Here is a 112,842-nt window from a genome sequence, read left to right on the forward strand (position 1 = left end):
AACTGAAGCCTTCTATGCGACCTCAGCTCAGGTGCTGCCCACCCTCTTGATCGCCCTCACCGTCGAGATCGGCTTTCTCCTCACTCGCCTCGAACATGCTCACACGAAGGCGCACCGAGAGGAACATGACGTGGCTCCGCAACCCTTCTTCTTCTACCGCGGGCTATTCGGGTGGGACAGCCGGCCCATCGCTGCGGCTGAGTAAGGGGCTACTCATGCACGCACCCGGGGGCCGCCCTTTAGCTAGAAGGGCATGAGCATCCCATCGCCAAAGGAGATCACGGTGATTCGCTCCATAGCTCTGGCTGCCTTAATGGCCGTCCCGTTCGTGAGCGCCGCCCCGGCGTACGCGGCCGCGCCGGGGTGCGCCGCCGCGGCAGCGTACTACGACGCGGCTCCGACCAGCAGCAACCTCGCCATGGTCGGCCAGGCGGTGCACTGCCTCATCGACGCCGAACGCGCCAAGGTCGGGCTGGCCGCGCTCACCCGCAACAGCTCGCTCGACTCGGCGGCGACGTCGCACGCCGCTGCGGCGGCGAGCCTGAAGTGGTGGCGGCCCGGCGCCGACTCGCACACCAACCCGCAGACCGGCTCTACGCCGTACAGCCGTATCACCGGCTCGGGTTACTGCCCGAACCCGGTGTCGTGGGCCTACTCCGAGACCACCTACACCGGCTGGGGCACCGGCTACGGCACCGCGCGGGCCGCCGTCAACTGGTGGGTGAACGTCAGCACGTACGGCCACCGCCAGATCGTCCTGAGCCCGACGCTGACAGACCTCGGCATCGGGGTCGCGGCCGGGTCGGCGGATCCGGCTGGCGCGGGGGCCGCAGGCGGCGGGACGTACGTTGTCGACTTCGGGCGTTGCCAGCGATAGGCGGGCGACGGAGTGGCGACGGCGCAGCATCCGTCACCGAGGGCGCAAGGGATGAAGAAGGCACCTTGAAGATCACCTCATCGGGCGGCAGCACGTTGGGCCGGCGATGTGCCGACGGCCGCCTCGGTGTCCACAGGATCGCCGTTGGAGTGGCTCCGGAAGCGGCCATGGGCGGCGTGGCCGTGGCCTCATCATCGTCCCGGTCAGGCGGCGCACTCCAGGCAGACCTGCTGACCGTTCCGCTCAGAGGCGCGCTGGCTACGGTGGTGCACCAGGAAGCAGCGCGAGCAGGTGAACTCGTCCGCCTGAGGCGGGATCACCCGCACGGACAGCTCTTCATTCGACAGATCCGCGCCAGGCAGTTCGATCGACTCGGCCAGGTCGGTCTCGTCGACGTCGATGCTGCCGGACGACGTGTCGGCGCGGCGAGTCTGGAGTTCTTGGAGGCTCTCCTCGCCGGAGTCGTCGTCGATCTTACGCGGGCTGTCGTAGTCGGTCGCCATGGTGTTCATCCGCCTCATCTCAATGTCTTCGCGGGGCCGCCTGTCTTGTGCCCGACCCGCCGGGAGATTCCCATTCGTGCCCGCACGAATCCACAACGAACCTTCCGACTCCGGGCGCTAGGGACCTGTCGGGTCTTCGACCAGCGCGAATCCGACGGCATCGTCGAACTCCCTCCGGCGGCGGACCTGACGCACTGGCCGCCGCCCATGCATCTGTCCCTGGTCGATGATGCTGTCCATGGTGATTACCAGGTCACCGGGAGGGAGAGCACGCCGTTGACGGGTGCCAGCTCGCGATAGCGCAGCTCCTCATGTGCTCCGGCCCGCCACCACGTGACCCATCACCACGCGACAGAGCAGCATCCCCAGAACGAGCGCCGTCCCCCCGGGCTTCGACGGGGTGAACCCCCTCCGGAGCAGCGGCCGCCACGCACCCGCCGTCTAATGTTCGCGGTGCAGGTGCCGCGCCTGCCGGAACGGCACGATAAGCGCAGGGGCGATGGTGGCTGCTGCACTGAGCGGCGGCCGACAGGTGGGCTGTCGGCCGCCGCTATGGCGCGAACAGGACTCTGGATTCCAGATCGAGACGCGTGGTGGGGTCGGCCGCTGGTGGTGTGAGGTTGAGGATCCAGTTGCCGAATCGGCGGATGACATGGGTGATGTAGGGCGAGATGGTGGCCAGATCGTCGGGGTCGACGGGGCGGCCTTCGGCGGCGATGGCGTTGACGGCATCAGTGATGTCGCAGGCGGTCGAATGAATGACGCTCAGAACCGGACGGTGATGGCCCGCACGATCAAGTTCCGGGTCGCGGTCCCGGGCTATGAGCGGCTGTCGGATGAGGAGATTGGCGTGCTGCTCGGCCTGGCCCGGCACGCCCGCGACACCTTCCTGATCCAACTGCTGGCCGAAACCGGCATGAGGATCGGTATCGATGAATGCCACGTCCGCCGGGGTCAACGTGAAGAACCGGAACAGCTCCTCCAGGCCGCTCTCGGCGAACCTCCGCAGGCCCTCCAACTCCTCGTCGGTGAACGGCGCGCAGGAGGAAACCGACCCTGAGCGGCAGCTCAGGGCCTGCGAAACGCCTGAAACCCTGGGACTCCTGGCCTGATCAGTTCACGTCACCGGAGGTTCGTGGCATTGGCGGACCTCCACCGGTTCGCCGGCGCCGGCGACGATCTGACGGGCGAGCTCCAGCGCTCTGTTCTCATCCGCGACGTCCACCAGCCACCAGCCGGCCAGTGATTGGCTGGGCTCAGCAAACGTGCCGTCCCGCACGGCCACCGCGCCGTCTTCGAGACTGACCACCTTCGCATGCGGCGCGAGTGCCAGCCCTTCATCGGCGAGCAGTTCACCGGACCTCTTCAGCCCTTCGGTGAACTCGGTCATGAATTTGATCATTTGCCGGACCCATCCCTGAGACTTGCCGCTCAGGACGGTTTCGTCGCCGAACTGCATCAGCATGTATTTCATTGCTTCCTTCCGGGGTGAGTACCTGGTCGACTTCGTGTGATGGTGACAGGACCTCCGGCCCGTCCCCTCGCCAACGCGTCGATTGCGCACCCCCGGAATCGACATGGCTCCCGAGGCAGTTTTCAGGCGTCAGGAGCGAAGCGGCATTCGTGCAGCTCAGGTCCATGGCCGCGCACATCAGATGACTGATCGACCTTTCGACGATCCACCGGTGCGGCGGGCCGCTGCCAACCTACTTGCCTACATGGCTTACCTGCCTTCAAGCCCCCGACCAGCTAGTTCGCTTGAATACCCCAGATAAGGACGGGCCCTGCGGGAAGAGCTGGCATGCCGTGAACGCGACCGCCAGGAGCAAGCGGCAGCACAGCAGTGGTGGACCGGTGTGTCCGCAGCTCAGCTCACCGAGCTTCTGGACCATGTCGCGGCGCTGGCCATGAGTAAGCACGCCGCACGAGCGCTGCCTGTCTGCGGTCTAGGCGATCGCGAGCACGGGTACGGCATCGCCGTCCACACCGGTCGTCTTCTCTACGGGGTGGTCAGACCATGCCCGCACTCGCTGGGCCGGCTCGCCACCTCAACGCGGATCTTCGTGCGCAACGCCCGCGAGAAAGGCACTGATCACCGCAATGGATCTCGTCGACGCCGATCTGGTCACCCACTTCAACCCGCCCGACCATGAGCAACCGCTCTGCTCTGACACACCCCACGGCGGATGGACCGACAACTCCACCGCCCTGCTCGGCTACATCGAGGACCAGGCCCTGTTGGAGCGCGAGCCGTCCGAGAGGCGAGTGGGGGCGACCGGCCAGCGCCCGGCGTACGGCCTGGCCTACCCGGACGGCATCGGCGACCACCGCAAGCACAACCCGCCCTACTGTGGCCGGCTCCCGGTCTACCGGCTGGGCATCGACTGGGGATACTTGCGAGGCCAGCACGTGACTCTGGTCGGGCCCACCTACAACATCACCGGGTACGTCTTGCCCGACCAGCTGGCACCCGAACCCCCGCGACTACCACCCGTACCTGCAGCTGCTCCGACCGACCCGGCTACGAGGGCGAGGTGGCCCCGTTCAACCCGTGCGGCTGGCTGGATGTCCACCCGGCACCGCCTGGCGGGCTTCCCGTCGTCCCGTGGTAGCGGGGCTGGGGAGCGCGGGATCTCTGAACACAACGGCTCTCAGCGTCGCAGGCTTCGGCTTCGGATCGGTGAGGTGCCGGCCTCTAGGTCCAGAGGGCCGTCGTGCGGGTGAGCGGCTTGGTCACCCGCCGGTCTGCGAATCAGCGATCGCGTGGTTCTGCTCTGCGGGCGGCGAGCTCGTCGTTGGCTGCCGCCTCCATGCTGGTCAAGCGCGCGTGGCAGACGATCCCGACCAGGTCGTGGCGCCCGTGCCGGCTTTTGAGAGGCCGAACAGGTCGAACTCCTCGAACGGCTGACCGAGGAAGGCTGCACAGTTGGAGCCCTCATGTAGGCCGATCGTTGACGCCCGCGATGTAGGGCGGCGGGCTCTCGCCTACCTGCTCGTTTTCCGCACCCCCATCGGGCGGCTCGTCCCGTTCGAGCACCGCGCCGCTGGGGCCTGTCTTCACGCGCCAGCCCGGCGGCCACACGTGCTCGCCATCCGGGTGCAGCACCCGCGCTCCCGCCAGCCAGATGTGAGTGCCCCGCGTGCCAGCGAATAGGGCGTCGCCGGTGAAGGTCGCCCCGTTGAATCGGGCGTCGCCGGAGAAGATCACCTTGCCGAACCAGACGTCGCCGGTGAAGGTCGCCCCGTTAAACCGCGCGGTTTCGGAGAAGATCGTCTCGCCGAACCAGACGTCGCCGGTGAAGGTCGCCCCGCCGAACCAGGCAGGGCCGGAGAAGGTCACATTGTTGAACCCGGCAGGGCCGATAAAGGTCGCCCCGTTGAAATGCGCTTGGTGGACACGGCGGCTGTTGAAATTGAAGTCGAGCAAGGTGGCACCGGTCAGGTCGAGGCGGATGCCAGGCCAGAAGAGTGGGTTGGCGGCGGTGGAGCGCTCCCACCAGCGGGGCTTTTGCCAGAGCAGATGGTTGACGAGGAGACGCTGTGCAGTGAGCCGGACCTGCCGCTCCTCGTCCGGGTCACGGGTGACCCGCGCCTCGGCACGGCCTGGTGACCGGGTGCGGCTGGCGCGCTGGGCAGCGCGGATCTGCTCCTGCCGGTCCTCCTTGCGCGGCGGCGTCCACGGCATCCGCAGATAGGCGCAGACGACGTCCACGACAGTCTGCCTCAGACCGGGGTTATTCTGGGCGAGCTGTTCGAGCGCGTACAGCCCGCCGAGCCGGACCGGGGCTTGGCTGCTGCCGAGCTGCTCGACCGCCTTGCTGAAGCGGTCGGTGTCGTGGCCGTGCTCGCCGAGTTGGAAGGTGCGGCGGGCGGTATCGGCGTTGCGGGCGGTGTAGAACACCGCAAGCAGCGCGGCCAGGCCAGTGGCCACGGCCAGGACGTTGCCGCGAACGGATGCGAGGGCGGCGGCCCAGTCCTTGGCGGTCAGCTCGTTCGGGGGCAAGGTCGCCGGGGGTGGGATGTCGTCATTGAGGGTGACACCGTCCATGGTCTCCAGTACCCACGTGGCTCCCGGCCCGAGCAGCCAGGCCAGTGTCGGGACGGCCACGAGCACGAGCATGGCTACGACGATCGACGAAGGCTTCACCGTCCGGACTGCTGCTGTGAGTTCTTCTCGGCCATGGCCTGATGATGCTCCTGCGGTCTGGACCCCAGACGCCGAGTGACACGATCGTGACCCCTCATAAAGGAGGCTGTAGTTGCGCGCGGACATTACGCTCTCCACCCCCGTACGCCGCACCGCCCGCGTCCTTCAGCTCCAGGGCATGTTCGACGTGCCGCTGGAGGAGCCGAGGAGCCGGTAGGCGAGATTGATCAGCTTACGCCGCTCGCTCATGATCGCGGTCAGGCTCGGATCGAGCCGGTCGTGCCCTGGCTCGGAATGTGTGCTCATAGTGTCGCCGACTTTCCTTCGTCGCATCTGCCCTCACCAGATGGACGAGACAACCCCGCGGAATGTGAGGCTGACACCTCGCCGCACATTCCGCGGGGTTGCATTTGGCCGATGTCAGCTCGCCGACACCGAGAAGCTGTTGGTACGGAAGTCCATTCCGCCGCTGGATGACGTGATCTCGTAACCGAACTGGACGTCGCCCAGGGTCACGTCGCCGAACCAGTTCCTGGACCGGAGCCAGTTCAGGATTGCCTTGATGTCCACGGTCCCGGAGTTGACGTTGCCCTGCCGGACGAAGGAGAACACCTGGTTGGACCCGTTGGAGCCACGGTAGACGTCCCAGCTGTGGCCGCCCACCGATGCGCTGGTCTGCCGGGACCCGATCGGGCCGACCGGGCCGTACTTGTTCATCCAGAGCATGATCTCGTAGGTGTGACCGTCGCACCAGATGTCGTACGCCGACGTGTAGGCGCCGCCGTTCGGCACGGTGACGTTGAAGCTGCTGGTCACGCTGCCGAGAGCACTGAGCCGCCGGTTCACGTTCTTCGTGGCGTTGGGGTAAGACTTGACGCCACCGGTGTTGGGGTGGTTCGCCCAGACACCCCAGTTGCTGTACGAGTTTGCCCAGATCGTTTGTGGGCCGGCGCCGCTGCCCCAGATGTTGTTGTAAAGGGTGTAGCCGCCGTTGGACCAGGTCGCCCACTGGGCCGACGAGGACCAGACGGCGGCCTGTGCCGGCTGGGCGAGCACTGCGATGAGCGCGACGAGCATGGATGCCGGGAGGAAGAGGCGGAGCGTCCTGAGCATGATCTCCCTTTCCGCTGTTGTCCGCCGATGGCGGGCACCACTGTGTCGAATCCGGTCCATCGAAGCGCTTCGACGACAGTTCGACGCGGCCGAGACCGGTTCCAACGGGAAGTGGGGTCACCGTAAGTCCGCGGCTGGCCGGAGGAAACACCGGCGAGCAAGAAATCCTCACCGCCGCAGGTCAAGCGATGAGAGGCGGTGGGATCGACGTGAAAGTTTCACCCCGCCTGCAGGTGGCCGACCTCGCCGGGTTGGCGTGGTGGCGGCGTAGCGGGTGCTATTTCGCATGTAGCGCCTCCTGGTCGAGAGGTCCGAGACGTCCGAGACATTCGAGACGTTCTGACTGGAGGAAAGCAATGACGATTCTCGTGACGGGCGCTACCGGAACGGTCGGCCGGCAGATCGTGGCGCAGCTCGTCGCCCGCGGCGAGCGAGTGCGCGCGCTGACCAGGAACCCGGCCGCGGCCCGGCTGCCCGCCTCCGTTGAGGTGGCCTGCGGCGATCTGAGCAAGCCGCAGTCGCTGGCCCCGGCGCTGGAAGGTGTGACCGCGCTTCACCTGATCACGGTCGGCGGCGACGACCAGGCGGCGCTACAGACCGGGCCCGAGCTCGTCGAGCTGGCCGCGAAGGCGGGAGTGACCCGTGTCAGCGTGCTGAGCAGCTGGGACGAGAGCTCGGTCGAGGAGGCGCTGCGGGCCGGGGAGATCGGCTGGACGCAGCTGCTGTGCGTGGAGTTCATGGCCAACGCGCTCGAATGGGCCCCATCCATCCGCGAGGAGGGGGTGGTCCGGGTGTTCGGCGACAACCCGGGGGCCGTCGTGCACGAGGCCGACATCGCCGCCGTGGCCGTGGCGGCGCTGGTGTCGGACGGGCACGCCGGCGAGTCGTACCTGATCACCGGGCCGGAGACGCTGACGCCCGCGCAGCGGGCCCAGCTGATCGGGGAGGCGATCGGCCGGGAGATCCGGTTCGAGGAGCTGAGCGAGGCGCAGTATCGGGCCTCGATGGAGGCGTGGGGAGCGGGGGAGGAGCTGATCGAGTTCGCGGTCCAGCTCGGCGCCAACCCGCCGGACGCCGCCTCGGTCGTGCTGCCGACCGTCGAGCAGGTCACCGGCCGTCCCGGCCACACGTTCGCCCAGTGGGCCGCGGAGCACGCCGCCGCATTCCGTTCTTGATCCAGGAGAAATATCGTGATGATTAATCCGTTCCGCATTGACATCGCCCAGCAGGACCTGGACGACCTCCGTACCCGCCTGGCCATGACCCGCTGGCAGGACCAGCTTCCCGGCACCGGCTGGGAGCGCGGCGTCCCCCTGGACTACCTCAGGGACCTGGCCGAATACTGGCGTACCGGCTACGACTGGCGCGCGCACGAGGCCAGGCTCAACACGATCCCGCAGTTCACCACCACGATCGACGGGCAGAACATCCACTTCGCCCACATCCGCTCCGAGAACCCCTCGGCCCTGCCGCTCATGCTGCTGCACGGCTGGCCGGGCACGTTCGCGATGTTCCTGGACGTCATCGAGCCGCTCTCGCGCGACTTCCACCTGGTCATCCCGTCGCTGCCGGGCTTCGGCTTCTCCACTCCGCTGTCCGGACCCGGCTGGGGTCCCGTCCGCACCGCGAAGGCGTTCACCCAGCTCATGGCGTTGCTCGGCTATGAGAGGTACGGGGTGCAGGGCGGCGACAGCGGGTCGTTCATCGCACCGGAAATGGGCAAGCACGATCCCGGCCACATCGTGGGCATCCACCTCAACGCCGCGATCACCTTCCCCGTCGGTGAAGAAGGTGAGATGGACGGGCTCACGGAGGAGGAGCGGCGGCGCTGGAACTCGATGGAGAACTCCAACGACGGCTACCTCCAAACCCAGTCGAAGCGGCCCCAGACGGTCTCGTACGGGTTGCACGACTCGCCGGTTGGGCAGCTCGCGTGGATCATGGAGAAGTTCAAGGAGCTGACGGAGCCCGTGGAGGGCCTGCCGGAGGACTCGCTTGACCGCGACCTGATGCTGACCGACGTCACCATCTACTGGCTGACCGGGACGGCGGGGTCGTCGGCGCAGTTCTACTACGAGAGCATGAGCGCCAACGACTGGAGCGACGCCGGCACAGGCGACTGGGGCGATGCCTCGGACGGGGCCTCGGACGGGCCCGCGGACGGGGCCTCGGACGGGCCCGCGGACTGGGCCTCGGACGGGCCCGCGGACTGGGCCTCGGGCGGGGCTGCGGACTGGGCCGCGTCGGCACGAGGCACCGTGCCGACGGGGGTGCTCGTGTCCAAGGCATGCGACGTCACCATCCGCCCCTGGGCGGAACGGGACCACAACATCGTGCACTGGGCGGAGTACGACCGGGGCGGCCACTTCTTCGCGACCGAGCAACCCGCCCTCTTCGCCGAGGACGTCACCACGTTCTTCGCCAAGCTCCGCTGAACCAGGTCCGTGTGCCCGCCGTCAAAGTGACCAGCGCACCGGCGGACTTGGATGGTAGCGGCAAGTGGCGCCGGTGGAGACCGAGGCCCTCAGATGAGCGGCCAGCTCCGGATGGCGCTGGTCGAGCTGGCGTAGCGTGCTGCGGATCCGGTTGGTGACGGCCTTGCGGGCGCGTTCGGCCTCGTCGCCGAGCCTACGCGTACGGCCGCCGAGCCCGGCGGCCGTACGCAGCTCGTCCAGCAGCGCCTTCCGCTCGGCGTCGAGCTCGGCCGCACGGCGGTCGTCGCCCAGCTCGGCGGCCCGGTCGATCTCGTCGTCGAGCAGTTCCAGCCGCCTTCGGTAGCGCTTCTTGGCCTCCTCGTCCAGCACGTCGTCACCGCCCATGCTCCGCGCCGCGACCACGACCTCGCCGCCCGCCGGGTTCAGCAGCTCGACCGCCGGGACCTCGCTCCCTGGACGGCCGAGCAGGACACGGAGGTCGGCCAGGCCCTTGGAGTCGGGCAGGTGCACGGTCCTGCCTGCGTAGGTCAGGGTCCAGACCTGGCCGTCGAAGCGGAAGGCGTCGGCTTCCGGGCGCGGCAGGCGTACCAGCATGCCGAGGGCGGCGGCGTCCCGTTCGACCTGCTCGATCAGCGCGGAGGCGTCGTCGCCGCGCGCCTGCAGCACCTCGGCCAGGCGGGCGCGGGACTCGATCGACCACGGGCGCGCGCCCAGCAGGTCGGCCGCGCGGTAGGCGGCGGTGAAGCCGTCGACGGCCTCGTCCCAGCGTCCCTGTGCGGCGTCGAGCACGGCCGCCCAGTGCGCGAACGGCCCCTCCACGGCGACCGTGGCGGTCACGCCCCACTGGCCGACGTACGGGGTGATCGCGGCCCGTGCGTGCTCGCACAGCACCGGATCCTTCGACAGGGCGGCCGCCTGCGCCTGGAACCTCAGCCACAGCGGCGCCATCCACCGCAGGTATTGCTCGCCTGCCGCCATGATCTCCGTCAGGTGACGTACGGCGGCCTCGCCCCCGTCGCCCCGCTGCACTGCCGTCACCGCGCGGTAGAGCGGGAAATGGCGGCTGCCCGCCCGCTCCATCTCGCCCAGCACGCTGTCGGCCACGTCGAACCGGCCCCTGAGCAGCGCGACCGACCACCGTTGCATCCAGCGCAGGTCCCGCCGGCCGATGCCCGGCTGCTCGCCCAGCTCGTAGGCGGCGTCGATGTGGGTCCCGGCCTCGTCGAAACGTCCGGCGAGCGTGGCGAACATGGCCTTGAGCACCGCGGCCTCGTGCTGGAACAACGCCAGCTCGGCCCCCTCGGCGCGCGTCACGAAGCCGCGCAGCTCCAGGAGGCACCGGGGATCGCCCGCCTCCAGGAGCGCGCCGACCCGCCAGGATCGCGCGGTCAGGTCGAGCTGGGCGTCTCGCGTCCGCCGGGCCACGGCCGCCAGCTCCTCGGTGATGGCCAGCCGCTCGCCCGCGGTGTCCGGCCCCCAGATGGCCCCGAGCCTGGCCACCAGGCTGAACCCGAGCGTCTCGTCGTCATCCCCCCGGCGGGCCAGTTCGGCCGCGACCTCGGTCAACTCCAGCGCCGCGACGTCCAGGCGTCCACCGCCATCGCCCGGCTCACGGGCGCCGCCGCCCGTCGATGGGGGGAGGTCGCCGGGCCTGTGTGGAGCGTCGCCGGGTCGGCGTGCTCCGGCGTCGAGGGCGTGTGGGGTGTCGAGGGTGTGTGGGGTGACGCCTGAGCCCGGTGCGAGGCCGCCCGGCCCCCGCGTGGCGCGGCCATGATCGAGTGCGGTGCTGTGCGGCCCGTGGGCGACGTTGCTCGGCTCGAGTGCGCTGCTGCGCGGCCCATGAGTGGCATTGCTCGGCTCGCGTGTGGCGTCAGCTGGTTCGGGGGTGGCGGTGTCGTGTGTGGCGTTGGCCGGTGCGGGGGTGGTGGCGTCGCGTGCGGGCATCGTGGTGCGCGAGGGATCGTACGTGGCCGGGCGGACCAGGCGGTGGTGCGCCTCGTGGACGAAGTCGGCCCATTGGCCGCCCTGGCCGAAGTAGCAGAGGTCGTGCAGCTTCAAAGCCGTCAGCGCCATCAGGTCGGCGTCGTCGAGCCGGCGGGTGATCGCGATGGCCGCCTCCAGCGTGCGCACGCCGGTGGCGGTGTCGCCCGCGCGGTGCTGCGCCACGCCGAGGTCGAGCCCGATCGTGGCCCGCCTGCGCGGCTCCCAGGCAGGGGTCAGCTCCAGCGCGCGGCGGTAGTGCCCGGCGGCCTCCTCGTCCGCCATCCGCGCCTCGGCGTCCCTGGCGGCGGTGAGAAGCAGGTCGGGCGCGTCGGGCACGGCGGCGAGGTACGCGTGGTGGGCACGGGTCGCGGGCAGCGCCGAGCCCAGCGCACGCAGCGCGGCCGCGTGCCGGGCACGGATCTCGTCCTCGTCGAGCTCGGCGTAGAGGGTCTCACGAACGAGGTCGTGCACGAAGGCGTAGCGCCCGGAGCCCAGCGAGGTGACCAGCTTGGCCGACACCGCCTGCTCGAGCGCCGACCGCACCGAAGCCTCCGAACCGCCCAAGAGTGCCGACCTCACCGAAGCCCCGGAACCGCCCAGTGCCGACCCCACCGAAGCCCCGGAACCGCCCAAGAGCGCCCGGTCGTGCGGGAGAGCGGCTCGATCCCTCAAACTCACCGCCGCCGCCGAACCGCGCGAGGCGGCCCGCAGGTCGAGGGCATCACGGGGCACAGGGGTGAGCGCCGCGTGAAGAGCGTCCGCGGTGAACTCACGGCCCAGGACCGCCGCCATCCGCAGCAGCTCCAGCACCGCCTCCGGCAGCCGCGACAACCGCCGCCGCACTGCCGCCCCCACCCCAGGGGGGATCGTGGCGAGCGGAGTCCCGCCCTGCCACAGCCGGGCGGTCTGCTCCACGAAGAACGGGTTGCCGCCCGTACGCCGGTGGATCTCGGTCACCAGCTGCTCGTCGGGGGGCAGGCCCGTGGTGCGGGCCACCAGCCGGCCGACCTCCTCCCGGCTCAGCCTCGTCAGCGTCAGCGTGATGGCCTTGGCTTCCAGGGGCAGCGCCCCGCCCACCTCGGAGTCCCGGTAGGTGCCGATCACCAGCAGCCGCTCGAACCAGGCATGCCGCACCACGAACTCCAGCAGCCTCAAGGACGCCGCGTCCGCCCAATGGAGGTCTTCGAGCACCACCACGACGGGCCGCTCCCTGGAGGCGTCCACCAGCAGCCCGGTCACCGTGTCGTACAGCTCGAACCCCTCGGATCCCGTCAGGGGCTCGGCGGCGAGGCGGCGGACCACCTGCACCCACGGCCAGTGGCCCGGCGCCCCCTCGCCCTCCCAGCAGACCCCGGTGAGCAGCCGGGCGCCCCCGCGGACGGCCTCCTCCGCCGCGCTCGCCACCAGGGTGCTCTTGCCGATCCCCGCCTCGCCCGTGACCAGCACCAGCGAGCCGTGGCTGACCAGGGCACGCTCGACCTCGCCGCGCAGAATGGCCGCGGGCCGGTCCCGTCCGATGAGCGTCGCCATGCGGGGCACCCTACGCGGCCCGCCCGACAATCCAGGCTCTGCGGCGCCGCCGGCGGGGTGCCGGGCGTGAAAGTTTCAGCGGGAACCCGCAGGTCGCTGAGAACACCTTGACTCCCGGTTTGACGGAAGCGCTAGCCCGTGCGATCAAAGCAGGCGCGGTTCCCGCCGGAAGGGGCGTGCCGCGTTCGCCAATGTTAGCGCTACCAAAACAGAGGTGACCGAATGAAACGCCTGGCCGTCCTGCCCCTCCTGTTGATCGTCACGTTCCTGTTACCCGCCCAGACCGCCCTGGCCGACACGAACGTGGCCAGGAGCGCGACGCCGTCCGCCTCCTGCACCTCGTCCTGGGAGAGCGTGGCGGCGATCAACGACGGCATCGACCCGCCCAGCTCCAATGACACCGTCAACCGCCGCTGGGGCACCTGGCCCAACACCGGCACCCAATGGGCCGAGCTCACCTGGGGCTCGTCCCAGACGCTCAAAGGCGCCGACGTGTACCTCTTCGACGACGGCGGCGGCGTCCGCGTCCCGGCCTCCTGGAAGCTCCAGTACTGGAACGGCAGCGCGTACGTCGACATCTCCGCCACGTACCCGATCGCGGTGAACGCCTACAACAAGGTGAGCTTCACGCAGATCAGCACCACGCGGCTGCGCGTCGTCCTGCAGAGCGGCCAGGGCTCGGTGGGGCTGCTCGAGGTGAAGGCGTGGGCCCCCGACTCCGGCGGCGGCACCTCGAACTGGAACCCGCCGGCCAACCTGGTCACCCCGCTCAACCAGGTCTGGCAGCACGTCGAGAGCACGTACCCCAACCTGTACGGGTTCCGCAACTACGGCTGGGACCAGATCATGGCCAACCGCGGCTCGATCAACTACTGCGTCCGCTGGGACACCACCGCCACGGTGACGGCGGCCCAGCGTGACCAGATCCACGCCGCGCTGGCCCGCCAGTTCAAGAAGTGGATGGACGTCATGGCCGGCCACAACGGCTGGCCGTACGCGAACGTGCCGCTGAAGGTCGTGGGCTGGGCCGTACGCGACCGCGCCCAGCTGCAGTGGAACGACAACTCGGTGGACATCTACGTCAACGACATCCGGGAGAACGCGCCCCAGTGCGCCGAGCCCTGCGGCCGGTTCTTCAACCAGAGCGGCAACTACCCCAACTGCCCGGGCGGCGCGTCGCACCACTACGACATGTCGCTGTGGCTGACCGCCGGGTTCGGCGGCGGAGCCGGGGGCGACTGGGGGCAGCGGATCGGCAGCGAGTACTACATGTCGAACCTCAACGCCGACAACATCCACATACTCCTGCATGAGATAGGCCACTCGTTCGGTCTGGACGACTTCTACGACTGGACTCCGACAGGCGTCTGCTGCTTCCTGATGAAGGCGGGCAGCGCGGCGTACATCACGGACTTCGACGCGTGGATGTTCCGGGACTGGTGGCGGCACCTGAAGAGCCGTTACGGCTACTGACGAAAGGGGAGGGCGGCGGGGTCTCCGCCGCCCTCCTTCTCGCTATCCGACGGTGAGCTTGTACTCACGCGTGACGGGGGTGCTCAGCTTGTCGTTGTCCCTGAGCTGGACGGTGAACGTGGCGGTCCCTGCCGTGGCGGGGGTGCCGGTGATCGCCCCGGTGAACCGGTCGAGGCTGAGGCCCGCGGGCAGCGAGCCCCCGACGACCTGCCAGTCGTAGAACGGGACCCCGCCCTTGGCCTGGAGCCGCTGCTCGTACGCCGCTCCCGCCTTCGCCGCGGGGACGGCGGAGGTCTCGATCGAGGGCTTGAGGAACGGGGTCAGCTTCCTGTTCAGCTTCCACCCGGCGTTCTCCGCGATCAGCAGCGTGAGCTTGGTCAGCTCCCACCTGCGGGTCGGGAAGACGTGCCGCCAGCCGCCGCTCTGCCCGCTGATCCGGTCCCAGTAGGGGTCGTCACCGGGCACGTGGTAGCTGGTGTCGAGCGGCACGGGGTAGCCCTGGTAGTCGATGACGTCCTGGTCGTTCCTGCCCTTGGACGCCACGTAGTCCGCCATGCCCTGCCAGTCGCTGTGGAAGGCGACCGCGTGGCCGTACTCGTGCATGACCAGGCCCTGGACGTCGATCACCTGGCCGAGGTCCGTCTTCCACCAGTCCTCGTCCTTGAGCGAGGTGAACAGCTTCATCAGCTGCTCGTCGTACTCGAGGATCATGCTGGTGGAGCGGTGGTAGGGGGTGGGCTTGCCGTTCTGGGTGTGGAACTTGCCGTTGATGGTGGGGTAGCCGGTCGAGTACGGCGTCTGGATGCCGCGGAAGAAGACGTACATGCCGTTGTACGGCTTGGCGTTGGAGACCTCGACCTCGTTCTGCCAGTCGTCGCCCGGCAGCCGGTTGACCTCGTCGCCCGCCGGGACCGTGTCGAACGGCTGCAGGTCGAAGAACGCGAACCAGTTGCGCACCGCGGTCTCGGCGGCCTTGCGCACGGCGGGGTCCTTGAAGTAGCCGGTGATGTCGTCGTAGCGGTAGTCGAAGTCGATGGGGATGGTGGGCTTGAGCGGGGTCTTCTCGTCCTGCTGCACCCGGATCGGCATGGTCTGGGTGCCGGTGGCGCCGGCCGCGTCCGTGGTCTTCATGACCCACTGGTGCAGCTCGTCCTGGCCGCCGCTCTGCTTGGAGTGGATGGCCAGTCGCACGACCTCGCGGTCGGCGGGTCCGGTGAGCGTGAAGGACTTGGTCGCGCCGGTGGCCGTCAGCTCGCTCGGCATGTTGAACATCAGCCTGGAGGTGCCCTTGGCGTGCAGGTCCACCTTCAGCGGGTAGCTGATGCCGGGGACCTTGGGCGCGCGTACCGTCAGCTCGATGTACGGGTTGGCGAGGTAGCCCTGCCAGTCCACGAGCTGGACGCCGTAGTCGTTGACCTTGCGGTAGAAGATGTCGAACACGTCCAGCGCGGGGGCCGCCTGACGGGCGGCGAGGCTGGGGGAGGGGACCGACAGCGCGCCGGCCAGGGCGGCCAGCGCGCTGAAGATGGCGATCTTCCGCATTGAACCCTTCTAGGTGTAGGTGCAGACCCGCTACCTGCGGTGAGGACCCGCTACCTGCGGTGAGCCGCTAGACGCGGCTCACCGTAGGCCTTCACTTCGAGCAGTCCCACCGAGGCTTGGCCGCTCTGCAGGACCACGCGCAAACGGGCGGTGCTGATCGGGTTGAAGGTGACCTTGTTGTAGGCGTTGATGGCGATCGGGTAGGTGCCGGGGACGTCGGCGTACGCGCTGCCGTTCCAGTACTGGAGCTTCCAGGAGGCGGGCAGGCGGACGCCGTCGTTGTCGTCGAAGAAGTAGATGTCGGCGGCTTTGAGGGTCTGGGCGGAGCTCCACGTCAGCTCGGCCCATTGGGTGCCGGTGTTGGGCCAGGTGCCCCAGCGGCGGTTGACGGTGTCATTGGAGCTGGGCGGGTCGATGCCGTCGTTGATCGCCGCCACGCTCTCCCACGGGGAGGTGTAGGAGGCGGACGGCGTCGCGCTGCCGGCCACGTTCACCGAGGTCCCGCCGCCGCTGCCGACAGTGAGCTGGAACGTCCTGGTCAGCGGCGTGCTCAGCTTGTCGTAGTCCCGCAGCTGGACGGTGAAGCTGGACGTCCCCGCCGTGGTGGGGGTGCCGCTGATCGTCCCGGTGAACCGGTCGAGGGTGAGCCCCGCGGGCAGGGAGCCGCTGGTCACCTGCCAGTCGTAGAACGGCACGCCGCCCTTGGCCTGCAGCGTCTGGCTGTAGGCCGTGCCCGGAGTGGCCGCGGGCAGCGAGGTGGTGACGATCGACGGCGGCAGGAAGGGGGTCAGGTTGCGGTTGAGCTTCCAGCCGGCGTTCTCGGCCACCAGCAGGGCGAGCTTGGTCAGCATCCACCTGCGGGTGGGGAACAGGTGGGTCCAGCCGCCGCTCTGCCCGCTCAGCCGGTCCCAATAGCGCTGCTCGCCGGGAATGTGGTAGCTGCTGTCGAGGGGGACGGCATAGCCCTGGTACGCCACCACGTCTGGATCGTTGCCGCCGCCCTGCACGTAGGAGCGCATGCCGGCCCAGTCGCTGTGGAAGGCCACCGCGTGGCCGTACTCGTGCATGACCAGGCCATGCACGTCGAGCACCGAGCCGGCGATCTCCGTCTTGTACCAGTCCTCGTCGGCCAGGGAGGTGAACAGCTGCTTGTTCGTCTCGTCGTACTCGAAGATCATCGCGGTCGAGCGGTGCAGCGGGCCCGCGAGCTGCTGGCCGCCCCGGGTGCTGTACTTGCCGTTGGCGGCGGGGTAGCCGGTCGAGTACGGGGTCTGGATGCCGCGGAAGAACACGTACATGCCGTTGTAGGCGGCGTTGTTGGTGACGTTGATGGTGTTCTGCCAGTCGTTGCCCGGCAGGTGGTTGTTCTCCGCCCCGGCAGCCACGGTGTCGAACGGCTGCACGTCGAAGAACCTGAACCAGTCCTTCACCGCCTCCTCGGCGGCGGTCCTGAAGTTCGGCTGGTTGAAGTAGCCGGTGATGTTGTCGTAGCGGTAGTCGAACGTGGTCGGCAGGCTGGGCTGCAGCGCGGTCTTCTCGTCCTGCTGCACCCGGATCGGCATCTGCTGCTGGTACGTCGCCCCTGACGCATCCCGGATGTTGAGCTTGAGCGTGTAACTTTCATCCTGGCCGGGGCCGCGCTTGGAGTGGATCGCGAGGCGGAACGGCTTCTGCTCGCCGGCGCCGGCGAAGGTCAGCGTCTTGGTGGCGCCGGTCGCGGTCAGCTGGCTGGGCAGGTCCACCATGAGCCTGGAGGTGCCCTCGGCCTTGAGGTCGATGGTGACCGGATACCGCACGTCTGCCGGGGGTCTGACGGTGAGCTCGACGTACGGATTGGCCAGGTAGCCCTGCCAGTCGACCAGCTTGACGCCGTAGTCGTTGACGGTCCTGCCGAACATGTCGACCACCGTGGCGGTGGTCGCGGCGTGCGCTTGTTGCGGCACGCCGCTGAGTAAGGAGGCGAGTAAGGCTGCCGCTACGGTGATTCGCCTGGCGCCCTTGGCGGCCCTCAGGGCGTGGCGGGATCCTCGGTCCATCCGGACTCCTCTAAGGATTTGGGAATAGGTTTTCCCAGGCGCACAGTAAGGTGTTACACAGCACCGGTCAACCCCCGCCCCGGCACCTCGTCAGGGGGTGGCGCGCCGGGTGGACTCGCGCAGGACCAGGCTGGCCGGGACGATGGTGACGCCGCCGGTCGTCGGGTTGCCCGCGATCGCGTCCAGCAGGTGGCGGGCCGCCAGGCGCCCGATCTCGCCCAGGTTCATGTCCACGGTCGTCAGCGGCGGCCGGCACCCCAGCGCCATCGGCTCCCAGTTGTCGAACCCCACCAGGGCCACGTCCTCGGGCACCCGCCGGCCCCGCTCGCGCAGCGTCTCGGCCACCCCGCGCGCGATCTGGTCGCTGCCGCAGAAGATGGCGTCCACGTCGGGCTCCGCGTGCAGCAGCACGTCGGCTCCCTGCCTGCCCCACTCCTCGCTCCACTGCCCGTACAGGATCTCCCCCGCCGGTGACAGCCCGGCGGCGGCGAGGGCGGTGGTCAGCCCCTGCGCGCGGCGGCGCGCCGCCTGGAAGCGCTGGGGTCCGGTCACGTGGCCGATGCGGGTGCGTCCGGTCGCCATGAGGTGACGGGCGGCCAGCGCTCCGCCGCCCTCGTCGTCCGGGATGATCGAGACGTCCGAGTCGTCGGTGGACTGCGTCATCGCGTACACGACGGGAACGGGCAGGTCGCGGCCGATCCCGGGGCGCGGCTCCGTGCGCCGCCCCGTCACGATGATGCCCTCGACGCGCCTGGCCAGCAGGCGCTCGACGTAGTGCCGCTCCCTGATCGGGTCGTCGCGCGTGTCGCACATGAACACCGAGATCTGGCCCGCGCCCAGCGCGTCCTCGGCCCCCAGCATCACCGGGATGCTGAAGCGGCCGAAGCTGTCGCCCGTGACCAGGCCCACGGTGTACGTGCGGCCCGCCAGCAGTCCCTGGGCGAGCGGGTTGGGCCGGAAGCCGAGCCGTTCGGCGGCGGCGAGCACCCGGTCGCGGGTCTCGGTACGCATCCGGCCCCGCCCGTTGAGCGCCTTGGACGCGGTGCCGATCGACACGTCGGCGGCCGCCGCGACATCCCTGATCGTGACGGTTCTCGTCGTCCCATCGGAAGGGTTGGCCAACCGAGTCCCCTTTCGCGTCACACCCTATTGCGCACAAGCATCCCCTTGACCTGTGCTGTATCACACCTTACCCTCCGTTTGAGAAAACCTATTCCCACTGTTTTCTCACCGAGGTCCGAGGTTGAGGAGCTAGATGCAGCAGAGTCCTGTCATTCCGTCCGGCCGGACAGTGTGGCGGCCGCTCGGGATCCAAGACGTGGTCATCACCGCCGGCCCGTTCGCGCGCTGGCAGCGGATCAACCACGAGGCCAGCATCCCGCTGGGCCTGGAGCAGATGGAGCGCTCGGGTGCTCTGCCCAACCTGCGCCGCGCGGGAGGAGAGGGCGAGGGGCCGTTCCAGGGCTACCGGTTCCAGGACTCCGACCTCTACAAGCAGCTCGAGGCGATCTCCTGGGAGCACGTCCGCGCGCCCGAGCCCGGCTACGGCGAGTTCGCCGACCAGGCGGCGGCCGTCCTGAAGAAAGCCCAGCGGGACGACGGCTACCTCAACTCGCACTACCAGGTCGTCAAGCCGGACAAGATCTACACCGAGCTCGAGTACAGCCACGAGATGTACTGCGCCGGCCACCTGTTCCAGGCGGCGGTGGCCGCCGCCCGCGCCGGGATCGGCGACGGAGTGGTCGAGGTCGCCAGGCGCCTGGCCGATCACCTGGTCGAGGTCTTCCTGACCGGCGGGAACGACGGCATCGACGGCCACGCGGAGGTCGAGACCGCGCTGGTCGAGCTGTACCGGCTGACCGGCGAGCGGACCTACCTGGACCTGGCGGCCAAGCTGATCGACAACCGCGGCAAGGGCCTCATCAAGGACAGCGGCATGGGCATGCTGTACGCCCAGGACCACCTGCCGGTGCGCGAGGCCGACACCGCGGTGGGCCATGCCGTGCGCCAGCTCTACCTGGAGTCCGGCATCGTCGATGTCTACCTGGAGACCGGTGACGAGTCGCTGCTGGAGTGCTCGCTGCGCCGCTGGGAGGACATGGTCGCCACCAAGACGTACATCACCGGCGGCCACGGCTCGCGCCACGACGGCGAGGCGTTCGGCGAGCGGTACGAACTGCCGCCCGACCGCGCCTACAGCGAGAGCTGCGCCGCCATCGCCAGCATCCACTGGAACTGGCGGCTGCTCCTGGCCACCGGCCAGGGCCGCCACGCGGACCTGATCGAGCGCACGCTCTACAACGCCTTCGCCGCCTCGACCTCGGCCGACGGCGTGCGCTTCTTCTACGTCAACCCGCTCCAGCGCAGGAACGACCTCGTCGAGGACGCCTACCTCGGGCGGCGCAGGGAGTGGTTCGCGTGCGCCTGCTGCCCGCCGAACATCATGCGCCTGGTGGCCTCGCTCGGCGCCTACGTGGCCACCACGACCGACGCCGGCCTCCAGCTGCACCAGTACGTCCCGGGGACCGTCGCCGGGAAGCTCCGGATCGAGACCGAGTACCCGTGGGACGGGCTCGTCCGCATCACGGTCGAGGAGGCGGGCGACTGGGAGCTCGCCCTGCGCATCCCGGCCTGGAGCGAGACCACGTACGTCGACGACCGCCCGGCCCGGGCGGCCGAAGACGGATATTTCCGCATCCGCCGCAACTGGCAGAGCGGTGACACGGTCGAGCTGCGGCTCGACATGACGCCCAGGCTCACCTACCCCCACCGCAAGATCGACGCGGTCAGGGGCTCCGTGGCGCTGGAGCGCGGACCGCTCGTCTACTGCTTCGAGAACGCCGACCAGCCCGAAGGCGTGGAGGTGGACGACCTCGCGCTGAATCCGCAGGCTCCGCTGCGGGTGAAGCCCGTCGACGACCTCGAGGGCGTCGGCCGCACCGTACTGATCGAAACCGACGCCGTCGCCGTGCACGAGCCCGTCGGCGGCCTGCCGTACACCACGAAACCCCTGGCGACCAGCACCAGCGTGACCGCGACCGCCGTCCCCTACTTCCAGTGGGACAACCGCGACGGCGGCGCGATGCGGGTCTGGATCCCCCTCGCGTAAGGAAAAACGCGGATGAGAAGACGCGACCTGTTGAAGCTGGGCGGGCTCGCCGCCCTCGGCACCGCGGCGGCTGCCTGCGGCGGCGGCTCGGGCTCCGGCTCGGGCGGGAAGAACGTGCAGCTGCAGTTCATGTACTGGGGCTCGACGTTCGAGAAGGCGGCCGTCGAGCGCATGCTCAATCAGTACGAGCAGAAGCACGCGGGGGTGACGGTCAAGCCGCTCTACACGCCCGACGAGTACGACGTGAAGCTCAACACGCTCGTGGCCAGCAACCGGCTGCCGGACGCCGGGTACGTGCCACTGGCGATGTCGTACCGCCTGGGCCAGCAGGGCAAGCTGGTCAACCTGTTCCCCTATTTGAAGAAATATCCGCAGCTGGCCGGCTACCTGTCGGACGCGTACCTGTGGACCGGCCAGGACAACCTGCACGGCGTCGCGACCGCGAACGAGATCGAGCTGCTGTGGTACAGCAAGTCCGCCGTCGCCGCCGCCGGCGTCACGCCGCCCGCCGACGCCGCCTCCGCCTGGACGTGGGACCAGCTCGTCCAGAACGCCTACAAGCTGACGGTCGACCAGAACGGCAAGCATCCGGACGAGTCGGGCTTCGACCCGAAGCAGATCAAGCAGTTCGGCATCTCCAGCAGCATCACCTACGGCGCGGCCTGGTACGGGTTCCTGCGCAGCAACGGCGTGGACTTCGCCGACGAGGCCGGCAAGAAGTGCCTGCTCGACACGCCTGAGGCGATCCAGGTGTTCCAGAACCTGCAGGACCTCATCTACAAGCACCGCGTCGCGCCCGGTCCGGGCCAGCTCGCCGCGACCGGCGACGACGCGCCAGGCACCAACATCCTGCTCAAGACCAAGCGGGTCGCCATGGTGGTGGACGGCCACTGGAGCCTGCTCGACATGAACGAGAGCAAGGTGGACTACGGCATCGGCGTGCTGCCGAAGTACAAGGAGCCGTTCACCGCCAGCCAGGTGGCGGGCGCGTCGGCGGTGTTCGCGGGGAGCAAGCACGAGCAGGAGGCGGTCGAGCTGTTCGCCTTCCACAACGACCCGCGCTACGTCGACCTGTTCGCCAAGGGCCTGTGGATGCCGCAGGAGAAGAAGTACTACGAGGACCAGGCGGCCATCGACTCCTGGACGAAGAACGAGCTGCACCCGCCGGAGTTCCGCACGGCCGTGGTGGACTACGCCCGCGACCACGGCGTGCCCACGTTCGGCAACCGCGTCAAGAACATGTCCACCATCAGCAGCGACGTGCTGGCCCCCGCGCTCCAGGAGATCGAGAGCGGCAAGCGCCCCGCCGGGGAGATCCTCAAGGAAGTCGCACCGAAGATCACCAGCATGCTCCAGGGCTGGCAGCACACCCAGGAGCTCTGATGCGCCGCCTCGAAACGCGCTGGGGCATCCTGATGGCGCTCCCCGCCATCCTGGGGTTCGTCATCTTCACCATCGGCCCCATGGTGGCCTCGGCGTTCTTCAGCCTGACCGACTGGACGATCGGCGCCAGCCCGTCGTTCATCGGCCTGGACAACTACACCGAGATGGTCCGCGACGAGCTGTTCTGGAAGTCGCTGAGCACCACCACGTACTACACGCTCGGCGCGGTCCCGCTGGTGCTGATCGTCAGCTTCGCCGTGGCCATGCTGCTCAACCAGAAGGTGCGCGGCCTGGCCCTCTGGCGGACGATCTTCTACCTGCCGACGCTCGTCCCGGCCATCGCGAACGTCGTGCTCTGGATCTGGATCTTCAACCCGGACTTCGGCCTCCTGAACTCCCTGCTCCGGCAGGGCGGACTGTCCGGCTCCCAGTGGATCTACGGCGAGTCGACGGCCGTGCCCTCGATGATCATCATGAGCACCTGGGGCTTCGGCAACACCATGGTGATCTTCCTGGCCGGGCTCCAGGGCGTGCCGAGGCACCTGTACGAGGCCGTGTCGATCGACGGCGGCGGCGCGTGGCGGCGCTTCTGGCACGTCACGCTGCCGATGATGACGCCGACCATCTTCTACAACCTGGTGGTCGGCGTCGTCGGCACCTTCCAGGTCTTCAACCAGGCGTACGTGATGACCGAGGGCGGCCCGAACCACGCCACGCTCTTCTACGTCTACTACCTGTTCCGCAAGGCGTTCACCGAGAGCGAGATGGGCTACGCCAGCGCGCTCGCCTGGACCCTGTTCATGATCATCATGGTGGTGACGTTCCTGATGTTCAGAAACGCCCGCCGCTGGGTCTACTACGAGATGGCAGGCGCCCGATGACCGCCGTGGCAACCCCGGACGAGACCCGCGCGGCCAGGGTGGCTCCCACCGAGGGACTGCGCAAACCCCGCAGGTACGGCCGGGCCCTGCTGTATGTGGCGCTGGTGGCCGGGTCGATCCCGACCCTGCTGCCGTTCGTCTGGCTGGTGCGCAGCGCCCTCATGCAGGACGCGCAGATGTTCGTCTCGCCGCCCCAGTGGATCCCCTCGCCGTTCCAGTGGTCGAACTTCACCGAGGCGCTCACCACGCAGCCGTTCGGCCGCTACTTCTTCAACACAGTGGTCATCGCCGTCATCAGCGTCCTCGGCACGGTGCTGACCTGCGCGGTCGCGGCCTTCAGCTTCTCCCGGCTGCGCTGGCGCGGGCGCAACATCGTCTTCGCGCTGCTGCTGAGCGGCGTGATGCTGCCGTACGCGGTGACGCTCATCCCGACGTTCGTCATGTGGCAGGAGCTGGACGCGATCGACACGATCGCGCCGCTCACGGTGCCCAGCTGGTTCGCGGGGGCGGGCGGGGGTGTGTTCAACATCTTCCTGCTCAGGCAGTTCTTCCTGACGATCCCGTTCGAGCTGGACGAGGCCGCCTACATCGACGGGGCCTCCCCGTGGCGGGTGTTCTGGACGATCGTCATGCCGCTGTCCAAGCCCGCGATCATCGTGGTGACCATCTTCACGTTCATCGGCACCTGGAACGACTTCCTCGGGCCGCTGCTGTACCTGCAGAACGAGGAGAACTACACGTTGTCGCTGGGGCTCGCCTCCTTCCAGAGCATGTACATCACCCAGTGGGGGTACCTCATGGCGGCGTCGGCGGCGGTGATCGCGCCGATCATCGCGCTCTTCTTCTTCCTGCAGCGGTACTTCATCGAGGGTGTCACGCTGACAGGCATCAAGAATTAGGCACCGGTCGCGGCGGCTCGCGCCCGTGCCAGCGTGGTGAGGGCGCGAGGGGAGCCGGGGAGGTGCTCGTCCAGCACCTCCAGGACGCGGAGCAGCACGCGCGCCGGGATGCCGCGCGCCGTCAGCATCTCCGCCATCCAGCCCACGAAGGAGGAGAACAGTTCGGGGTCGTCGACGTACAGCGCGGCCCGCAGGAAATCGACGATGTACGCGACGTCCTCGGCGGGGTGTCCGAGCCGCTGCTCCGCGTAAGCCGACGCCATGTCAGGGACACGCCGGGCCAGCTCGTCCACGGCGTCTTTCACCAGGACAGGGGCGGAGTTCGTGAGCGTGGCGTATTCGCGGCCGGCCAGGGGCGGCGGTCCGTCGTCGCTCTGGGCGGAGGCGGGACGGCGCGGCAGCGGCCCGCTGGCCAGGCGGTCGGCGGCGGCACGCGCGTCGGGGGCCCAGGCGTCGGCTCCGAGCAGGCGGGCATAGCGGCCGTCGGGGCCGAAGGCGGCGCCACCGGCCAGCACCGGCGTACCCGCCGCCTGGCACGACGTGATCGCCGCGTGCGCGGTGGGCAGCCGGGGCGCGAGCGAGCAGGACAGTGCCGCCGCATCCGGGTTCGTCCTGTGCAGGTGCGCGACCAGCTGCGGCGTGGGCACCTGCGCGCCCAGGTAGTCGACCCGCCAGCCGCGCAGGCGCAGCACCTCGGCCACCAGCCGCGCCGGGAACGCGTGCCACTCGCCGTGGACGCACGCCACCGTGATGCGGCCCCTGCCCGGCTCCGGGTTCCCGCGCGCGGAGGGTTGATGGGCCAGGGTGGCGAGCACGCGCTCGTTGACGGCGGTGGCGGTGTGCTCCTGGGCGACCGTGATGCGGTTGGCCGCCCACTCCTGGCCGACGCGCGACTGCACAGTGGCGACGACGTCCAGCAGCAGGGTCTCCATCGGCATCCCCGCGTCGAGCGCGGCCAGTGCCGCCTCGGCGGCGGCGTACTCGTCGCCGGCCGTCGCCGCCGCCCACAAGGTTTCGACGCGTTCCTCGACGTCGTATCTCATGGCAGGCGCTGCCCGGCCGTGCCGCGCGAAGCCTCGCGGGGCGCGGTTATGGCGACGACCGCCATGTCGTCGTGCTCGCCACCGCCGACCCACTGGCAGGCCAGCATCTGGACGCGATCGGCCAGGGCTTCTGGCGGCATGCCGGCGCACTGCCGGAGCTGCTCGCACAGCCGCTCCTCGCCGAAGAACTCATCGCCGAGCGGGCCGCCCCTGGCCTCGACGATGCCGTCGCTGTAGAGCAGGCACGTGTCGCCGGGCTCCAGCAGCACCGACTCGGTGACGCTGGTGATGGGCTCCACCAGGCCGATCAGGGTGCCGACGGCGTGGATCGGCTCCACGCGGCCGTCGTTCCGCACGATCAGCGGCGGTGGGTGCCCGGCGCTGGTCAGCCGCAACGCGACCTGTGTCCCGCGGCGCTCGATCGAGGCCAGGACGACCGTGACGAAGCGGGTTGGATCGCCGTCGGTGAGCAGCACGCCGTTCAGCAGTTCCAGCACGCGATGGTGGTCGTCGGCCAGCGGCACCAGGGCGCGCAGGATGTTGCGGATCTTGCCGGTGAGCACGGCGGCATCCAGGCCCTTGCCGGACACGTCGCCGAGCACCACCAGCGACTCTCGCCCGGAGCCGCCGACGGGATGCACGTCGTAGAAGTCGCCGCCGACTTGTTCGCTGTCGCCCGCGGGCCGGTAGCGTGCCGCCAGCTCCACGCCCTCCAGCGGTGGCGCCGCAGGCGGCAACAGCTCGGCCATCAGGGTCTGGGTGATGGCCGACTGCTCGGCGTACAGCCGCGCGACGGAGATCGCCGCGCCGGCCCACGCGGTGAACAGCGGCGCGAACACCTTCTCGTTGCCCGAGAAACCGGCCCGAGAGGTGCGGCGCAGCAGCACCAGCGCTCCCGCCGGCAGGCCATGGCCGGGCAGCGCGGTCACCGCCACGGAACCCACCTCGCTGCCTGCGTCGCGGAGCACCCAACCGGGGGTCTCGGCCGGATCGATCCACCGGGTGGGCGCCGGGGGAAAGCCCCGCAGCGCCTCCGCGAGCCCTGGGACCGTACGGGGATCGATGGATGCGCGCTCATGGGACACCTCACCCCGCGGATCGCAGTAGGTGATCGCGTACTGGCGAGGGGCCAGCGGCATGACGACCAGCGCGGCGTCGGCCAGCCGCCGGGCGGCCAGGCGCGCGGTCGCCTCCAGGCAACGCTCGAGGTTCAGGGACGACAGCAGCTCGACGGACGCCTCCACCATGAATGCGGTCCACTCCCGCTCGGCGCGCAGCTCCTCGGCGGCCCGCTGATGATTGTCGACGTCGACGAGCCACCACATGACACGATCGCCGTCTATGTGTACGGGATGCGCCTCGAACATCGGCCCGCCGACCGGCCCGCGGACCGGCTGACCCTCGGCGTGCCTCCGTCCGGCCCGCTCATCGGCCCGCTCATCGGCCCGCTCATCGGCCCGCTCATCGGCCCGCTCATCGGCAGGGTGACCGGCGCAGACTTCGCGGTGGGCCTGCCACAGCCATGCGGGGGCGACCCGCGCCAGCGGTACGCCGATGGCCGCGCCGGCGAAGAGCAGCCGGGCCGCCTCGTTCGCCTGCTCGATGATGCCGGCGGCGTTGACCGCCAGCATCGGGTACGGCGCGTCTTCCCACACCATCCCGATCGTGCCTCGCACCCAGATCACTGTTCAGATTCGTCACTCTATGTGGTGAGCGCCGGGTCCTTCTTCGCCTCATATGGTTCTTTGCAGTAACTTTCACCTCCGACTGGCAGCCCTGCCGTGCGATCCGTGGAACCCGGCGAAGGTTTCGCGGAGATATCGATTCCTGGATTTCGCAGCCGTAGCAGCAGCTCCTTGACGTTCGGCAGGGCTTCTTTTGTATTTCTGAGAAATCAATTACCCCCCCGCGAGGCGAATCGGCGTCCAGGCTCTCGGACCGCTCGGTTCTGCTGCTCGATGTACTGGCGGACGACGGTCAGCGGCGTCCGGCCGCAACTCCTGGCGACGTACGAGTCGGAAAGTCAAGGACATCATTTATTCGCGCGTGGAGAACTGGTCGCTCGGGAGCGGGCGGGAAGGGGCACCCTCTCGAAAACATTATGGAAAACTTCGGCGACACTCGGTAATACGTGCGGTGGGTGATGGTCTTGTGACAGGAGGTGCGCGATGGCGACCCGCCGCTTCGACACCAACAAACAGGACCTGCCGCCGGTGGCGCAACCGCAGCTCGCCGCCACCCCGGCCCAGGACCCTGGCCTGGAGAAATGGCGGTCCGGGCACCGCGCCCGGCTGGCGCTGACACCCGCGCAGGCCCGCCTCATCGACGACCAGGCGCACGCGGCCCGTGCACTGTGGAACCTGCTGCACGACTGGTGGACCATGCTGGCCAGACACCAGCGCTCCTTGGCCGCGGCGGATGCGGCGATCCGGCAGGCTCGCCAAGAGATCGACTGGCTCGCCGTACTGCCCGCCCAAGCCGCACAGGCTTTGCTGAAGACGTATTTCCAGGCGTGGAAGAATTGCTGGGAGGGCCGGGCCGAGGAGCCGACCTTCAAGGCCCGCTTCCGGTCGGTGATGTCGGTGGACATCCCGCAGGGCCGGGACCTGCAGATCACGCGGGTGCACCGCCGCTGGGGCATGGCCAATATTCCCAAACTCGGTCGGGTGCGCTTCCGCTGGACCAAGGACCTGCCCGTCGGCAAGAAAGCCGATGCGGGCAACCGGATCACCGGTGCCCGGCTGGTCAAGGACGCGCTCGGCTGGCACATCGCCTTCCGCGTCCAGACCACCGCCCCCAAGCCCGCGCCCCACCCGGGTCCGCCCGTCGGCATCGATGCCGGTGTGGCCGTACCGCTGGCCCTGTCGGATGGCAACCATCAGACCCATGATGAGTGGAGGTCCACCAAGGACAAGCCGAACGCCTGGCTGACCGACAAGGAACAGGCCGGCCTGCTCGACCTGGAGCGGCGGGCAGCCCACCGCAAGAGCTTCCGCAAGCCGGGCGAGCGCAGCTCGCGCCGGCTGCGGGCGACCTACGACCGGGTCGCGCGCCTGCGTGCAAGAGCCAAGCGCCGGGCGATCGACTGGCAGCACCAGACCACCACCTCAATCGCCCGCACCTACGGCATGATCGTGGTGGAAGACCTGCCCATCGCGAATATGACCAAGAGCGCCAAGGGCACCGCCGAGGCTCCTGGGAAGAACGTCGCGCAAAAGTCCGGCCTGAACCGTTCCATCAGCCAAGAGGCCTGGGGCCGCACCGTGACGATGCTGACGTACAAGGCCGCACGCTATGGCGGCGCGCTGTACAAGATTCCCGCCCCCGGCACCTCCCTGCGCTGCTCGGCATGCGGGTTCACTACCCCGGGCAGCAGGGAGAGCCAGGCCGTATTCGTGTGCAAGAACTCCGGTTGCGGCTGGTCCGGCAATGCCGACCACAACGCCGCCCGCAATACCTTGCATCTGTATCGGATGGGCCTCGCGCTCGTCCCGGCTGCCGGGAGGGCAGTCGTCAGGCGCGCTCGCCGCGTCAAGCCCGCCACCGCAAGGTAGGAGGGAATCTCCTCCGTTCACCGGAGGAGAGCACTTCAACAACAGGCCTTCGCCTTCAACTTCAACATATCGGCATCGACGGCCTGGCCATCCCCGACGGCGGCATCCGCGCGGTCCAGCTCGGCCAGCTCTCGGCCACGTTCATCTACCCGACGGGCGCGCAGGAGGCGGCCGACACCGTCAACAAGATCCTGCACGGCCAGCCGGTCGAGAAGAAGCAGGTGCTCGGCACCACGCAGGTCACCAAGGAGAACGCGGCCGAGCTGTACAAGCAGTTTGACCTGTCGGGGGCGAACTGATGTTCCTCGGCGTCGACATCGGGACCTCGAGCTCCAAAGGGGTGCTCGTGGCGCCCGACGGCACGGTCGTGGCGACGGCGGTACGCGAGCACCCTACCGCCACGCCACGGCCGGGCTGGTTCGAGCATGCGGCCGAGGACGTCTGGTGGGCCGACTTCGTCTCGATCGTGGCGGAGCTGGCCCGCCCCGGCATCGCCGCCGTCGGGCTGAGCGGCATCGGGCCGGTCGTGCTGCCCTGCACGGAGGACGGCACGCCGCTGCGGCCCGCCATCCTGTACGGGGTGGACACGCGCGCCACCGCCGAGATCGCGGCGCAGACCTCCCGGTACGGCGCCTCGGCGATCCTGGAGCGGTGCGGGTCGCCGCTCACCTCCCAGGCCGTGGGACCCAAGCTGGAGTGGCTGCGGACCCACGAGCCCGAGGTGTGGGGGCGGACCCGGCGGCTGTTCATGGCGCACTCGTGGCTGGTGCACCGGCTGACCGGCGCCTAGGTGCTCGACCACCATTCGGCCAGCCAGTGCACGCCGCTGTACGACACCCGTGCCCATGAGTGGATCACCGACTGGGACCTCTTCCCCGAGCTGGAGCTGCCCGCGCTGGCATGGAGCGGCGACGTCGCCGGCACGGTGACCGGGCCGGCGGCGGCGCTGACCGGGCTGCCCGAGGGGATCCCGGTGGTCGCCGGGACGATCGACGCGTGGGCCGAGGCACTGAGTGTCGGGGTGACCTCGCCGGGGGACGTCATGCTGATGTACGGCACCACGATGTTCCTGGTCGAGGTCCTCGCCTCGCGTGCCGTCTCGCCGCGGCTCTGGGGACCGCCGGGGTGTCGCCGGGGACGTACAACCTGGCGGCCGGGATGGCCACCTCCGGGGCGGTCACCGGATGGCTGCGGGACCTGACCGGCGCCTCGTACTCGTCGCTCACGGACGAGGCCGCCGCCGTGGGGCGCGGGGCGGAGGGGCTGCTCATGTTGCCGTACTTCGCGGGGGAGCGGACGCCGCTCTTTGACCCGGACGCGCGCGGGACCGTGATCGGGCTGACGCTGCGGCACGGGCGCGGGCACCTGTACCGGGCCGCGCTGGAGGCGACCGCCTTCGGGGTGCGGCACAACCTGGAGGCCATGCGGTCGGCGGGCGGATCTGGCAAGCGGCTGGTGGCGGTGGGGGGCGGCACGAAGGGCGGCCTGTGGACGCGGATCGTGTCCGACGTGCTCCAGCAGGCGCAGGTGCTGCCCACGCACACGGTCGGCGCGGCCTTCGGCGACGCCATGCTGGCCGCTCAGGCTTGCGGCGTCTCATGTGAGGGGTGGAATCCGGTGAAGTCCGTGGTGGAGCCCGACCCGGGCGCGGCCGAGGACTACGGACGACTGTACGAGCTCTACCGCGACCTGTACGAGTCGACGTCCCACATCGCCCACGAGCTCGCGGGGCGTTAACGGGCGCTGCTCTGGCGCGGGTGGAGCTCGGCCGGCAGGACGATCGTGGCGGGTTTGGCGGCCGGGGTAGCGATGCGGTCGACCAGGAGGCGGGCGGCCATCCGGCCCAGCTCGTACGTCGGCTGCGTCACCGTCGTGGGCGAGGGGTGCACCAGGTCGGCCCACGGGATCTCGTCGAAGCCGACCAGCCCCATCTGCCCGGGCACGTCCACCCCGCGCTCGGTCAGGCACCGCAGCGCACCCACCGTCATCAGGTTGTTGGCCACGAACACCGCGTCGGGAGGCTCGGGAGAGGACAGCAGTGCGGCCATGGCGTCATAACCCCCCTGCTCGCGGAAGTCCGTGCGGACGATCACAGGCGGCGTGGACACGGCGGCAGTGTAGCCGCTCAGGCGCAGGTCGGCGGTGCTCACGCCTTCGGGCCCCGTGATGCACGCGATCCGCCGGTATCCGGCCGCACGCAGGTGCTCCACGGCCGTGCGCGCGCCCGCCTCGTTGTCGACCACCACCGTGTCCACGTCGCCGCGGGGCAGCTCGCGGTCGACGGCGACGACCGGGATGGGTGACTCGATCAGGGTCTTGGCCGCCTTGACGCTCCCCGACGAGGAGATGATCACGCCGGCCATCTGCTCGCTCAGCGCCGCCGCGACGTACGTCTCCTCCTTGACCGGGTTCTCGTCGCTGTTGCACAGCACGACCGAGTAGCCCTCCTGCTGGGCGACGTCCTCGATGCCGCGGACCATGGCGGTGAAGAACGGGTTGCCGATGTCGGAGATGATCACTGCCCAGAGTGTCGTACGGCTGCGCCGCAGGTTGCGCGCCACCGCGTTGGGGCGGTATCCGAGCTCGCGGACCGCGGTGAGCACCCGCGCGACCATGGCGGGGTCGACGGTCCTGGCGCCGTTGAGCACGCGGGAAACGGTTGCGGCCGACACACCGGCCTCACGCGCGACATCGTAGATAGTGGGCATCGCTCCAAGTTTCTACCATCGCGGAGCCCCGTGCCCCGTCCTCGCGTGGACCGGGTCGAGGTCCTGGTCCAGGAATCGCTTTCCGTCCATGATCATACTTCCACATTTCTAGAAATATTGAAATGTGTGGGTTTAGCTGCATAAATGCTCGACTCAAGTCCTGACAAATCAGGGCTTGACGGGTGTCACAGGCCGTGATTGTACGTTCATCCAGAAATCGATTGCTCAGACCTCTTCTCCCTTCACCCCCACCCTCACGGCCTCCTGACTGCCGCGCGCTCAGGGGTCCCGCACCGCCAGGAGAAGTCATGTTCCCGATCGTTCGACGATGTCTGGCCACGGGCCTGGCCAGCCTGATCATCACAGCCATGGCGGCCGTCCCGGAAACCACGGCCGCCGCCGCCTCGCCGCCGCCCAGCCCGTTCTTCTCGACGGTGCAGATCGACTCCGCCGCCACGGTCGGCGCGCCCGCCGTGGGCGACAACCGCAACCACGGCGACCTGTGGCCGAACTGCTGGTCCGACGACGACAACGTGTACACCGCGTACGGCGACGGCATCGGCTTCGGCACGGCGTACAGCGACATCGGGGTGGCCCGCATCTCCGGCATGCCGGGCAACCTGACCGGCACGCAGCTCCCCATCGGCGACAACGTCGGCCAGGTGTGGAAGCCGAACCACACCCGCAAGCCCACCGGCATGGCCTGCGTGGGCGGCACGCTCTACCTGGCCGTGCAGGACCTGGCGTTCGACTTCGACGACGCCCCGGCTGCGACGATCGCGAAGTCGACCGACCATGGCCGGACGTGGACGTGGGACCGGTCGGCGCCGATGTTCGACAACGGCCTGTTCACCACGATCTTCTTCCTGGACTACGGCAAGGCGTACGGCAACGCCCCCGATGGCTACGTGTACGCCTACGGCCTCGACCACAACTGGCGCGACTCCTTCGCCAACCGGGTGCCGGACCCGGTGGACGTGTGGCTGGCCCGCGTGCCCAAGGACGCGGTGCAGAACCGGTCGGCCTGGGAGTTCGTGAGCGGCTTCACCGCCTCGGGCACGCCCACCTGGTCGGCGGACATCGGCAAGCGGGTCGCGGTGCTCCACGACGACCGGCGGCTCTACCCGGACGTCTACACCGCCAACCGGGCCAGGAACCTGAGCGTGATCAGCCAGGGCGGCGTGGTCTACAACAAGCCGCTCAACCGCTACATCTACACGTCCTGGACGGAGTACACCTTCGAGTTCTACGAGTCGCCCACGCCGTGGGGCCCCTGGAAGCACTTCTCGGGCAAGGACTTCGGCGGCTACCCGTGGACCAGGACCAAGCACGGCGGTTACGCCACGACCATCCCGTCGAAGTACATCAGCGCCGACGGCAAGTCGATGTGGCTGCAGTCGAACGTCTGCCCGTGCGGCGGCGGCTTCCCCGACGGGGAGCACTGGGCGTACACGTTCTCGCTGCGCAAGATGCGCCTCGAGCCGCACGTGGACACCATCCCGGGCAACGCGCCGGACGCGGCCAGGAACCTGGCCCGCGAGCCGGGCACCGTGGGCATCGAGCGGGCCGCGCATTTCGGCAACACCGCGTTCTACAACGACGGCGACAAGGCGCAGAACGAGGACGACTGGAACGACGAGCGCAAGGGCGCGAGCTGGTGGGGCTACACCTGGCCGCGCGAATACCTGATGAACAAGGTCTCCTTCACCAGCGGGCAGATGTTCGGCGACGGCGGCTGGTTCGCCCAGGATCTGCGGGTGCAGGTGCGCAGGAACCACGAATGGGTGGACGTGAGCGGGCTGCGCGTCACGCCGGACTACCCGTATGACCACACGGCCGGGCCGAACCGTACGTACGAGCTGGGCTTCAACCCGGTGGACGGCGACGGCGTGCGCGTCATCGGCGTGCCCGGCGGCACCCGCACGTTCACCTCCATCGCCGAGCTCGAGGTCTACTACGGCGGCACGACCGGGATGCTGCTCGGCGGCTCGCCGGCGGATCTCACCGGTGACGGCAAGGACGACGTCGTCACCTTCACACGCGGCTCCGACGCCGACGCGGATCCCGGCGCCGCTGCTCGCCGTCCTGCTGGCCACCGCCTGCGTGACGCTGCTCGGGCTGGAGCGGTACGGCATCAAGGTGGTGGGCGCGATCCCCGCCGGGCTGCCGATGCCGGCCCTTCCGGCGCCCGACGATCTGCGGCACCTGCTGCTGCCCGCTCTTGGCGTGCTGCTGGTGGGCTACAGCGACAACATGCTCACGGCCCGGTCGTTCGCCGCGAAGCACGATCAGCAGATCGACGCCAACCGGGAACTGCTCGCGCTCGGTGTGGCCAACCTGGGCGCGGGTGTCCTGCACGGGTTCCCGGTCAGCAGCAGCGGCAGCCGTACCGCCCTGGCCGACGCGGCCGGCGGCCGCAGCCAGGTGTATTCGCTCGTCGCTCTGGCCGCCATCCTGAGCGTGGTCTTCTTCGCCGGCCCGCTCCTGGCTGACTTTCCCATGGCCGCGCTGGGCGCCATCGTGATCTACGCCGCGACCCGGCTGATCGATGTGGCGGCTTTCCGCCGCCTGGCGGCCTTCCGCCGCAGCGAGCTGCTCCTCGCGGCCCGGCCACATGACGCGATCCTGGGCGTCGTCCCGGGGCTGGCGGGGATGCATGACGTGGACGATTATCCGGCCGCCCGGACCATTCCCGGGTTGGTCATCTATCGCTACGACTCCCCGCTGTTCTTCGCCAACGCCCAGGATTTCCGGCGCGCCGCGCGCTTGCCGCGGTCGACCAGCACGAGGGCCCTGTGTCGTGGTTCGTGCTCAACGTCGAAGCCAATGTGGAGGTGGACGCCACGGCTCTGGACGCGGTGGAGTCGCTCCGCGCCGAACTGACCCGCCGGGGCATCGTGTTCGCCATGGCCAGGGTCAAGCAGGATCTGCGTACCTCGCTCGACGCGTTCGGCTTGACGGAGGTCATCGGAGAGGACCTGCTGTTCCCGACTCTGCCGACCGCCGTGGCCGCTTACAAGCGATGGCAGGCCCCGTGACGGGACTATGTGCGCAGATGTCCGTTTCGGGAAGAAGGAGGGAAGGGGATAGCTCTGTGAAGGAGGCCCGGTGATGGCCGGACCGATCGTGGTCGGCGTGGACGGCTCCGAGTCGGCGAACGCGGCGGCGGAGTGGGCGGCGGCCGACGCCCTGCGCAGACGGCTGCCACTGAAGGTCGTGCATGTGTGCGAACGGCGGCCGGGTGGCATCGAGGGCAGGAAGTACTGCCTCGGCGTGCTGGAAGCCGCCGCCGACAGCGCTCGCGCGGTGAGCGGGGATGTCGAGGTGAGCACCGAGCTGGCCGAAGAGAACGTAGTCGACTTCCTGATCGGCCAGTCGGCGTCGGCTGATTCCCTGGTGCTGGGCAGCCGGGGATCGGGGGGATTCGCGGGACTGGTGCTCGGCTCGGTCGGCCTCGCGGTCGCGGGGCATGCCGAGGGACCGGTCGTCATCGTCCGCGGGCCTGCCGCCGCGGAGCACGGCCAGATCGTGGTCGGTGACGACGGCTCCGAAAGCGCGCAGGCGGCAATGACGTACGCCGTCGAGCAGGCGCGTGCCCGCCACGCACGGCTCCTTGCCATCCACGCCTGGCAGGCGCCGCTCGTCTCTGCCTACGCCCCGGACTACGGTCTCCTGCTGGAGGACGCTTTCCAGGAGGAGGCTCGTGCGGCTCGGGAGCGGATGACCCGGTGGCGCACGGAGAACCCTGACGTTGAGATCACGGAACAGCACGTGAGAGAGCATCCGGTGCCCGCCCTCGGCGAGGCCTCGGCCACAGCTGACCTGGTCGTGGTCGGTTCGCGTGGGCTGGGCGCTTTCGCCTCCGCGGTGCTCGGCTCGGTCAGCCACGGTGTGCTGCACCGCGCCGCCTGCCCGGTCGCGGTGGTACGGCCACGCGCCAGGAAGCCATGAGCCCCCCGGGTGCGGCGTCAGAGCGTGAAAACGCGCTCGGCCTCGTCGCGGTGGGTGGTGTGCAGCTCCCAGTAGACGGGGGCGATCTCCTCGGGCTGGGCCGTCGGAAAGTCGGGGATGACGGACAGGCCGATCGACACGTCGATGCCGACGTGGGCGGCCTGGATGCCGGTTCCGGTCAGTTCCTTGTGCAGGTTGATCGCCCAGTTGCGCAGGGCCGCGGCGGCGGCGTTGACGTTGCCGACCTGCGGGACGGGGTCGATCGAGCCGGCGCCGGTGGTGTAGAGCAGGGTGCCCGCGCCGGACTCGCGCATCGCCGGCAGTACCGCCTTGGTGGCGGCGATGGCGCCGTAGAGCTGAAACTCCATCTCGTGCTGCACATGCGAGGGTTCGGTCTCGGACGGAATGGTCAACGCGGTGGAGCCGAGCGTCCCGACCGGGGAGTATTCCAGGACGTCGATGCCGCCGAACTGCGTGACGGCGTCCTTGAGCGCCTGGATGAGCGCGTCGCGGTCGAGCACGTCCGCGGGGAACGCGGCGGCGGTGATGCCCTCGGCGGTGAGCCGGCCGACGAGATCGTCCAGCTTGGCGCGGTTGCGGGAGATCAGGGCTACGTCGAAGCCGTGGGAGCCGAAGGTGCGGGCGATGGCCAGGCCCAGCTGGGGGCCGGCTCCGACGATGGCGATGCTGGTCACAGCAGTCCTTTCGGAGAACGTGGTGGGTGAGACGGTGTGTCAGGCGAGGTTTGAGAGCGGTCTTGCCGACGGTGCCGGAGGCCCTCTGCGGCTTGTCCAAGCGGCCGCACTCGAGCCGGATAGGCCTATCCGTTTCAAGATTTGGATAGAGCTATCCGTTTCGCCGTGACTACAGTACCACCAAAATGGATAGGGCGCTCCGATTGCTAGACTGGCCGGTATGAACCCTGCCGCCCAGCCCCCCGACGGCGCCGCCCCGCCCATGCGCAGCGACGCCGAGCGCAACCGGGGGCGGATCATCGCCGCGGCGCGCGCGGTGTTCGGACGCGACGGCCTCAATGCCTCCATGGCATCCGTGGCCCGCGAGGCAGGTGTGGGGATCGCCACCATGTTCCGCCACTTCCCGGCGAAGGAGGAGCTCGTCGCCGCCGTCTTCGCCGACCGCATGGACGCCTACGCCGACGCGGTCGCCGTCGCCCTCGCCGACCCCGACCCCTGGCACGGTTTCACCGGCTACATCGAGGCCGCCTGCGCGATGCAGGCCGCCGACTACGGCTTCGCCGACGTGCTGACCATGACCTTCCCCACCGCCAAGGCTCTGGAGGAGCGCCGCAACGAGGCGTACGAGGGCATGGTGCGGCTCATCGACCGTGCCAAGGCCACAGGCCGTCTGCGTGCGGACTTCGACCCCTCGGATCTGGTGCTGATGCACATGGCCAACGCCGGCGTCGTCAACGCCACCGGCGACGCCGCCCCAGACGCGTGGCGACGCGTCGTCGCCCTGTTGATTCAGTCTTTTGAGGCCCCGGCCCGGGGCACTCTGCCCGCCTCGCCCGAGCATGCCGCTCTCTACAGGGCCATGCTCCGCGCAAGCCCGGCGGGCATCACCGCACCGGAGCCGGACAAGAGCAGCTGACCTCAGGACCGCAACCATCGCCTCCGGCATGGCACGGCGGGCAGCATGTCGGGTGCGGTCTCATTCGTCAGGCCGCTCGCGGGGCCGCGCCAGAACGCCGGACCTGCCCGGCGGCTGCGCCCGCTGCGCGACGAGGACGCGCCGAACGCCTCCATCAGCGTGCGGAGGTGGAAATTGCCGCCTGCCTCTGTCGGCGGCGAAGTGGTCGCAGACGGCGGCACCGACCACTTCGAGGAGTCTGTCAGCAACACGCCGGGACAGCACGCCTAGCCGAGGAGGCTGCCGCCGGTGGCGTCGAGGGACGCGCCGGTGATCCAGCGCGCTTCGTCGGTGGCGAGGAAGACCACCACGTCGGCGACCTCCTCCGGCTCGCCGATGCGTTTGAACGCCGACACTTGGGACATCTGCTCCCGTACCTCGGGGATCTTGAAGATCTCCGAGCCGTTGTCCGTGATGCCGGGGACCACGGTGTTGACCGTGATCCCCCGGGAGGCGAGGTGCCGTGCGAAGTGCAGTGAGAGCTGTTCGATGGCGCCCTTGGCCATCGCGTAGACGGTCTGCGGGGGGCTGGCGACCCGGCTCAGAGCGGAGGAGATGTTGATGATGCGTCCTCCGTCGGGGAGCAGCCCGAGGGCGCGCTGGGTGATGAAGAAGGGCGCCTTGGCGTTGACCGCGAACAACTTGTCGAACTGCTCGGCGGAGACCTCCTCTGGAGCGGTCCCGCCGGGCAGGGTCTCGGCGGCGTTGTTCACCAGGATGTCCAGGGTGCTCTGCCCGGTGCGCTCCTCCAGGCCGGCCTCCAGATCGCGGAACAACTGGTGGATGTCGCCGGGCACGCTCAGTTCCGCATGGACCGTGAAGGCCTTGCCGCCGTTCTTCTCGATGAGCTCGACGGTTTCCTGAGCGGCCTGCTTGTTGTGCGCGTAGTGCACGGCGACCATGGCTCCCTCGCGGGCCAGGCCGGCGGCCGTGGCCCGGCCGATGCCCCGGCTGGAACCCGTGACGAGAGCGGTCTTGCCGCTGAGCTTGTCCATGATGGTGATCCCTTCGGAGTCCCGGACCGCGGGACGCGGCCGGTGGTGGATTCCTTGGATGGCGTCCAAGGCGCCTTTCAGGTGGACAGTGACGATCTCGACGGACTGTCCCTGCGGGCGTCGCCGGCGCAGCGCCTGGAGCTTCCAGCGCGGCTTGTCGCACTGGTCGGCCGGCGACGGGGGTCAGAAGCTGTAGGGGCCGAAGCGGCCCCAGGCCACCAGGGCGGCCAGGACCAGCAGGACCGCGTTGAAGGCGATCGCGGCGGGTTCCTTGCGGCGGGCGTGGGTGAGCGCGGCCAGGACCATCACCACGGCCAGACCGGTCGCGGCCAGCGGGGTGAGGAAGGGGACGATGCCAGTGGCCGCGGGCAGGATCAGCCCGAGCGCGCCGGCGAGTTCGGCCACGCCGATGAAGCGGATGGTGCCGGCGGAGAAGTCCTCCACCCAGGGCAGCTTGGCTTGGAGCTTGTCCTTGGGCTGGGTGGACTTCATCACCCCGGCCATGCCGAACATGACAGCCAGCACGGCCTGCACGATCCACAAGACGATGTTCATGAGAATTCCTTCGGGAAAGAGGGGGGTGGGCGGGAGGCTGGGGCGGGTCCTCCGGCTTGGCGGATGTCTTGGTGGGAGCCGCCTGTCAGCCGTTGAAGATGACCTCGGGCCGGTCGCGACGCTCGTGCAGGTCCCAGTACAGCGGGGCGATCTGCTCGGGCGTGGCCGTGGGGAAGCCTTCGGGGCCGCCCCCGCCGATCCAGACGCTGATCGCCACATGCGCGGCGTACACGCCGCTGCCGGTCAGCTCCTTGTTCAGGTTGAGCACCCAGTTGCGCAGGGCTGCGGCGGCGGTGTTGACGTTGCCGAGCATGGGGATGGGGTCCACTGAGCCGCCGCCGGTGGTGAACAGCAGTGTGCCCGCCCCGGCCGCCCGCATCGCGGGCAGCACCGCGCCGGCGGCGGCCACCGCACCGTAGAGGTTGTACTCGATCTGCGGCTGCAGGTTGTCCACCGTCACCTCGGAAGGGACGGCCATCGTGAAACCGGGCACCGGCGAGTGCGGGGCCGGGGAGTACTCCAGCACGTCCAGACCACCGAAGCGGTCCTTGGCGGCCTCCAGGGCGGCGGTCAGGGAGGGCCGGTCCAGGACGTCGGCGGGGAACGCGGCGGCGGTGATGCCTTCCTGGCCGAGCTGGCCGGCCAGGGTTTCCAGCTTCTCCTTGGTACGGGCGATCAGTGCGACGTCGAAGCCGCGGCTGCCGAAGGTGCGGGCGATGGCCAGGCCCATGCCGGGGCCGGCGCCGACGATGGCGATGGTGGGCATGATCAGATCTCTTTTCGTTGCCTTGGACAGGAGTGATGGATGCAAGGGCCCGAGGTCAGGAGCAGGCGACGGCGAGCTTGCCGAGCGCGCCGGCGCCGAAGGCGGCGAACGCCTCGGGCGCCCGCTCCAGCGGGTAGGTGGCGGTGACCGGCACGCGCAGCGCGCCGGAAGCGGCCTGCTCGGCCAGGACGGTCAGGGTCTGCGAATTGGGGTCGGCCATGATCGTGTGAACGGTGACGTTGCCGCCGTGGACGCTGTCCTTGACGGCGTCGGCGGTCAGGCCGAGGGTGGAGGCGAGGCGGCCGCCCGGCCGCAGCAGGCTCGCGAGCTGCGGGCCGTCGCCCGCCAGGTGCAGCACGGCGTCCACACCTTCGGGGGCGAGGGCGCGGACCTCGGCCGGCAGGTCGCCGGTGAAGTCCACGAGGTGGACCGGCGTGCCGGTCAGGCCGGCGACGAAGTCTGCCTCGGCGCCGGGGCGGGCGGTGGCGATGACGCGGGCGCCGCGAGCGGCGGCCAGCTGCACGGCCAGCGCGCCCACCCCGCCGGTGGCGCCGGAGATCAGCACCGTCTCGCCGTCGGCAGGGGCGACGGCGTTGAGGCTGTCCAGCGCGGCGGTGCCGGCCACGCCCAGCGCGCCCGCCTCCTGCAGGGACAGGCCGTCGGGGACGGGGGCCACGCCGTAGCCGGCGGACACGGTGACGTACTCGGCCAGCGAGCCGGTGCCCAGGAACGGCTTCATCACCACGCCGAAGACCGCCTGGCCGGCCGTGAAGCCCTCGACGCCCCCGCCGAGCGCCTCGACGGTGCCCGCGAAGTCCTTTCCCACCACCAGCGGGAAGCGGTGCTCCATCGCCCCTTGCAGGTAGCCGGCCGCGGTGGCGGCGTCGAAGCCGTTGACCGAGGAGACGGCCACCTTCACCAGCAACTCACCGGCCTCAGGGCGGGGAGTGTCGACCTCGGTCACGGCCGGGGTCGCGGGAACGGAGTCCAGGGTCACAGCACGCATGATCTGCACCTTTCAAAAGTGGAACGGCCTGCCCGTTTCATGCCGACAGCTTAACAACGAAACTGGGCAGCCTGTTCCACTTAGGTAGAATGAAATCATGACACCCGCCGCAGACCCCGACTCGTCCCTCGACCGGCAGCCCGAAACGGGGCTGCGCGCCGACGCCGAACGCAACCGCGAGCGCATCCTGGCCGCCGCCCGCCGCCTGTACGCCAGCCACGGGCTCGGCGTCTCCATGGCCTGCATCGCCCGCGAAGCAGGCGTCGGCAAGGCCACCCTGTCGCGCCGCTTCGCCACCCCCGAAGAGCTCATCAACGCGGTCTTCGCCGACCGCATGGACGCCTACGCCGCCGCCACCGCCGAAGCCCTCGCCGACCCCGACCCCTGGCACGGCTTCACCGGCTACATCCACACGGTGTGCGCCATGCAGGCCGCCGACCGCGGCTTCGCCGACGTGCTGACCATGACCTTCCCCGCCGCCAAGGCGCTGGAAGGCCGCCGCGCCGAGGCCTACGACGGATTCCTCGAACTCATCGCCCGCGCCCAGGCCACCGGCCACCTGCGCGCCGACTTCACCCCACAGGACCTCGTCATCTTGCTCATGGCCAACGCGGGCGTCGTCGCCGCCACCGAAGATGCCGCCCCCGGCGCCTGGCGCCGCCTGGTCGGCCAGATGCTGCGCGCCTACGCCGCCCCCGGCACCGACCTCCCGTCTCTGGAGCAGGCTCCTGCGCACACCGCGCTGTACAGGGCCATGGTCCGCCTCACCCGCCCCGCCCCCGGCTCCCATGGAGACGCGGAGCGACCAGACGGCCGGTGACGTCGCCACTCCGTGTCCAGGCGGCCGGCTCTGCCGTGGCGGCGGTCTCGGACGGCGTGGCCGCCGTCGACCGCCATGGCATGGCCGGTCACGAAAGCCACGGCACCGCCACTGGCGCTGGATGCTCGCCTGCGTCAGTGTGATCCGGTAACCCGGTCACGCGCCGCCGATCGGCCGGTAGTCGTACCAGTCGAAGCTCACGCTGCCGTCTGTGGCGTACATTCCGATCACCCTTCCGGTGAAGCCGGTGGCGACCTCGGTCGACAGGTACCGCCCGTCGAGCTCAGCCAGTACGCATGGCTCGGCGGCGTCGATCGTCATCGTCACGGTGTCCGGACCGGTGGCGACCACGCCCAGCGGGTCGCCGGTCAGCTGATCGCGGCCGGTGACGGTCGGTGGCAGCACATCTGTGGTGCGGAAGTCGATGATGAGATCAAGTGGGCCCGGTGGCACCGTCCGGGACGCCACGCAGTGGCTCACCGGGCCGATCCGGGCGATGACCCGCGCCTGTCCTCCGCCGACCTCCAGGTCGTAGTGGTGGGCCTCGTCGAGGCGCACCGACAGGCCGCCACGCCCCGCGCCGGGATCCAGCCGGGCGCCCACTCGCACGTCGTGGTGCTGCTGCCGACGGCCCAGGAAGGTGGCGCCGGGCCGGTCCAGCGTGTCGCCGGTGGCCCGCAGTGTGAGCCAGCCCGGCCGTTCGGTCAGCGACCACGCGTGTGGCGGGCGGCTTCGGGGTGAGATCCAGCGCGGCGACAGCGCCGTGGCGTCGAAGTCGTCACGCTCAGGTTCGGCCGGCAACGGGCTCCAGGCCCGGGGCGCCTGGCCGTGCTCTTCAACCGGCCCGACGACCGGCCAGTCGTCGACCCAGGTGACGGGGGCGAGGAACGTCTCCCGGCCCAGGACGTGGTGGTACGGGAAGCGCCCCTTCGGCCGGATCCCCAACAGCACCATCCACCAGTCGCCCTCGGGCGTGTCGACCAGGTCGGCGTGGCCGAGGGCCTGGATCGGCCTGTTGGTGCTGCGGTGGGAGAGTATGGGGTTGGCCGGTGCGGGCGTGAACGGTCCGCGTGGCGATCGAGCGCGGGCGACCGATATCGCGTGCCCGGTGTGCGTCCCTCCTTCGGACATCAGCAGATACCACCAGTCGCCACGGCGGTAGAGGTGGGGCCCCTCCGGCCAGGCCAGGCCCGTGCCGGACCAGACCGGCCACGGTCCTTCCATGATGACGCCGCGCTTGGGGTCGATGCGCGCCTGTTGCAGTCCGGAGAAGGTGCAATAGCACGTTCCGTCAGAGTCCCAGGCCAGGTCCGGATCGATCCCGGGCAGGTCGATCCAGATCGGGTCGCTCCACGGGCCTTCGGCGCGTTCGGCGGTGACCAGGAAGTTGCCTTGCCCGGTGACGTTCTTGGTGATCATCCAGAACAGGCCGTCATGGTGGCGGAGGGTCGGCGCCCAGATTCCTCCCGAGGCGCGTACCGACGGCGGCAGATCCAGTTGTTCCGGCCTGTCCAGGATGTTGCCGATCTGCCGCCAGTGCACCAGGTCCCGGCTGTGGAAGATCGGGACACCGGGGAAGTACTCGAAGCTGGAGCAGGCCAGGTAGTAGTCCTCGCCAACCCGGCAGATGCTGGGGTCGGGGTGGAAGCCGCCGACGATGGGATTGCGGTACTCGGGCATGGCCGGAGGTCCTTCGTCGTGCGGATCAGAGGTCAAAAGGGTGCCAGCCGTCCGAGCCGGCGAGGTACTTCTGAGGGGTGTGGTTCTCCGCGTCGGCGTCGCTCAGCTGAGGACGGTTGCCATTGACGGCGGCCCCGGGTCCGCTGTTGCGATACTCGGAGAACCGGGCGGCGGTCCAGGAGTTCGCGGACATGTTGATCCACGGTTGGGCGGTGGCGATGGTGGCCGACAGCCACGACTCCCGGTACAGCACCTGCGCATCCGGGTACCACGGCCGGCCGAGTTGGGTGACGTTGCCGGCGGCGCCGGTGATGGTCGACCGGTAGAACAAGAAGCCGTAGGTGCTCTCCGCCGGAGTGCTCGCCGCGGTGATCGGACCGCCGGTGAGCCGCTTCTGGTAGATGTCGCAGCGGTCGAAGACGGCGCTGGCCGCGCCGAAGATGAAGTCGACGGTGCCTTCCACGTAGCAGTTCCTGAAGTAGGCACGGCCGCCACGGGCATAGAGGGTGTCCTGGTCGCCGAGCACGCGGATGTCGCGGTAGACGGCGCGGTCCGCCCGGGTGTACAGCGCCACCGCCTGCCCGCCGCTGGTGGCGGTGCTCTCGTCGAAGTCGTTGGCGATGGTCAGGTTGCGGGCGGTGAAGTCGTGGCCGTAGACGAACATGGTCGAGCTGCCCGTTGTGCCGTACTGTCCGGCGTGGCGGTTGTTCACGATGACGGTGCTGTCGGGGGAGCGGCCAAGCCCGCGCAGCGTGATGTACGGCTTGTTCGACGGCACCGTGACGATCTCTCGATAGGTGCCGGGCGCGACGGTGATGGTGACCGGGCTGGTGTTGCCGCTCGGCACGGCGTCGATGGCGGCCTGGACGGTGGTGTACATCCCGCTGCCGTCGGCGGCCACGGTCGGCCGTGGCGTGGCGGTGGCCGGTGACGTCGCCGCGACCACCGCGCCCGCCGGCAGCACCAACGCAGCGGCAGCGAGGATGATCCAGCGCCTTGCCTTGCTGAGGTTCTGTGTTCTCATGAATGTCCTCATCGTCTGTTTGAGACTGACCGTTGGTGTGCAACGGCGCGGAGGTGCGGGCGAGAGGCCGCGTGGCCTCACCTGCCGATCGAGTCCTGCGGGCCGGAGGAGGCGGCCAGCACCTCGGGAAGGGCGGTGGCGGGGTCGACGGTGTAGGAGTAGAACGTCGTCGGGTCGAAGGCGGCCCCCTGCTCCTTGATGAGGCCGTCGCGCCAGGAGCTCGTGCCGGTGACGACGTTGCCCCGCTGGACCAGCTCGCCGGCGGGGTCGACGAAGTAGGGGTCGGCCACGTTGTGGAAGAGGCTGTGCTCGATCACGGCCTTGGTCTCGCCACGCGCCCAGTTGCCGTACGACCTGATGTCCTGCAGGTAGTTGCTGTACATGTGCATGTTGAGCAGGTTGCCGCCGCTGGGGTTGCGCTGGTTGGTACGTGCGAACCAGTTGTGGTGGAGAGTCATCCGCGTGATGAGGTTGGCCGTCCAGCCGATGCCCAGGGTCTTGTTGTTCTCCAGGAACTGGTTCCACGACACCGTGATGTCGGTGACGTCCTTGCGGCTGTCGAGCAGGCCGTCGTTCATCCGGGCGAGCCGGTTGTGGTCGATCCAGACCTTCTTCGCGGAGTCGATCTGGATGGCGTCGTAGTCGAAGTCCTTGTCATCCGGGTCGTCCTCGGGCATGAGGGTGTCGCGGATCGTCAGGTTCCGGATGATCACGTTGCTCGTGGTGGCGCCGAGGAAGAAGCCGCCGCCGACGATCTCGCCTGCCGTACCGACCCCGATGATGGTCTTGTTGGAGGCCACCTTGAGCTCGGTGCCCTTCGGGCTGATCTCGATCGGGCCGGCGACCTTGATGATGTACGGCTCGGCGGCCGTGACGTAGGTGTTCAGCTCCTCCTGGGTGGTCACGGTGACGACCTGGCCGCCCTGGCCCCCGGTGGTGCCCGCGGCGAAGCCGTCGGCCTGGTCGGTCCAGTGGCGCGGCCCGCCCACCGGGCGGAAGGTCCAGAGCCGGTCGGCGATCTGGTACTTGCCGTCGCCCGCGTAGGTCAGGGCGACCTCGGCGGAGCTGCGGTTGGCGCCGTTGACCAGGCGGACCTGGCCGCCCGGCGCGGCTTGCAGGCGGAGCTCGGCGTCCTGGCCGCGGCAGGGCCGTTCCCGGAGCTTGATGTCCAGGCACTGGCCGGTCCCGGCGTTGACGATGTGGTAGCCGCCGCCCACGTGGCCCGCGGCTGAGGCCGGGGTCGCGGTGGCGGCGAGCAGGGTCAGGGTGGCAGCCGCCAGGGCGGCATGACGCGCAGTGGTCACAGGGGGGTTCGCTTTCCTGAGGGAGATCCGGCCGTGGTGATCTCGGCAGGCGCCACGGCCGTGAGCCTGAGCGGCGAGGTGCCCTCACTGTAGGAAGACCGCGGAATTACCGTCAATGGCTTTCCTTAATATTTGTTTCACCGATTGACGTAACTGGAAACCCGGCCGTAGCCTCCTGGCAACCCCCCGTGCGAAGGGCAAGACGACTGATGATTTCCAGAAGAGACATGCTGCGCACCGCCGGTCTGACCGGACTCGGTCTGGCCGTGGCCGCCTGTGGACGTGGCTTCGGAGGCGGCGGCAGCGAGGCGGCCTCCGGCAAGATCGAGCTGAACATGGTCTGGTGGGGCGACGCTTTCCGCGCCCAGAAGACCCAGGCCGCGCTCGACCTGTTCATGAAGGCCAACCCGGGCATCACCATCAAGACCGAGTACCAGGACAGCGGCCCGTACAAGGACAAGCTGGCCACGCGCTTCGCCGCCGGCAACCCGCCGGACCTGATGATGATGCGGATGGACAGCCTGCGGGAGTACGCCGACCGCAAGTCGCTGCTCAACCTCAACGACCACCCCGGCATCGTGGACACCGCCAACCTCAGCCAGGCCGCGATGAACCTCAGCAAGGTCGGCGACGCCGTCTACGGCATCCCCTCGGGGCTCAACGCGATCGGCTTCATCGTCAACAAGACGATCACCGACCAGTACGGCGTGACCATCCCCGACGGCGATAGCTGGAGCTGGCAGGACCTGGCCAAGTTCGCCAAGGAGATTACCGACAAGAGCGGCAAGAAGGTCTACGGCACCCTGGTGGACACGGCGACCCTGGCCAACCTGGTCGTCTACACCTCCCAGCAGGGCGAGGACCTCTTCACCCCCGACGGCAGGTTCGGGGTCAGCGAGGCCACGCTGACCAAGTGGTTCCAGCTGTTCGAGGACATGCGCAAGGAGGGCGGCTTCCCGCCGGCCGGCTTCGTCGAGACGATCGGTTCCTCGCCCGACCAGTCCTACATCGCCAAGGGCTCCGTCGCCTCGCAGATCATCCCGAGCAACGGCTTCCTCGGCTACAACAAGGTCGCCGGCGGCAACCTGGTGCTGCTGGGCATCCCCGGCGAGGCCACCGCCAAGCGGCGCGGCACGAACATCGGGACCCCGGCGCTGTGGTCGATCGCAGCCTCCTCCAAGCACCCGAAGGAGGCGCTGCAACTGCTCAACTTCCTCATCAACGACGTGGAGGCCAACAAGGCCATGGGCACCACCCGCGGCGTGCCCGCCAGCACCGTCGTCGCCGACGCGATCAAGCCGACGCTGGAGAAGGACGACCAGGTGGCCACCGACTACCTGATCGGCCTGCAGAAGCAGACACTGGTCGCCGTCCCGCCCTACCCCAAGGGCGCCAGCGGCATCCAGGACGAGCTCACCGCGGTCGCCCCCGAGGTCGAGCACGGGCGCCTGACTCCGGCAGAGGCCGCCAAGAAGGTCATCGACGCGGCGACGAAGGCCCTGTCGCAGTGACGCTCGCGCCTGTGAAGGACCCGGCCGTGTCCAGGGCGCCGGTTTCGCCGCCCAAGGCGGCGAAACCCCCTCAGGACCGGTCGGGCTACCTGTTCATCCTGCCCTGGTTCCTCGGGATGGCCTTCACGATCATCCCGTTCTTCGCCTCGTTCTACCTGGCCTTCACCGACTACAACCTGCTGAACGTCCCGAACTGGATCGGCCTGGAGAACTTCGCCGAGATGTTCTCCGACGACACCTGGTGGCAGTCGGTCAAGGTCACGGTGATCTACACCTTCGTCTCGGTGCCCCTCTCGCTGGCTGCCGCGCTGGGTGTCGCCATGCTGCTCAACCGGGGCGTGCGTGGCCTGCCGGTCTACCGGGCGATCTTCTACCTGCCCTCGCTGCTGGGCGGCAGCGTGGCGCTGGTGCTGCTGTGGCGCTACATCTTCGGCCTCAACGGCATCGTCAACGCCTTCCTCGGCTTCTTCGGCATCGACAAGATCGGATGGACCTCCGACCCGGACTACGCCCTCACCACGCTGATCATCCTGCACATCTGGACGTTCGGCTCCCCGATGGTGATCTTCCTGGCCGGCCTGAAGCAGATCCCGGCGATGTACTACGAGGCCGCCGCCATCGACGGCGCGACCAAGTGGCAGCAGTTCCGCAAGATCACGCTGCCGTTGCTCAGCCCGATCATCTTCTTCAACCTGATCCAGTCGCTGATCTCCTCCTTCCAGACCTTCACGCAGGGGTTCATCTTCAGCGGCGGCAAGGGCGGGCCGGCGAACTCCACGATGTTCTACAACCTCTACCTGTACAAGCAGGGGTTCGAGCAGTTCCACATGGGCTACGCCTCGGCGATGGCCTGGATGCTGCTGATCATCATCGCGGCGTTCACCGGGCTCAACTTCCTCCTGGCCAAGCGGTGGGTGCACTATGACAACTGACGAGAGCTACATCGAGCGCATCGGCAACACCCGCCGCAAGCGCTTCACCAAACACCTGCTGCTCTGCCTGGTGAGCATCGTCATGCTCTACCCGCTGCTGTGGCTGGTGTCCAGCTCGCTCAAGCCGACCGGGATCGTCTTCAAGGACCTGTCGCTCTGGCCCGCCGAGTGGGACTTCTCCAACTACACCGAGGGCTGGACGGCCCTGCAGTTCCCCTTCGACCTCTACCTGGTCAACTCGGTCGTCATCGTCGTGCTGAGCATCCTGGGCAACCTGCTGTCATGCTCGCTGGCCGCCTACGCCTTCGCCCGGCTCAACTTCCGTGGCCGCAAGCTGTTCTTCGCGCTGACGCTCGGCACGATGATGCTCCCCGGTCACGTGCTGCTGGTGCCGCAGTACATCGTCTTCGCCAAGATGGGCTGGCTCAACACCTACTTCCCGCTGATCGTCCCCAACTTCCTGGCCACCAGCGCCTTCTACATCTTCCTGATGGTGCAGTTCATCCGCTCGCTGCCCAGGGAACTGGACGAGGCGGCCCGCATCGACGGCGCGGGCACGTTCCGGATCTTCTGGAGCGTGATCCTGCCGCTGTGCAAGCCCGCCTTCGCGACCACGGCGATCTTCACGTTCATCTCGACGTGGAACGAGTTCTTCAGCCCGCTGCTCTATCTGACCGAGCAGGAGCTGTACACCGTCCCGCTGGCGCTGCGGCAGTTCATCGACTCCGAAGGCCAGTCCCAGTGGGGGCAGATGTTCGCCATGTCGTTCGTCTCACTCGCCCCGGTCATCGGCTTCTTCATCGCCGGCCAGAAGTACCTGGTCAAGGGCATCGCCACCACAGGACTGAAATGAGACGCTACGCCTTCGTCGGGACCGGCTCACGCGCCCGGATGTACCTGGACGCCCTGCTCGGCCCCTACGCCGACCTCGGCCGTCCGGTGGCCTTCTGCGACACCAACGAGGTGCGCATGGCGTACTACGACCGCGTCGCGGGCGCCCCGCTGCCGCACTACGCCCCCGACGACTACGACCGGGTGCTGAAGGAGTCGGACGTGGTGGTGGTCACCTCGCCCGACTCCACGCACGCCGGCTATGTCAGCCGCGCGCTGCGCGCGGGCGTGGACGCGGTCGTGGAGAAGCCCATGACCACCGACGTGGAGGGGCTGCGGCAGATCGGCTCGGCGCTGGTCGAGAGTACGGCGGAGCTGACCGTCACCTTCAACTACCGGTACTCGCCACGCAACAGTCTCATCAGGCAGCTGATCGCCGACGGCGAGATCGGCGACGTCACCTCGGTCACCTTCGAGTGGTGCCTGGACACCGTGCACGGCGCCGACTACTTCCGCCGCTGGCACCGCGACAAGTCCGCCTCCGGCGGGCTGCTGGTGCACAAGGCCACCCACCACTTCGACCTGGTCAACTGGTGGCTGGACGACCGGCCCGAGATCGTCTTCGCCCGCGGCGGGCTGCGCTTCTACGGCCAGGCCAACGCCGCGCGGCGCGGACTGGGACCGCGACCGGACCGGGGGCCGGTCGCGGGCGACCCGTTCGCCCTGGACCTGGCCTCCGACGAGAAACTCCGCGAGCTGTACGGCGCCGGCGAACACCTCGACGGCTACATCCGCGACCGCGACGTCTTCTCCGACGGCATCACCATCGAGGACAACCTCAACGTCGTCGTCGGCTACCGAGGCGGGGCGTCGATGTCGTACAGCCTGCACGCGCACTGCCCGTGGGAGGGCTACCGGGTCGCGATCAACGGTACGGCGGGGCGGATCGAGCTCGACGTGGTGGAACGGCCCCATGTCTCCCCGGCGGGCGTCTCGGCGGCCATCGGCGCGGCCACGGCCAACCCGGATTCCGGTACGGCACGCGGCTCGGCTGCCCGCCGCGAGGGCGAGCCCGGCTCGGTGCTCGACCCGAGTGCCGAACCCAAGGGCTCCGGAAGCGGCCCCGCCGACAGCGGGCACCGCATCCGCGGTTCGCGGCTGTTGCTGCAGCGGCACTGGGAGCCCGCCGTGCAGATCCCCATCCCGGACGGCGCGGGCGGCCACGGCGGCGGTGACGCGATGCTGCTGCACGACGTCTTCCGCGGACCCTCCGGTGATCCGCTGCGGCGGCAGGCCGGGTTCGCAGAAGGGGCGGCCAGCGTGCTGGTGGGCGTGGCGGGCAACGAGTCACTGCGCACCGGCCGCGCCGTACGACTGGACGAGCTCGAGGCGATCCCGGGCAGGTCCGCGCGATGACGCCTGCCGTACTCGTGGCGGCACCGCTCGGGGGTTACGCTCACAACTCCCGAGTACGAGAAGGCGGCGAGATGTCTGCGCAAGTGTTGCGGCTCGACGGGCGTGAGGTCGCCACCTACGTCTGGCAGCCGGAGGCGCCCGCCTCCAGCTCGCCGCGTCCCTTCCTGCATCCGGTGCGCACGCTCGCCGGCCGTACCGTCACCGACGCCGTCCCCGACTCCCACCCGCACCAGTTCGGCATCGGCGTGGCCTACCCCGACATCGACGGGGTCAACTTCTGGGGCGGGCGCACCTTCGTCGCCGGCCACGGCCCTGCCTGGCTGGACAATCACGGCTCTCAGCGGCACGAGCGCTGGGAGCGGCGCGGCGGCGGCGAGCTGGCGCACAGCCTGCGCTGGCTCGGTCCGGACGAGCGGGTGCTGCTGCGCGAGCGGCGCGTGATCGGCTGCGAGCCGGTGTCGGGCAGCGTGTGGGCGCTGTCGGTGCGCAGCAGGCTGGCCAATGTCACGGACCGGCCGCTGGAGGTGCGCAGCCCGGCCGCCAAGGGCCGGGTGGGCGCCGGGTACGGCGGCTTCTTCTGGCGTGGTCCGGCGGTGTCGGGCGCGACGGTGCTGAGCCCGGCGGGTCCTGGGGCGGAGCCGGTGCACGGGTGCAGCGCCGAGTGGGTGGCGGTGGCAGGCGCCGACTGGACGATGGTGTTCGTGCCCGGCGACGCGGACACCGCCCGCGACCGGTGGTTCGTGCGGGCCCGCGACTACCTCGGAGTGTGCTCGAGCGTGGCCTGGGACGAGCCGCTGGTGCTGCAGCCGGGCGAGGAGCTCGCCCGCCACGTGGTGACCCTGGTCGCCGACGGTGTGCTGAACGCCGAGTCGGCGGCCGAACTGGTAGCGGAACGCGGCGCGACAGACCACGGGCTCCCCGCGGCGGATCGGCCGGTGCTCGGCGGCACACCGGGCTTACATTCGCGGCCGGTGACATGACGGCCGCCTTCCGGCTGAGCGGGCCGCCCGAGGGCGCCGTCCGGCAGGAGGATCTGCGCGATCTCAACCTCAAGGTGGTCTTCCAGCGCATTCTCGACGCGGGCCGCCCGATCTCGCGTACGGAGCTGGCCACCGCGACCGGGCTGACCCGGCCCACGATCACCCGCATCGCCGAGGAACTGCTGGCCGGGCGGCTCATCACGGAGAAGGGCGTCACTCACAACGGCCGCGCGGGCCGTCCCCGGGTGGGCCTGACCTTGTCCGACCGGGGACCCGCCGGGCTGGGCCTGGACATCCGCGCCGACGGGCTGGCCGCCTGCGTCGTGGACCTCACCGGCACGGTGCGCCACCTGACGTTCGCGCCCATGCCGCCCACCGGACGTGACGCCGAGGCGGTGCTGGGCTCGCTGATCCGCATGGGCTGCGAGGCGATCGAGGCGGCCACGGTCAAGGAGCTGACCGTGGTCACCGCGACGCTGGCGGTGCCCGGACCGGTCGACGGCGGGGTGGTGCGCATCGCGCCCGCGCTGGGCTGGCGCGACGTCGACGCCGGAACGTTCCTGGCCGACCTGGGCGTGCCGTGCGTGGTGGACAACGAGGCCAACCTGGCCGCGCTGGGCGAGCTGTACGCCGGGGACGACCCCCTGGGGAGTTTCCTGTACGTCTCGGGAGGACTCGGCATCGGCGCCGGGATCGTGCTGGACGGCAGCCTGATGCGCGGGGCCCGCGGCTGGAGCGGCGAGCTGGGGCACGTGACCGTCGAGCCGGAGGGCGCCGCGTGCGCCTGCGGGTCGCGCGGCTGCCTGGAAACCTACGCCAGCACCGGCGCCATCCTCGGCGCGCTGCCAGGAGCAACCAACCGGACCGGCGCCCGCGAAGGCGCCGTCCCGCATGGTGCCGGCCCCGGAGGAGCCGGTGACATTTTCGAGAGGATCAACCCCGACAGCCTCATCACCACCCGCGCCGAGGCCGCTGACCCGGCTGCGCTGGCCGCGCTCGACCGGGCCGGGAGCGCGCTCGGCATCGCGCTGTCCGGCGCGGTCAACGTGCTCGACATCGACACCGTCCTGCTCGGCGGCAGTTTCGCGCTGCTGTCGTCGTGGCTGACCGACTCGGTGCGCGCCGAGATCGACCGAAGGGTGCTGACCGCCTCCTGGTCGCCGGTCACCGTCCGCCCCACCCTGCTCGGCCCCGACGCGGCCGTCATCGGCGCGGCGCTCACCTCCATCGACCAGATCCGCCGCCGCCCCACCGCCTGGCTGGCCCGCCAGAGCTGACCTGTCACCCGCGCCTGCTACCGATCGTGCCTACGGGTCAGCAGGGCGTCGATGGCCGGGTCGCCGGTGGGCGGGCCATGGCGGGTGGGGGCGCCCGCACGCAGGAGGGCCTTGACCGTGCCGAGGTAGTCGCCGTCCTCGGCCCGGTTGTTGCGCAGCCCCCACAGCGCGCAGTCCAGCGGCGTCGGGCCCTCGTCGTCGAAGGCGCGGTCGTCGAGGTTGGCGCCGCGTTCGATGAGCAGCCGCACCGTCTCCGTACGGCCGTGCATGGCGGCCTGGTCGAGCGGTGTGAAGTTGCTCCAGCCCCGCGTGTCCACCGCCATCCCGCCGTCCAGCAGCGCCCGCACCACGTCGGTACGGCCCAGCAGGGCGAACTGCCCCAGGATCCAGCCGAAGTCCCCGGTGTCCAGGTTGCCCAGGGCCGGGGCCGGGGCGGCGGGCAGATGCGCGGACTCGCCCCGCGCGACGGCCAGGACCGCGGCGTCCACCGGGTCCAGGTCGGCGCTCGCCCCGCGGGCGGCCAGCAGCTCGTACGCCGCCAGGTGCCCGCAGCGGGCGGCCAGGGCGAGGGGGCGGCGGCCGACGTCCCAGCGGTCCCACGGCAGGTTCACGTCGGCGCCGGCGTCAAGGAGCATCGTGAGGATGGCGGTGCCGCGGCCACGGGCGATGGCGTGATGCAGGGCGCGGCAGGCGTTCACGTCGGCGCCGTGGCCAAGGAACCAGCGCAGCCCCGCCGCGTCCTCGAAGTCCAGCTTGTGCACCACCAGGCGCTCGTAGCCGGGCCGGTGGAGCAGGTCGAGGAAGGCCGTGTCCGACTGCTCGCAGGCATGGTAGAACGCGTCCTCGTCGGGAGCGGCGCCCCGCTCGACCAGGAGCCGGGCCAGGGCCAGGTCACCGCGCTCCACGGCGTCGAACAGGGCCGTGCGCCTGCCCTCGCCGCCCCACTCGACGGTGTGGCTGCCCGGGTCGGCGCCCGCGTCCAGCAGGAGCCGGGCGCACTCGCGTACCCGCGCGTCGGGGGCGACGGCCCGGCGTAGCAGCACCAGCAGCGGCGCGAGTCCGGCGGCGGGGCGCGCTCCAGGCTGCCCGCGCGATGGCACCGGCTCTGTGGCCGCGGCAGGGCCGGCTGCCAGGAGCGCCGCCAGCGCGGCGGGATCGGCCAGGACGAGCGCCCGCTCGATGCCCTCCAGGGCGGCGACGCGTACGTGCTCGACCAGCTTCGGCCAGCTGGGGAAGCCGTACTCGCGGGCGATCTCGAACTGAGCCCGGCTCAGCGGGATGCCCTGGGCGCGTTTGCGATGTTTGGCCTGCTTGCGCAGGTGCTCGAGCGAAGGGCGCTGGGGAAGACCAGACACGGCGAACCTCCGTCTGCCCGGGTCCGCGCGCGCGGGCCGAGGTCCGTCGGCGACGTGCGACGTGCCGCCGGTGGGATGGTCCCTTCCCCGCGGACTGGACGCGCCCGGCAACGCGGCCCCCATCATAACGTCCGGGGGCCGCGCCGCGGTGTCAGGGCGTGATCGCGACCCGCGTGCCCGTGCGGGCCGACTCCAGGGCGGCGGTCACCATGGCCGCGCCGCCGCCGCCAAGCTCGGCCTCGACGACCTGCCCGTCAGGCGGCCTGTCCGCTTCGACGGTGTCGAAGGTCATGCGGCGCCTACCACGTGATCGGGGTGTGGGCGTTCTGCAGCGGCTCGCCGACGCCGTCCGCCGGGGCGGCCCACAGGACCGCGTTGGCCAGCACGCGCCGCACACCGGGATGGTGGTAGATCGGATATTCCTGGTCGCCGGGGCTGAAGTAGAAGATCCGGCCCAGGCCCCTGCGGAAGCAGCAGCCGCTGCGGAACACCTCGCCGCCGCTGAAGTTGCTGATGAACACCAGCTCGTCGGGCTCCGGGATGCCGAACGGCTCGCCGTAGGTCTCCTGCTGCTCGATGACCAGCGGACGGGGCACGCCGCGCGCGATGGGGTGGCCGGGCGCGACCGTCCAGACCAGCTCGCGCTCGCCCGCGTCCCGCCAGGTGATCGTGCAGGTGGTGCCCATCAGCGCACGGAAGATCTTGGAGTAGTGGCCAGAGTGCAGCACCAGCAGGCCCATCCCGCCCAGCACGCGCCGCCGCACCCGCTCCACGATCTTGTCGTTCACCTCCTCGTGCGCCATGTGGCCCCACCAGGTCAGCACGTCGGTGCCGGCCAGGACCTCGTCGGTCAGGCCGTGCTCGGGGTCGTCGAGCACGGCGGTGCGCATCCGCACCTGGTCGCCGAGCAGCTCGGTCAGCCCCTGCGCGATGGCGCCGTGGATGCCGTCGGGGTAGATGCGGCGTACCGCCTCCTCGCGTGGCTCGTGGTAGTACTCGCTCCAGACAGTGACGTTGACGGCCATGCGTTTCCCTCCTGGCACGTACGGGCGCTTGATCAGCGTACGTCGCCGCCCGCCGTCTCCAACAGCACCCGCACGTCCCACGGGCCGAGTCGCACCTCCGCCCCGGCCTCCAGCGCGGAACCGTCGAGCACGTCACTGACCTGCACGGGCACCCGCACGGACGCGGGCTCCCACGACCAGTTGTGCAGGAAGCGCACGCGCCGCCCGCCGGACGCGGTGGCGCCGGTCGAGGTGACGCCGGCCGGCATGTCCGCCCACGGCCCGGGGGAGGGCACGAGCCGGCGGAACAGCGCCTCGGCCAGCGCCGGGTTCGGCACGGTGCCGACGTACGTGATGCGGCCCTCGCCGTGCGCCTGCGTGGTGATCGCCGCGAACTGCCCGAAATGCGGGTGCTCGTACGACGCCAGCACCTGCGCCCCGTCCGGCTGGAGGCCGTCCGCCCACCGGGTGCCCGCGGCGCCGTCCGGGAGCTTCGGCCCTCGCACGGGCAGCTCGCCGTCGAGGTTGCTGAACTCGTCGTACCAGGCGCCCGCGGCCTCGGCGAGCCGGCCCGGCTGCACCTCCCTGCGCGCCCGCGCCTCCGCGTCGGCGTAGCCCGTGCGCGGGCCGAGCACCAGGTGCCCGCCGGCGGCCGCGTACGCCACCAGCCAGTTCAGCGTGGCGTCGTCGGCCGCGTACAGCCCGGCGGCCACGAGCACCGGGTGCCGCGCCGCCAGCGCGCCCGGATCCTCGGCGACGGCCTGCCCGGCGTGCAGCATCCGCACCTGGCAGCCCGCCTCGAACGCGCCCCGGTAGAACGGCTCGAAGATGCCCTGGTAGGAGCGCTCGTCCGGCCCGCCGTCGGCCCGCGCGAGCGCGGGCTGGGCGGCCAGCGCCCACTTGCTGGGCGTGGAGTAGAGCATCGCCACGTCGGCGTCCGGGGTCAGCCCGGCGACCAGGTCTCCGGCCGCCTCCAGCTCGGCGCCGATGCGGGCGATCTCCCGGTACGTGCGCCCCGGCCGGCCGCTGTGCGGCAGCACGCCGCCCCAGTACGTCTCGGTGCCGAACACCAGCGTCCGCCACTGCCAGTACTCGATCATGGAGGCCCCGCGGGAGACCAGCGCCCAGGCGGCCTGCCGCCACTGGCCGTCATAGGCGGGCTGGTTCACCCAGGAAGGGCCGATGGCCTGCGCGTTCGTCTCGGTGACCAGGAACGGCTCCTGCCGCGAGGAGAACATCCGGTCCGCGCTGAGGTAGAGCGCCCAGGTGTTCCTGGTCATCCAGCTCTGTGGCCCGTCCTGCGGCGCGGGCAGCGCGAAGCCGTCCTGCATCGTGTAGTACGGGTTGCCCGCCGTGACGTCGAGCCGCCGGGTCAGGTCGTCGTCGGCCACCCCGGGCCGGTCGTAGGCGATGCAGGTGGTGACGAACTGCGCAGGCCGGGCGTACTCCCGCACGATGTCGGCCTGCCAGGCGATGAACTCGGTCACCTGGTCGGCCTGGAAACGCCGCCACGCCTGCGTGTACTGGGGCTGGGCGTTGCCGTCCGGCCGCCACAGGTCGGACCAGTCCGACAGCCGGTGCGACCAGTAGACCAGGCCCCACTCCTGGTTGAGGGTCTCCACGTCGCCGTACCGGCCGCGCAGCCAGTCCACGAACCGCTGGAACACGGCGTGGTTGTGCAGCAGGTGCAGGCCCGGCTCGTTGTCCACCTGGAAGCCGATGACCGACGGGTGATCCGCGTACCGCTCGACGACCTTGCGGATGATCCGCTCGGCGTGGAAACGGAAGGCGGGATGCGTGAAGTCCATCTCCTGGCGGCCGCCCCACGGGATGCGCTGCCCGGTGGCCCGCTCTCCGGCGATCTCCGGGTGGAGCCGGGCCAGCCACGGCGGCACCGCGTACGTCGGCGTGCCCAGGACGACGGAGATGCCGCGCTCGTGCGCGCCGTCGAGGGCCGGTTGGAGCCAGTCGAGGTCGAAGCGGCCGTTCTCCGGCTCCCAGGTGGACCAGACCGACTCGCCGACCCTGATCACCGAGAACCGCGCCTCGGTCATCAGGTCGAGGTCGGTCTTCAGCAGCTCGGCGGGGTGGTACTCGGGATAGTAGGCGGCACCGAAGAGCACTCGCGGCACAGGTCTTCCTTCCGTTGTTCGGCCCCCGGCGGGGGCGCGGCCGACTGGCGCACCATGAGGCGCGCGGTCAGGTCGTCGTGGGCCAGCGGGCCCGGGGCGCGCTCGATCTGCTCGACGAGCAGCGCCAGACCGTGGCGGGCGACGGCCTCGAAGTCCTGGCGGACGGTGGTCAGGGGCGGACACAGGTACGCGGCGGGCGGGATGTCGTCCATCCCGACCACGCTCACCTCCCCGGGCACCGCGCGCCCCGCCTCGGCCAGCGCGCGCAGCACGCCGATCGCCATGTCGTCGTTCGCCACGAACACCGCCGTGACCTCCGGGTCCGCCGCCAGGATCCGTCCCGCGGCGTATCCGGACGCGGGGGACCAGTCGCCCTCCAGCAGGGGCGGCTCGGGCGCCCCCGCGGCGGCCAGCGCCGCCCGCCAGCCGCGGGCCCGATCGCGCGCTGCCCACCAGCGCCACGGCCCGGCGACGTGCCAGACGGTGGCGTGCCCGAGCCCGAGCAGGTGCTCGGTCGCCTGCCGGCCGGCGTCCATGCCGGATGCTCCGGCGACCACCACGCGCGGCCCGTCGAGCCCGGGGATCGGCCGGAAGCTGAGCACGGGCACGTCCCGGTCGATGCGGAGCGCCCCGCCAGGGCCCTCGTCGATCGGGTCGGACACCACGATGCCGTCCACGCCCTGCCCGAGCAGCGATTCGACGGCGCTCATGATGGCGTCGTCCTCGCCTTCGAGCGTGTTGACCACGGTGAGCGCGTACCCGAGCTCCCTGGCCGCCCGTTCCAGGGCGACGAGCAGGGACGACGGGCCGTAGAGGGAGGAGCCGAGCGCGGCCACCCCGATGCGGTGGAAGCGGCCCAGATGGAGCGCGCGGGCCGCGGTGTTGCGCCGGTAGCCGAGCTCGCGCGCCGCGGCCAGCACCCGCTCGCGAACCTCTTCGCTCACGTACGGCTCGCCGTTCAGCACCCGGGAGACCGTCTTCTGCGACACGCCCGCAAGCCGGGCGACGTCGGTGCTGCTCGGCGGCCTGCGTGCCGGCTGGGACATCGCGGCTCCTCATGCTCTGACTACGTAGTCAGGTTCCGCGAGTGGCACGCCGGTTGTCAAGAGCGCGGCGCGGGCGCCCGCGCCGCGCTCAGCGCCCCCTCAGAACCTCAGCTTCCGCAGGTAGCGGTATCCGACCTCCGCCGTCTGCCGGGGAGTCACGTCAGGAGTGTCGTTCTCCACGATGTACTCCTTCACCCGGTGCCGGTCGAAGATCCGCCGGAAGTCGATGGTCCCGGTGCCGAGGTCGGCCATGTCGCCGTCGAGGTGCCGGTCCTTGACGTGGAACTGCAGCACGCGCTGTGGCGCCCTGCGGATCACGTCGAGCGCGAAGCCGACCGGGTCGGCCGCGCCGCGCCCGACGCCGCCGGTGACGGCCCAGTAGATGTCGATCTCCAGGTGGACCAGGCGCGGATCGAGCTCGGCGGTGAGCACGTCCCAGGGCGTCTTCCCGTTTCCGAGGTCGATGGTGAACTCGTGCGCGTGGTTGTGGTAGCCGTAGCGCAGCCCCGCCGAGCGGGCGGCCTGCGCCTCGACGTTCATGCGCTCGGCCCACGCCTTCCACTGGTCCTCGCTGGTGGAGTTCAGGTAGGGGACGACCATGAACGACTGGCCCAGGGTGAGCGCGTTGCTGATCTTCGTGTCGAGTGCGGCCTGGTCGGTGGTGAGGCCGTCGTGGCTGGAGGTGGCACGGATGCCGAGCCCGTCGAGGAACTCGCGCAGCTGCCGGGCCGTCCGGCCGAAGTAGCCGAGCGCGACCTCGATCTTCGGGTAGCCGATCTCGGCCAGGTAGGCGAGCGTGGTGTCGTAGTTCTTGGCCAGGTCGTCGCGTACCGTCCACAGCTGGATGCTGATCTGGCCCGGAGGGATGCGGTCTCTGCCGTGGACCGGCGTAGCTGCGGCGGCGGGCGAGGCGGCGGCGACGGCGGCCGCCCCGATGCCGAGGCCCGCGGCGAGCAGGGACCGCCTGCTGGGGCCGTATCCGTAACACATGGTGATCTCCTAATGCGTGGGCTGGAGCACGACCTGGTCGCTGCTGGTCAGCGAGGGCAGGTCGCCGGTGCCGGGGTCGGTGTAGGTCGCGACGAAGACGCCGGTGAGGTGGTCGGTGTCCGGGTCGTGCCCGCTCGGCACGGTGGTCTGGATGGAGCCCGAGCAGCCGCGGGCCGTGGTCTGCGGGTGGCCGTGATCGTCATGGCCGAGGATGTAGTCCACGGTCACGTTGGCGCAGTTCACGGGCTGGTCGTCGGTGACCCGTACCTCGAACTCCACGAGGTCGCCAAATTTGAAGGGCTGCCCTTCCGCTGGCCGGATCAGCTCCACGACCGGCGCCGCGTTGCCGACCACGATCCGCACCGACGTCGCCGCGGACATGCCGCTGGGGTCGCTGACCCTGAGCGTGGCGTTGTAGAGGCCGTTCTTGTCGAACGTGTACGACGCCTCGGGGCTGCGGGAGTCGACCCTGCCGTCGGCGTCGAAGTCCCACGCGTAGCGGAGCCTGTCGCCGTCGGGGTCGGTCGTACCGGCGCTGGTGAAGTTGACGGTGAGCGGCGCGTGGCCGGCGGTCGCCGACGCCGCGGCGGCGGGGACGGGAGTGTGGTTGCCCGTGCGGCCGACGTAGTCGATGCGCGCGAGCTGGGCGTCCGGGTTCTCCTGGAAGTAGCCGTCCCCGTACTCCAGCACATACAGCGCGCCGTCGGGGCCGAACTCCAGGTCCATCGGGTTGTCGAACACGAACGAGGGCAGCACGTCCTCGATCCGCCCGTCGCGGTGGAACGCCTTGACGTAGTCGCGGGTCCACTCGTAGAAGAGCGGAACCCCGTCGTAGTACTTGGGCCAGGCCACGGAGCCACGACCCGTCGCGTCACGCGGGTCGAAGCGGTACGCAGGACCGGCCATCGGGCCGATGCCGCCGGTGCCCAGCCCCGGGAACTCCTGCGACTGCCCGTAGGAGTACCACACGTCCGGCTGGACGACCGGCGGCAGCCTGCGCAGGCCGGTGTTGTGCGGTGACTCGTTGACGGGCGCGGTGCAGTCGAACGTCTGCCCGGACGCGCCGGTCGCGAAGTCGTAGTCGACGTACGGGAGCCGCGCCGTCGCGCAGTACGGCCAGCCGTAGTTGCCGGGCCTGCGGATCGTCGTCCACTTGCCGGTTCCCGCCGGGCCGCGCTTGGGATCGGCCTGCCGCGCGTCGGGCGAGTAGTCGGCGACGTAGAGCTCCCCGGTGCCGCGGTTGATCTCGATGCGGAACGGGTTGCGCAGGCCCATCGCGTAGATCTCCGGCCGGGTGCCCGCCGTGCCCGGCGCGAAGAGGTTGCCGCGGGGGATCGAGTACGACCCGTCCGCGCGGACCTTGATGCGCAGGATCTTGCCGCGCAGGTCGCCGGTGTTCCCGGCGCTGCGCTGGGCGTCGAACGCCGGGTTACGGTCGGCTCGCTCGTCGATCGGGGTGTAGCCGCCGGAGGAGAAGGGGTTCGTGTCGTCGCCGGTCGACAGGTAGAGGTTGCCGGCGGCGTCGAAGACGATGTCCCCGCCGACGTGACAGCAGATGCCACGGTCCACGGGCACGTCCAGGATGCGCTGCTCGGTGCGCAGATCGATCGTGGCGCCGGTGAAGCGGAACCGGGACAGCCGGATCAGCCCCTTGAAGGGCGCGAAGTCCTCCGGCGTTCCGGTGACGGGGGCGTCGCCCTCGTTGACGTCCGGCGTGGCCGGGTCGTCGATCGGGGTGTCGAGGGGCGGGGAGTAGTAGAGGTAGACCCAGTCGTCCGCCTTGGAGCCCTTGCCGAAGCCGGGGCTGAGGGCGATGCTCTGCAGGCCCTCCTCGTCGTGGCGGTAGACGTCGAGCCGTGCGGCCTGCGTGTTGAGGCCGGTCTTCGGATCGTGTAACCAGACCTCGCCTTTCCTGGTGGTGTGCAGGACCCTTGAATCCGGTAACACCGCCAGGTCCATCGGCTCGCCGGGGGTGTCGTTGAGGGTCACCTTCTGGAAGTCGCTGTCGGGCGGCGGGGCCGCCGCCGTCCCGGAGGCCTGTGCGGCGGCGGCCGGCATGAGGATCGCCACAGTAGTCATGGCCGCGATTGCGGTTCGCGCTCCCATGCGTCTCCCTTCGGTCTACTCGGGGGGATAAGAGAGGGCAAAGTAACGTGAATGTAACCCGGGTTATGCCGATCGGGGAGGGCCTAATTGCGGCTATCGCCTACCTTTTGCCTCGAATCGGACTAAGTGTTCGCCGGTAGTCGCTGGGAAGACGATCCCGGCTTGCGGCGAAGGATGGATGATCGTTGACCACCATCCGGAAGGCACACCTATGACGGAGACGGAGACGTGACCGCCGAAGTGGGCGAGCAGGTGACCGACGCCGAACTCGTCGCCGACTACCAGCGCGACCCCGAGCTGTTCACCGCGGTGCACGACCGTTATTTCCGCGACATCTACCTGTACGTGGCAGGCCGCCTGGACACGCAGGCCGCCGAGGACATCACGGCCGAGACGTTCCTGCTGGCCTTCGACCGGCGCGACCGGTTCGACCCGGAACGCGGGGGCCTGCGGCCCTGGCTGTTCGGCTTCGCCACCAACCTGGTGGCCAGGCACCGCCGCAAAGAGGCACGCCACTACCGGGCGCTGGCCCGGCTGGCCCCCGAACCCGTCGTGGAAGGACCCGAGAACCGGGTCATCACCTCTGTCGCGGCTCAGCGCATGCAGCCGCACCTGGCCAAGGCGCTCGCCGCGCTGACCAGCGGCGAACGCGACGTCCTGCTGCTCGTGGCGCTGGCCCAGCTCAGCTACGACGAAGTGGCACAGGCACTCGGCATCTCCACCGGCACGGTCGGCTCACGACTGAGCCGCGCCCGCGCGAAGATCCACGCCCTCATCGACAAGGAGACCGTTCATGACTGACCTCGAAGAGCTCTCCGCTCTGCTCGCCAAGCCCGAACCGTCCGCCGAGATGGCCGCGCGCAGCAGGCGCCGCCTCCAGGACAGGGCGCGTGGCCGCGCGCGAAGGCGTATCGGCTGGCTCGCACCGGGAGTCGCACTGGCCGCCGCCGCAGCCGTGACCGCGGTCGTGGTCTCCACGGGGGCGGCGACGACCGCCGGCACAGCCGCGAGGACGGTGACGACCGCCGGGGCACCGGGCTCGGCCAAGGAGATCCTGCTCGTGGCCGCGGCCAGCGCGGAACGCGCGCCGCAGACCTCGGGGACGTACTGGCACGTCACACGTGTGTTCCTGGACACGGACATTCCGCCGATGGAGAGCTGGACCCAGCGCGACGGCCGGCGCTGGGCCAGGAACGAGCCGGGCAATCCTTCTGGCGCCGTCGTGGCAGACGGGATCCCGCTCATGCTCAAGGGCGCCGAGGTGAGCTTCGAGGAGCTCGAAAGGCTGCCGACCGACCCCGAGGCGTTGAAGGCGTGGATCGCCGAGCGTAAGGGGCGCGACAGGGACATGTCCGCATCCGAACTGCGAGGTGACCCGCTCTTCCCCCTGGTCTCGCTGATCATGGAGCTGCCGGTGCCGTCGGAGGTCCGTTCCGCGGCGTTCCGGGCGCTCGCCACGCTGCCGGGAGTCGAGAGCGCGGGCGCGGTCGAAGGCGGGCAGGAACTGCGGATCCCTGATCCTGACGGCGGGCGGGAGATCAAGCTGGTCGTCGATCCCGAGGCCGCTCGGGTGACGCGCACCAACCTTCTCCTAGGCAACAACGGAAGCGTGGGCTGGGCCCCGAAATTCATCTCGGTGACCACCGAATGGACGGACCAGCTTCCCCAGTAGCGTCCTTCTCCGCTCAGACGAGGTTGATCATGACTTAGGGAAGTCGTTCCTCGCCGCTCTCCTGGCGGGGACGGTCGGCGTGACACCGGCACCGGCACCGGCACCCCAGGCTTCCTCTCAGCAGGTGAACGGGGTGACCTCGATCGTGGCGAGCCGGGAGGAGAAGTACCGGGGAGTGGCGCCGGAGGCAAGGCTGGCCATCGGGAAAGTGGCCTTGACCGAATCCTCCGTTCTCGCCGGCATCGAGTGGGCGGCCGTCGAGGCCAAGGCCAAGGTCGTCAGCATCAGTCTCGGCAGCGACGACGGCCCGGATCTGGACCCGAGGAGTAGCGGGCGGGGGTCGCAAGCTCCAATGCAGCCGGGGTCGCCGCGGCGCGGAGTCGCAGGGTGGCGAGCCGCCGCAGAGCGCACTCCGCGTCCCGGGTGTGGCGATCGGCGAACGAGCCGAAGGCGATGCCCACGTTGGCCGCGGAGGCGGGGAGCGACTGCGCCAGCGCGCCGCCGGGGCCGGCCTGGCTGATCACCCGGTACTGCAAGCCGTTCCGCGCACGAGGCGAGCGCCGGGGTCACGAGGCGGCGGGCAGGCGGGACGGAGGTAACCGGGTGGCGGTTCAGTCGGAGGGAGGTGCCCGGGCGGTTCAGGTCGTGAGCGCGGGCGCGAGGCCGAACGTCGGCACCAGGCTCGCGTCGTTGAACGCCGTGATGCGGCTGATCCGGTTGCCGATCAGGGTCAGGACCTCGACGCCGTGCGCCTCGTACCGGTCCTCGCCCACGCGCTTGTACGCGACGAAGGCGGGCTGACCGTTGGCGCTGGTGGGCACGAGCCGCCACACGTTCTTGCGGAGCACCCGGGCGGCCAGGAATCCGATCACGGCCCGTTGCCCGGTGAACCAGGTCGGGATCGGCGGCATCTCCAGCTCGACGTCGGCGCGCAGCAGGCTCACCAGCGCGTCCGCGTCGGCCCGGGTGAACGCGTCCACGTAGCCGTCGAGGAGGGTTCGCCGGACTTCCTCGTCCGGCTCGGCCAGGTCGTCCTCGACCGGTCCGGCCTGGGCGAGGTGGGCCCGGGCGCGGCGGAGCGCGCTGTCGACGGCCGCGGCCGTCATGTTGAGCATTTCGGCGACCTCGGCCGTCCGGAACGCCAGCACGTCGCGCAGCGTCAGCACGGCCCGCTGCCGGGCGGGCAGGAACTGGAGCGCGGCGATGAACGCGAGCCGTACTCCCGTCCGCCCGGCCACGATCGCCGCCGGGTCGTCGGCGCCGAACAGCGCGTCCGGCGCCGGCTGCAGCCACGCCACCGACGGCTCGCGGGGAGCCAGGGCCACCCGGTGATCGTCCGAAGGCGCGCCCAATCCCGACGGAAGCGGCCGCCGGGAGCGCGTTTCCAACGCCGTCAGGCAGGCCATGGTGGCGATCTTGTACAGCCAGCGCCGTACCGAGGAGCGGCCCTCGAACCGGCCGAACCCTCGCCACGCTCGCAGGTAGGTCTCCTGCACCAGGTCCTCGGCGTCATGGATCGAGCCGAGGAGCCGGTAGCAGTGCGCGAGCAGCTCCGGCCGGAACCGTTCGGCCAGGGCGGCGAACTCGGCGTTGGACGGCATCGCGGATTCTCCAGGCTTCGGTGAGGTCACTGTAGGCGGCGGATCAGCTGATCGGGCGCAGTCCGGCGCCGTTGATCTGGTATTCCGCAGCGCTGTCTGGATCGCCGGCGATCTCCACGACGGCCTTGGCGACCTGCTCCGGGGTCAGGATCGGCCGCAGGCCTTCGACAAAGGTGTCCCGATCGACGCCCTGGCGGGCGGCGTAGCCGGCGACCCCGACCGAGCCGACGCCTCCCAGCGGGGTCAGCTGGGGAAGCAGCGTGACGAACCGGATGTTCAGCCCGGCCCGCTCCGATTCGCCGGCCGCGTAGCCGCGCATGTATCGGATGGCCGCCTTCGCGCTGGCGTATCCGCCGCTGAGCGGGGATCCGCCCAGGACGGCGCCGCTGGACATCGCGACGACCACGCTGCCCGGCGCCAGCGGCTCCCGCAGCGCCGCCCGGGTCCAGGTGAAGACGTGCCGGGTGTCAGCGTGCCAGTTGCGGCTGAAGGTTTCCCAGGTCTGCTCGTGTATGGGCGCCATGTGCGGCGTGACCCCGGCATTGAGGACGAGCAGGCCAGGGCGGTGCTCGCGGATCGCGTCCTGCGCGAGCGCCTCGTCGGTGGCATCGGCGGCGACGGGCGTGAAGCCCTCGCCGAGCTCATCGTGTACGGCGCGCAACTGCTGCTCGTCGCGGGCGATGCCGACGACGCGCGCGCCCGTGGCGACGAGCGCGGCGGCGATCGCGCGCCCGAAGCCGCGGCTGGCACCGGTAACGACGGCGGTCTGGAAGGAATCGGACATCGGGCACTCCCCGAGTGGTGGTGGGTTCGGTCCGCATCAAGACCAGCCGGGGGCTGGAAATCCGTCGCCGCCGCCGGAATCGGCGGAGTGATATAGGTCACACGCGCGGCCGGCTCGGATCTCCGTCCGGTCCGTGGCGGTCAGCAGTGATTGACACCGGCGATGCCGGCGAACAAGCTGGGCACCGACCCGGGAAGAACGGCCTCCACAGGTCAGAGCGAAGTGATCTCTCCTGGCACATGAGGCACGTTGCGTCGAACGCGCTCCGGCCCGTCCTCGGTGAGGTAGACCAGCCGGGACAGTACTGGCGACAGCCGTACCGAACTCGCAAGCAGGCCCGCCGGCTCGGTCACGTCCATAATGCCGAGCCGCTCCAGCGCCTGCTCGATCTCACCCACTTCGCGTGAGCGCTCCAGGTGGACGATCATGCCGGGGTCGGCGACGAGGATCTCGGCCAGTGGTGGCCAGCGCTCCTGGATCAGCGCCCACTTGCCCAGTTGGCGAGGTTCGATGCGATCGGGGCCGTCCAGGAAGCGCCTGCGGCGGGCGATGAGGCTCAGCAGCCGCAACCGGTTGGCGAAGCGTTTGGCGGCGCGAGGCGTGGCAGGTAGGTATCCGCCGAGTTCGCCGATGGAGTCCCGGCGGAATTCGGCGTCGTCGACGACGCGGCGGTCGAGATGCCGCCGGATCTCCTGTTCCAGATCTTCGGCGGCGGCGAGGGCGTTTTCCTCGAGTTCGACGTGGTCCTGGGAGCCGGCCTCGGCACGCTCGAGCACCTGCCGGAGCCGCAGGTGCGATCTCAGGGCGAGAGACCTCCGGAGTAGATCTACGATGACGTCTCCCAGCCTGAGCGCCACAAGGATCAGTGCCACCACACCGGTGCCCGGGAGTAGCCACAGCGGCACGCCATCGCTCCGGATCGCGTTTCCCAGCAGGTCGAGGAGTACATCTCCCCATTTGATCAGCGTGAAGACGGTGATGCTCAGGACGAGGAAGCCGAGGAACCCTGCCAGGGACCTTTGGTCTCCGAACAGGAACTTCAGCCCGATGACGCCGATGACAACGGCCGCGAGGAGCGCGACGAAGTCCCTGAGCCCAGGCGCGAGGTTGGATCCCTGCGGCGCCGTCGCGCCCTCCGCCCACCCGGGCGCGGCGAGCGCCACGGTCACGGTCACGATGAGCGCCAGGAATCCGATCGCGAAGGCCACCGGATGGCGCCGCACGCCGGAGACGATCCGCTGCCATCCCCCCGATGGAGGTGGCGTACGCGTGGGGCGCGGGTCGTCGGCGACGATCGCGGCGATGGCGTCCGGCCGTGCTGGTGGCAGGTCGAACCGGTCCTGGATGAGCTTTTCGAGGTACGCACGGCCCAAGGCAAGCGTGCCCGGACCGTCGAGGGCCGATCCGGAGGCCTCGGCATGCTGCTTGCCCGCGGCCCTGGCGATGATGTTCATGTCGGCGAGCAGGATCGTCACCACGCCCTTGTGATCCAGCAGCGTGCTGGTGGTCTCGCACACCTCCAGCGCTCGCGCCGGAGCGCAACGCTCGAGGTCGTCGACGATGATGACCAGCCGTTCGTCACGCCTGAGCGCCTGGCCGATCAACGCCCCGAGTTGACGGTGCACATCGGTCATGCGCCCGTGGGCGGCCTCCGAGCGCGGGCTGTCAATGAACCTGCCGACCGCCTTGGCCATCGTGAACAGCCATCGGGTGACCAGACCCACCAGGACCGTGCTGCCGAGCAGCGCGACTGGCGTCAGTGCGAACTCGGTGGGCAGTTCGCCGCCCTTGGCTTTGCCCGGCGTGATGACGTCGCGCAGTTCTGGGCCGATGACGTCGCCGGCCACCAGCGCCACAGCCGCGATCGCGAGGAGCAGGATGACGATCAGAGCACGCCGCCAGCGCTCCTCCGGCGTCAGCATGGCGCCGGGCAGGGGGCTGATGAAGCGGCGCCACAGCACGCGCCGCTTGTTGACGGTCCTGGCGACGTGTGCGGCCAGCGCGGCGCCGAGGTGAGGGGCGTCCGCGTGCATCCGGGCGTTGAATCGGCAGACGATGTTGGAGTCCTGTGCACCGAGGCGCTTGGCCGCCGATTCCCTGCCACTCAGCCGCTCCGCCACGAGATTGGCAAGCGAGGACTTACCCGATCCCCAGGCGCCGTGGATCGCGATGACGTGCGGGAGCTCGGTCCGCGGGTTTTCGATCGTCTCCGCGATGGTGTCGGCATATACCGTGAAGCCCAGGGCGTCGTCGGCTCTGCTGCTGATCGGCCGATCGTGGTGGACGTTCAGGTCGATGCCGCGCTGGCTCATGCCCTCATGGTCGATTACCCGCCAGCCTCTCGTAGGCCGTACTACGCAATCGTGATGTGGCGTGGCCGTACAAGCAGGTGGCCTTGCACAGTGAGCTTGGCAGCTACGGGGGTCTGCGAGGGTGGCCGTCCCCAAGCTCCCACACCGGGGGCGCTCAGGGATGGGATGGCCAGCCGCGCCGTGGCAGTAGTGCTGGCGAGCGCCCGCAACTCGGAGAGCGGGTCCTTGTCTGCTCGCGCACCGCTGGCTACACGGCCCGGAAGTACCACAGCTGCTGGCCGGCGTACTGGTCGCAGGTCCACTGCTGGATGTTGGCGCCGTTGTGGGTCCAGCCATGGTCGACGTCCAGGCACTTGCCGCTGTTCTTGTTCTCCAGGTGGTAGAAGGTGTTCCACCACGCGTCGGTGTAGGCGTACTTCCAGCGCCACATCTGCTGCGGAACGTTGACGCAGGTCCACTGCTGGACGTTGGCGCCGTCGTGGGTCAGCGCACGGTCGACGTCCAGGCACTTGCCGCTGTGCTGGGCGCGGATGAAGAACCACTCGCTGCCGGGCGTCACTCGTAAGTACTGCCAGTGCTGCTGGGGCACGTTGACACAGTCCCACTGCTTCACGTTCGCGCCGTCATGGGTATAGGCGTTGTCGACATCCACACACTTTTCCGGCGCCGGGAAACGCCGGCGGATCTCGAACAGGTACGACCAGGTATCCGCCGTCTGCTTACTCCTTGCCACGGCGCCGACGGCCGGCGGAGCCGGCAACCACACGGGCATGGCGAGAGCCAGGACCATGACCACGGCCAGCAGGCCCCGGCGCCCCCTCCATCGAGCATTCACGTCATTGCGCACGACACGCTCCCTACGACGTCGTCCTTCCGTTTCTTGCAGGCTGCCCTCGGGATCATCCCGGGGCATGAGTAACCCCCTACTCAGATCGCCGATGCATACGGCCCTCTGCTCGCCGCCGGGTTTGTTGCTCCAGCGATCAGCGCGTTCTGCGACTACGGCCCGAGACACCTGAGGTGGTGGGGCGGCCGTAGCGGGAGGCGGCTGCGGACCGCTTCCCCGGCTGGCGCTGGGGGGCGGGGTCGCGGACGGCGCTGGTGGCGAGGTGCTCTGCCCAGAACGACATCACCACGGCGTTGCCGGTGTCCGGGGAGCGGCCGAGCCGCTCGACAACGTCGTGCTTGAGCTCGACTGGATCTTCGGCTGCGGGCCGACGGTGATCCGCCAGGTCGGTGTGGTCAGGTCGGAGATCAGCAACTCGTCCGGCGGGAGCATCACCTCGCTGCCGAAGGCCGGGTCGAGCACCTCGCGCACCTAGCAGTAGGCGGCGGAGTCGACGACCGGGACGGGCTTGTACTGAGAGCTGCCGGTGCTGCGGGCGGCCTGGATGCAGGCGGTGACCGCCATGGTGTCCTTGTCGTCGTGCCGGTCGAGGCGGAGGATAGCTGGCGCCGTGGCCGGGTGGCGGCCCTGAGACGTCACTCCGGTCGGCGGTACCTGCCGGGCGCCACGCCGTACTCGCGTTTGAAGGCCTTGGCGAAGGCGAACTCCGAGCGGTAGCCGCAGCGTTCGGCGACCGCGCGTAGGGGAGCGTCGGTTTCGCGGAGCAGGCGGGCCGCGGTCGTCATCCGCCACCACGACAGGTAGGCGAGGGGCGGCCGGCCGACGACGGTGGTAAAGCGTTTGGCGAATGCGGCACGTGACAGGCCGGCCTCGGCGGCCAGGCCCTCGACGGTCCAGGGGCGTTCGGGGTGGCGGTGGATGCGGCGCAGCGCCGTGCTGATGCCGGGATCGGTCAGGGCCAGTGCCCAGCCCGTGGTGGCGTGGGCGGGCTGCTCGTCGAGCCAGGCTCGCAGCGCGTACAGCAGCAGCATGTCGATGAGCGCGGGCAGGATCGCCTCCGTGCCCGCGCGAGGCTGGCGCAGCTCGCTGCCGAGCAGGTCGACGGCCGCGCGGAGTGAGGGGTGATGGCCCACTCTGGCGGGCAGATGGATGATCTCGGGCAGGTCGCCGAGCAGCGGGTGCGGGCGCGCCTGGTCGAAGCTGTAGGAAGCGCACAGCAGCTCGGTGGCGGGGCCGCTGCCGGGGATCCGCACTTCGCCGATGGCGTCGTCGTCGTCACGCTCGGGGTGGAAGTCGGTCAGCGGGCTGCCGGGGTGATCGGCCAGCGCGTGACTTCCCCCGTGTGGGCTGAACAGCACGTCGCCGACGGCGAGCGCGACCGGCGCGCCCTCTCGGGGCAGCAGCCAACATCCGCCGCGCAGCACCACGTGGCAGCAGGCCGTGTCACCGGCAGGGAAACGTACGCCCCAGGGTGCCTGGCTTCTGGTGCGCCCCGCGTACGGCCGGCCGGTGCGCATGACGGAGAGCACATCGCTGAGCACATCCATGAAAGGAGTGTAACAGCGCTCGAAAAAGACGATGAAACATGAATTACAGACGTTAGGCCATTCAGCATCTTCGCCATGGTCAATATGGTCGGGTTCCGAACTGATCGAACAGTGAGGGGACCCTTTCCATGTCTTCCAGACCAAGACGGCTTGCCACCATCGCGCTGGCCGTTCTGATATCGCTGGCCGGCTTCTCCACAGCGCACGCCTCCCCCCGCGCGTGGAGCGCCTCCTGGACGGCGTCCCCGCAGCGGCCCAGCGCGAGCTTCGCCCCCAACTGGTCCGAGCAGGGCTTCGCCGACCAGACGATCCGCCAGGTGGTCCGGGTCGGCGCCGGCGGCGAGCTGACACGAGTCCGGTTGTCGAACGCCTACGGGAGCACCCCGTTGAAGGTAGCGGGCGCCACCGTGGCCCGCACCGCGGACGGTGCCGCCATCCGGCGGGAGTCGCTGCGGCACCTGACCGTCAAGGGAGCGCGGGCGTTCACCGTCGCACCAGGACGGGAGCTGGCCACCGATCCCGTGCCGCTGCGGCTGGCGTCGCTCGAATCCGTCACGATCACGCTCTACCTGGCAGGCTCGACCGGCCCGGCCACGTTCCACGCGCAGGCGCTTGCCACGACGTACCGGGCAGCGGGCGATCACCGGTCCGATGCGGGCGGCGCCGCGTTCACGCAGACCTCGTCGTCCTGGTACTACCTGAGCGGGGTGGACGTCGCGGGCGGCCCGGCGCGGCGTGACGGCGTGGTGGCCTTCGGCGACTCCATCACCGACGGGGCGGGCAGCTCCGCCGACGCGAACAACCGCTATCCCGACCAGCTCGCTGAGCGGCTGGCCGCGGCGGGCCGGCGTCAGGCCGTGCTGAACCAGGGCATCGCGGGCAACCGCCTTACGGTTGACTCGGCCTGGTTCGGTGACCGGGCGGTGGACCGGTTCCGGCGCGACGTCCTCGGGCAGCCCAGTGTGGGCACGGTCATCATCCTGATGGGCACCAACGACATCGGGATCAGCGAGCTCGCCGGCGCATCGCCGTACCCCATCTTCGCTCCCTACCCCGACGTCTCCGCCGCTCAGGTCATCGCCGGGCACCGGGAACTGATCCGCGCCGCCCGTGCCAACGGCCTGCGGGTCATCGGCGCCACGCTGACGCCGGTCAAGGGCTCGGCCTACTACACGCCGCGCAGCGAGGCCAAACGGGACGCGATCAACGCCTGGATCCGCACCTCCGGCGCGTACGACGCCGTGGTCGACCTCGACCGCGCGCTGGCCTTCCCGGACGACCCCGACCGGCTCGCCCCTCCGTACGACTCCGGTGACCACCTGCACCCCAGCGACGCCGGATACCAGGCCATGGCTGCGGCCGTCGATCCGAACACCTTCCGCTGAGCACAGAAAGAGACCCCGATGGACCAGATCACTCACCGCAGCATGGACGTCCACGGCCTGCGCATGCACATCGCCGAGGCCGGCACCGGCCCGCTGGTGCTGCTGCTGCACGGCTGGCCCGAGTCGTGGTACTCCTGGCGCCACCAGCTCCCGGCCCTGGCCGCCGCCGGCTACCACGTCGTGGCCCCCGACCAGCGCGGCTACGGCGACACCGACGTGCCTGAGCGGGTCGAGGACTACACCATCGAGCACCTGACCGGCGACGTCGTCGCGCTCATCGACGCCCTGGGTGAGGAGAGCGCGGTCGTGGTCGGCCACGACTGGGGCGCCCTCGTGGGCTGGGAACTGGCCAAGGCGTACCCCGAGCGGGTCCAGGCGCTGGCCGCCCTGAGCGTCCCCGACCGCTTCGCCGACCCGGCCGACCCGGCCGCCACCCCGATCGCCGAGCTGCGCGCCGCGCTGGGGGAGTTCTTCTACATCGTGCACTTCCAGCAGCCCGGTGTCGCCGACGCGGCCTTCGACGCCGCCCTGCGCGCCGACCCGCAGCGACTCGTCCGCCGCCTGCTCTACAGCGGCTCCGGCGACGGCCCGGGTTGGAGCACCATGGTGCCGGAGGGCGGCACGATCGTCGACTCGCTGCTGGACGATCCCGCCACACTGCCGGGCTGGGCGAACGAGCAGGACGTCAAGACGTATGCGGCCCAGTTCGAACGCTGCGGCTTCACCGGCGGGCTGAACTGGTACCGCAACTTCGACCGCAACTGGGAGCTGTCGGCGGTCTGGAGACACAACCCGATCCAGGCGCCCGTGCTGTTCCTCATCGGTCCTGACCGAGGGGGCGGGATCGGCTGGTCGGGCAGCAGCCCGGCCAGCGCGGTCCGGATCGCGGCCCAGCTTGCCCCGTGCCTACGCGCGCGACCTGGCGGAAGTGCTCGGCCCGCTTGGCCGCGCTCGAGACCGGGGTCGCCTGCAGAAGGGCTCGACCTGCCGCCAGAGGTATCGGTGGTCGCTGACGGCGACGGCGAGCTTGTCACCGATGCCGGGACGCACCGCCGCTGCGCGCTGCTGTCGCTCACTGTGTGCGAAAAGCTCTACCCCGGTTTGCTCCTGGCAGCGCCCGACCTGAGCAACAACGGAACGGTTCGTGGCGTTGGCGAGCCACAGCAGGCAGAGTTGCCCCTAGGCAGGTGCCGGTGTGGATATAGCCCCCTTTCGTGGCAGCAGACGTGGCTCTACACCGCATAGACGGGTGCCAGGTCGACGAAGATGCGGTAGTCCGAGATCAGACCGTCGTCGCGGGTATGCCAGATCGACACGGCCACGACGCTGACGTCCTTGCCGTCGAGCCGCCGGTATGTCACCTCGGTCTCGGCAATGGTGTCGGCGTCGACCTGCCACGTTCTGACGAGCCTGTGCGCGAGGCCCGCGATGGTCGCGAAGAATATCCGCAGTCCCTCGGCGATGGCGTTGCGTCCCACCATGGGCTCGGCATTGCCGAACACCATCCTGGCGTCCTCCGCCAGCAACTGCACGAACTTGCCAGGGTCGAACGAGTCAACCACCTGGAAAACGCGCTGTGCCTCATCGTCGGACATGCCGATCTCTCCTCCCGTGGCGAGGGTCGCTGCTCGGGACGTTACGTGGCGACGGGCAGGATGCAACCCCTTGGGGTCATCCCGTCCCCGCCGCCTGGCATCCGCTGCCGTCCGAACTGTCCCCGACGACTTCGACGCCGGCGCTCTCTACAGCATCTTCGACCGCCGTACGGGACAGCATCCCGGAAGATCCCACCTACCACGTCAGGCAGCGGGACCTGGCCATGGTCACCATGATCTACCGGGCCTCCGGAGTGGGGGCCACAGGCAGCCCGATGGCCGGGCTGGACAGCGGCTTTCCCGCGGGTGCGGTCCTGGTGCCGCTGGGCGGCAAGATCGCGCGCCCGGCTGACCCAGACGATCGTGCGCGCGTACGCGGTCGGCTGAGTGGCGGTTTCCCGTAACAAATGCGGAGGAGTCCAGCAATGGTGCATGGGCGAGGGGCCTCAGTAGCTTCGCCTGGTGCTCAGAACCGCCCTTGCCGCAGTCTGTCTTGCCCTGGTCCCCACCATGTCCGAGCCGGTCCCCGCGTCGGTCGACGCCTACGTCGAGCAGTACCGCGCGGCCACGGGCCTGCCAGGCGTCGCGGTGGCGATCACGAGGGGAAGCAGAGTCATCCAGGCCACCGGATACGGCCGGACCGCCACCGGCGAGCCCGTCACGGCCGACACCCCCATGGCGGTGGCCTCGGTCAGCAAGTCCTTCACCGCCCTGGCCGTCATGCAGCTGGCCGAGAAGGGCAAGGTCGCCCTCGACCAGCCGGTGCGCCGCTACCTGCCCGAGTTCACGATGGCCGACCCCCGAGCCGCGAAGATCACCGTACGGGAACTGCTCAACCAGACCTCGGGCATGGCCGACTCGGCCTTCCGTGAAAAGAGCCTGCCTCAGCCGCAAACGCTTCAAGGCGCCGTGGCCCGGCTCAAGACGGCCAGGCTCGCCACGGACCCCGGGACCGCCTACAGCTACCACAACACCAACTACCAGGTCGCCGCCCGGCTCGTCGAAGTGGTCAGCGGCGAGCCGTTCGCGGCCTACCTCGACGCGCACGTGTTCAAGCCCCTCGGCATGCGCCACAGCACGACCGTCAACACCGACCGTGACCTGCCCGGCAGCGCCCGTGGACACCTGTACGTCCTCGGCCGGGCCGTCGCCTTGCCCGAGCCCACCGGGTTCGGAAACGGCTCGGGCGGAGTCCTCAGCACCGCCGGCGACATGGCCAAGTGGCTGATCGCACAGCATGCCGGCATCCTGCCCCCGCAGAGCGTCAAGGAGATGCGCACTCCTTCCAAGCAGAACGAGGACTACGCCCTCGGCTGGATGATCGACAAGACCGAACGCGGCACCCCCGTGCTCGAGCACGGGGGAGACCTGTTCACCTCCACCGCTCACCAGCTGCTGATGCCCGAGTCGGGATACGGCATCGCCGTCATGGCCAACACCGGTATGGCCTTCTCCGACGCGCACGCCCTCATGAAGGGGCTGGTCGCCATCGTCGAGGGCGGCACCCCGCCGCTGCCCTCCAGGCAGCCGTCGCTCCTCACCGACGTGCTCTTCGCGCTGCTGACCCTGGTGACCATCGGGCTCGCGGCACGGGGCACGGCACGTGCCCGGCGATGGGCCGCGCGCCGCACGGGATGGCAGCTGTGGCGGCTGGTGCCGTACCTGGCCCCTGTCACGTTGTGCGCGACGATCGCCCCGATCCATCGCATGCTGGCCCGCGGCCGCGACGCCGCGTGGGTACAGCTGGCCTACCTCTACCCGACGTTCATGGTCTGGCTGGTGACGGCCGCCGCCGCGGGGCTCACGGTGGTCGCGGCACGCCTCTGGGGCGCCACGCGCCCACTACGGCGGTGAAGTGTGCTGATCCACCCCGGGATGGCGACCCGCCTGAGCGCGGGCGCGTCGCCATCCCGGGCGGGGAGCCCGCGTTCTACGGGGTCCACCTGATGTTGGGATTGATGCCGCCGGTCCAGTTGAAGGTGGCCATGTTGTCCCACTGGTCGCCGGTGCCGTTGATGTTGGCCGGGTCCCAGCCGTTGCCCGCGATGGCGTACCAGGTCGGCTCCCAGTAGAAGACGCCGATCGCTCCGGCGCCGCGGGCGGTGTTCTGGACCGCGGTGAAGTTGTTCGCCTGCCCTGTCCAGGTGGCCGGGTAGCCGGAGCACGGCGCCGAGCCGCCGATCACGTTCGGCTCGCTGTCGGCGTCGGCGGCGGTGAACGGGTAGGCGGTCTCCGCCACGATGACCGGCTTCCCGTAGCGGGTCCGCACATCGTTGATCACTGTGGACAGGTTGGACAGCGAGCCGTGCCACATGCAGTAGTACGACAGCGCGGTGATGTCCCACGGCACGCCTTTGGCGCGGATCCCGTCGTAGAACCAGCGCGCGTTCGCGAGGCTGTCGGCGTCCGCGGTGTGAATGATCACCTGGGTGCCGCTGTTGCACGCCTTGGTCGCGTTGTATCCGGCCTTGAGCAGCAGGCTCAGGTTGGTGAAGTCGTTGTTGATGACCTTGCCGTCGTTCCACAGCATGCCGACGTTGATCTCGTTGCCGATCTGCACGCTGTCCGGCGTGGTGCCCTGCGCCTTCAGGCTGTTGCAGACGTCGTAGGTGTAGTTGTAGACGTCGGTCTGGAGCTGGCTGATTCCGTGGCTCGCCCATGCCGCCGGCTTGAACTGCTTGCCGGGGTCGGCCCAGGTGTCCGAATAGTGGAAGTCGATCATCAGGCCGAGGCCCTTGGCCTTGACCGTCTTGGCGTAGGCCAGGACTTTGGCCTTGTTGTTGTAGCCGCTCGCCGGGTTGTTCCAGATGCGCAGCCGGACGTAGTTGACTCCGACGCCCTTGAGAATGTCCAGCGGGTCGGCGGCTGTGCCGGCGGCGTTGTAGTACTTGGCCCCGAGGTCCAGGCTCCGCTGGAGCGAGGAGACGTCGGCGCCGCGCATGCTCAGCGTGGCGGCGGAGGCGGGCGCGGCACTCAACGGCACGACGGCGAGCAGCGTCGCGAGGGTCAGCAGGAGCGTGACGCGGATCCTACGTAAGGGATGGACGGCCATCTCGATCTCCTCACCTTGTGTGAACGCTCACAGATAGATGTGGCGGCGATGTGCAGGGAGAATGCGTCTTCGGGGGACTAAGCCGGCCTTCTATGAGCTGTGAACGTTCACAGACTTGTTGAGCACGAGGATAAAGAACAATCCGGCACCGGGAAAGAGCGAGTTTCACCCACGTTTCGCGCGGGCGGCTGCCGCGCTTCAGTGCGTGTGTGACCTAGTTGTTCCTGTGTCGTGACAAATGACCAGAATGAGCCGATCGTTTGTCGTCCCTTCTGTCACTGCACGCACATTGTTCACTCGTGCGCTCCAAAGTGTCCGCCCGAGAGCACGCCGCCTTATCGGCTGCTTATGCACGACAGAGAAGGGACTGCACCTGATGCAGCCAATGGCAGCCCGAAAGCTACTGGGCGGCTTACGGGGCCGAGGACGTCTCACCGCGGTCGCCGCGGTCGCGGCGTTGCTCGCCGGCAGCCTCGTCACCGCGGCGTACGCCGACCCGGGACAGGGAGAACAGGACCGGGGACGGCCCAGCCCGACGCCGACCGGCTCCCAGAGCCCTCCGACGCTCACCCCCGCCGGCGGTTCGTACCTCGAGGGCACGGTGAAGGTCGCGGCGGTCCCGGCTGCGGCCGGTGACAGCGTCACGAAACTCGCCATCGACGACAAAGCGCTCGACGCCACCCGGACCGTGGGCGTCTCCAAGCTCAGCTTCGACGTCGGCCCGAACTCGACGGAGGCGCAGTACCACAGCTACGTGCTCGTCAACGGTGCGTACCGGAGCGACATCGGCGACCACGTGAACGAGCGGGCGACGATGGAGATCCCGAACGAGCACCTGGTCAAGGGAGAGAACACCGTCGAGTTCGTCATCGGCGCGATCCAGTCGTCGTGCGGCCTCAACCACGACGACTTCGTGCTGTCCGACGTGGGCCTCGAACTGCTCGGCGAGGTCGCGGACGGCGAGGACAACCCGTACACCTTCTCCTTCGGCGACGGCAGCTGCGGCACCAACACCACGCTGCTGAAGCGGGCCACGCTCAAGTTCTTCGTCCAGGGCGACCCGCAGGCCACCACGGGTCTCACCGCGGACGTGGACACCACGACGCTGGCCAACGGCGAGCACGCCATCACCGCCACGACTGCGGCCGGCGTGACCGTCAAGAACACCGTGACCGTGAACAACGCTCCGGCAGGGGCGCCGCGGCTGCTGCCCACGGACGGCACGCTCGTGGCGGGCACGAAGCCGGTCTTCGCCACGGTCCCGGCGAACAGCACGGGCGGCGTCAAGTCCCTCACCGTCGACGGCGAGAAGCCCGTCACGAAGCCCACGCTCGGCAACGGCGCCGCGATGCTCGGCTTCGACGTGGGGGCGGACGGGATCGAGGACAAGTTCGACAACTTCCTGCTGGTCAACGGCAAGCGCATCGACCTCGGCGGCTCCTGGGCGAACCAGCGGGTGACCGTCGCGGTCCCGGCCCGGTTCCTGGTGCCCGGCGACAACACGATCAAGGTCGTCACCGGCGACGCCAAGGAGTCCTGCGGCAACAACCGCGACGACTTCACGATCGCGAACCTCGGCCTCGCCCTCGACGGCGCCACCGTGACCGGCCAGGACATCGAGCCGTCGTACGAGATGGGCGACGGCGTCTGCGGCAGCGTCCAGACCCGCCTCCGCGAGGCCGAGCTGCGCTACACGATCGACGCCCCCGCGGTGCACGTCGTCGAGACGCTCGGCTCGGGCAACGCGACCCTCAGCTTCAACGTGGGCAGCAACTCGATCGAGGCGCGCTACCAGAATTTCATGCTCGTCAACGGCCAGAAGGTCGTGCTCGACGGCGACTTCGTGAGCAGGCGCGTCGACTTCACGATCCCGAACGAGTTCCTGGTGCCCGGCTGGAACACGATCGACTTCGTGGCCGGCACCTTCCCGACGTCGTGCGGCAAGAACCGCGACGACTTCGCGATCTCGAACATCGTGCTGACCCCTGCGCAGGGCACGGCGACCGGCCAGATGCTCAAGACCTCGTACGGTATGGGCGACGGCAACTGCGGCGACAACGTGAACCCGCTCACCGAGATCGACCTCGAGTTCCTGGTGGACGCCCCGGCCCGCGGCCTGCGCGCCGACCTCGACACCACCGCCATCAAGGACGGCAAGCACGAGCTCGCCGCGGAGTCGGCCACCGGGGAGGTCGCCACCCGCACCCTGATCACCGACAACTCCGCCCCGAAGGTCGCCAAGAGCGTTCCGGCCGAGGGCGAGAAGATCACCGCCACGGTTGTGCTGGACGTCAAGCTGGAGGACGCCTCCGGCGTCGTGTCCGGGCCGGACGTCAAGCTCGACGGCCGGCCGATCGAACTGGGCGCCCAGGTGGGGCCGGGGCTTCGCGCAGGCAGGCACACCCTGGCCGTGACCGGCGCCGACGGGCTCGGCAACACCGCGACCCGCGAGGTCGTGTTCGAGTCCGCCGGCATCCCGGACGTGCCGGCCGAGTTGACCCCGGCGCGGGGAGCCACCGACGTGTCGGACCCCGTCCAGCTCTCGGCGAAGGTGGCCGAACCCGACGGCGGCCAGGTGACGGCGACGTTCTCCGAGGCGAAGATCCTCGCCCCGGACCAGGTGTTCCAGGGCACGGCCCAGTCCGTCCCGACGACCCTGCGGGTCCCGGGCGAGAAGCGCGTCAGGACCGACGGGCTCGAGCCCGCCGACGGCAGGACGCTCGACGCCCCCTCCGGGCAGGACCTCGTCTACCAGCGGTACGACGTCGAGGTCCAGGGTCACGTGGACTCCCCGGTCCTGCGCTGGGAGGGCGTCATCGACCCCGAGCGCCTGGCCTCGCTGCGGGTGTGGAACACGAAGGCCAAGGCGTGGGACCTGCTGACGAGCGCCCGCGGCGCCGCCGGGGGCAAGACCGTCCTCACGGCCGTCGTCGGCCGGGAGTACGTCGACAAGCAGCAGGTGCACGTCATGGTGACGGGCGAGGACCCGTTCGCCGACGACATCCAGCCCGGCGACCCGAACGGCTTCGCCGACCCGGCGAGCTACGACTTCTCGATCGTCCACTTCACCGACACGCAGTACCTCTCCGAGGGCGCGGTGGAGCAGGAGACCCCCGAGGAACGCGCGGTGTGGGAGTCGGCCTACGCCGGCATCGTCAACTGGATCAAGGAGAACAAGGACCAGCGGAAGATCTCGTACGTCGCCCACACCGGCGACATCATCGAGAACAACATCCGCAAGCCCGCCGACGAGGCCGCGCAGCGGCAGGCCGCCGGCGAATTCGAGGTCTCCTCGAAGCAGCAGAAGGTGCTGGACGACGCGGGCGTCCCGAACGGCGTGATCGCCGGCAACCACGACAACCAGTCGGGCACCGAGAACGGGCCGGAGGCGACCTACAACAAGTACTACGGCCCCAGCCGGTACCAGGACACGTCCCAGGGCTGGCAGCACGCCAAATACGGCGGGCCGTGGAAGGAAGGCGACAACCAGAACCACTACGACCTGTTCTCCGCGGGCGGGCTGGACTTCGTCGTGGTCGGCCTGTCGTACGGCGTGACGAGGGAGGAGGCCGAATGGGCCGGCTCCGTCTTCAAGAAGTACGCCAACCGCAACGGCATCCTGCTCTCGCACGACTACCTGGTGCCGAGCACCAGCCCCGACGGGCGCGGCGCCGGGTTCGCCGCCCCCGACGGCTCGATGCTGTACAAGACGGTGGTCGAGAAGAACCCGAACGTCTTCTTGATCCTCGCCGGACACGAGCACGGCGTGGGCACCAACGTGAAGCCGAAGGTCGGCCAGGTCGGCAACGGCGTCGTCGAGCTGCTGGCGGACTACCAGTTCTACACGGTGTCGGCCGACCGACTGGGGCTCACCCAGATCGGCGGGTACAACCCGCAGGACCAGCTCCAGTTCGGCGCGAGCTTCTTCCGGCTGCTGCAGTTCGACGTCAAGCGGGCGGAGCTGAGCGTGGACACCTACTCCCCGCTGCTCAACGACTTCGGCGCCACCGAGTACGACCCGATGCGCCGCTATGACGGGCGCGAGGACAACATGGTGCTGCCGGTCGACCTCACCTCCCGCACGACGACCTTCCAGACCGACTCGCTGGCGCTCTACAAGCCCACGCGGATCATCGGCAGGAGCACGGTCGCCTCAGGCGAGGTCGCCTCGGTGACCTGGGACCGCCTCAAGGACGACACGGCTTACGCCTGGTTCGTCACGGCACGCTCCGCCGGCGGCGGCGTGACCGCCTCCGAGCCGAGCGTCTTCGTCACCAAGGACGAGCACGGCCGCCCGGGCAAGTGGGGGCCTGACTCGCCCATGTACCGCTGGTTCAACCGCTGACCGAGCAACGCCGCCCCGGACCGCCTGGTCCGGGGCGGCATTCACCCGCTGATCTGGAGAGAACAGACATGCCTCGCAGGCGCCGGCTGTCCGCCGTCGTGGTCCTCGCCGCCGTCATCCTCTGCGGCGTGCTGGCCGACCTGGTCCGTCCCGCCCCGGCGGCGGCGCACGACGCGACCACGACCGCCCACGCCGAGGTGACCGGCACGGGCGCGAACGTCCGGGTCGTGCTCGACCTGGAGTACGACCTGCTCATGAAGTCGGCCTGGCTCTACGCGGAGGCCTACGAGGCGAAGGAGCGGGCCGAACAGCTCCGCCAGCTCACGCTCAACCGTGACGCCGTGACGGACTACGTGACGCGCCGCTTCGCCGTGGCGTACGACGGCAAGCCGTGCGCGCCCACGACGGCAGGCGACGCGGACGTGCGCCTGCGTGGCAAGACGGCCTTCGCGGTGCTGACCTTCGCCTACGCCTGCCAGGGCGAGGCAGGGGGAGCGCACGCGATCTCGAGCGCGCTGTTCCCCGACGCCGAGAGCTTCGTGCACAGCACGAAGACGATGGTCCGGTACGACATCGACGGCGAGACGAGCTCCGCGGTCCTCGACGCCAGGAACCCGACGCTGCGGATCAGCGAGCGACCGGCATCGCATCAGGTGGGGGAGTTCTTCCTGCTCGGTGCCGAGCACCTGGCATTCGGCCCCGACCACGTCCTCTTCCTGCTCGCGCTCCTCATCGGCGCGCGGCGGCTGCGCGACGTCGTCGTCACGGCCTCGGCCTTCACGGTCGCCCACAGCATCACGTTCCTCCTGGCGGCGATGGGAGTCGTGGACGTGCCGGGAGAGATCGTCGAGCCGGTCATCGCGGCGTCGATCATCGTCGTGGCGGTCGCCAACCTGCTGGGCCGCGAGGAGGACAGACTGGGCAAATGGCGGCTGCCCATCGTCTTCGCCTTCGGCCTGATCCACGGGCTGGGCTTCGCGGGCGCGCTGGACATCAAGGCGAGCGGGTCGTGGCAGCTGCTCCTGTCGCTCCTGAGCTTCAACGTCGGCATCGAGGTGACGCAGCTCGTGATCATCGCACTGCTCTTCCCGCTGCTGGTGCTGCTGCGCCGGACGTCCGCGGCCCGCTGGGCGGTGGCCGTGATGTCGGTGCCCATCGTGGCGGTCAGCCTGTACTGGTTCTTCGACCGCATCCCGCTGCCGCTATGAGGGGGCCGGCCCCGGCACGCCGGCCGCATCATCGACATGGGCTCGACGGCCGGCCGGTTCGCAGTCTCCCCGCAGATCGGCTGGAGGCGATCACCGCGCCCGGCCGGATCGCCAAGGCGTGATCCGTGCCGGTGGATAATCACCGGCATGCGGTTTGCGATCCTGGGCGAGACCCGGGCATGGCGCGACGACGGGACGGAAGTGCCGCTGGGCGGCCCCGCCCGCCGCGCGCTGCTGGCCCTGCTGCTCGTCCGGCCCGGCGAGGTCGTGCCGGCCGACCGGCTGGCCGACGAGGTCGACCCGGGCGGGGCGCTGTCGGCGCACGCGCTGCAGTCCCAGGTGTCCCGGCTGCGCACGGCGCTGGGTTCGGCGGCCGCGATCGAGCGGGCCGGGGCGGGTTACCGGATCGTGGTCGCCGACGATGACGTGGACGCCTGCCGGTTCGAGCGGCTGGCGCAGGAGGGCCGGGCCGCGCTGCGCGACGGCGAGGCCGGGCGGGCGGTCGTGCTGCTGCGCGAGGCGCTGGAGCTGTGGCGGGGGCCGGCGCTGGCCGGCCTGGCCGAGAGCCGGACCGCTCAGACCGCCGCCGTACGGCTGGAGGAGCGCCGGCTCGGCGCCCTCGAGGACCGGATCGAGGGCGAGCTGCGGCTCGGCGAGCATCGCGCGGCCGTGGCGGAGCTGCGCGAGCTGGTCGGCCGCCATCCGCTCCGTGAACGGCTGGCGGGGCTGCTGATGCGGGCGCTGTTCGCCGAGGGCGGGCAGGCCGAGGCGCTGGTGGTGTTCGAGGAGACCAGGCGGCACCTGGCCGACGAGCTGGGCGCCGACCCCTCGGCCGAGCTGGTCGCGCTCCACCGGGAGCTGCTGAGCGCCGATCCGTCGCCGACCCCGGTCGCGCCGCCCGCCCAGCTGACGTCCTTCGTCGGCCGCGCCGATGAGGTGGCCGGGGTCGCCGACCTGCTGCGCGTGGCCCGGCTGGTCACGCTGGCCGGCCCCGGCGGGGTCGGCAAGACCCGGCTGTCGGTCGAGGTGGCCGCTGTCGCGGCGGACGACGTGTGCTTCGTGGAGCTGGCGCCGCTGCGTGACGGCGGCGCCCTGGCGCAGGTGCTGCTGGGCGCGCTGGGCCTGCGCGCGAACGGGCTCCAGCTGGGGGACGGCGGGCAGAAGCCGGTCGACCGCCTGATCGGGGCGCTGTCGGACCGGCTGCTCCTGCTCGTCCTGGACAACTGCGAGCACCTGGTCGAAGAGGCTGCCGCGCTGGTGGCGCGGCTGCTGGCGGCCTGCCCGCGGCTGCGGGTCCTGGCGACGAGCCGGGAGCCGCTCGGCATCATCGGCGAGCACCTCTGGCAGGTGCGGCCGCTCGACGACGACGCGGCCGCATGGCTGTTCACCGATCGCGCCCGAGCCGTGCGGCGCGGGTTCGCGGCCGGCTCCCGGCTCGTGCGGCGGATCTGCGCGGCGCTCGACAACCTGCCGCTGGCCATCGAGCTGGCGGCGGCGCGGCTGCGCACGCTGGACATCGAGGACCTCGCGGGACGGCTCGACGACCGGCTCGCCGTCGCGGCCCGCGGCAGCCGTACCACCGATGAGCGGCATCGCACGCTGCGCTCGGTGGTGGCGTGGAGCTGGGAGCTGCTGTCCGAGCCCGAGCAGCGGGCCGCGCGGTGGTTCACGGTCTTCGCCGGAGGCGCGACGGCGGAGTCCGCGTTGCGGGTGTGCGGCACCGACGGCGAGACGCTGGAGTCGCTGGCCGACAAGTCGCTCCTGGAGGTCTCGGGCGGCCGCTACCGCATGCTGGAGACGATCCGCGCGTACGGCGCCGAACGGCTCGACGCCGCGGGCGAGCGCGAGCCGGCCCGGCGTGCGCACGCCCGGCACGTCCTGGAGCTGGCGCGGACCGCGGACCCGCATCTCCGGCAGGCCGGACAGCTGGAGTGGCTGCCGGTCCTGGCGGCCGAGCACGCCGACCTGCTGGCGGCCGTGCGCTGGGCGGTCGAGGCGCGGGAGGCGGAGACGGCCCTGCAACTGCTCGCCGCGGCCTCGACGTACCTGTGGATCCGTGGCGTGGCCGCCTCGGTCGCGCCGCAGGCGATCGCGCTGCTGGACGCGCTGGGCGTCGCACCTCCTGCCGGCCTCGGCGAGGAGTACGTGGTGTGCGTCCTGCTCGCGGCGTCCGGCGAAGCCGGACGCCCGGTGTGGCAGCGGCACCGTGCGCAGGCCGAGCAGGCGCTGGCCGCGGCATGGTCGGGTGCCCAGCCGGGCCGTCATCCGGCCGTCCTGCTGCTGTGGATGCTGCGGAACGCGGGCGAGGCCGACCCGCACGGCGCGTTCGCACTTGTCTCGTCCCAGCGCGACCGCCCCGAGCCGTGGGTACGGGCGGTCGCCGAGTACGTGTGGGGATTCGGGCATCTCGGCGAGGGCGACAACGCGGCGGCGGAGCGCGGCTTCGGCGCCGCCGTCGAGGGTTTCCGCTCGCTCGGAGACCGGTGGGGCACCGCGCTGGCGCTGGACACGCTCGCGAGTCTGGCGGGCGCGCGCGGTGATCGCGCGACGGCCATCGCGCTCACCGACGAGGCGCTCGCCCTCACCGAGCAGCTCGGCGCCCTGGAGGACAGCGCCGACCTGCTGGTCAACCGGGGCGATCACTTCGCCGGCGACGACGCGGCGGCGGCCCGCGCCGACTATGCCAGGGCCGCCGGCCTCGCCCGCCGCGCCGGCAGCGCCACCACCCTGGCGGCCGCACTCCGCGGCCTCGGCGACATCGCGCTGCTGGAGCAGGACCTGGCCGAGGCGGAGCGGCTGTACGCGGAGGCTCTTGAACGGATCGACCCGTACTGGATCAAAAGCCTCGGCAACCGGGTGCGCGCGCTCGCCGGGCTCGGCCGCGTCGCCGAGGCGCGCGGCGACCACGCCACGGCCCGTTCGCGATACCGGGAGATCGCCGGGTCGGCGGCCGTGATCGGCGCCTCCACCCCGGACGCGCTGCGCCTGATGGGCCTGCCAGAAAGCCTCATCGAGGCGGTGAGCCGCCTGATTTGCCGCTGAACGCTTTACGCTGGCGGTTGTGACCGTCACTCCCGCGCAATTGCGTGCCCTCGCGAGCCGCGCCGAGGCACTCACCGCCGAGGTCAGGGAGCTCTGCGGCAGCGCCCCGGCCGAATCGCCCGAACGCGCCCACCTCCAGGCCGCACTGCAAGCGGCGGGCTGGCTCGCCAGAGGCGCCGAGGATCTGCAGCGTGCGGCCGAGGACCTGGCCAGGCTCAGGTCCCAGCCGGCGTGCGGCTTCGGGTGGGGCGTCTGCCCCGAGCACGGCAACACCCTGTCCTCCCGCGCCGGCGTCTCCACGTGCCGGGTGTGCCGGCGCACCTGGAACTATGACCGGCTCGGCCAGCCGTGCCGCGAGCCGGTGACGTGGCAGGTGATCGACCCCGCCGGGACGGAGACGAGGATGTGCGACGGGCACGTCCTCGGCGCCCGCGCGGCCATGGGGGGCGCCACCTTCACCCGCCTCGATGCAGGGGTCCAGCAGTCGTGACCCCTTGATCGCAGGCGGGCCTCCGATCGACCTCCCTCAGGTGAGAGCCTGGCGGTGCAGGCGGGCGGCCTTGGCCATGTTCCAGCCCAGCACCCCCGTGACCTTGCCGCCGAGGCGGTGGAGGGCGACGAAGCGGTTCTGCTCGGGATCGCCCTCCACCACCTCGACCTCGGCGTCAGGAGACAGCAAGCCGTGGGCCTGGACCTTGACGTCGTACTGGTCGGTCCAGAAGTAGGGGATGGGCGTGTAGACGCGCTCCTCGCCGAGGATGTTGGCCGCCACGACCTGGGCCTGCTCGACGGCGTTGGTCCGGTTCTCCAGCCGCAGCCTGCGGTCGAGCCCCTCGTGGTGCCAGGAGGCCAGGTCGCCCACGGCGTAGACGCCGTCGGCGGCGCGCAGCCGGGCGTCGCACTCGACGCCGTCGCCCACCGGCAGCCCGCTGCCGTCGAGCCAGGCGGTCGCCGGGCGGGAGCCGATCGCCACCACCACCGCGTCGGCGGGCAGCAGCTCGCCGGAGGCCAGGCGTACCCCCGTGACCCGCCCACTCTCGGCGGTCAGGCTCTCGACCGCGACGCCGAGCCGCAGCCGGACGCCGCGCTCGGCGTGCCGCCGGGTGAGCAGCGTGGCGGCCGGGTCGCCGAGCAGGTCCGCCAGGACGGCGCGGCCGAGGCCGGCAAGGGTGACGTCGAGGCCCATCTCGCGGGCGGTGGCGGCGACCTCGGCGCCCAGCACGCCCTCGCCCACGACCACGAGCCGGGGGCCGTCGAGCAGGTGGGCCCGCAGGGCGAGCGCGTCGTCCAGGGTGCGCAGCACGTGCACGCCCGCCAGCCCGTCCTGGCCGGGGAGGCGGGACGGGGTCAGGCCGGTGGCCAGGACCACGGCGTCGGCGCGCAGGGTCTGCCCGGTCGCCGTCGTCACCTCGCGCGCCGCCGGAGTGAGCCGTACCGCCGGGTCTCCCAGGATGAACTCGGCGCCCAGCTCGGCCAGCTGGGCCTCGGCCCGCAGGTGCGCTCTCTCGCTCTCCCACGCCCCGGACAGGACCTGCTTGGACAGGGGCGGCCGGTCGTAGGGCGGGTGGGGTTCGGCGCCGAGGAGGGTCAGGCCGCCTTGGTGGCCCTTGCGGCGCAGCGCCTCCGCAACGGCCAGGCCGCCGGCGGACGCGCCCACGATCAGGACGTCGGTCAAGGGTCATCCCTCCACGGTGATCGCGGCGGCCGGGCAGACGTCGGCGGCCTCGCGGACCGCGGCGTGGTGTTCCTCGCCCGGGGAGGCGTTCAGCAGGATCACGATGCCGTCGTCCTCGCCCTGGTCGAACACGTCGGGCGCGAGCAGCACGCACTGGCCCGCGCCGCAGCACTTGTCGGCGTCAACGGTGATGTTCATCAAGGTTTCCTTCGATTACCAGGTGACCGGGACCTGCTCCAGGCCGCCGACCAGGAGCCCTTCGCGGCGGGTGAGGGCGTCGGCGGGCACGGCCAGCCGCAGCGTGGTGTCGGCGACCTCCACCTCCTCGCTGATGTAGCGGGGGATGCCGAAGCCGAAGTTGGCGTCGTGACGAAGGCACTCCTCGACCGCCGAGCGGATCAGCGTGCGGTCGGCCACCAGGCGCTCCCAGCGGGCGCGGTCGGCCAGCAGCATCGCGACCATCTTGCCGATCATGTTGGCGGTGGTCTCGTGCCCGGCGACCAGCAGCCCCTGGGCGGTCATCAGCATGACCTCCTCGGTGACCTCGCCGCCGAGCGCGCCGACCATCGAGATCAGCTCGCTGATCAGGTCGTCGCCCGGCGCGGCGCGCTTGGCGGCCACGTGGGCGCGCATGTAGGCGGTGAACTCGGCCTGGGCGGCGTCGATCTCGTCCTGGGTGTACTTGGTCAGGCTGAGCAGCGTGTCGGACCAGTACGCGAACCGGTCGCGGTCGGAGTCGGGCACCCCCAGCAGGTCGCAGATCACCCACACCGGCAGCGGGAAGCCGAGGGCCGTGACGAGGTCGGCGGGCGAGCCCTGCTTGACCATCTCGTCAACCAGGCGGCCCGCCATCGCCTCGATCCCGGGCTGCATGTTCGACACCCGCTTGGCGGTGAACGCCTTGCCGATCAGCTTGCGCCACTCCCGGTGGGAGTCGTCCTTCACGCGCGTGCCGCCGGCGTTGCCGAACACACCGCCGGACTCGTTCGAGGTGAGGTTGGCGGCGTCGTCGGCGACCAGATGGTGGGTGAAGCGCGGATCCGACAGCAGCTGCTTCACATCGGCGTACCGGGTGAGCAGCAGCGCCTGGTCGCCGCTGGCCAGCCGGATCGGCGCCACGGGACAGCCCTGACGCAGCTCGGCCCACTCCTGCGGCGGCTCCAGAGCACTGGGCGCGGGGAACGGGTACTGCGGTGCCGGCTGAGTGGTGTCGCTCACATCTCCTCCAAAGTTATGCGGCGCTAACCGGACAGCATTGTCCGGTAACACCGTAGCTTGCTCTCCTGGGGTATGTCGAGTAAAGAAGGAGTCAACGTCAAATAAGCGGACTTTGGTGTCCGGTTGCTATCGTTTCCGTTATGCGAGACGCGCGCCGTACGAACAGAGGCCCCGGCGCCGCGGCCCAGAACCGGGCGGCGCTGATCGCGGCGGCGCGCGAGGTGTTCGCCGCCGCCGGCTACGACGCGCCGCTCAGCATGGTCGCCCGCGCGGCGGGGGTCGGCCAGGGCAGCCTCTACCGGCACTTCCCCGACCGCGTCAGCCTGGCGATGGCCGTGTTCGAGGACGGCGTCGCCGAGGTGGAGGCGCTGGCGGCCGAGCCCGGCGCCACGCTCGACGACGTGCTGGCCCTGATCACCGAGCAGACCATCGCCTCGACCGCGTTCGTCGACATGGTCAGCGCGTCCCTCGCCGACCCCCGGATCGTCGCGGTGCACAACCGCGTGGCGGACGTGCTGGCGGGCAAGCTCGCCGAGGCCCAGCGCGCCGGACGTGTCCGCGCGGACCTGACCGCCGAGGACCTGGTCCTGGCGGTCGGCATGATCACCGCGGTCCTCGCCAAGCGACCGGCGCCCGCCCGGCGCGTGTCCGCCGCGCGGGCGTGGACCCTGCTGCGCAGGGGCCTGGTGCCTGACGCCTAGTAGACGAAGGGCCAGCCCGCGTTGTCGTATCCGATGAGGTTGATGCCGAGCAGGGACGCGCCGTTGTTGGCGTAGTAGTGGTAGTAGAGCACCTCGGCGTCGCTGTCGGGGATCACCGCCTGGTGGCCCGGCCCGTGGACGCTGCCGTGCCCGGCCAGGACCTGGGTGCCGCCGCCCGAGGTCATGGCGACGCCGTTGCGGTCCACGTAGGGGCCGGTGACGCTGGTCGAACGGCCGACCATGATCCGGTACGTGCTGCTCGCCCCCTGGCAGCAGGCGTCGAAGGACACCCACAGGTAGTAGTACGAGCCGTGCCTGAACACGAACGGCGCCTCGACCGCGGTGGTGCCGCTCGTGCGCTGGGCCAGGCTGGTGATCGAGGTGCCGAGGCGCTTGCCGGTGGCGGGGTCGAGCTGGATGAGTTTGATCCCGGTCCAGAAGGACCCGAAGGAGAGCCACCAGCGGCCCTGGGCGTCCACGATGAGGTTGGGGTCGATGGCGTTGTAATTGCTCGACGACGTGGTGGAGATGATCAGCCCTTGGTTCGTCCAGGAGCCTGCGGCGCCCGTGGTACTGGTGGCCAGGAAGATGGCCGAATTGCGCGAGCCGAACGTCGATGCCGAGTAGTAGAGGTAGTAGCGCCCGTTGCGGTATGAGATGTCGGGCGCCCACAGGCTGGCGCTGCCGCCGGTGTAGGAAGACGTCCACGGCGCGCCGTTGGGGAAGACCACGCCGGCGTTGCGCCAGGCGGTCCTGTCGGCAGACGTCTTGATCGCGATGTTGTTGCCGGTGTGCACCAGCAGATACGTGCGGTCGGGCTTCTTGACCACGCTCGGGTCGTGCACGCCGACGTCGCCCGTGACGCGGCCGGGGCCGGGATAGGACGGCGGGGGTGTCGTCGGCGTGGCGAGTGGCTCCGGCAAGGGAGCGGCCGCCTGCGCCGCCTGCGCCGGCTGCGCCGGCTGTAGGACGGAGGCGGCGAGCAGAAGGGCGACCGCGAGAGCGCGTTTCCACATGACGGGACCTCCTAGGAGACGGCCTGGATGGACCACTGCTGGCAGGCGTTGTTGAGCCAGCTCCACTGGCGTACGTCCACGCCGTCGGCGGTGCCGCAGTTCGCCACGTCGGCGACCTTGCCGGTGGCGACGTTCACCAGGCGCACCCAGCCGCCGCTCGCGGTGTGGACCAGGCGGAAGCGCCAGGTACCAGCGGCCGTTGACGAAGTGGAGCTCCGGCGCCCAGAAGTTCGTGCCGCGGGAGGTCGTGGTGTCCTGCCAGACCTGGACGCCGGGGGCGGTGGCGAGGCCGCCGAGGGTCGGTGACTTCCTGATGACCAGCGTGTTCGTGGACGTGGTGTTGATCAGGTAGTAGTTGCCGTCGTAGTACTCCAGCCACGGGTCGGCGCCCTTCTGCGCCTTGATCGGGTTGGTGTAGGAGGTGGCGGCCGACGCGGGGAGCGCGACCGCGATCAGTAAGAGCAGCATGGCGACCAAGGGAATGCGGCTCACCGCTGAACCCCTCTCCGTGATGTGAGCGCTAACACTCGACGGTTGTGGCTCACCTCGGAGGTGTCAAGCGCGCCTGCCGCCGTCGCAGGTCGCCGGGCGTGAAACTTTCACCGAAGCTCGCGGAGGGTTATCTCGCGAGGGCCGTTGAAGGGGGCCAGCGACAGCACCGTTCGCGGCATCCGCAGCCGGTCCTCCTGGAGATATGTCTTCCTGGCCGCCGCGAAGTCCCCTTCTCCGGCCGTCACCTTCGCGATCCGGTCGTAGAGCTCCCGGTCCGATTCGGTGATCCCGTGGTCGAGGTCGGCAATCGCGCCCCAGACATCCCAGACCAGCGGTTCCACCTTGTTCAGGGTGGCGATGTCGAACAGCAGGTTCGCCGCCACGAAGCTCTCCCCGGACATGATCCCGTCCGGGAGGCCGAGCCCGAACGTCGCCGGGTCCGCCTCGCCCGCGCGGATCATCCGCCAGGCGGTGCCGGCGTCGAGGAAGCGGCCGCGCGGGATGTCGACGGGGTCGAAGTCCACCCCGAGCGGGCCGGCGATCACCGGATCGGTGAGCTGGGGGTCGGCCAGGCACCATCCGCGCCGCTCGTCCCAGTACTCGCCGATCAGGTGGTCGTGGTGGAAGCCGTCCCGGCCGAAATAGCCGGCGAACCCGTACCGGACCCGAGCGGGGACTCCCCGGTGGCGCAGGAACGAGCAGAACAGCAGCGCGAAGTCGCGGCACGTGCCGACGAAGCGGTCGCCGAGGTCGCGGGGCCGCGTCAACGGGGCGCCGTCGCGCTCGACGACGACGGCCAGGATGTCGTCGATGTTGCGGGTCTCGGCGTCGTTGTGGAGGCGCTCGGGCGGGATGTCGTAGCCGTAGTTGCCGCCCTCCCACCGGTGGATCATCAGGTCACGGGCGATGCGCGCGAGCCGCGCCGGATCGGGCGGCAGATCGGTATAGAGCGCGGATAAGGCTCCCGGGGTCGAGAAGCTGCTGTGGGTGGCGTAGAAGGTCGCGACGTCGGGGGTGAGTCCGGCGGGGGAGGCGGGCGACCCGGGCGGGTGAGACATGTGCCCTCTCAAATGGGCGTCGATGTCAGGACGTGCCCGCGAGGCGCGACCGGGTGCGGGCGGGCGCCGTCGAGGGCAGTGAGGCGAGGATGTCGGCGAGCGAGACACCGGCGAGGCTGCGCCGCCACGCGTCGTGCGCCTCGGCCATCTTCGCGGCGAGGATGCAGGTGTCCCGGCAGTCCTCGGGCGGCAGCGCCCCCCGCCCCTGCCGGCGGATCTCGCGGCACTCGTACGGTGCGGACGTGCCGTCGACGGCCTCGACGACCTGCAGGAGCGTGATCTCGGCGGCGGGCCGCCCGAGCCGGAACCCGCCCCGGGGGCCGGTCGTCGCCGTCAGCACGCCGGCCTTGACGAGCGCCTGCAGCTGCTTGGCGAGATAGGGCGCAGGGAGGTCGTAGTAATGCGCGAGCTGTGCCGCCGACGCGGTGGCTCCCGGCTTGAGCTGCGCCAGCGTCGTGGCGCAGTGCAACACCCATTCGGTGCTCACAGGCAGCTTCACGGTCCCCAGCCTATCGCAGATATTATGGACCTATATAGTCCGTGATAGTTTCCGTGAGTCACCGAGACAGGGGAGAGATCATCATGCGGATCGCAGTCGCCGGCGCGACCGGGAACATCGGGGCCCTCACCGTCACCGCCCTCGAACGGGACGGGCACGACGTCGTGCGCGTCAGTCGTTCGCTCGGTGTCGACCTGGTGACCGGTGACGGGCTTGACGGCGCTCTCGCCGGCGTCGAGGCGGTCATCGACGTCACCAACGGGCCGGCGACCGACGCGGCCGAGGCGGTGGCGTACTTCGGCGCCGCCACGCGAAACCTGCTCGCCGCCGAGGAGCGGGCCGGCGTCCGCCACCACGTGCTGCTCTCGATCGTCGGGATCGCCCGGGTCGAGGGCAACGCGCACTACGCCGGCAAGCGGGAGCAGGAGCGCCTGGTGGCCGCCGGCCCGGTGCCGTGGACGATCGTCCCGGCCACGCAGTTCCACGACTTCGCCGCGATGGTGGCGAGCTGGACCGAGCAGGACGGCGTGGCCACGATCGCGCCGCTGCTCGTGCAGCCGATCGCGCCCGCCGACGTGGCCGACGTCCTCGCTGAGATCGCGGTGGGCGAGCCGAAGGGGCGCTACGCCGACGTGGCCGGTCCCGAGCCGCAGGACCTGGTGGACATGGCCCGGCGCACCAACCAGGCGCAAGGCCGCGAGGTGAAGCTCGTGCCGACGTGGTCAGGGCTGTTCGGCCCGGCGATGGCCGGCGACGTGCTGCTGCCCGGCGAGGGCGCCCGCATCGCGCCGACCACCTTCGACGAGTGGCTCGCCGCTCAGCGGTAGAGCCCGGTTGCCGTATCGGGCGCGTACCCGATCGCGATCATCGGCGCCGCTCCGGCGCCGGAGCGACGGGCGGGGGCATCGGACCGTCGAGGCCGGAACGGAAGCCCGCGGACGTGAGGAACCCCGCCCCCCGCATCCCCGGACCGTGGACACGATCGCCCGGCAGCGGACGCGCATCTCCGGACCGCGGACACGGTCCGTGCCGCCCGGGCGTGGCACGAACGCGAGTGACCGGAACGCTCAACACCGTTCGGAGCGTTCGGCTGAGGCTTGAGTAACGGTCACGGGTGCCAGCCACAGCCCCACGAGCGCGTCGACCAGCCCGGTGGCGGCGTCGTGCCAGCTGGACCGGGGCGTGGGGGCGCCTTCGGCGAGAGCGCGTTCACGCTCGGCGCACATGTGCGTGATCAGCTGGCGCGCCATGTCGCCGCGCTCGGCCCGCACGTCGGCGGGCAGTTCGGGCAGGCACCGGTGGAATCCCTCGATGGTCCGTCGCAGGGAGGGGGAGGAACGGGTCTGCTCGGCGATGATCGCGCGCAGGGCGGGGTCGGTCACCACCTGGGCGACGAAGCGGGCGTACCAGGTGGGGGAGCCCTGGGCGGCCAGATGCTCGGTGACGGGGCGCACGAGGCAGGCGGCCCAGTCGCGCACGTCGGCGGAGTCGCCCATGTCGGCCAGCATCCGCTCGCGAATCCGCTCGATCGGCTCGGCGTGTCTGCGGGCGATCGCGCGTACCAGGTCCGTCTTGGTACCGAAGTGGTAGCCGACCGCGGCGTTGTTGCCCTGCCCGGCGGCCTCGCTGACCTGGCGGTTGGACACCGCGAACACTCCGTGCTCGGCGAACAGCCGCTCCGCCGCCGTCAGGATCCGCTCGCGCGTCACGCTGACCCGATCGGTCTTGTCCGCCATCGTCACCACCGCACCGGCACTTCCCGCACTCCGCCGACCGCCGGCGATCGGCGGCCGCTCACCTCGGCTCACGAGGAACACTCCTTGGATCGATGCCGTTAGGCTTAAGTCAAGCGACTGATTTACTGTATACCTCATACTTCGCTTCCCCCAACCCCCGCAACGGAGTCCCCGCATGCCCAATATCTCCGCCCGCGCCGCGCACGCGGCCGGCCCGCCGCGGTCGAACACCTTCGTGGTGGTGCTCGCCTTCGCCGGGATCGTGGTGTCGTTGATGCAGACCCTGGTGATCCCATTGATTCCCGAGCTTCCCAAGCTCTTGGGGGCCTCGGCGTCCGACACCACCTGGGCGGTCACCGCGACGCTGCTCGCGAGCGCGGTGGCCACGCCGGTGTGGGGACGGCTGGGGGACATGTACGGCAAGCGGCGCATGCTTCTGGTCAACCTGTTCCTGCTGGTCGCCGGATCGGTGCTGTGCGCGTTCAGCGACTCCCTGACGCCCATGATCGTCGGGCGGGGCCTGCAGGGCCTGGCGTCCGGCGTCATCCCCCTCGGCATCAGCATCATGCGCGACGAACTGCCCGCCGACCGGCTCGGCTCCGCGACCGCGCTCATGAGCGCCTCGCTCGGCGTGGGCGGCGCCCTGGGCCTGCCCGCCGCCGCCCTCATCGCCGAGAACGCCGACTGGCACGCGCTGTTCTGGACCGCGGCGGTTCTCGGCGCCCTGGCCCTCGTCGTGGTGCTGGCGCTCGTGCCCGAGTCGGCGGTGCGCAGCGGCGGGCGCTTCGACGTGGTCGGCGCCGTCGGGCTGTCAGCCGTGCTGGTCTGCCTGCTTCTGGCGATCTCCAAGGGCGCCGACTGGGGCTGGTCCGACGCCCTCACCATCAGCCTGTTCGCCGCGGCGGCCGTGGTGCTGCTGCTGTGGGGCTGGTGGGAGCTGCGCACCCGGGAGCCGATGGTGGACCTGCGTACCACCGCGCGGCGCCAGGTGCTGTTCACCAACCTCGCCTCCGTCATGATGGGCTTCTCGATGTTCGCCATGTCACTGGTCCTGCCGCAGGTGCTGCAGCTGCCCGAGGCCACCGGGTACGGGCTGGGGCAGTCGATGCTGGCCGCGGGCCTGGTGATGGCGCCGTCCGGCCTGGTGATGATGGTCATGGCGCCCCTGTCGGCGCGTGTGTCCGCGGCCATGGGACCCAAGGTGACCCTGATGATCGGCGCCGTCGTCGTCGCCGCCGGCTACGGCCTCAACATCGCGCTGATGTCGGAGATCTGGCATCTCGTGCTGGTCTCCTGCGTCATCGGAGCCGGCATCGGATTCGCCTACGCCTCCATGCCCGCCCTCGTCATGGGGGCCGTGCCGGTGACCGATACGGCCGCCGCCAACAGCCTCAACACACTCATGCGCGCCGTCGGCACGTCGGTCTCCAGCGCCGTGGCGGGTGTCGTCCTGGCCCAGCTGACCATCAAGTTCGGCCCCGTCGCCCTTCCCTCCCAGGACGGGTTCCGCGTCGTCATGGGCATCGGCGCCGGTGCGGCCCTGCTCGCCTTCGTGCTGGCCGCCTTCCTCCCGCGCCGGAGCCCGGCCGCCGCCGCGGTGACAGCGCACGCGGCGCCTGATGAGGAGCCCGCGTACGAGCCGGCGGGCGCCTCCTGGGCGGGCAGGCCCGACGGCGGCGTCGAGATCCGCGGCTTCGTCAGGAGCGATGACGGCCACGGGTCGGCGGCCACGCCACGCTGACGCTGGTCGACGTGCGCGGCCGCCAGCTCGGCCGGTCCGTGACCAGGGGCGACGGCGGCTACGGCGTCTTGACTCCCGGCAAGGGCGCGTACGTCCTGATCGCGTCGGCCGCCGACCGCGATCCGCACGTGGCCACGCTCGTCGTGGGCGACCAGCCGGTCGACTTCAACGTGGTCCTCGCCGGCTCCAGCAAACTGACCGGCCTCGTACGAGACCTCGAGGGCAAGCCGGTGACCGTGACGGCGGCCCGCTGACCGACGCGCGGGTGACGCTGCTGGACGCGGCCGGGAACGTGGTCGGCACCACGACCACCGGCGAGGACGGCGCGTACGCCTTCGCCGACCTGACCGGCGGCCAGTACACCCTCATCGCCACCGGATACCCGCCCGTGGCCGACATCGTGACCATCGACGGCCGGGACGACGACCGCGACCTGTGGCCGGCCCACACCGAGTAACGCCCAGAGCAGGAGCAGCACCATCTACACCAGCCACGAGGCCGCCCACACCAGCCGGCCGGCCGCCGGGGGCTGCACGCCCTGATCCGTACGAAGGACGGGTGGCCCGTGCGGCAGGCGGTCGTCACGGTGACCGACTCGACTACAGCAACAGACCAGCAGGTTGATGTACGACGGTTGCGCGTGCGGGCGCCCTGGACGGGTTCACGCATCGGGCTCGTGGCCGTCGAGAACTCGATTCGTCCCATCGGGAAACAGCAGGCATGACACGAACACCACCGGAGGAGATGGTCGAGGCGGACGACGCCGAACTCATCCGCCGGTCAATCGACGACCCGGAGCAGTTCGCCGGAGTGTTCGACCGCTACGTCGAGCAGATCCACCGCTATGTCGCGCGACGGCTGGGCGTGCAGGCCGCCGACGACATCGTGGCGGAAACGTTCCTGACCGCCTTCCGCCGTCGCGCCTCCTACGATCACACGCAGCCGCTGGCCAGGCCGTGGCTGTACGGCATCGCGACCAACCTCATCGCCAGGCAGCGGCGCGATGAGGAGCGGTTCCTGCGGGCGCTGGCGCGTACCGGTGCGGAGCCACCGCCGGAGCCGATGGCCGACGCGGCGATCGACCGCGTCGCCGCGCAGGCCGAGGACCGTCGGCTAGCAGGGGCGCTGACGGGCCTGGCCAGTGGTGACCGCGACGTGCTGCTGCTGGTGGCGCTGGGAGAACTGGCCTACGACGAGGTGGCGCAGGCGCTCGAGATCCCGATCGGGACAGTGCGCTCGCGCCTGCACCGGGCCCGTAAACAGGCGCGGGCCGCCCTCGGCACCAGCTATCGGACGAGAGAGGACGCATAATGGACGAGTTCACACGGTTCCTCGAAAACACCCCCGCCATCAGCGGCGATGCGAAAGAGGCCGCGCGCACCCGGCTGCTGCTGGCCATGCGCGAGCCGAGCCCCACGCCGCCGGCGATCGCACCGGTGCGACGCAAGCCGCGCCTGGCCTGGCGGCTGGCGCTCGCCGCATCGGTCGCGCTGGCCATCGGCGCAGGGAGCTGGATGGTACGCGGCGCCGACCAACCTGCCACTATCCCGGTCTCCGGCGTCCGGGATCTCGGCGACAAGGCGGCCAGGAGCGCCGAGACCGACCCGTACAAGATCACGCCGTCGCCGGGCCGGTGGTTGTATGTGAAGCAGACGATCGCTCCGCTCCGCAAGGAGCCGGAGCCCGAGGTGGATCGCGACAAGCGCGTGACTCTTGAGACGTGGCACAGCTTGGACGGCAAGCAGACCGCGTTGGACGACGGACGGGGCAAGCTCGTCATCCACGAGGCCGGCCCTGGCATCACGGGCGCGGACCTGGCCAGAGCGCCGGTCACCCCCGAGCAGATGATCGCCAGGATCGGGGCGAGCGTCGATGCGACCCCAGCCACGGAGTTCGACGACGCCGACGCGACCAGGGAGGAGCGGATCTTCCAGACGGTCTCGCGGTTGCTGAGAGACCAGCCGCTGGTCGCCGACGTGCGGGCCGCGTTGTTCCGGGCGCTGCCGGCGATCCAGGGCGTTTCGGTCAAGCAGGACGCGATCGATGCAGCGGGCCGCCACGGGGTCGCGTTCGTCTACACGGGAGCCTCGGAGCGCTACGAGATCATTGTGAGCGCGCAGGACTACCGGTTCCTGGGGACGTATGGCGAGAGCGTCGCCGAGCGCACCTTCGACCTTCCTGGCGGCGCGACACGCACGGTCAAGGCGGGCACCCCTCTGGTGTGGACCGCACGTATGACCGCCAAGGTCGTCGACAAGCCCGGCGACCAGTTGTAGGGGAAGCAGCCACATCACAGCACGATGCGGTTCGGAGCGATGAGTGACCCTGCACCCAGGGGAGGCCGGACGGACGTGGCGGCGCCGGGGCGGGTGCCGCCGGCACGGCTCGGTCAGATGCGTTCCAGGACGACCACGGGGATCTGCCTGCGGCTCCTGACCTCGTAGGTCCGGTAGACCGGCGCGAGCTCGGTCATCACGCGCCAGAGCCGCTCTCGCTCCGGCCCTTCGGCGGTACGCGCGCGGGCGGTGAACCGCTCGCCGAGGATCTGCACGCCGACCTCCGGGTTGGCCACCACGTTCAGGTACCACGAGGGGTGCGTGTGGGTGATGGCCGAGCCGGACGCCACCAGCACGTAGCGGCCGTCGTCCGCGCCGAAGAACAGCCCCGTGCGCAGCCACCGGCCGGACTTCCTGCCCTTGACGGTGAGGACGAGGTTGGTCACCCCTCCTTCCAGGTAGCCGTCACGGCCGTCCGTGGCCAGGTAGCGGCGGACGTGCTCGGCGACCGAGGAGTCGGGGCTGTCGGCGGCGTCGTCCCACATCAGTGGCCTCCCGCGGTGATGCCCTGGGCGAACCCACCGTCGACCGGGAATTCGGCGTTGGTGGTGAAGGTCGCGTCGGCGGCCAGGAAGAGCGCGGCTGCGGCGACCTCCTCGACGGTGCCGTTGCGCTTCAGCGGGGTGGTCTCGCTGCCCTGCCGCTCGAACTCGCGGCGTTCTTCCTCGGTCAGCCCGGCGACACCCATGGTCGGGGTCTTGATGTAGCCGGGGGCGACGGAGTTGACGCGGATCTTGCGAGGCAGGAGCTCGGCTGCGAGGACGTGGGAGATCGCGCGCACCGCTTCCTTGGAGCCGGAGTAGGCGCTCAGGCCGGGGAAGATCAGGTCGTTGGCGACGGTGGTGAAGACGATCGCCCCGCCGTCGTTGATCAGCGGTGACAGGCTCTGCACGGTGAAGAAGGCGCCCTTGGCGTTGACGGCGAAGTGCCGGTCCCAGGAGTCCTCGGTGACCTCCTCGAGCGTCTGCACCTCGGCGATGCCGTGGTTGACGAAGAGGTAGTCGATGCGGCCGAGCTTGTCCCGCACGGTGGCGGCGAGGGCGCGGATGTCGGCCATGCTCGCCGCGTCGGAGCGTACGACGTGCGCGGAGTCCGGCTCAAGCTCGCCGCGTGCCTGTTCGATCTTCGTCTCGTTGCGGCCCGTGAGTACGACCTCGGCCCCGCCGTCCAGGAGCGCCTTGACGATGGCCAGGCCCATTCCGTGGGTACCGCCCGTGACGACGGCCTTCTTGCCTGCGAACTTGCTCATCAGTGACTCCCTGGTCAGACAGCGTGTGGTGCGCCGGTTCCGATCGGCGCACCACAGAGAATGCGGGCCTGGACTCGCGCTCTTCTGTCGGTCTGCTTGCGGTGCGCTGACACGCCAGGCGATGACCATGTGGCCGTACGGTGGGTCCATGCGTTTCGGGGTGTTGGGTCCGCTTGCCGTCTGGTCGGCGGACGGTGAATCCGTGGTGGTGCCGGAGTCGAAGGTGCGCTCACTGCTCGCGGCTTTGCTGACGGCTCGGGGCCAGGTGGTCTCCGCCGACCGGCTCGTGGACGAACTGTGGGGCGACGCGCCACCGGCGAATCCCACGGGCGCCCTGCAGACCCTGGTGTCGCGGCTGCGGCGGGTGCTTGCCCGGTCCGGGGGGCAGGGCCTGGTGGTGCATCGGGCCCTCGGCTACGTCCTCGACGTGGCGGACGAGGCCGTGGACGCAGGCCGGTTCACCGTGCTCACCGCACGGGCCCGTGCCGCCGCCGATCCTCGCGAGCGTGCCGGCCTTCTCACCGAGGCGCTGGAGTTGTGGCGCGGTCCCGCCTTCGCCGACTTCATCGACGAGCATTTCGCGCGTGCGGCCATCACGCGCTTGGAGGAGCAGCGCCTGCTGGCCCTCGAGGAACAGGCCGAGGCCCGCCTCGAGCTGGGTGAGCACGGCCTTCTTGCCGGGGAGCTCGGCGACTTGACGGACCGCCACCCGCTCCGGGAGCGGTTGCGCGCGGCCTATATGCGGGCCCTGTACGGCGCGGGCCGGGCGAGCGAGGCCCTGGACAGCTATCAGGATCTACGCCGCCGTCTGGAGGAGGATCTGGGCCTTGAGCCGGGTCCTGAACTGGCCGCTCTGCACCGGGAGATCCTGCGGCAGGACCCGGCCCTGCAGGCCGTCCCGGCACCCGCGTCCGTCCCGCGCCGCCACACCAACCTGCCCACCCCGGCCACCGGCCTGATCGGGCGGTCGGAGTCCGTGGAGCAGGTCCGAGCCCTGCTCGCGGCGGGCCGCCTGGTGACGTTGACGGGACCCGGTGGGGTCGGCAAGACACGACTGGCGGTGGAGGTGGCGTCCGGCCTGACCGGTTCCCACGCGGACGGTGTCTGGCTGGTGGAGCTGGCCGCGCAGGCCTTCTCCACCGAGTCGGGCGCCGCGACCACGGGCGATGAACTGGCCGAGGTGGTGGCCGCGACGCTGGGAGTCAGGGACGACGCCGGTCCTGGCCCGCTGCCGGGCAGGAGGCCGCGCACGCTGCTCGACCGCCTGTCCGACGCGCTCCGCACCCAGCGCCTGCTGTTGGTCCTGGACAACTGCGAGCACGTCATCGAGGCCGCCGCGGGCCTGGCCCAGGCGCTGCTGCGGGACGCCCCTGGAGTACGGATCCTCGCCACCAGCCAGGAACCGCTGGGCATCTCGGGCGAGCAGGTGTGGCCTGTGTCGCCGCTCGATCTGCCCGCGGACTCGGCCGACCAGGCGGCGCTGCGCACGTCGAGCGCGGTGCAGTTGTTCCTCGAGCGTGCTGTCGCGGCCTCGCCCGGCTTCGCCCTCTCCGACGACAACGCCCGGGCGGTCGCCTCCATCTGCCGCCGGCTCGACGGGATTCCGCTGGCCCTGGAGCTGGCGTCGACCCGAGTACGGGTCCTTGGCGTGTGTGAGCTGGCCAGGCGTCTGGACGACCGGTTCCGGCTGCTCACCGGCGGCCATCGGGGTGCCCCGGCCCGGCAGCAGACCCTGCGCGCGATGATCGACTGGAGCTGGGAACTGCTCACCGCAGCCGAGCAGGCGGTGCTGCGCCGGCTCGCCGTTCACTCCGATGGCTGCACCCTGGAGGCCGCCGAGGCTGTCTGCGCCGGTGCCGGCGTGAAGCCCCCGGAGGTCCTGGACCTGCTGACCCGTCTGGTCGACCGTTCCCTCGTGCAGGTCGCCCACGAGGCCGACGGCACCCGGTACCGGTTGCTCGAGTCGGTCTCGGCGTACCTCCTGGAGCGGCTGCGGGAAACCGACTATGAGCGGGTACGGCGCGCCCACGCGCACTACTACGCGGCGTTCGCCGAGCGGGCCGACTCCTTTCTGCACGGCGCCGATCAGCAGCACTGGCTGCGACGCCTGGACGCCGAGACCGCCAACATCCGCAGCGCGCTCGACAGCGCCGCCGCCGACGGCGACGCTCGCCTGATGCGACGGCTTGTCCACGCGATGGCCTGGTACTGGTTCCTGCGCGGCCGCCTCACCGAGGCCAACCGCTACCTCACCCTGGCCCTCGCGCTGCCGCAGGATCCTCCCGGACGCGGTGAGGGCGCGGCGGACTCCACGGCGGACTCAACGGCGGACTCAGCGGCCGGCCGGGTGCCGGACCGGTCGGGGACCGTAGCGTGGCACACCGGGATGAGCCTGCTGTCCGGCTCCCCGGACGGACCGGCGCGCCACAGCCGCGCCGTCCTCGAGGTGTACGAAGGCATCCGCGACCCGCACGAGCGGATCAGGGCAGGCTGGCTGCTCGGCTTCGCGGTCACCCGGTTCGGTGACTTCGCGGTGGGCGAGGAGCTACTGAACCGGCTGCTGACCGAGTCCCGTGCGCTCGGCGACCGCTGGGGACTCGCCGCGGGGCTCAGCACCCGGGGCATGCAGACGTACGTGTGCGGCGATCTGAAGGCTTCCCGGCGCGAGGCCGAGGAGAGTCTCAAGCTCTTCCACGAGGCCGGCGACCGATGGGGGCAACTGCAGGCTACGGCCGTGCTCGGGCGGCTCGCCGAGATCGAGGGCGACTATCCGCAGGCCGCCCGCCTGCACCGGGAGGGGCTGGGGATGGCCGAGGATCTGGGGCTGTGGACCGACGCCTCGATGCGCTGGTCCGAGCTCGGCAGGATCACCCTGTTGACCGGCGACTACGCCGGGGCCGAGGAGTTCCACGAGCAGGGCCGACGACTTGCCGTCGAGCAGGGAGACCAGCCGGCCGAGGAGTTCGCCGAGATCGGGCTCGCCCTGGGGGCGCGCCGGCAGGGGCAGTTCGACCGAGCGGAGTCGTATCTGCGCCGCTGGCTGGAATGGAATCGGCAGTTCGACGCGGAGTACGGGGCGGCGCTGATCCTGGCCGAGCTCGGCTTCCTCGCGGAGCTGCGCGGGAACGCGGAGACGGTACTGGCGCTGCACCTGGAAGGGCTGGCCGCGGCCCGGGACACCGGCGATCCACGGGCGATCGCCCTGGCTTTGGAGGGACTCGCCGGGGCGCGGGCCCTCGCCGGACACCCCGTGCGGGCCGCGCGCCTGCTCGGTGCGGCGTCCGCGGCCCGCGCCTCTGCAGGCGCGCCGCTGCCGATGGCCGAGCGCGCTGACGTGGACCGGATCACCGCGGCGCTGCGGGCGGCACTGGGAGAAGCCGGCTTCGAAGCCGAATTCGAGCAAGGCATCGCCCTGGTGCGGGCCGGGGTCAGCCTGATCGGCGCGACGCTGAAGGTGGAGCTGGACATCCAGGCCGTGCAGGGCACATCCCTGCCGTAGGGACGCCCGCCCCTGGATGGGTCCAGGGGCGGGCGTCCATGCCGTGGTTACGGCTGTACGGCGGGCAGCTTCCCGAAGCCGACCTGGTCGGCCTCCTGATCGCCGCTGCGGTCGTCCAGGGTGACGACGAGCCAGCCCCTCGCCGGCGTGGTGGCGAGCTTCGCCTGGTCGACGGTGAGCCGGACGGTGGCGGAGGCGCCGGGCTCGAGCGGCACGTACGCCCCCGTGGAGATCGCCGGAGCGAAGGCGTCGAACGCCGCCGGCTCGGTCTCGTCCACGAGCCCGTCGGGGATCTGCGAGAAACCGGCCGCCGAGTACGTGAAGCGCGAGGCGCCCTCGGCCAGGCCCACCTGGGAGGCGAGAACCGGCATCAACAGGGTGCCGCCGTTCATCGGAGCCGTGGCGACCCAGGCGTCCACCAGGGACCCGTCGGCCTTGAAGACGAACGTGGCGAACCGCCCGTCGAAGTCGCCCGTGGTGACCAGACCGTAGTCCGCGCCGACCAGGAAGTGGTCGGGCGCTCCGTCACCGGTGGAGTCGATCGCCACGTCGAACTCGTTGACCGAGGCGTTGGACCAGCGGCCGGAGGTGTTGACCGCGAAGACCAGCGCCCGGTCGGTGTCGGCGCCGCCGAGCGCCGAGCCGGGGAGCGTCTGCACGCCGACCGCGCGGATGTCCATCGAATCCTCGCCGCCCTTGACGTCGTCGGCGTCGCTGATGCCCCAGGCGTAGACGTCCGCGGCGCCGGAGTGCACGCCGTCGTTGCGGACGCCGACCGACGTCACGAGCCCGCCGTCGCCGGCCGTGTACGGGCCTGGCCTGGATGAGCGCACCCGGGACGCGGCGTCGGGGACGAGCAGGAACGCGCCCCGCAGCGGGTGGACGCCCTCGGCGGCCGTCCGCGGCGTGGCGGTGACCGCGCCCTGGATGTGGGTGACCGTACCGAAGTTGGAGGTCTCGGCGGCGGGAAGCGCGGCCACGGCCTGAGCGCTGAGCGACAGCGTGACCTGGACGGTGCGGCTGCTCTCCCGGCCCACGGTCACGGTCGCGGGGGAGACCGAGACCTTCGCGCCGTAGGACTGGCCGGTGAAGGCGGCGGCCAGGTCATAGGTGACCGGGGACTTGCCCGTGTTGCGGATGGTGAAGCTCTCGCTCTGCCTGTAGGCGCCGTCCAGTGACTTCAGGCCGAACGACAGGTTGGGCGAGCCGTCCCTCGCCTCACCGGTCACCGTGGCGCCGACCGCCTGCCGCGTGGCCACGACACCGGAGCCGGCGACCCTGGCGGTGTAGCTCTTGATCTTGGACGTGGCGTCGGCGGTGCTGACGATCGCGGCCTTGATCTGGCCGGGACGCCAGCGCGGATGAGCCTGCTTCACGAGCGCGGCCACGCCGGCGACCATCGGTGCGGCCATCGAGGTGCCCGAGATCGTCGCGGGGCCGGAGCCGGTGCCCACGCCGGTCGAGACGACGGCGACGCCGGGCGCGGTCACGTCCGGCTTCAGCGAGCTGCTGACGTTGGCCGGGCCGCCGGAGGAGAACGAGGCGAGCGCGGCGTAGCTGGGATTGGGCACGGCCAGCGCCGCCAGCGTGGTGCTCTTGCCGTCCAGCGCCGCCGCCGCGGCGCCGTCGGTGCCCTTGATGCCGAGGAACGGAATGGTGACCGCGTACGGCTCACCGGTGTCCGGGTCGGAGGTGATCGGTCCTTCCAGCGGCGGGTACGCGCCATCGCTGTTGATCATCGCGACCGCGGCGGCGCCGGCCTGCTGGCCGAGGATGGCCCGCTTGACCCGGGCGCAGGTGCCACGCAGGGTGACCACGAGCTTGCCGGCCACTCCGCCCGGGTAGGCCGCGTAGTCGGCGGGATCGCAGCCCAGCGAGAGCGGGCCGGAGGGGTAACTCGTGCGGAGCACCGCGATCGGCAGGGCCCCGGAGGGCAGGGCCGCCTCGTTGGAGTTCTGTGCGACGATCTCCGTGCCGTCCGCTGAGATCTTCGCGGCGGGCAGCTGGGCGCGTGCCGCGTCGAGGGCGGCGACCGAGATGGCCGTGGGGGCGATGGCGGGCGCCCCGACCAGGTAGGCGTTCGCTCCGGAGTTGCCGGCCGAGGCGACCACGGTCACGCCTGCGCGGGTCAGCGTGCGCACGGCCTGCGCCGAGGGCTCCTCGACGCGGCCGAAGGGCGAGCCGAGCGACATGTTGACGACGTCGGCGCCGTCCTTCAGAGCCCGCTCCATGGCCGAGACGATGACGTCCTCGCTGGCCGAACCCGCACAACCGAAGACGCGGTAGGCCAGCAGCGAGGCGGCCGGCGCCACACCCGGTCCCACCTTGAAGGCCCTGGTGTGCGTGGTGGAGTCGTACGGGCCGGTGTAGGTCTTGCCGTCCGCGCTCACCCCGAAGCCGGCCGAGCTGCCCGCCACGTGGGAGCCGTGGCCGTCGCAGTCGAGCGGGTCGGGGTCGGGCTTGGGCGTCGAGGCGGGGTCGTTGGCGTCGTAGGCGTCGCCCACGAAGTCGTAACCGCCGATCACCTTGGCGGTCGGGAACGTGCCCGGCTCGACCACGGCGCCGTTGTTGCCCGTGAAGTCGGCCGGATTGCCGGACCCGCCGAAGTTGGCGTGCGTGTAGTCGATCCCGGTGTCGATGATCGCCACCTTGACGCCTGTGCCGGTCCTGCGCAGGTCCTGCCACGTCTGCGGGGCCCCGATGTACGGGACGGCGGCGGTGTTGTCCGGGCGGAACGTGCGCACCGGGTGCACGGAGAGCACTCCGGGGGCCTGCTGGATCGCCGGCAGGCTGCGGCGCGGGATGGAGGCGGCGATGCCGTTGAAGGTGTCGGTGTAGGTGGTGAGGACCTTTCCGCCCTCCGCCTTCACCTTCTCCTCGACGCTCTGCTGTTTGTCGTGGAGCGCGGCACGTAAGGACGGCCTGTCGACCGTCTTGCCGGCCTCGGCGGCATCGGCGGCGGCGTCGCCGACCGGCGTGCCGTCGACCTGGATGAGAACCTTGAGCTGCCGGGCGGGATCGAGCGCGGCCGGCTTGAAACCGGCGTAGCCGAACGCACCGTCCAGATGCCGGAAGCGATCCGGACGGGTGGGTTCCGCGTTCGCCGCTAACGGCATCACGGTCAGCGGAATCGCGATGCCCGCGGACGCGAGCACGGCGAGCAGCAGACGCCTCTTCAATGATCACCTCTGATGGCGCGGGGGGACAGAGCTGATCAAAGAGTGAACTCACCACGACCGCATCAGATTGCACTTCGGTAACAAATAGAACACGGGATCTGTAAAGGCAGATCAGCCGATCGGCTCCGGCATCCGGGTCACCCGGTAGGCGAGCTCGATGGTGTCGCCAGTGGCCGGGTCGCCGAGCTCCACGCGCCAGCCCGCCGCGAACTGGTCCACGTCCTTCGCCATGGGGATCGTCCCGGAGATCAGGACCGTGCCCGGCAGCAGCTCGCCGCGCTCGCGCAGCACGTCGATCCAGTAGGCGGGCGGGAGTAGCTCGGCGAGGGTGCCGTTCTGGATCTCGGCCTCCTCGGCGCCGTGCGTGACCCAGGCCCGCAGCGTCAGGTCGTCGATCCGCTCCTGGACGTCCGACAGGCGCCAGGCCCGCGAGGCGAGGACGTCGGGGGCGGCGTTCTTGCTCCACGCCACGCCGTACGCCTCGAGCTCGCGGTCGGTGTGATCGCACGCGACCGTCAGCAGCAGCTCGCCGTCGTCCGCGACCACCAGCGCCCATTCGGCCTCGCCGGAGGTGCGCCCGTGCTGGACGCTGACCTCGCCGGTCTGCTGGGCGAGATAGGGGGCGACCGGGTAGAGGGCCGGGATGACCTTGGGGGCGGGCACGCCCAGCTCGGCGAGCTCGGCCACGTGGGCGGCGACGTCGGCCTGGCTGCGGCCGGCGTACCCGGCGTTGAACAGTCGTACGACGTCAACGGCCTGGTCGGAGCCGTCGGATAGCGTGAAGGTCAGCCTGCTCATGGTCCTCCTCGGGCGGTCGCCCGTTTCGAAGCGGTTAACTTCTCAGGGCGGGGCTTGCGCATACGAACTGTATACAGCAAGTATGCCGTAACGCCTCAGCGCCACACGACAGGACGACATTCATGCACAATCCAGACACTTCTGGCCGACCGGGCGCCCGCCGTGCCTTCCTCGCCAGCCTGACCGGAACCGCCCTGGAGTGGTACGACTTCGCCGTCTACTCCGCGGCGGCGGCGCTGGTCTTCGGCGACCTGTTCTTCCCCGCAGAGGACCCCTTCACCGGCACCATCCTGGCGTTCTCGACGTACGCCGTCGGCTACCTCTCCCGGCCGCTCGGCGGCTTCGTCTTCGGCCGCCTCGGCGACGTGCTGGGCCGCAAGAAGATCCTCATCGCCACGCTCGTCCTCATCGGGGTCACGACGCTGCTCATCGGCGTCCTGCCCACCTACGAGACGGCGGGCATCGCGGCCCCCATCGCGCTGGTGTTGCTCCGTTTCGGGCAGGGCGTCGGGGTGGGTGGCGAGTGGGGCGGCGCCGTCCTGCTGTCCAGCGAGTTCGGCGACCCGCGCAGGCGCGGCTTCTACGCCTCGGCCGCGCAGGTCGGCCCGCCCGCGGGAAACCTTGCGGCCAACGGCGTGCTCGCGCTGCTCGGGGCGGTGCTGAGCGAGGACCAGTTCCTGTCCTGGGGCTGGCGGGTGGCGTTCCTGCTGTCGGGCCTCCTGGTGGTCTTCGGGCTGTGGATCCGGGTGAAGCTGGAGGAGACGCCGGTCTTCAAGGCCATGGAGACGGCCCAGACCCGGCCGGAGGCGCCGATCCGCGAGGTGTTCACCACGCAGCCCCGCGCGCTGGTGGCCGCGATTCTCAGCCGCATCGCCCCCGACGTGATGTACGCCATGTTCACGGTCTTCGTCCTGACCTATGCCACGCAGGAGCTGCACATGTCACGCAGCTCGGCGCTGACCGCGGTGCTCATCGGGTCGGGGCTGCAGGTCTTCCTCATGCCGCTGGCCGGCGCCCTGTCCGACCGGGTCAACCGGCGCGCGCTCTACGGATGTGCCGTCGTCGCCGCGGGTGTGTGGCCGTTCCTGTTCTTCCCCGCCGTCGGCGGGGGCAGCTGGCCGCTGCTCCTGATCGGCGTCGTGGTCGGGCTGGCCATCCACGCGTTCATGTACGGCCCCCAGGCGGCCTTCATCGCCGAGCAGTTCTCCCCGCGCCTGCGGTACACCGGCTCGTCGCTGGCGTACACGCTGGCCGGGATCGTCGGCGGGGCGGTCGCGCCGGTGCTCTTCGCGACGCTGCTCGGCACGTACCACTCCTGGGTGCCGCTCGCCGTCTACATCGCGTTCGCGGCGGTGCTGAGCTGCGCGGGCGTCTACCTGGGCAGGAACGCCGACCACGCGGAGGACGAGGAGTTCGAACGGCTCAACGCGGCGGGCTCTCGGTGAGCCCGGCCGGCTGACTCAGGCCCCGAGCAGGACCTTCAGGGTCGTCCCCAGATGAGCGCTGATCGCCGTACGGGCGGCCTCCGCGTCGCCCCTGGCCAGCGCGTCGTAGATCTCCCGGTGCTCCCTGAGCACCTCCTCCTGACGGCCGGCCTGGGTGTACAGGGCGATCACCCCGGCCCGGATCTGGCGGCTGCGCAGCCCGTCGTAGTGCCGGTTGAGCAGGGAATTGCCGACGGCGGAGACGATCGTGGCGTGGAAGAGGCGGTCCACGGCGATGAACTCCCTGGCGTGCTCGGGGCCGCTCAGCGCGCGCTGGCGTTCCATGAGCTCGGTGAGCTCCGGCAACGGCGCCTCGCCCGAGGCGATGACCTGCTCGGCCGCGTAACGTTCCACGATGCCGCGCAGCTCCATCAGCTCGGTGATCTCGCGGCCCGACAGCGGCGCGATGTGCGCTCCGCGCTTCGGGACGAGCTGGATGAGGTCCTCGGCCGCCAGAAGCAGCAGGGCCTCGCGGATCGGCGTGCGTGAGACGCCGATCCGCGAGGCGATCTCCTGCTCCGACAGAAACTTCCCCTGCATGTCGGGATCGGTCAGCACGCTCTCTTTGAGATACGCGTACGCCTTGTCTCGTCCGGACTGCACGGGGCCTCACCATCGATCGCATACAGCTGGTATGCAGAAATTACCACGCTGTTCGCTCCCGCTGAGAAGGACCTTATGGATCTGACCACACCAATGCCCGGCGACCGCGCGGCCAGGGTGGCCGAGGCCGCCGATGCGGCGCTGCTCCAGCGCCTTCACCGCGCCCTCGCCCGGCCGCAGGACGCGCAGGAAGGACCTCGGCCCGTTGCCGCCGAGGGCGAGGGCAGGGGACGGCATGTCCGCGACGGCGGCCCGTACATCTGGACGGCCCCGCACGGTTGGACGCCCGGCGACGTCAGCCCGGGCGCCGGGCTGCTCGACGGGTGGACGCTCGCGGTCAAGGACCTGATCGCCCTGGCCGGGCGGCCCATCGGCGCCGGCTCCGCGGTACGCGCCGGCGCGGCGGCCGAGACGACGACCGCCGAGGTCGTGGCCCGGCTGATCGGCGCGGGCGCGGAGGTCGTCGGGAGCACCGCGTTGCACGAGTTCGCGTTCGGGACGAGCGGGATCAACCGGCACACCGGAACCCCCGACAACCCGAACGCCCCCGGCCACATCACCGGCGGGTCCAGCTCGGGGTCGGCGGCGGCGGTCGCCGACGGCTCCGCGCGGATCTCCCTGGGCACCGACACCGGCGGCTCCATCCGGATTCCAGCAGCCCTGTGCGGAGTGGCCGGATTCAAGCCGTCCTTCGGCCTTTATCCGACTGCCGGCGTGTTCCCGTTGAGCCCGTCCCTGGACCATGTCGGGCTGCACGCCCGCAATGTGCCAGACCTCTGCCTGGCGCACCGGGCGCTCGGGCACGCCGTCGGCGACGCCGTGGGGCGCGTCCGGCTCGGGGTGCTGACGAGCGAGGTCGAGGCGGCCGACGATCCGGTCCGCGAGGCGACGGAGCGCGCGCTGGCCCGCCTAGAAGACGCCGGTCACGACCTCGTCCCCGTCGAAGGGCCCGCACCCGAGACGGTGTTCGCGACGAGCACCGCGATCATGTTCACTGAGGCCGCGGCCGTGCACGAGCCCACGCTCGGCTCCACCCGCTACGGGCCCGACGTGTACGGCAGGCTGGCGACCGGTGCGATGATCAGCGGCACCACCTACCACAATGCCCTGGCCGCCAGGCGCCGCCTGATCGAGCAGGTCCGGGCGTCGCTGGCGGACGTGGACGCCCTGATCGGGCCGACCGTGCCGCTGCTCGCCCCCACCCTCGAGGCCGCCTCGCAGGACAGCACGCTGCCCGCCCGGCTCGTCGCGAACACCCGGCTGGCCAACGTCACCGGCCTGCCGGCCCTCTCGCTCCCGCTCCCCTCCGCCGGGCCGCCCATCGGCCTGCAGCTGACCGGGCTCGCCGACGGCGACCTGCTCGCTCTCGCCGCCGCCGTGGAGAGCATCGTCGGCGGGTCCTAGCGCGAGGAGCACCGGGGAGGCGGGCGCCCGGGCGAAGCACGAAGTTCGTACAGTCCTGTATGGGGAGGTGCGGGCATGCCGGAATGGCTGGAGGCGGGGCTGTGGGGGCTGGTGGCCGGCGGGGCGCTGGTCCTGGGAGCCGCGGTCGCCTGGCTGGAGAGGGTTCCGGAGCGGCTGATCGCCATGATCATGGCCTTCGGGGCCGGTGTCCTGATCGCGGCGCTCTCGTACGAGCTGCTGGACGAGGCCGAGCGCACCGGCGGGCTCCTGCCGACCGCCGCCGGCTTCCTCACCGGCGCCTGCGTCTACGTGGCGGCCAACATGCTGCTGGCCCGGCGCGGCGCCCGGCACCGCAAGCGTTCGGGCCATCAGCAACCGAGCGAGGCCGACGTCCAGGGGAGTGGCGCGGCGATCGCCATCGGCGCCCTGCTCGACGGCGTGCCCGAGTCCGTGGTGCTCGGCCTGTCCCTCATGGGCGGAGGACAGATCGGGCTCGCCGTCCTCGCCGCGGTGTTCATCTCGAACGTCCCAGAAGGGCTCTCCAGCGCCGCCGGGATGAAGCGCGCGGGCCGCGGCGCCCGTTACGTGTTCGGCATCTGGGGAGGCATCGCGCTGGCCAGCGGAGTGGCGGCGCTGCTCGGCAATCTGACCATGCAGGCCGCCTCGCCCGCGACCACCTCGGTCATGATGGGCGTCGCGGCGGGCGCGATCCTCGCCATGGTGGCCGACACGATGATCCCCGAGGCCTTCGAGCGCGCGCACGCCCTGACGGGGCTCATCGCCACGGTCGGGTTCCTGTCGGCCTTCGCCATCGAGCGCCTGGCTGAGTGATCATTTTCCGCTTGCTTGAGGGAGCCTGCGTACCAGTTGGGCATCATCGGCCCTGTCCTTCGGCGACGGCCCGCACCGGTGTCCCGGAGCGGGCATCGCGATCCTGGAGGCCGACGTCTTCCTCAGCCGCCTCTTCGCCGAGCGGCAGACGCCGTCTAGTGCCGCATCAGGCAACGTCCGCCCTGGTGAGAGTGTGAGCAGACGGTCTGGTGCTGGTTCGGTGGGGGCTACTGGCCGGGATGGAGGATGGTACGGAAGGTCACCGACACGCGTCGGCCGCGTGGGACACGGCCGGTGGTTCCGGGATCGCTCTTGCGTGCGGCGATGGCATGGCGCCAGGTGTAGCGGGCCGGGCCGGTCATCACCAGCAGGCTGCCGGGTGCGAGCGGCACTGCCAGCTTCGTGCCGTCCTCGGGATTGGTGAAGTCCATGAGGCAGCCGGAACCTAGTGAGATCGCGGCGATGACCGGACCGAAGCAAGGCAGGCAGTCGACATGGGCGCTGATCCCCTGACCCGGCCGGTACTCGTTGACGATCACTTGCTCCGCCTCCTGGTCCATCAGGCCCTCACTTGCGAGGCGGGCGGCCACCTCTCGGGCCCATGCGGGAAGCGGCGGTGTGGCTGCCTGCCGGTCGCCTGCCACGCTGCGGCGGCCGTAGTCGTAGCGGTGGCCGTAGTGCTGCACTCGCCGCTTCAACTGTGCCGACCACTCCGCGGTGTCGATGTCCGAGAGCAGGGCCTGGCAGGCGTCGGGCGTGAGCCAATTGGCGATGTACCGCAGTCCCGGCACACCAACGGAGGGCTGCGGTCGGGATATGGGATCGATGCCCAGGGAAAGTTGGTCGGAGGTCTCAGACATGCCCCGAACAGTAGCCAGTCATGCGCCACATGTCCGCGAGCGGAGGAGGCCGAACACGCCGGTTTTACTGCCGCGGAGCGGAGGGCTCCGGGAAGCTGTGCGGATGGCGGAACGGGTGCGGGTACGGGAGATCGATGACGACGAGGGGCGGCGCCTGCTGCGGATCGTGCGCGGGGGCACCGGTTCGGTGGTGACCTGGCGGCGGGCTCAGATGGTGCTGTTATCCGCGCAGGGCATGCCCGTGGCGAAGATCGCCGAGGTGACGTTCACCAGCGCGGACCGGGTCCGGGACGTGATCCACAACTTCAACGCCGACGGCTTCGAGGCGCTCTACCCCAAGTACAAGGGCGGCCGGCCGAGAACCTTCACCCTCCCAGAACGCCGGGAGATCAAGAAGATCGCCAAGTCCAAGCCGGCCGAGCACGGCCTGCCGTTCTCGACCTGGAGCCTGGCCAAGCTGGCCGACTTCCTGGTCACCGAGGGGGTGGTCGACGACATCAGCCACGAGGGCCTTCGGGGCCTGCTCCGCGAGGAGGGCGTCTCATTTCAACGCATAAAGACCTGGAAGACTTCCCGCGACCCCGACTACGCCGCCAAGAAAGCGCGCGTCGAGCACCTCTATGCGATCGCCGACGGCGAGGTCATACCCGAAGACGGCGAGCCCGAAGTCGTCTTATGCCTGGACGAGTTCGGCCCGCTCAATCTCCAGCCCCACCCCGGACGGCAATGGGCCGAACGCGGCGGACGGCACAAGGACTCGGCCCGGGAGCCTAGGCCCCGGAGGCGGGCGACCTACACCCGCCCGCACGGGGTCAGGCACCTGTTCGCCGCCTATGACCTGGGTCGGGACAGGCTCTACGGCCACATCAAACCGAAGAAGAACCGGACCAGGTTCCTCGAGTTCTGCCGCTACCTGCGCAGCCTCTACCCGGCCGAGATCCGAATCGCGATCGTGCTCGACAACTTCTCCCCGCACCTGACCACGAAGAAGGACACCCGCGTGGGCGACTGGGTCGCGGCCAACAACGTCGAATTCGCCTACACGCCGACCAACAGCTCCTGGCTCAACCGCATCGAGGCCCAGTTCACTGCCCTGCGCTACTTCGCACTCGACGGCACGGATCACGCCAGCCACAAGGAGCAGGGAGGCATGATCCGCCGCTACGTCATCTGGCGGAACAAGCACGCCACCGACGAACGCCTCCGCGAGGTAGTCAACAGGGCGAACGTTGCCTGATGCGGCACTAGCTCCAGATACCCGGGACCTCGTCCGGCACGTAGTCCTCGACTTCCTCCCGGTCGATCACATCTCCCCGCAGAGGCAGGAGAACGGTGACCTCACGACCCCAGTCCGAGTACCGGCTGTCCGACTCGATCTGCATGGAGCCGCTGTGGAGGGGCAGGACGGCCTTGGCGGACAGCCGTTCGACCAGACCGGTCGGGCCGAGCCAGAGGGTGTAGGAGATCTTGCCGTCGCGGCCGCTCCTGGAGCGTGTCCCGAAGCGGGAGGAGAAGGCGGGGGAGACCGCCGCGAGCTTGGTGGCCTTGACCGATCCCTTGAGTATCCCCTCGCGATACGAGGTCCGGTGGGTCAGGAGCGTCTTGAGCGTGGCCGGCTCCAGGACCTCGAGCAGCAGGTTGCTCGCCGGCAGCTCCGTCCACTTGTAGCGCACCCAGCTCGTGCCCTGGGGCAGTGCGTCGTCGACGACCGGGCCGGCGACGTAGCTCACATTTCCTGAGGAGATCATTCTGATCGGCCCCTCCTGCAGGGCCTCGGTCTCCTCCGGGTCGGACTTCATCATGCTGCGGCGCAGCTTCTCGCTGTAGCGCAGGGTCTGGGCCACATCGGCCGCGATCGGGCCGCGCGGGCCGAACCCGATCGTGCCGTCCAGACCGGAGGTGGCGACGAAGCCGCCGCCGTACGTCACCTTCGCGGTGGACTGGACGTTGACGGCCTTGCCGCGGCCTAACTCGGCCTTGAGCGCCCTGACCGGGTCGATCTTGGGTGCCGCCTGCGCGGGCGTGGTGGTGAGCTGCACCACGCCCGCGACCACGGCGACACCGACGATGGTTCGCTTCATGGGTTTCCTCGGGAACGATCCTGAAAGACGCGAACAATCTGGTGCATCGGAAGATCGCCCGTCAAGCCGTTCGCCAAGGCAGGCATCTACGGCCGGGTCAGCGCAGGTGAGCGGCCGTCCAGCAGTCCACCGCGCCGGGCTTGCCGCACTCCTTCAGAGCGTCCAGGGCCTTGCTCAGGACGGCCGTCCTGGGGTTGCCCGGGTCGTTGGACTCCTCGCGGGGATCGGTGACGGTGTTGTAGTACTCCGGCTTCGGATCGCCCTTGTACTCGACATAGAGCTCACCCGCGGTCCGCACGGCGTTGTAGGTGGGCGGACGGGAGTTGCCCTTCTTGAGGGCATCCGCGTCGGGATCCTGCTGGCCCGGCGCGTTGGGGGTCGGCTTGACGTGCTCGATCAGCGCCGCGTTGCGCCAGCCGGTGACCTTCTCGCCCTGGATGAGGGG

The 112,842-nt window shown here is 70.3% G+C and carries 103 protein-coding genes and 2 pseudogenes (1 of these 105 only partly in view); 50 read left to right on the forward strand and 55 right to left on the reverse strand.

All coding sequences use genetic code 11. The annotated features are described in order from the left end of the window. The coding region (locus ACIBVN_RS41150; RefSeq protein WP_397145718.1) for a hypothetical protein at nt 1-205 on the forward strand (205 nt) is incomplete at its 5' end. A gap of 78 nt (nt 206-283) precedes the next feature. Then, nucleotides 284-877 (forward strand): CAP domain-containing protein, encoded by a 594-nt coding sequence (locus tag ACIBVN_RS41155; protein WP_397145719.1) that lies wholly within the window; start codon nt 284-286, stop codon nt 875-877. Nucleotides 878-1,080: 203 nt separating this feature from the next. On the opposite strand, the gene ACIBVN_RS41160 is transcribed toward ACIBVN_RS41155, so the two are convergent. Both ACIBVN_RS41160 and ACIBVN_RS41165 read right to left on the reverse strand, forming a co-directional pair. Beyond that, on the reverse strand, nt 1,081-1,380 hold the full coding sequence (locus ACIBVN_RS41160) for a DUF4193 domain-containing protein (protein WP_397145815.1): 300 nt from the start codon (nt 1,378-1,380) through the stop codon (nt 1,081-1,083). Between the two features lie 550 nt (nt 1,381-1,930). Beyond that, nucleotides 1,931-2,323, reverse strand: a complete 393-nt coding sequence (locus ACIBVN_RS41165) for a hypothetical protein (protein ID WP_397145720.1) — start codon at nt 2,321-2,323, stop codon at nt 1,931-1,933. Between ACIBVN_RS41165 and ACIBVN_RS41170 the strand changes: the two genes are divergently transcribed. Beyond that, entirely contained in the window at nt 2,313-2,492 is a 180-nt protein-coding gene (locus tag ACIBVN_RS41170) for a hypothetical protein (RefSeq protein ID WP_397145721.1), read from the forward strand. The two genes, ACIBVN_RS41165 and ACIBVN_RS41170, sit on opposite strands and share 11 nt — an antisense overlap. Nucleotides 2,493-2,497: 5 nt before the next feature. Here the strand turns inward: ACIBVN_RS41170 and ACIBVN_RS41175 are convergent, their stop codons facing one another. Next, entirely contained in the window at nt 2,498-2,854 is a 357-nt protein-coding gene (locus ACIBVN_RS41175; protein ID WP_397145722.1) for a YciI family protein, read from the reverse strand. A 626-nt stretch (nt 2,855-3,480) separates the two neighbouring features. On the opposite strand from ACIBVN_RS41175, the gene ACIBVN_RS41180 reads away from it, so the two are divergent. After that, nucleotides 3,481-4,104, forward strand: a complete 624-nt coding sequence (locus tag ACIBVN_RS41180) for a hypothetical protein (protein WP_397145723.1) — start codon at nt 3,481-3,483, stop codon at nt 4,102-4,104. A gap of 211 nt (nt 4,105-4,315) precedes the next feature. On the opposite strand, the gene ACIBVN_RS41185 is transcribed toward ACIBVN_RS41180, so the two are convergent. The 3 genes from ACIBVN_RS41185 to ACIBVN_RS41195 all read right to left on the reverse strand — a co-directional run bounded on the left by ACIBVN_RS41185 (nt 4,316) and on the right by ACIBVN_RS41195 (nt 6,700). Then, nucleotides 4,316-5,428, reverse strand: coding sequence for a pentapeptide repeat-containing protein (locus ACIBVN_RS41185; RefSeq protein WP_397145724.1), 1,113 nt, complete (start codon nt 5,426-5,428; stop codon nt 4,316-4,318). 264 nt (nt 5,429-5,692) lie between these two features. Next, nucleotides 5,693-5,833 (reverse strand): hypothetical protein, encoded by a 141-nt coding sequence (locus ACIBVN_RS41190; protein WP_397145725.1) that lies wholly within the window; start codon nt 5,831-5,833, stop codon nt 5,693-5,695. A 114-nt stretch (nt 5,834-5,947) separates the two neighbouring features. Then, complete coding sequence (locus ACIBVN_RS41195) at nt 5,948-6,700, reverse strand: hypothetical protein (RefSeq protein WP_397145726.1); 753 nt, start codon at nt 6,698-6,700, stop codon at nt 5,948-5,950. Between the two features lie 296 nt (nt 6,701-6,996). On the opposite strand from ACIBVN_RS41195, the gene ACIBVN_RS41200 reads away from it, so the two are divergent. Next, nucleotides 6,997-7,815 carry an NmrA family NAD(P)-binding protein gene (locus tag ACIBVN_RS41200; RefSeq protein WP_397145727.1) on the forward strand — a complete coding sequence of 273 codons (819 nt, stop codon included), beginning with the start codon at nt 6,997-6,999 and terminating at the stop codon, nt 7,813-7,815. Nucleotides 7,816-7,833: 18 nt separating this feature from the next. Continuing rightward, nucleotides 7,834-9,075 carry an epoxide hydrolase family protein gene (locus tag ACIBVN_RS41205; RefSeq protein WP_397145816.1) on the forward strand — a complete coding sequence of 414 codons (1,242 nt, stop codon included), beginning with the start codon at nt 7,834-7,836 and terminating at the stop codon, nt 9,073-9,075. Nucleotides 9,076-9,096: 21 nt separating this feature from the next. Here ACIBVN_RS41205 and ACIBVN_RS41210 read toward each other — a convergent pair whose 3' ends face one another. After that, complete coding sequence (locus ACIBVN_RS41210) at nt 9,097-12,588, reverse strand: ATP-binding protein (RefSeq protein ID WP_397145728.1); 3,492 nt, start codon at nt 12,586-12,588, stop codon at nt 9,097-9,099. Between the two features lie 222 nt (nt 12,589-12,810). On the opposite strand from ACIBVN_RS41210, the gene ACIBVN_RS41215 reads away from it, so the two are divergent. After that, a complete protein-coding gene (locus ACIBVN_RS41215; RefSeq protein ID WP_397145729.1) occupies nt 12,811-14,061 on the forward strand; it encodes a hypothetical protein in 1,251 nt (416 codons plus the stop codon). Nucleotides 14,062-14,103: 42 nt separating this feature from the next. Here ACIBVN_RS41215 and ACIBVN_RS41220 read toward each other — a convergent pair whose 3' ends face one another. From ACIBVN_RS41220 to ACIBVN_RS41230, 3 genes are all read right to left on the reverse strand, one after another. Next, nucleotides 14,104-15,603: an Ig domain-containing protein gene (locus ACIBVN_RS41220; RefSeq protein WP_397145730.1), complete on the reverse strand. Its 1,500-nt coding sequence runs from the start codon at nt 15,601-15,603 to the stop codon at nt 14,104-14,106. A 50-nt stretch (nt 15,604-15,653) separates the two neighbouring features. After that, nucleotides 15,654-17,639, reverse strand: coding sequence for an Ig domain-containing protein (locus ACIBVN_RS41225; RefSeq protein ID WP_397145731.1), 1,986 nt, complete (start codon nt 17,637-17,639; stop codon nt 15,654-15,656). A 90-nt stretch (nt 17,640-17,729) separates the two neighbouring features. Then, entirely contained in the window at nt 17,730-18,761 is a 1,032-nt protein-coding gene (locus ACIBVN_RS41230) for a LacI family DNA-binding transcriptional regulator (protein ID WP_397145732.1), read from the reverse strand. 133 nt (nt 18,762-18,894) lie between these two features. Between ACIBVN_RS41230 and ACIBVN_RS41235 the strand changes: the two genes are divergently transcribed. The 4 genes from ACIBVN_RS41235 to ACIBVN_RS41250 are packed head-to-tail and all read left to right on the forward strand — an operon-like array spanning nt 18,895 to nt 23,911. Next, complete coding sequence (locus ACIBVN_RS41235; protein ID WP_397145733.1) at nt 18,895-20,748, forward strand: glycoside hydrolase family 127 protein; 1,854 nt, start codon at nt 18,895-18,897, stop codon at nt 20,746-20,748. 12 nt (nt 20,749-20,760) lie between these two features. Next, the gene (locus ACIBVN_RS41240; protein ID WP_397145734.1) at nt 20,761-22,131 is read left to right on the forward strand and encodes an extracellular solute-binding protein; all 1,371 of its coding nucleotides are present in this window, start codon (nt 20,761-20,763) and stop codon (nt 22,129-22,131) included. Continuing rightward, nucleotides 22,131-23,012, forward strand: a complete 882-nt coding sequence (locus ACIBVN_RS41245; protein WP_397145735.1) for a carbohydrate ABC transporter permease — start codon at nt 22,131-22,133, stop codon at nt 23,010-23,012. Before ACIBVN_RS41240 ends, ACIBVN_RS41245 begins: the two co-directional genes overlap by 1 nt. After that, nucleotides 23,009-23,911: a carbohydrate ABC transporter permease gene (locus ACIBVN_RS41250; protein ID WP_397145736.1), complete on the forward strand. Its 903-nt coding sequence runs from the start codon at nt 23,009-23,011 to the stop codon at nt 23,909-23,911. Before ACIBVN_RS41245 ends, ACIBVN_RS41250 begins: the two co-directional genes overlap by 4 nt. Here ACIBVN_RS41250 and ACIBVN_RS41255 read toward each other — a convergent pair. Together ACIBVN_RS41255 and ACIBVN_RS41260 are read right to left on the reverse strand one after the other, a co-directional pair. After that, nucleotides 23,908-24,954, reverse strand: a complete 1,047-nt coding sequence (locus tag ACIBVN_RS41255) for a B12-binding domain-containing protein (RefSeq protein ID WP_397145737.1) — start codon at nt 24,952-24,954, stop codon at nt 23,908-23,910. The genes ACIBVN_RS41250 and ACIBVN_RS41255 overlap by 4 nt on opposite strands. Then, entirely contained in the window at nt 24,951-26,630 is a 1,680-nt protein-coding gene (locus ACIBVN_RS41260) for a PP2C family protein-serine/threonine phosphatase (RefSeq protein ID WP_397145738.1), read from the reverse strand. The genes ACIBVN_RS41255 and ACIBVN_RS41260 overlap by 4 nt, the downstream gene beginning before the upstream one ends. Before the next feature lie 492 nt (nt 26,631-27,122). Here ACIBVN_RS41260 and ACIBVN_RS41265 point away from each other — a divergent pair, with 492 nt between their 5' ends. From ACIBVN_RS41265 to ACIBVN_RS41280, 4 genes are all read left to right on the forward strand, one after another. Then, nucleotides 27,123-28,508, forward strand: coding sequence for an RNA-guided endonuclease InsQ/TnpB family protein (locus ACIBVN_RS41265; protein ID WP_397145739.1), 1,386 nt, complete (start codon nt 27,123-27,125; stop codon nt 28,506-28,508). A gap of 298 nt (nt 28,509-28,806) precedes the next feature. Further along, complete coding sequence (locus ACIBVN_RS41270; RefSeq protein ID WP_397145740.1) at nt 28,807-29,298, forward strand: FGGY family carbohydrate kinase; 492 nt, start codon at nt 28,807-28,809, stop codon at nt 29,296-29,298. Continuing rightward, nucleotides 29,299-29,709 (forward strand): hypothetical protein, encoded by a 411-nt coding sequence (locus ACIBVN_RS41275; protein ID WP_397145741.1) that lies wholly within the window; start codon nt 29,299-29,301, stop codon nt 29,707-29,709. Then, nucleotides 29,634-30,245, forward strand: coding sequence for an FGGY-family carbohydrate kinase (locus tag ACIBVN_RS41280; protein ID WP_397145742.1), 612 nt, complete (start codon nt 29,634-29,636; stop codon nt 30,243-30,245). The genes ACIBVN_RS41275 and ACIBVN_RS41280 overlap by 76 nt, the downstream gene beginning before the upstream one ends. Here the strand turns inward: ACIBVN_RS41280 and ACIBVN_RS41285 are convergent. Then, nucleotides 30,242-31,216, reverse strand: a complete 975-nt coding sequence (locus tag ACIBVN_RS41285; protein WP_397145743.1) for a LacI family DNA-binding transcriptional regulator — start codon at nt 31,214-31,216, stop codon at nt 30,242-30,244. The two genes, ACIBVN_RS41280 and ACIBVN_RS41285, sit on opposite strands and share 4 nt — an antisense overlap. 1,824 nt (nt 31,217-33,040) lie before the next feature. Here ACIBVN_RS41285 and ACIBVN_RS41290 point away from each other — a divergent pair. The 3 genes from ACIBVN_RS41290 (at nt 33,041) to ACIBVN_RS41300 (ending at nt 35,167) form a co-directional block, all read left to right on the forward strand. Next, on the forward strand, nt 33,041-34,099 hold the full coding sequence (locus ACIBVN_RS41290; protein WP_397145817.1) for a SulP family inorganic anion transporter: 1,059 nt from the start codon (nt 33,041-33,043) through the stop codon (nt 34,097-34,099). After that, nucleotides 34,051-34,254 carry an STAS domain-containing protein gene (locus ACIBVN_RS41295; protein WP_397145818.1) on the forward strand — a complete coding sequence of 68 codons (204 nt, stop codon included), beginning with the start codon at nt 34,051-34,053 and terminating at the stop codon, nt 34,252-34,254. The genes ACIBVN_RS41290 and ACIBVN_RS41295 overlap by 49 nt, the downstream gene beginning before the upstream one ends. A 73-nt stretch (nt 34,255-34,327) precedes the next feature. Beyond that, the gene (locus ACIBVN_RS41300; protein WP_397145744.1) at nt 34,328-35,167 is read left to right on the forward strand and encodes a universal stress protein; all 840 of its coding nucleotides are present in this window, start codon (nt 34,328-34,330) and stop codon (nt 35,165-35,167) included. A gap of 17 nt (nt 35,168-35,184) precedes the next feature. On the opposite strand, the gene ACIBVN_RS41305 is transcribed toward ACIBVN_RS41300, so the two are convergent. Next, on the reverse strand, nt 35,185-35,862 hold the full coding sequence (locus ACIBVN_RS41305; protein ID WP_397145745.1) for an SDR family NAD(P)-dependent oxidoreductase: 678 nt from the start codon (nt 35,860-35,862) through the stop codon (nt 35,185-35,187). A 220-nt stretch (nt 35,863-36,082) separates the two neighbouring features. Here ACIBVN_RS41305 and ACIBVN_RS41310 point away from each other — a divergent pair, with 220 nt between their 5' ends. Next, complete coding sequence (locus ACIBVN_RS41310) at nt 36,083-36,778, forward strand: TetR/AcrR family transcriptional regulator (protein ID WP_397145746.1); 696 nt, start codon at nt 36,083-36,085, stop codon at nt 36,776-36,778. 45 nt (nt 36,779-36,823) lie between these two features. Beyond that, the gene (locus ACIBVN_RS41315) at nt 36,824-37,048 is read left to right on the forward strand and encodes a hypothetical protein (RefSeq protein WP_397145747.1); all 225 of its coding nucleotides are present in this window, start codon (nt 36,824-36,826) and stop codon (nt 37,046-37,048) included. On the opposite strand, the gene ACIBVN_RS41320 is transcribed toward ACIBVN_RS41315, so the two are convergent. The 4 genes from ACIBVN_RS41320 to ACIBVN_RS41335 all read right to left on the reverse strand — a co-directional run bounded on the left by ACIBVN_RS41320 (nt 37,045) and on the right by ACIBVN_RS41335 (nt 40,139). After that, nucleotides 37,045-37,812: an SDR family NAD(P)-dependent oxidoreductase gene (locus ACIBVN_RS41320; RefSeq protein ID WP_397145748.1), complete on the reverse strand. Its 768-nt coding sequence runs from the start codon at nt 37,810-37,812 to the stop codon at nt 37,045-37,047. The genes ACIBVN_RS41315 and ACIBVN_RS41320 overlap by 4 nt on opposite strands. A gap of 183 nt (nt 37,813-37,995) precedes the next feature. Beyond that, nucleotides 37,996-38,367 (reverse strand): DoxX family protein, encoded by a 372-nt coding sequence (locus tag ACIBVN_RS41325; RefSeq protein WP_397145749.1) that lies wholly within the window; start codon nt 38,365-38,367, stop codon nt 37,996-37,998. An 85-nt stretch (nt 38,368-38,452) separates the two neighbouring features. Beyond that, the gene (locus tag ACIBVN_RS41330; RefSeq protein ID WP_397145750.1) at nt 38,453-39,133 is read right to left on the reverse strand and encodes an SDR family NAD(P)-dependent oxidoreductase; all 681 of its coding nucleotides are present in this window, start codon (nt 39,131-39,133) and stop codon (nt 38,453-38,455) included. Between the two features lie 55 nt (nt 39,134-39,188). Next, on the reverse strand, nt 39,189-40,139 hold the full coding sequence (locus ACIBVN_RS41335; RefSeq protein ID WP_397145751.1) for an NADP-dependent oxidoreductase: 951 nt from the start codon (nt 40,137-40,139) through the stop codon (nt 39,189-39,191). A gap of 97 nt (nt 40,140-40,236) precedes the next feature. Between ACIBVN_RS41335 and ACIBVN_RS41340 the strand changes: the two genes are divergently transcribed. Then, the gene (locus tag ACIBVN_RS41340; protein ID WP_397145752.1) at nt 40,237-40,959 is read left to right on the forward strand and encodes a TetR/AcrR family transcriptional regulator; all 723 of its coding nucleotides are present in this window, start codon (nt 40,237-40,239) and stop codon (nt 40,957-40,959) included. A 156-nt stretch (nt 40,960-41,115) separates the two neighbouring features. On the opposite strand, the gene ACIBVN_RS41345 is transcribed toward ACIBVN_RS41340, so the two are convergent. From ACIBVN_RS41345 to ACIBVN_RS41355, 3 genes are all read right to left on the reverse strand, one after another. Continuing rightward, nucleotides 41,116-42,639, reverse strand: coding sequence for a glycoside hydrolase family 43 protein (locus ACIBVN_RS41345; RefSeq protein ID WP_397145753.1), 1,524 nt, complete (start codon nt 42,637-42,639; stop codon nt 41,116-41,118). Between the two features lie 25 nt (nt 42,640-42,664). Then, the gene (locus tag ACIBVN_RS41350; RefSeq protein WP_397145754.1) at nt 42,665-43,663 is read right to left on the reverse strand and encodes a pectinesterase family protein; all 999 of its coding nucleotides are present in this window, start codon (nt 43,661-43,663) and stop codon (nt 42,665-42,667) included. 77 nt (nt 43,664-43,740) lie between these two features. Beyond that, entirely contained in the window at nt 43,741-44,967 is a 1,227-nt protein-coding gene (locus ACIBVN_RS41355) for a hypothetical protein (protein WP_397145755.1), read from the reverse strand. Nucleotides 44,968-45,176: 209 nt separating this feature from the next. On the opposite strand from ACIBVN_RS41355, the gene ACIBVN_RS41360 reads away from it, so the two are divergent. From ACIBVN_RS41360 to ACIBVN_RS41385, 6 genes are all read left to right on the forward strand, one after another. Beyond that, nucleotides 45,177-46,478 carry an ABC transporter substrate-binding protein gene (locus ACIBVN_RS41360; protein WP_397145756.1) on the forward strand — a complete coding sequence of 434 codons (1,302 nt, stop codon included), beginning with the start codon at nt 45,177-45,179 and terminating at the stop codon, nt 46,476-46,478. A gap of 11 nt (nt 46,479-46,489) precedes the next feature. Continuing rightward, nucleotides 46,490-47,410, forward strand: coding sequence for a carbohydrate ABC transporter permease (locus tag ACIBVN_RS41365; RefSeq protein WP_397145757.1), 921 nt, complete (start codon nt 46,490-46,492; stop codon nt 47,408-47,410). Further along, complete coding sequence (locus ACIBVN_RS41370) at nt 47,400-48,263, forward strand: carbohydrate ABC transporter permease (protein ID WP_397145758.1); 864 nt, start codon at nt 47,400-47,402, stop codon at nt 48,261-48,263. Before ACIBVN_RS41365 ends, ACIBVN_RS41370 begins: the two co-directional genes overlap by 11 nt. Further along, nucleotides 48,260-49,657 carry a Gfo/Idh/MocA family protein gene (locus tag ACIBVN_RS41375; protein WP_397145759.1) on the forward strand — a complete coding sequence of 466 codons (1,398 nt, stop codon included), beginning with the start codon at nt 48,260-48,262 and terminating at the stop codon, nt 49,655-49,657. Before ACIBVN_RS41370 ends, ACIBVN_RS41375 begins: the two co-directional genes overlap by 4 nt. Before the next feature lie 71 nt (nt 49,658-49,728). Further along, nucleotides 49,729-50,637 (forward strand): PmoA family protein, encoded by a 909-nt coding sequence (locus tag ACIBVN_RS41380; protein ID WP_397145760.1) that lies wholly within the window; start codon nt 49,729-49,731, stop codon nt 50,635-50,637. Then, nucleotides 50,634-51,914: an ROK family protein gene (locus tag ACIBVN_RS41385; RefSeq protein ID WP_397145761.1), complete on the forward strand. Its 1,281-nt coding sequence runs from the start codon at nt 50,634-50,636 to the stop codon at nt 51,912-51,914. The genes ACIBVN_RS41380 and ACIBVN_RS41385 overlap by 4 nt, the downstream gene beginning before the upstream one ends. A 17-nt stretch (nt 51,915-51,931) precedes the next feature. Here ACIBVN_RS41385 and ACIBVN_RS41390 read toward each other — a convergent pair whose 3' ends face one another. From ACIBVN_RS41390 to ACIBVN_RS41420, 7 genes are all read right to left on the reverse strand, one after another. Next, on the reverse strand, nt 51,932-53,269 hold the full coding sequence (locus ACIBVN_RS41390) for an ankyrin repeat domain-containing protein (protein WP_397145762.1): 1,338 nt from the start codon (nt 53,267-53,269) through the stop codon (nt 51,932-51,934). A gap of 151 nt (nt 53,270-53,420) precedes the next feature. Continuing rightward, a complete protein-coding gene (locus ACIBVN_RS41395) occupies nt 53,421-53,561 on the reverse strand; it encodes a hypothetical protein (protein ID WP_397145763.1) in 141 nt (46 codons plus the stop codon). 7 nt (nt 53,562-53,568) lie between these two features. After that, entirely contained in the window at nt 53,569-54,294 is a 726-nt protein-coding gene (locus tag ACIBVN_RS41400) for a ThuA domain-containing protein (RefSeq protein ID WP_397145764.1), read from the reverse strand. 32 nt (nt 54,295-54,326) lie between these two features. Further along, on the reverse strand, nt 54,327-56,405 hold the full coding sequence (locus ACIBVN_RS41405) for a beta-galactosidase (RefSeq protein ID WP_397145765.1): 2,079 nt from the start codon (nt 56,403-56,405) through the stop codon (nt 54,327-54,329). Further along, nucleotides 56,345-57,451 carry a LacI family DNA-binding transcriptional regulator gene (locus tag ACIBVN_RS41410; RefSeq protein WP_397145766.1) on the reverse strand — a complete coding sequence of 369 codons (1,107 nt, stop codon included), beginning with the start codon at nt 57,449-57,451 and terminating at the stop codon, nt 56,345-56,347. The genes ACIBVN_RS41405 and ACIBVN_RS41410 overlap by 61 nt, the downstream gene beginning before the upstream one ends. 99 nt (nt 57,452-57,550) lie before the next feature. Then, nucleotides 57,551-58,441 (reverse strand): sugar phosphate isomerase/epimerase family protein, encoded by an 891-nt coding sequence (locus ACIBVN_RS41415; RefSeq protein ID WP_397145767.1) that lies wholly within the window; start codon nt 58,439-58,441, stop codon nt 57,551-57,553. Nucleotides 58,442-58,450: 9 nt separating this feature from the next. Then, nucleotides 58,451-60,520 (reverse strand): PQQ-dependent sugar dehydrogenase, encoded by a 2,070-nt coding sequence (locus ACIBVN_RS41420; protein WP_397145768.1) that lies wholly within the window; start codon nt 60,518-60,520, stop codon nt 58,451-58,453. A 255-nt stretch (nt 60,521-60,775) separates the two neighbouring features. Between ACIBVN_RS41420 and ACIBVN_RS41425 the strand changes: the two genes are divergently transcribed. The 3 genes and pseudogenes from ACIBVN_RS41425 to ACIBVN_RS41435 all read left to right on the forward strand — a co-directional run. Further along, nucleotides 60,776-61,348: an RNA polymerase sigma factor gene (locus tag ACIBVN_RS41425; RefSeq protein ID WP_397145769.1), complete on the forward strand. Its 573-nt coding sequence runs from the start codon at nt 60,776-60,778 to the stop codon at nt 61,346-61,348. Beyond that, the gene (locus ACIBVN_RS41430; protein ID WP_397145770.1) at nt 61,341-62,219 is read left to right on the forward strand and encodes a CU044_5270 family protein; all 879 of its coding nucleotides are present in this window, start codon (nt 61,341-61,343) and stop codon (nt 62,217-62,219) included. Before ACIBVN_RS41425 ends, ACIBVN_RS41430 begins: the two co-directional genes overlap by 8 nt. 175 nt (nt 62,220-62,394) lie before the next feature. Next, nucleotides 62,395-62,499 (forward strand): annotated as a pseudogene (locus ACIBVN_RS41435) (hypothetical protein); the annotation flags it as partial. A gap of 4 nt (nt 62,500-62,503) precedes the next feature. On the opposite strand, the gene ACIBVN_RS41440 reads toward ACIBVN_RS41435, so the two are convergent. From ACIBVN_RS41440 to ACIBVN_RS41475, 8 genes are all read right to left on the reverse strand, one after another. Next, the gene (locus ACIBVN_RS41440) at nt 62,504-62,755 is read right to left on the reverse strand and encodes a hypothetical protein (protein ID WP_397145823.1); all 252 of its coding nucleotides are present in this window, start codon (nt 62,753-62,755) and stop codon (nt 62,504-62,506) included. A gap of 102 nt (nt 62,756-62,857) precedes the next feature. Further along, nucleotides 62,858-63,820 (reverse strand): sigma-70 family RNA polymerase sigma factor, encoded by a 963-nt coding sequence (locus tag ACIBVN_RS41445; RefSeq protein ID WP_397145771.1) that lies wholly within the window; start codon nt 63,818-63,820, stop codon nt 62,858-62,860. Nucleotides 63,821-63,863: 43 nt separating this feature from the next. Continuing rightward, a complete protein-coding gene (locus ACIBVN_RS41450; RefSeq protein WP_397145772.1) occupies nt 63,864-64,604 on the reverse strand; it encodes an SDR family oxidoreductase in 741 nt (246 codons plus the stop codon). A 212-nt stretch (nt 64,605-64,816) separates the two neighbouring features. After that, nucleotides 64,817-66,916, reverse strand: coding sequence for a P-loop NTPase fold protein (locus ACIBVN_RS41455; RefSeq protein WP_397145773.1), 2,100 nt, complete (start codon nt 66,914-66,916; stop codon nt 64,817-64,819). A gap of 247 nt (nt 66,917-67,163) precedes the next feature. Next, nucleotides 67,164-67,763 (reverse strand): RICIN domain-containing protein, encoded by a 600-nt coding sequence (locus ACIBVN_RS41460; protein WP_397145774.1) that lies wholly within the window; start codon nt 67,761-67,763, stop codon nt 67,164-67,166. Between the two features lie 282 nt (nt 67,764-68,045). Next, complete coding sequence (locus ACIBVN_RS41465) at nt 68,046-68,234, reverse strand: hypothetical protein (RefSeq protein ID WP_397145775.1); 189 nt, start codon at nt 68,232-68,234, stop codon at nt 68,046-68,048. Next, nucleotides 68,235-68,402, reverse strand: coding sequence for a hypothetical protein (locus ACIBVN_RS41470; RefSeq protein ID WP_397145776.1), 168 nt, complete (start codon nt 68,400-68,402; stop codon nt 68,235-68,237). It abuts the gene before it with no gap. Further along, nucleotides 68,399-69,310 (reverse strand): AraC family transcriptional regulator, encoded by a 912-nt coding sequence (locus tag ACIBVN_RS41475; protein ID WP_397145777.1) that lies wholly within the window; start codon nt 69,308-69,310, stop codon nt 68,399-68,401. Before ACIBVN_RS41475 ends, ACIBVN_RS41470 begins: the two co-directional genes overlap by 4 nt. A gap of 128 nt (nt 69,311-69,438) precedes the next feature. Between ACIBVN_RS41475 and ACIBVN_RS41480 the strand changes: the two genes are divergently transcribed. Then, entirely contained in the window at nt 69,439-70,695 is a 1,257-nt protein-coding gene (locus tag ACIBVN_RS41480; RefSeq protein ID WP_397145778.1) for an SGNH/GDSL hydrolase family protein, read from the forward strand. Between the two features lie 18 nt (nt 70,696-70,713). Further along, nucleotides 70,714-71,940, forward strand: coding sequence for an alpha/beta fold hydrolase (locus ACIBVN_RS41485; RefSeq protein WP_397145779.1), 1,227 nt, complete (start codon nt 70,714-70,716; stop codon nt 71,938-71,940). Here the strand turns inward: ACIBVN_RS41485 and ACIBVN_RS41490 are convergent. After that, a complete protein-coding gene (locus ACIBVN_RS41490) occupies nt 71,928-72,290 on the reverse strand; it encodes a nuclear transport factor 2 family protein (RefSeq protein ID WP_397145780.1) in 363 nt (120 codons plus the stop codon). The genes ACIBVN_RS41485 and ACIBVN_RS41490 overlap by 13 nt on opposite strands. A gap of 224 nt (nt 72,291-72,514) precedes the next feature. Between ACIBVN_RS41490 and ACIBVN_RS41495 the strand changes: the two genes are divergently transcribed. Further along, entirely contained in the window at nt 72,515-72,694 is a 180-nt protein-coding gene (locus ACIBVN_RS41495) for a hypothetical protein (protein ID WP_397145781.1), read from the forward strand. A 106-nt stretch (nt 72,695-72,800) separates the two neighbouring features. Continuing rightward, nucleotides 72,801-74,144, forward strand: coding sequence for a serine hydrolase domain-containing protein (locus ACIBVN_RS41500; protein WP_397145782.1), 1,344 nt, complete (start codon nt 72,801-72,803; stop codon nt 74,142-74,144). A gap of 76 nt (nt 74,145-74,220) precedes the next feature. On the opposite strand, the gene ACIBVN_RS41505 is transcribed toward ACIBVN_RS41500, so the two are convergent. Beyond that, on the reverse strand, nt 74,221-75,342 hold the full coding sequence (locus ACIBVN_RS41505; RefSeq protein WP_397145783.1) for an arabinogalactan endo-beta-1,4-galactanase: 1,122 nt from the start codon (nt 75,340-75,342) through the stop codon (nt 74,221-74,223). 385 nt (nt 75,343-75,727) lie between these two features. On the opposite strand from ACIBVN_RS41505, the gene ACIBVN_RS41510 reads away from it, so the two are divergent. The 4 genes from ACIBVN_RS41510 to ACIBVN_RS41525 all read left to right on the forward strand — a co-directional run bounded on the left by ACIBVN_RS41510 (nt 75,728) and on the right by ACIBVN_RS41525 (nt 84,427). Continuing rightward, nucleotides 75,728-79,687: a metallophosphoesterase gene (locus ACIBVN_RS41510; RefSeq protein ID WP_397145784.1), complete on the forward strand. Its 3,960-nt coding sequence runs from the start codon at nt 75,728-75,730 to the stop codon at nt 79,685-79,687. A gap of 68 nt (nt 79,688-79,755) precedes the next feature. Further along, nucleotides 79,756-80,895 (forward strand): HupE/UreJ family protein, encoded by a 1,140-nt coding sequence (locus tag ACIBVN_RS41515; protein WP_397145785.1) that lies wholly within the window; start codon nt 79,756-79,758, stop codon nt 80,893-80,895. Between the two features lie 147 nt (nt 80,896-81,042). Then, entirely contained in the window at nt 81,043-83,937 is a 2,895-nt protein-coding gene (locus ACIBVN_RS41520) for a BTAD domain-containing putative transcriptional regulator (RefSeq protein ID WP_397145786.1), read from the forward strand. A 19-nt stretch (nt 83,938-83,956) separates the two neighbouring features. After that, entirely contained in the window at nt 83,957-84,427 is a 471-nt protein-coding gene (locus ACIBVN_RS41525) for a hypothetical protein (protein ID WP_397145787.1), read from the forward strand. A gap of 36 nt (nt 84,428-84,463) precedes the next feature. On the opposite strand, the gene ACIBVN_RS41530 is transcribed toward ACIBVN_RS41525, so the two are convergent. From ACIBVN_RS41530 to ACIBVN_RS41540, 3 genes are read right to left on the reverse strand one after another with little or no spacing between them, the layout of a single operon-like run. Beyond that, nucleotides 84,464-85,612, reverse strand: coding sequence for an NAD(P)/FAD-dependent oxidoreductase (locus ACIBVN_RS41530; RefSeq protein WP_397145788.1), 1,149 nt, complete (start codon nt 85,610-85,612; stop codon nt 84,464-84,466). Between the two features lie 3 nt (nt 85,613-85,615). Next, nucleotides 85,616-85,810 (reverse strand): ferredoxin, encoded by a 195-nt coding sequence (locus tag ACIBVN_RS41535; RefSeq protein WP_397145789.1) that lies wholly within the window; start codon nt 85,808-85,810, stop codon nt 85,616-85,618. 15 nt (nt 85,811-85,825) lie between these two features. Beyond that, complete coding sequence (locus ACIBVN_RS41540) at nt 85,826-86,830, reverse strand: cytochrome P450 (RefSeq protein WP_397145790.1); 1,005 nt, start codon at nt 86,828-86,830, stop codon at nt 85,826-85,828. Between the two features lie 140 nt (nt 86,831-86,970). Between ACIBVN_RS41540 and ACIBVN_RS41545 the strand changes: the two genes are divergently transcribed. Next, a complete protein-coding gene (locus ACIBVN_RS41545; RefSeq protein WP_397145791.1) occupies nt 86,971-87,531 on the forward strand; it encodes a TetR family transcriptional regulator in 561 nt (186 codons plus the stop codon). On the opposite strand, the gene ACIBVN_RS41550 is transcribed toward ACIBVN_RS41545, so the two are convergent. The 5 genes and pseudogenes from ACIBVN_RS41550 to ACIBVN_RS41570 form a co-directional block, all read right to left on the reverse strand. Next, nucleotides 87,528-88,547 carry an arabinan endo-1,5-alpha-L-arabinosidase gene (locus tag ACIBVN_RS41550; RefSeq protein WP_397145819.1) on the reverse strand — a complete coding sequence of 340 codons (1,020 nt, stop codon included), beginning with the start codon at nt 88,545-88,547 and terminating at the stop codon, nt 87,528-87,530. The genes ACIBVN_RS41545 and ACIBVN_RS41550 overlap by 4 nt on opposite strands. Before the next feature lie 11 nt (nt 88,548-88,558). Continuing rightward, on the reverse strand, nt 88,559-88,693 hold the full coding sequence (locus tag ACIBVN_RS41555) for an RICIN domain-containing protein (protein ID WP_397145820.1): 135 nt from the start codon (nt 88,691-88,693) through the stop codon (nt 88,559-88,561). A 40-nt stretch (nt 88,694-88,733) separates the two neighbouring features. Then, a pseudogene (locus tag ACIBVN_RS41560) lies at nt 88,734-89,015 on the reverse strand (family 43 glycosylhydrolase); the annotation flags it as partial. Between the two features lie 131 nt (nt 89,016-89,146). Beyond that, on the reverse strand, nt 89,147-90,097 hold the full coding sequence (locus ACIBVN_RS41565) for a transglutaminase-like domain-containing protein (RefSeq protein ID WP_397145792.1): 951 nt from the start codon (nt 90,095-90,097) through the stop codon (nt 89,147-89,149). Nucleotides 90,098-90,122: 25 nt separating this feature from the next. Then, nucleotides 90,123-90,596: an RrF2 family transcriptional regulator gene (locus tag ACIBVN_RS41570; protein ID WP_397145793.1), complete on the reverse strand. Its 474-nt coding sequence runs from the start codon at nt 90,594-90,596 to the stop codon at nt 90,123-90,125. A gap of 83 nt (nt 90,597-90,679) precedes the next feature. On the opposite strand from ACIBVN_RS41570, the gene ACIBVN_RS41575 reads away from it, so the two are divergent. Continuing rightward, on the forward strand, nt 90,680-91,423 hold the full coding sequence (locus ACIBVN_RS41575; RefSeq protein WP_397145794.1) for an SDR family oxidoreductase: 744 nt from the start codon (nt 90,680-90,682) through the stop codon (nt 91,421-91,423). A 240-nt stretch (nt 91,424-91,663) separates the two neighbouring features. On the opposite strand, the gene ACIBVN_RS41580 is transcribed toward ACIBVN_RS41575, so the two are convergent. Further along, a complete protein-coding gene (locus ACIBVN_RS41580; protein ID WP_397145821.1) occupies nt 91,664-92,332 on the reverse strand; it encodes a TetR/AcrR family transcriptional regulator in 669 nt (222 codons plus the stop codon). Between the two features lie 175 nt (nt 92,333-92,507). On the opposite strand from ACIBVN_RS41580, the gene ACIBVN_RS41585 reads away from it, so the two are divergent. The 5 genes from ACIBVN_RS41585 (at nt 92,508) to ACIBVN_RS41605 (ending at nt 96,349) form a co-directional block, all read left to right on the forward strand. Continuing rightward, complete coding sequence (locus ACIBVN_RS41585; protein WP_397145795.1) at nt 92,508-94,073, forward strand: MFS transporter; 1,566 nt, start codon at nt 92,508-92,510, stop codon at nt 94,071-94,073. Between the two features lie 11 nt (nt 94,074-94,084). Next, on the forward strand, nt 94,085-94,327 hold the full coding sequence (locus ACIBVN_RS41590; RefSeq protein ID WP_397145796.1) for a hypothetical protein: 243 nt from the start codon (nt 94,085-94,087) through the stop codon (nt 94,325-94,327). An 11-nt stretch (nt 94,328-94,338) separates the two neighbouring features. Then, on the forward strand, nt 94,339-94,530 hold the full coding sequence (locus tag ACIBVN_RS41595; RefSeq protein ID WP_397145797.1) for an SdrD B-like domain-containing protein: 192 nt from the start codon (nt 94,339-94,341) through the stop codon (nt 94,528-94,530). Nucleotides 94,531-94,793: 263 nt separating this feature from the next. Beyond that, nucleotides 94,794-95,384 carry an RNA polymerase sigma factor gene (locus ACIBVN_RS41600; RefSeq protein ID WP_397145798.1) on the forward strand — a complete coding sequence of 197 codons (591 nt, stop codon included), beginning with the start codon at nt 94,794-94,796 and terminating at the stop codon, nt 95,382-95,384. Beyond that, on the forward strand, nt 95,384-96,349 hold the full coding sequence (locus ACIBVN_RS41605) for a CU044_5270 family protein (RefSeq protein ID WP_397145799.1): 966 nt from the start codon (nt 95,384-95,386) through the stop codon (nt 96,347-96,349). The genes ACIBVN_RS41600 and ACIBVN_RS41605 overlap by 1 nt, the downstream gene beginning before the upstream one ends. Before the next feature lie 113 nt (nt 96,350-96,462). On the opposite strand, the gene ACIBVN_RS41610 is transcribed toward ACIBVN_RS41605, so the two are convergent. Beyond that, on the reverse strand, nt 96,463-96,894 hold the full coding sequence (locus ACIBVN_RS41610; protein ID WP_397145800.1) for a nitroreductase/quinone reductase family protein: 432 nt from the start codon (nt 96,892-96,894) through the stop codon (nt 96,463-96,465). Next, entirely contained in the window at nt 96,894-97,658 is a 765-nt protein-coding gene (locus ACIBVN_RS41615) for an SDR family oxidoreductase (RefSeq protein WP_397145801.1), read from the reverse strand. The genes ACIBVN_RS41610 and ACIBVN_RS41615 overlap by 1 nt, the downstream gene beginning before the upstream one ends. Before the next feature lie 148 nt (nt 97,659-97,806). Between ACIBVN_RS41615 and ACIBVN_RS41620 the strand changes: the two genes are divergently transcribed. After that, on the forward strand, nt 97,807-101,157 hold the full coding sequence (locus ACIBVN_RS41620; protein ID WP_397145802.1) for a BTAD domain-containing putative transcriptional regulator: 3,351 nt from the start codon (nt 97,807-97,809) through the stop codon (nt 101,155-101,157). A gap of 47 nt (nt 101,158-101,204) precedes the next feature. On the opposite strand, the gene ACIBVN_RS41625 is transcribed toward ACIBVN_RS41620, so the two are convergent. Together ACIBVN_RS41625 and ACIBVN_RS41630 are read right to left on the reverse strand one after the other, a co-directional pair. Further along, nucleotides 101,205-104,336: a S8 family serine peptidase gene (locus ACIBVN_RS41625; RefSeq protein ID WP_397145803.1), complete on the reverse strand. Its 3,132-nt coding sequence runs from the start codon at nt 104,334-104,336 to the stop codon at nt 101,205-101,207. A gap of 111 nt (nt 104,337-104,447) precedes the next feature. After that, a complete protein-coding gene (locus ACIBVN_RS41630) occupies nt 104,448-105,134 on the reverse strand; it encodes a DUF2848 domain-containing protein (protein ID WP_397145804.1) in 687 nt (228 codons plus the stop codon). A 122-nt stretch (nt 105,135-105,256) separates the two neighbouring features. On the opposite strand from ACIBVN_RS41630, the gene ACIBVN_RS41635 reads away from it, so the two are divergent. Then, nucleotides 105,257-106,579, forward strand: a complete 1,323-nt coding sequence (locus ACIBVN_RS41635) for an MFS transporter (RefSeq protein WP_397145805.1) — start codon at nt 105,257-105,259, stop codon at nt 106,577-106,579. A 15-nt stretch (nt 106,580-106,594) separates the two neighbouring features. On the opposite strand, the gene ACIBVN_RS41640 is transcribed toward ACIBVN_RS41635, so the two are convergent. Then, nucleotides 106,595-107,221, reverse strand: coding sequence for a GntR family transcriptional regulator (locus ACIBVN_RS41640; protein ID WP_397145806.1), 627 nt, complete (start codon nt 107,219-107,221; stop codon nt 106,595-106,597). A 75-nt stretch (nt 107,222-107,296) separates the two neighbouring features. Between ACIBVN_RS41640 and ACIBVN_RS41645 the strand changes: the two genes are divergently transcribed. Together ACIBVN_RS41645 and ACIBVN_RS41650 are read left to right on the forward strand one after the other, a co-directional pair. Further along, the gene (locus tag ACIBVN_RS41645) at nt 107,297-108,625 is read left to right on the forward strand and encodes an amidase (RefSeq protein ID WP_397145807.1); all 1,329 of its coding nucleotides are present in this window, start codon (nt 107,297-107,299) and stop codon (nt 108,623-108,625) included. Nucleotides 108,626-108,700: 75 nt separating this feature from the next. Continuing rightward, a complete protein-coding gene (locus ACIBVN_RS41650; RefSeq protein WP_397145808.1) occupies nt 108,701-109,456 on the forward strand; it encodes a ZIP family metal transporter in 756 nt (251 codons plus the stop codon). A 227-nt stretch (nt 109,457-109,683) separates the two neighbouring features. Here ACIBVN_RS41650 and ACIBVN_RS41655 read toward each other — a convergent pair whose 3' ends face one another. Next, a complete protein-coding gene (locus ACIBVN_RS41655; RefSeq protein ID WP_397145809.1) occupies nt 109,684-110,316 on the reverse strand; it encodes an alpha-ketoglutarate-dependent dioxygenase AlkB in 633 nt (210 codons plus the stop codon). A 103-nt stretch (nt 110,317-110,419) separates the two neighbouring features. Between ACIBVN_RS41655 and ACIBVN_RS41660 the strand changes: the two genes are divergently transcribed. Beyond that, a complete protein-coding gene (locus tag ACIBVN_RS41660; protein ID WP_397145810.1) occupies nt 110,420-111,553 on the forward strand; it encodes an IS630 family transposase in 1,134 nt (377 codons plus the stop codon). Between the two features lie 7 nt (nt 111,554-111,560). Here ACIBVN_RS41660 and ACIBVN_RS41665 read toward each other — a convergent pair whose 3' ends face one another. After that, entirely contained in the window at nt 111,561-112,397 is an 837-nt protein-coding gene (locus ACIBVN_RS41665; protein ID WP_397145811.1) for a hypothetical protein, read from the reverse strand. A gap of 97 nt (nt 112,398-112,494) precedes the next feature. Further along, nucleotides 112,495-112,842, reverse strand: the final stretch of a protein-coding gene (locus ACIBVN_RS41670; RefSeq protein ID WP_397145822.1) for a sulfatase. Its footprint extends 1,182 nt past the window's final position; the window shows 348 of its 1,530 coding nt (coding positions 1,183-1,530); the start codon falls outside the window, past its right edge; its stop codon occupies nt 112,495-112,497.

Source organism: Nonomuraea sp. NPDC049400 (assembly GCF_044466425.1).
Taxonomy (GTDB): Bacteria; Actinomycetota; Actinomycetes; order Streptosporangiales; family Streptosporangiaceae; genus Nonomuraea.

Bases quoted from the DNA above. Each gene is read 5' to 3' on its own strand.
- ACIBVN_RS41180 (WP_397145723.1), top strand. From the start codon at position 3,481: ATGGATCTCGTCGACGCCGATCTGGTCACCCACTTCAACCCGCCCGAC.
- ACIBVN_RS41600 (WP_397145798.1), top strand. From the start codon at position 94,794: ATGACACGAACACCACCGGAGGAGATGGTCGAGGCGGACGACGCCGAA.
- ACIBVN_RS41300 (WP_397145744.1), top strand. From the start codon at position 34,328: ATGGCCGGACCGATCGTGGTCGGCGTGGACGGCTCCGAGTCGGCGAAC.
- ACIBVN_RS41475 (WP_397145777.1), bottom strand. From the start codon at position 69,310: ATGGATGTGCTCAGCGATGTGCTCTCCGTCATGCGCACCGGCCGGCCG.
- ACIBVN_RS41605 (WP_397145799.1), top strand. From the start codon at position 95,384: ATGGACGAGTTCACACGGTTCCTCGAAAACACCCCCGCCATCAGCGGC.
- ACIBVN_RS41310 (WP_397145746.1), top strand. From the start codon at position 36,083: ATGAACCCTGCCGCCCAGCCCCCCGACGGCGCCGCCCCGCCCATGCGC.
- ACIBVN_RS41610 (WP_397145800.1), bottom strand. From the start codon at position 96,894: ATGTGGGACGACGCCGCCGACAGCCCCGACTCCTCGGTCGCCGAGCAC.
- ACIBVN_RS41375 (WP_397145759.1), top strand. From the start codon at position 48,260: ATGAGACGCTACGCCTTCGTCGGGACCGGCTCACGCGCCCGGATGTAC.
- ACIBVN_RS41565 (WP_397145792.1), bottom strand. From the start codon at position 90,097: ATGTCTCACCCGCCCGGGTCGCCCGCCTCCCCCGCCGGACTCACCCCC.
- ACIBVN_RS41320 (WP_397145748.1), bottom strand. From the start codon at position 37,812: ATGGACAAGCTCAGCGGCAAGACCGCTCTCGTCACGGGTTCCAGCCGG.
- ACIBVN_RS41205 (WP_397145816.1), top strand. From the start codon at position 7,834: ATGATTAATCCGTTCCGCATTGACATCGCCCAGCAGGACCTGGACGAC.
- ACIBVN_RS41635 (WP_397145805.1), top strand. From the start codon at position 105,257: ATGCACAATCCAGACACTTCTGGCCGACCGGGCGCCCGCCGTGCCTTC.
- ACIBVN_RS41385 (WP_397145761.1), top strand. From the start codon at position 50,634: ATGACGGCCGCCTTCCGGCTGAGCGGGCCGCCCGAGGGCGCCGTCCGG.
- ACIBVN_RS41345 (WP_397145753.1), bottom strand. From the start codon at position 42,639: ATGCCCGAGTACCGCAATCCCATCGTCGGCGGCTTCCACCCCGACCCC.
- ACIBVN_RS41505 (WP_397145783.1), bottom strand. From the start codon at position 75,342: ATGGCCGTCCATCCCTTACGTAGGATCCGCGTCACGCTCCTGCTGACC.
- ACIBVN_RS41660 (WP_397145810.1), top strand. From the start codon at position 110,420: ATGGCGGAACGGGTGCGGGTACGGGAGATCGATGACGACGAGGGGCGG.
- ACIBVN_RS41445 (WP_397145771.1), bottom strand. From the start codon at position 63,820: ATGCCGTCCAACGCCGAGTTCGCCGCCCTGGCCGAACGGTTCCGGCCG.
- ACIBVN_RS41340 (WP_397145752.1), top strand. From the start codon at position 40,237: ATGACACCCGCCGCAGACCCCGACTCGTCCCTCGACCGGCAGCCCGAA.
- ACIBVN_RS41480 (WP_397145778.1), top strand. From the start codon at position 69,439: ATGTCTTCCAGACCAAGACGGCTTGCCACCATCGCGCTGGCCGTTCTG.
- ACIBVN_RS41490 (WP_397145780.1), bottom strand. From the start codon at position 72,290: ATGTCCGACGATGAGGCACAGCGCGTTTTCCAGGTGGTTGACTCGTTC.
- ACIBVN_RS41545 (WP_397145791.1), top strand. From the start codon at position 86,971: ATGCGAGACGCGCGCCGTACGAACAGAGGCCCCGGCGCCGCGGCCCAG.
- ACIBVN_RS41615 (WP_397145801.1), bottom strand. From the start codon at position 97,658: ATGAGCAAGTTCGCAGGCAAGAAGGCCGTCGTCACGGGCGGTACCCAC.
- ACIBVN_RS41265 (WP_397145739.1), top strand. From the start codon at position 27,123: ATGGCGACCCGCCGCTTCGACACCAACAAACAGGACCTGCCGCCGGTG.
- ACIBVN_RS41455 (WP_397145773.1), bottom strand. From the start codon at position 66,916: ATGAGCCAGCGCGGCATCGACCTGAACGTCCACCACGATCGGCCGATC.
- ACIBVN_RS41410 (WP_397145766.1), bottom strand. From the start codon at position 57,451: ATGTCCCAGCCGGCACGCAGGCCGCCGAGCAGCACCGACGTCGCCCGG.
- ACIBVN_RS41255 (WP_397145737.1), bottom strand. From the start codon at position 24,954: ATGAGATACGACGTCGAGGAACGCGTCGAAACCTTGTGGGCGGCGGCG.
- ACIBVN_RS41325 (WP_397145749.1), bottom strand. From the start codon at position 38,367: ATGAACATCGTCTTGTGGATCGTGCAGGCCGTGCTGGCTGTCATGTTC.
- ACIBVN_RS41370 (WP_397145758.1), top strand. From the start codon at position 47,400: ATGACAACTGACGAGAGCTACATCGAGCGCATCGGCAACACCCGCCGC.
- ACIBVN_RS41630 (WP_397145804.1), bottom strand. From the start codon at position 105,134: ATGAGCAGGCTGACCTTCACGCTATCCGACGGCTCCGACCAGGCCGTT.
- ACIBVN_RS41350 (WP_397145754.1), bottom strand. From the start codon at position 43,663: ATGAGAACACAGAACCTCAGCAAGGCAAGGCGCTGGATCATCCTCGCT.
- ACIBVN_RS41160 (WP_397145815.1), bottom strand. From the start codon at position 1,380: ATGGCGACCGACTACGACAGCCCGCGTAAGATCGACGACGACTCCGGC.
- ACIBVN_RS41515 (WP_397145785.1), top strand. From the start codon at position 79,756: ATGCCTCGCAGGCGCCGGCTGTCCGCCGTCGTGGTCCTCGCCGCCGTC.
- ACIBVN_RS41240 (WP_397145734.1), top strand. From the start codon at position 20,761: ATGAGAAGACGCGACCTGTTGAAGCTGGGCGGGCTCGCCGCCCTCGGC.
- ACIBVN_RS41585 (WP_397145795.1), top strand. From the start codon at position 92,508: ATGCCCAATATCTCCGCCCGCGCCGCGCACGCGGCCGGCCCGCCGCGG.
- ACIBVN_RS41290 (WP_397145817.1), top strand. From the start codon at position 33,041: ATGACCACACGGCCGGGCCGAACCGTACGTACGAGCTGGGCTTCAACC.
- ACIBVN_RS41550 (WP_397145819.1), bottom strand. From the start codon at position 88,547: ATGTGGAAACGCGCTCTCGCGGTCGCCCTTCTGCTCGCCGCCTCCGTC.
- ACIBVN_RS41420 (WP_397145768.1), bottom strand. From the start codon at position 60,520: ATGACTACTGTGGCGATCCTCATGCCGGCCGCCGCCGCACAGGCCTCC.
- ACIBVN_RS41580 (WP_397145821.1), bottom strand. From the start codon at position 92,332: ATGGCGGACAAGACCGATCGGGTCAGCGTGACGCGCGAGCGGATCCTG.
- ACIBVN_RS41500 (WP_397145782.1), top strand. From the start codon at position 72,801: ATGTCCGAGCCGGTCCCCGCGTCGGTCGACGCCTACGTCGAGCAGTAC.
- ACIBVN_RS41220 (WP_397145730.1), bottom strand. From the start codon at position 15,603: ATGCGGAAGATCGCCATCTTCAGCGCGCTGGCCGCCCTGGCCGGCGCG.
- ACIBVN_RS41330 (WP_397145750.1), bottom strand. From the start codon at position 39,133: ATGCCCACCATCGCCATCGTCGGCGCCGGCCCCGGCATGGGCCTGGCC.
- ACIBVN_RS41175 (WP_397145722.1), bottom strand. From the start codon at position 2,854: ATGAAATACATGCTGATGCAGTTCGGCGACGAAACCGTCCTGAGCGGC.
- ACIBVN_RS41395 (WP_397145763.1), bottom strand. From the start codon at position 53,561: ATGACCTTCGACACCGTCGAAGCGGACAGGCCGCCTGACGGGCAGGTC.
- ACIBVN_RS41210 (WP_397145728.1), bottom strand. From the start codon at position 12,588: ATGGCGACGCTCATCGGACGGGACCGGCCCGCGGCCATTCTGCGCGGC.
- ACIBVN_RS41335 (WP_397145751.1), bottom strand. From the start codon at position 40,139: ATGCGTGCTGTGACCCTGGACTCCGTTCCCGCGACCCCGGCCGTGACC.
- ACIBVN_RS41650 (WP_397145808.1), top strand. From the start codon at position 108,701: ATGCCGGAATGGCTGGAGGCGGGGCTGTGGGGGCTGGTGGCCGGCGGG.
- ACIBVN_RS41190 (WP_397145725.1), bottom strand. From the start codon at position 5,833: ATGAGCACACATTCCGAGCCAGGGCACGACCGGCTCGATCCGAGCCTG.
- ACIBVN_RS41520 (WP_397145786.1), top strand. From the start codon at position 81,043: ATGCGGTTTGCGATCCTGGGCGAGACCCGGGCATGGCGCGACGACGGG.
- ACIBVN_RS41430 (WP_397145770.1), top strand. From the start codon at position 61,341: ATGACTGACCTCGAAGAGCTCTCCGCTCTGCTCGCCAAGCCCGAACCG.
- ACIBVN_RS41235 (WP_397145733.1), top strand. From the start codon at position 18,895: ATGCAGCAGAGTCCTGTCATTCCGTCCGGCCGGACAGTGTGGCGGCCG.
- ACIBVN_RS41495 (WP_397145781.1), top strand. From the start codon at position 72,515: ATGGTCACCATGATCTACCGGGCCTCCGGAGTGGGGGCCACAGGCAGC.
- ACIBVN_RS41360 (WP_397145756.1), top strand. From the start codon at position 45,177: ATGATTTCCAGAAGAGACATGCTGCGCACCGCCGGTCTGACCGGACTC.
- ACIBVN_RS41655 (WP_397145809.1), bottom strand. From the start codon at position 110,316: ATGTCTGAGACCTCCGACCAACTTTCCCTGGGCATCGATCCCATATCC.
- ACIBVN_RS41400 (WP_397145764.1), bottom strand. From the start codon at position 54,294: ATGGCCGTCAACGTCACTGTCTGGAGCGAGTACTACCACGAGCCACGC.
- ACIBVN_RS41250 (WP_397145736.1), top strand. From the start codon at position 23,009: ATGACCGCCGTGGCAACCCCGGACGAGACCCGCGCGGCCAGGGTGGCT.
- ACIBVN_RS41170 (WP_397145721.1), top strand. From the start codon at position 2,313: ATGAATGCCACGTCCGCCGGGGTCAACGTGAAGAACCGGAACAGCTCC.
- ACIBVN_RS41620 (WP_397145802.1), top strand. From the start codon at position 97,807: ATGCGTTTCGGGGTGTTGGGTCCGCTTGCCGTCTGGTCGGCGGACGGT.
- ACIBVN_RS41485 (WP_397145779.1), top strand. From the start codon at position 70,714: ATGGACCAGATCACTCACCGCAGCATGGACGTCCACGGCCTGCGCATG.
- ACIBVN_RS41285 (WP_397145743.1), bottom strand. From the start codon at position 31,216: ATGCCCACTATCTACGATGTCGCGCGTGAGGCCGGTGTGTCGGCCGCA.
- ACIBVN_RS41270 (WP_397145740.1), top strand. From the start codon at position 28,807: ATGTTCCTCGGCGTCGACATCGGGACCTCGAGCTCCAAAGGGGTGCTC.
- ACIBVN_RS41225 (WP_397145731.1), bottom strand. From the start codon at position 17,639: ATGGACCGAGGATCCCGCCACGCCCTGAGGGCCGCCAAGGGCGCCAGG.
- ACIBVN_RS41535 (WP_397145789.1), bottom strand. From the start codon at position 85,810: ATGAACATCACCGTTGACGCCGACAAGTGCTGCGGCGCGGGCCAGTGC.
- ACIBVN_RS41195 (WP_397145726.1), bottom strand. From the start codon at position 6,700: ATGGACCGGATTCGACACAGTGGTGCCCGCCATCGGCGGACAACAGCG.
- ACIBVN_RS41665 (WP_397145811.1), bottom strand. From the start codon at position 112,397: ATGAAGCGAACCATCGTCGGTGTCGCCGTGGTCGCGGGCGTGGTGCAG.
- ACIBVN_RS41380 (WP_397145760.1), top strand. From the start codon at position 49,729: ATGTCTGCGCAAGTGTTGCGGCTCGACGGGCGTGAGGTCGCCACCTAC.
- ACIBVN_RS41450 (WP_397145772.1), bottom strand. From the start codon at position 64,604: ATGTCCGATTCCTTCCAGACCGCCGTCGTTACCGGTGCCAGCCGCGGC.
- ACIBVN_RS41510 (WP_397145784.1), top strand. From the start codon at position 75,728: ATGGCAGCCCGAAAGCTACTGGGCGGCTTACGGGGCCGAGGACGTCTC.
- ACIBVN_RS41245 (WP_397145735.1), top strand. From the start codon at position 22,131: ATGCGCCGCCTCGAAACGCGCTGGGGCATCCTGATGGCGCTCCCCGCC.
- ACIBVN_RS41215 (WP_397145729.1), top strand. From the start codon at position 12,811: ATGAAACGCCTGGCCGTCCTGCCCCTCCTGTTGATCGTCACGTTCCTG.
- ACIBVN_RS41200 (WP_397145727.1), top strand. From the start codon at position 6,997: ATGACGATTCTCGTGACGGGCGCTACCGGAACGGTCGGCCGGCAGATC.
- ACIBVN_RS41645 (WP_397145807.1), top strand. From the start codon at position 107,297: ATGGATCTGACCACACCAATGCCCGGCGACCGCGCGGCCAGGGTGGCC.
- ACIBVN_RS41415 (WP_397145767.1), bottom strand. From the start codon at position 58,441: ATGTGTTACGGATACGGCCCCAGCAGGCGGTCCCTGCTCGCCGCGGGC.
- ACIBVN_RS41185 (WP_397145724.1), bottom strand. From the start codon at position 5,428: ATGGACGGTGTCACCCTCAATGACGACATCCCACCCCCGGCGACCTTG.
- ACIBVN_RS41575 (WP_397145794.1), top strand. From the start codon at position 90,680: ATGCGGATCGCAGTCGCCGGCGCGACCGGGAACATCGGGGCCCTCACC.
- ACIBVN_RS41315 (WP_397145747.1), top strand. From the start codon at position 36,824: ATGTCGGGTGCGGTCTCATTCGTCAGGCCGCTCGCGGGGCCGCGCCAG.